Source organism: Caballeronia sp. LZ016 (genome assembly GCF_031450805.1).
GTDB lineage: Bacteria > Pseudomonadota > Gammaproteobacteria > Burkholderiales > Burkholderiaceae > Caballeronia.
On record NZ_JARTVY010000001.1, the window covers coordinates 2,568,987 to 2,684,329 of the forward strand.

At 64.2% G+C, this 115,343-nt stretch carries 107 protein-coding genes and 2 tRNA genes (2 of these 109 cut by a window edge); 48 read left to right on the forward strand and 61 right to left on the reverse strand.

Annotated elements, in window-relative coordinates:
* Together P9220_RS12225 and P9220_RS12230 are read right to left on the reverse strand one after the other, a co-directional pair.
* Positions 1-340: the 5' portion of an acyl-CoA thioesterase gene (locus P9220_RS12225; protein WP_309765087.1), read on the reverse strand. The gene continues 107 nt to the left of window position 1, outside the view; the window shows 340 of its 447 coding nt (coding positions 1-340); the start codon lies at positions 338-340; its stop codon lies beyond the left edge, outside the window.
* 74 nt (positions 341-414) lie between these two features.
* Positions 415-1,188, reverse strand: coding sequence for an SDR family oxidoreductase (locus P9220_RS12230; RefSeq protein ID WP_309765088.1), 774 nt, complete (start codon positions 1,186-1,188; stop codon positions 415-417).
* A gap of 213 nt (positions 1,189-1,401) precedes the next feature.
* Between P9220_RS12230 and P9220_RS12235 the strand changes: the two genes are divergently transcribed.
* A complete protein-coding gene (locus P9220_RS12235; RefSeq protein WP_309765089.1) occupies positions 1,402-3,075 on the forward strand; it encodes an electron transfer flavoprotein-ubiquinone oxidoreductase in 1,674 nt (557 codons plus the stop codon).
* 49 nt (positions 3,076-3,124) lie between these two features.
* Here the strand turns inward: P9220_RS12235 and aroC are convergent, their stop codons facing one another.
* The 3 genes from aroC to P9220_RS12250 all read right to left on the reverse strand — a co-directional run bounded on the left by aroC (position 3,125) and on the right by P9220_RS12250 (position 6,898).
* On the reverse strand, positions 3,125-4,231 hold the full coding sequence (gene aroC / locus P9220_RS12240; protein ID WP_309765090.1) for a chorismate synthase: 1,107 nt from the start codon (positions 4,229-4,231) through the stop codon (positions 3,125-3,127).
* A 57-nt stretch (positions 4,232-4,288) separates the two neighbouring features.
* Positions 4,289-6,241: an MFS transporter gene (locus tag P9220_RS12245; RefSeq protein WP_309765091.1), complete on the reverse strand. Its 1,953-nt coding sequence runs from the start codon at positions 6,239-6,241 to the stop codon at positions 4,289-4,291.
* A 204-nt stretch (positions 6,242-6,445) separates the two neighbouring features.
* Complete coding sequence (locus tag P9220_RS12250; RefSeq protein WP_040049333.1) at positions 6,446-6,898, reverse strand: CBS domain-containing protein; 453 nt, start codon at positions 6,896-6,898, stop codon at positions 6,446-6,448.
* A gap of 228 nt (positions 6,899-7,126) precedes the next feature.
* Here P9220_RS12250 and P9220_RS12255 point away from each other — a divergent pair, with 228 nt between their 5' ends.
* The 3 genes from P9220_RS12255 to P9220_RS12265 all read left to right on the forward strand — a co-directional run bounded on the left by P9220_RS12255 (position 7,127) and on the right by P9220_RS12265 (position 9,697).
* On the forward strand, positions 7,127-8,458 hold the full coding sequence (locus P9220_RS12255; RefSeq protein ID WP_309765482.1) for an O-acetylhomoserine aminocarboxypropyltransferase: 1,332 nt from the start codon (positions 7,127-7,129) through the stop codon (positions 8,456-8,458).
* Positions 8,455-9,285, forward strand: a complete 831-nt coding sequence (locus P9220_RS12260; protein WP_309765092.1) for an alpha/beta hydrolase — start codon at positions 8,455-8,457, stop codon at positions 9,283-9,285. The genes P9220_RS12255 and P9220_RS12260 overlap by 4 nt, the downstream gene beginning before the upstream one ends.
* 91 nt (positions 9,286-9,376) lie before the next feature.
* Positions 9,377-9,697 carry an Mpo1-like protein gene (locus P9220_RS12265; protein WP_309765093.1) on the forward strand — a complete coding sequence of 107 codons (321 nt, stop codon included), beginning with the start codon at positions 9,377-9,379 and terminating at the stop codon, positions 9,695-9,697.
* Between the two features lie 19 nt (positions 9,698-9,716).
* Here the strand turns inward: P9220_RS12265 and P9220_RS12270 are convergent, their stop codons facing one another.
* Entirely contained in the window at positions 9,717-11,024 is a 1,308-nt protein-coding gene (locus P9220_RS12270) for a YihY family inner membrane protein (protein ID WP_309765094.1), read from the reverse strand.
* 420 nt (positions 11,025-11,444) lie between these two features.
* On the opposite strand from P9220_RS12270, the gene wrbA reads away from it, so the two are divergent.
* The 5 genes from wrbA (at position 11,445) to P9220_RS12295 (ending at position 15,560) form a co-directional block, all read left to right on the forward strand.
* Positions 11,445-12,062: an NAD(P)H:quinone oxidoreductase gene (wrbA, locus tag P9220_RS12275; protein WP_309765095.1), complete on the forward strand. Its 618-nt coding sequence runs from the start codon at positions 11,445-11,447 to the stop codon at positions 12,060-12,062.
* A gap of 7 nt (positions 12,063-12,069) precedes the next feature.
* Positions 12,070-12,468, forward strand: a complete 399-nt coding sequence (locus P9220_RS12280) for a DUF2069 domain-containing protein (protein ID WP_309765096.1) — start codon at positions 12,070-12,072, stop codon at positions 12,466-12,468.
* Between the two features lie 108 nt (positions 12,469-12,576).
* A complete protein-coding gene (locus P9220_RS12285) occupies positions 12,577-14,034 on the forward strand; it encodes an FAD-binding oxidoreductase (protein WP_309765097.1) in 1,458 nt (485 codons plus the stop codon).
* On the forward strand, positions 14,031-14,834 hold the full coding sequence (locus P9220_RS12290) for a metallophosphoesterase (RefSeq protein ID WP_309765098.1): 804 nt from the start codon (positions 14,031-14,033) through the stop codon (positions 14,832-14,834). Before P9220_RS12285 ends, P9220_RS12290 begins: the two co-directional genes overlap by 4 nt.
* A gap of 21 nt (positions 14,835-14,855) precedes the next feature.
* A complete protein-coding gene (locus P9220_RS12295) occupies positions 14,856-15,560 on the forward strand; it encodes an SOS response-associated peptidase (RefSeq protein WP_309765099.1) in 705 nt (234 codons plus the stop codon).
* 6 nt (positions 15,561-15,566) lie between these two features.
* Here the strand turns inward: P9220_RS12295 and P9220_RS12300 are convergent, their stop codons facing one another.
* A complete protein-coding gene (locus P9220_RS12300; RefSeq protein WP_309765100.1) occupies positions 15,567-15,734 on the reverse strand; it encodes a hypothetical protein in 168 nt (55 codons plus the stop codon).
* 121 nt (positions 15,735-15,855) lie between these two features.
* On the reverse strand, positions 15,856-16,794 hold the full coding sequence (locus P9220_RS12305; protein WP_309765101.1) for a LysR family transcriptional regulator: 939 nt from the start codon (positions 16,792-16,794) through the stop codon (positions 15,856-15,858).
* A gap of 165 nt (positions 16,795-16,959) precedes the next feature.
* Between P9220_RS12305 and P9220_RS12310 the strand changes: the two genes are divergently transcribed.
* Genes P9220_RS12310 through P9220_RS12330 form a run of 5 tightly spaced genes read left to right on the forward strand, consistent with a single transcriptional unit; the run spans position 16,960 to position 21,945 of the window.
* Positions 16,960-18,477 carry an efflux transporter outer membrane subunit gene (locus tag P9220_RS12310; RefSeq protein ID WP_309765102.1) on the forward strand — a complete coding sequence of 506 codons (1,518 nt, stop codon included), beginning with the start codon at positions 16,960-16,962 and terminating at the stop codon, positions 18,475-18,477.
* A complete protein-coding gene (locus tag P9220_RS12315; protein WP_309765103.1) occupies positions 18,474-20,651 on the forward strand; it encodes an FUSC family protein in 2,178 nt (725 codons plus the stop codon). The genes P9220_RS12310 and P9220_RS12315 overlap by 4 nt, the downstream gene beginning before the upstream one ends.
* Positions 20,641-20,841, forward strand: a complete 201-nt coding sequence (locus P9220_RS12320) for a DUF1656 domain-containing protein (RefSeq protein WP_309765104.1) — start codon at positions 20,641-20,643, stop codon at positions 20,839-20,841. Before P9220_RS12315 ends, P9220_RS12320 begins: the two co-directional genes overlap by 11 nt.
* A gap of 28 nt (positions 20,842-20,869) precedes the next feature.
* Positions 20,870-21,733, forward strand: a complete 864-nt coding sequence (locus P9220_RS12325) for an HlyD family secretion protein (protein ID WP_309765105.1) — start codon at positions 20,870-20,872, stop codon at positions 21,731-21,733.
* 23 nt (positions 21,734-21,756) lie between these two features.
* Positions 21,757-21,945 carry a hypothetical protein gene (locus P9220_RS12330; RefSeq protein ID WP_309765106.1) on the forward strand — a complete coding sequence of 63 codons (189 nt, stop codon included), beginning with the start codon at positions 21,757-21,759 and terminating at the stop codon, positions 21,943-21,945.
* Between the two features lie 64 nt (positions 21,946-22,009).
* Here the strand turns inward: P9220_RS12330 and P9220_RS12335 are convergent, their stop codons facing one another.
* The 13 genes from P9220_RS12335 to P9220_RS12395 all read right to left on the reverse strand — a co-directional run bounded on the left by P9220_RS12335 (position 22,010) and on the right by P9220_RS12395 (position 35,932).
* The gene (locus P9220_RS12335) at positions 22,010-22,810 is read right to left on the reverse strand and encodes a lysine/arginine/ornithine ABC transporter substrate-binding protein (RefSeq protein WP_309765107.1); all 801 of its coding nucleotides are present in this window, start codon (positions 22,808-22,810) and stop codon (positions 22,010-22,012) included.
* A 261-nt stretch (positions 22,811-23,071) separates the two neighbouring features.
* Positions 23,072-24,094: a succinylglutamate desuccinylase gene (gene astE, locus P9220_RS12340; RefSeq protein ID WP_309765108.1), complete on the reverse strand. Its 1,023-nt coding sequence runs from the start codon at positions 24,092-24,094 to the stop codon at positions 23,072-23,074.
* Positions 24,078-25,418 carry an N-succinylarginine dihydrolase gene (gene astB / locus P9220_RS12345; protein WP_309765109.1) on the reverse strand — a complete coding sequence of 447 codons (1,341 nt, stop codon included), beginning with the start codon at positions 25,416-25,418 and terminating at the stop codon, positions 24,078-24,080. Before astB ends, astE begins: the two co-directional genes overlap by 17 nt.
* A gap of 15 nt (positions 25,419-25,433) precedes the next feature.
* Positions 25,434-26,906 (reverse strand): succinylglutamate-semialdehyde dehydrogenase, encoded by a 1,473-nt coding sequence (gene astD / locus P9220_RS12350; RefSeq protein WP_309765110.1) that lies wholly within the window; start codon positions 26,904-26,906, stop codon positions 25,434-25,436.
* Positions 26,907-26,926: 20 nt separating this feature from the next.
* Positions 26,927-27,952: an arginine N-succinyltransferase gene (gene astA, locus P9220_RS12355; RefSeq protein ID WP_309765111.1), complete on the reverse strand. Its 1,026-nt coding sequence runs from the start codon at positions 27,950-27,952 to the stop codon at positions 26,927-26,929.
* A complete protein-coding gene (gene aruF, locus P9220_RS12360; RefSeq protein WP_309765112.1) occupies positions 27,949-28,995 on the reverse strand; it encodes an arginine/ornithine succinyltransferase subunit alpha in 1,047 nt (348 codons plus the stop codon). Before aruF ends, astA begins: the two co-directional genes overlap by 4 nt.
* Positions 28,996-29,019: 24 nt before the next feature.
* Entirely contained in the window at positions 29,020-30,249 is a 1,230-nt protein-coding gene (locus tag P9220_RS12365; protein WP_309765113.1) for an aspartate aminotransferase family protein, read from the reverse strand.
* 138 nt (positions 30,250-30,387) lie between these two features.
* Complete coding sequence (locus tag P9220_RS12370; RefSeq protein ID WP_309765114.1) at positions 30,388-31,428, reverse strand: GlxA family transcriptional regulator; 1,041 nt, start codon at positions 31,426-31,428, stop codon at positions 30,388-30,390.
* Between the two features lies 1 nt (position 31,429).
* Positions 31,430-32,221 carry an ABC transporter ATP-binding protein gene (locus P9220_RS12375; protein WP_309765115.1) on the reverse strand — a complete coding sequence of 264 codons (792 nt, stop codon included), beginning with the start codon at positions 32,219-32,221 and terminating at the stop codon, positions 31,430-31,432.
* Between the two features lie 53 nt (positions 32,222-32,274).
* On the reverse strand, positions 32,275-32,988 hold the full coding sequence (locus P9220_RS12380) for an ABC transporter permease (RefSeq protein ID WP_309765116.1): 714 nt from the start codon (positions 32,986-32,988) through the stop codon (positions 32,275-32,277).
* A gap of 13 nt (positions 32,989-33,001) precedes the next feature.
* Positions 33,002-33,691, reverse strand: a complete 690-nt coding sequence (locus P9220_RS12385; RefSeq protein WP_309765117.1) for a histidine ABC transporter permease HisQ — start codon at positions 33,689-33,691, stop codon at positions 33,002-33,004.
* A 237-nt stretch (positions 33,692-33,928) separates the two neighbouring features.
* Positions 33,929-34,327, reverse strand: a complete 399-nt coding sequence (locus P9220_RS12390) for a hypothetical protein (protein WP_309765118.1) — start codon at positions 34,325-34,327, stop codon at positions 33,929-33,931.
* Positions 34,328-34,345: 18 nt separating this feature from the next.
* Positions 34,346-35,932, reverse strand: coding sequence for an EAL domain-containing protein (locus P9220_RS12395; protein ID WP_309765119.1), 1,587 nt, complete (start codon positions 35,930-35,932; stop codon positions 34,346-34,348).
* Positions 35,933-36,250: 318 nt separating this feature from the next.
* On the opposite strand from P9220_RS12395, the gene P9220_RS12400 reads away from it, so the two are divergent.
* From P9220_RS12400 to rpsU, 4 genes are all read left to right on the forward strand, one after another.
* Positions 36,251-36,781, forward strand: coding sequence for an N-acetyltransferase family protein (locus P9220_RS12400; protein ID WP_309765120.1), 531 nt, complete (start codon positions 36,251-36,253; stop codon positions 36,779-36,781).
* Positions 36,782-36,799: 18 nt separating this feature from the next.
* Positions 36,800-37,393: a YigZ family protein gene (locus P9220_RS12405; protein ID WP_309765121.1), complete on the forward strand. Its 594-nt coding sequence runs from the start codon at positions 36,800-36,802 to the stop codon at positions 37,391-37,393.
* Positions 37,390-37,722 (forward strand): 2Fe-2S iron-sulfur cluster-binding protein, encoded by a 333-nt coding sequence (locus P9220_RS12410; RefSeq protein WP_404980414.1) that lies wholly within the window; start codon positions 37,390-37,392, stop codon positions 37,720-37,722. Before P9220_RS12405 ends, P9220_RS12410 begins: the two co-directional genes overlap by 4 nt.
* A 168-nt stretch (positions 37,723-37,890) precedes the next feature.
* The gene (gene rpsU / locus P9220_RS12415) at positions 37,891-38,103 is read left to right on the forward strand and encodes a 30S ribosomal protein S21 (protein ID WP_006999077.1); all 213 of its coding nucleotides are present in this window, start codon (positions 37,891-37,893) and stop codon (positions 38,101-38,103) included.
* A 318-nt stretch (positions 38,104-38,421) separates the two neighbouring features.
* On the opposite strand, the gene P9220_RS12420 is transcribed toward rpsU, so the two are convergent.
* The 4 genes from P9220_RS12420 to P9220_RS12435 form a co-directional block, all read right to left on the reverse strand.
* Positions 38,422-38,498: transfer RNA gene (locus P9220_RS12420), tRNA-Met, on the reverse strand.
* A 54-nt stretch (positions 38,499-38,552) separates the two neighbouring features.
* Positions 38,553-40,079, reverse strand: a complete 1,527-nt coding sequence (locus tag P9220_RS12425; RefSeq protein ID WP_309765122.1) for an oligopeptide:H+ symporter — start codon at positions 40,077-40,079, stop codon at positions 38,553-38,555.
* Between the two features lie 197 nt (positions 40,080-40,276).
* On the reverse strand, positions 40,277-40,903 hold the full coding sequence (locus P9220_RS12430; RefSeq protein ID WP_309765123.1) for a LysE family translocator: 627 nt from the start codon (positions 40,901-40,903) through the stop codon (positions 40,277-40,279).
* Positions 40,904-40,920: 17 nt separating this feature from the next.
* Positions 40,921-42,000, reverse strand: a complete 1,080-nt coding sequence (locus P9220_RS12435) for a porin (protein WP_309765484.1) — start codon at positions 41,998-42,000, stop codon at positions 40,921-40,923.
* A gap of 296 nt (positions 42,001-42,296) precedes the next feature.
* On the opposite strand from P9220_RS12435, the gene P9220_RS12440 reads away from it, so the two are divergent.
* Positions 42,297-43,040 carry an SDR family oxidoreductase gene (locus P9220_RS12440; protein WP_309765124.1) on the forward strand — a complete coding sequence of 248 codons (744 nt, stop codon included), beginning with the start codon at positions 42,297-42,299 and terminating at the stop codon, positions 43,038-43,040.
* 3 nt (positions 43,041-43,043) lie between these two features.
* On the opposite strand, the gene P9220_RS12445 is transcribed toward P9220_RS12440, so the two are convergent.
* Entirely contained in the window at positions 43,044-43,724 is a 681-nt protein-coding gene (locus tag P9220_RS12445; RefSeq protein WP_309765125.1) for a ribonuclease HI family protein, read from the reverse strand.
* Between the two features lie 196 nt (positions 43,725-43,920).
* On the opposite strand from P9220_RS12445, the gene P9220_RS12450 reads away from it, so the two are divergent.
* Complete coding sequence (locus tag P9220_RS12450; RefSeq protein WP_309765126.1) at positions 43,921-44,430, forward strand: PRC-barrel domain-containing protein; 510 nt, start codon at positions 43,921-43,923, stop codon at positions 44,428-44,430.
* A gap of 43 nt (positions 44,431-44,473) precedes the next feature.
* Here P9220_RS12450 and P9220_RS12455 read toward each other — a convergent pair whose 3' ends face one another.
* Entirely contained in the window at positions 44,474-44,719 is a 246-nt protein-coding gene (locus tag P9220_RS12455; RefSeq protein WP_309765127.1) for a hypothetical protein, read from the reverse strand.
* Positions 44,720-44,856: 137 nt separating this feature from the next.
* Between P9220_RS12455 and P9220_RS12460 the strand changes: the two genes are divergently transcribed.
* Entirely contained in the window at positions 44,857-45,084 is a 228-nt protein-coding gene (locus P9220_RS12460; RefSeq protein WP_309765128.1) for a hypothetical protein, read from the forward strand.
* Positions 45,085-45,116: 32 nt separating this feature from the next.
* Here P9220_RS12460 and P9220_RS12465 read toward each other — a convergent pair whose 3' ends face one another.
* Together P9220_RS12465 and P9220_RS12470 are read right to left on the reverse strand one after the other, a co-directional pair.
* Positions 45,117-45,857 (reverse strand): DUF2968 domain-containing protein, encoded by a 741-nt coding sequence (locus P9220_RS12465; protein ID WP_309765129.1) that lies wholly within the window; start codon positions 45,855-45,857, stop codon positions 45,117-45,119.
* Between the two features lie 274 nt (positions 45,858-46,131).
* Entirely contained in the window at positions 46,132-46,713 is a 582-nt protein-coding gene (locus tag P9220_RS12470; protein ID WP_309765130.1) for a hypothetical protein, read from the reverse strand.
* 222 nt (positions 46,714-46,935) lie between these two features.
* Here P9220_RS12470 and P9220_RS12475 point away from each other — a divergent pair, with 222 nt between their 5' ends.
* Positions 46,936-47,220 (forward strand): hypothetical protein, encoded by a 285-nt coding sequence (locus tag P9220_RS12475; RefSeq protein WP_309765131.1) that lies wholly within the window; start codon positions 46,936-46,938, stop codon positions 47,218-47,220.
* A gap of 532 nt (positions 47,221-47,752) precedes the next feature.
* Positions 47,753-48,037 (forward strand): hypothetical protein, encoded by a 285-nt coding sequence (locus P9220_RS12480; RefSeq protein WP_309765132.1) that lies wholly within the window; start codon positions 47,753-47,755, stop codon positions 48,035-48,037.
* 95 nt (positions 48,038-48,132) lie between these two features.
* On the opposite strand, the gene P9220_RS12485 is transcribed toward P9220_RS12480, so the two are convergent.
* From P9220_RS12485 to acs, 5 genes are all read right to left on the reverse strand, one after another.
* Entirely contained in the window at positions 48,133-48,519 is a 387-nt protein-coding gene (locus P9220_RS12485; RefSeq protein WP_309765133.1) for a DUF3597 domain-containing protein, read from the reverse strand.
* Positions 48,520-50,212: 1,693 nt separating this feature from the next.
* Positions 50,213-50,302, reverse strand: a tRNA-Ser gene (locus tag P9220_RS12490).
* A 43-nt stretch (positions 50,303-50,345) separates the two neighbouring features.
* Entirely contained in the window at positions 50,346-52,370 is a 2,025-nt protein-coding gene (locus P9220_RS12495) for a sodium:solute symporter family protein (protein ID WP_309765134.1), read from the reverse strand.
* Positions 52,367-52,726 carry a DUF4212 domain-containing protein gene (locus P9220_RS12500; RefSeq protein WP_309765135.1) on the reverse strand — a complete coding sequence of 120 codons (360 nt, stop codon included), beginning with the start codon at positions 52,724-52,726 and terminating at the stop codon, positions 52,367-52,369. Before P9220_RS12500 ends, P9220_RS12495 begins: the two co-directional genes overlap by 4 nt.
* Before the next feature lie 79 nt (positions 52,727-52,805).
* Positions 52,806-54,788: an acetate--CoA ligase gene (gene acs / locus P9220_RS12505; protein ID WP_309765136.1), complete on the reverse strand. Its 1,983-nt coding sequence runs from the start codon at positions 54,786-54,788 to the stop codon at positions 52,806-52,808.
* 607 nt (positions 54,789-55,395) lie between these two features.
* Here acs and P9220_RS12510 point away from each other — a divergent pair.
* The 9 genes from P9220_RS12510 (at position 55,396) to P9220_RS12550 (ending at position 62,871) form a co-directional block, all read left to right on the forward strand.
* Positions 55,396-56,325, forward strand: coding sequence for a DMT family transporter (locus P9220_RS12510; RefSeq protein WP_309765137.1), 930 nt, complete (start codon positions 55,396-55,398; stop codon positions 56,323-56,325).
* 167 nt (positions 56,326-56,492) lie between these two features.
* Entirely contained in the window at positions 56,493-57,077 is a 585-nt protein-coding gene (locus tag P9220_RS12515) for a TIGR00645 family protein (RefSeq protein ID WP_404980413.1), read from the forward strand.
* A 54-nt stretch (positions 57,078-57,131) separates the two neighbouring features.
* Positions 57,132-58,667 (forward strand): fumarate hydratase, encoded by a 1,536-nt coding sequence (locus P9220_RS12520; RefSeq protein WP_309765138.1) that lies wholly within the window; start codon positions 57,132-57,134, stop codon positions 58,665-58,667.
* Between the two features lie 195 nt (positions 58,668-58,862).
* Positions 58,863-59,339 (forward strand): bacterioferritin, encoded by a 477-nt coding sequence (gene bfr, locus P9220_RS12525; protein WP_309765139.1) that lies wholly within the window; start codon positions 58,863-58,865, stop codon positions 59,337-59,339.
* A gap of 12 nt (positions 59,340-59,351) precedes the next feature.
* Complete coding sequence (murI, locus tag P9220_RS12530; protein ID WP_309765140.1) at positions 59,352-60,233, forward strand: glutamate racemase; 882 nt, start codon at positions 59,352-59,354, stop codon at positions 60,231-60,233.
* A gap of 175 nt (positions 60,234-60,408) precedes the next feature.
* The gene (locus P9220_RS12535; protein WP_309765141.1) at positions 60,409-60,651 is read left to right on the forward strand and encodes a (2Fe-2S)-binding protein; all 243 of its coding nucleotides are present in this window, start codon (positions 60,409-60,411) and stop codon (positions 60,649-60,651) included.
* Positions 60,652-60,934: 283 nt separating this feature from the next.
* A complete protein-coding gene (locus P9220_RS12540) occupies positions 60,935-61,663 on the forward strand; it encodes an energy transducer TonB (RefSeq protein WP_309765142.1) in 729 nt (242 codons plus the stop codon).
* Positions 61,664-61,689: 26 nt separating this feature from the next.
* A complete protein-coding gene (locus P9220_RS12545; protein ID WP_309765143.1) occupies positions 61,690-62,436 on the forward strand; it encodes a MotA/TolQ/ExbB proton channel family protein in 747 nt (248 codons plus the stop codon).
* Positions 62,437-62,448: 12 nt separating this feature from the next.
* Complete coding sequence (locus P9220_RS12550) at positions 62,449-62,871, forward strand: biopolymer transporter ExbD (RefSeq protein WP_309765144.1); 423 nt, start codon at positions 62,449-62,451, stop codon at positions 62,869-62,871.
* A 336-nt stretch (positions 62,872-63,207) separates the two neighbouring features.
* Here P9220_RS12550 and P9220_RS12555 read toward each other — a convergent pair whose 3' ends face one another.
* Complete coding sequence (locus P9220_RS12555) at positions 63,208-64,170, reverse strand: LysR family transcriptional regulator (protein ID WP_244792861.1); 963 nt, start codon at positions 64,168-64,170, stop codon at positions 63,208-63,210.
* A 162-nt stretch (positions 64,171-64,332) separates the two neighbouring features.
* Between P9220_RS12555 and P9220_RS12560 the strand changes: the two genes are divergently transcribed.
* The 4 genes from P9220_RS12560 (at position 64,333) to hemP (ending at position 66,591) form a co-directional block, all read left to right on the forward strand.
* Positions 64,333-65,199, forward strand: a complete 867-nt coding sequence (locus tag P9220_RS12560) for a pirin family protein (RefSeq protein WP_309765145.1) — start codon at positions 64,333-64,335, stop codon at positions 65,197-65,199.
* Between the two features lie 112 nt (positions 65,200-65,311).
* Positions 65,312-65,710 carry an OsmC family protein gene (locus P9220_RS12565; RefSeq protein ID WP_309765146.1) on the forward strand — a complete coding sequence of 133 codons (399 nt, stop codon included), beginning with the start codon at positions 65,312-65,314 and terminating at the stop codon, positions 65,708-65,710.
* A 42-nt stretch (positions 65,711-65,752) separates the two neighbouring features.
* Complete coding sequence (locus P9220_RS12570) at positions 65,753-66,241, forward strand: SRPBCC family protein (protein ID WP_035970074.1); 489 nt, start codon at positions 65,753-65,755, stop codon at positions 66,239-66,241.
* Positions 66,242-66,357: 116 nt separating this feature from the next.
* Positions 66,358-66,591: a hemin uptake protein HemP gene (gene hemP / locus P9220_RS12575; protein ID WP_309765147.1), complete on the forward strand. Its 234-nt coding sequence runs from the start codon at positions 66,358-66,360 to the stop codon at positions 66,589-66,591.
* Between the two features lie 271 nt (positions 66,592-66,862).
* Here hemP and P9220_RS12580 read toward each other — a convergent pair whose 3' ends face one another.
* The 6 genes from P9220_RS12580 to uvrB all read right to left on the reverse strand — a co-directional run bounded on the left by P9220_RS12580 (position 66,863) and on the right by uvrB (position 72,927).
* A complete protein-coding gene (locus P9220_RS12580; protein WP_309765148.1) occupies positions 66,863-67,276 on the reverse strand; it encodes a heme-binding protein in 414 nt (137 codons plus the stop codon).
* Positions 67,277-67,294: 18 nt separating this feature from the next.
* Positions 67,295-68,647: a 4Fe-4S binding protein gene (locus P9220_RS12585; RefSeq protein ID WP_309765149.1), complete on the reverse strand. Its 1,353-nt coding sequence runs from the start codon at positions 68,645-68,647 to the stop codon at positions 67,295-67,297.
* A 59-nt stretch (positions 68,648-68,706) separates the two neighbouring features.
* Entirely contained in the window at positions 68,707-69,558 is an 852-nt protein-coding gene (locus P9220_RS12590) for an FTR1 family protein (RefSeq protein WP_309765150.1), read from the reverse strand.
* A 63-nt stretch (positions 69,559-69,621) separates the two neighbouring features.
* Positions 69,622-69,966, reverse strand: coding sequence for a cupredoxin domain-containing protein (locus P9220_RS12595; RefSeq protein ID WP_309765151.1), 345 nt, complete (start codon positions 69,964-69,966; stop codon positions 69,622-69,624).
* 53 nt (positions 69,967-70,019) lie between these two features.
* Complete coding sequence (locus tag P9220_RS12600; RefSeq protein WP_404980411.1) at positions 70,020-70,565, reverse strand: iron transporter; 546 nt, start codon at positions 70,563-70,565, stop codon at positions 70,020-70,022.
* Between the two features lie 265 nt (positions 70,566-70,830).
* Complete coding sequence (gene uvrB, locus P9220_RS12605) at positions 70,831-72,927, reverse strand: excinuclease ABC subunit UvrB (protein ID WP_309765152.1); 2,097 nt, start codon at positions 72,925-72,927, stop codon at positions 70,831-70,833.
* A 417-nt stretch (positions 72,928-73,344) separates the two neighbouring features.
* On the opposite strand from uvrB, the gene P9220_RS12610 reads away from it, so the two are divergent.
* Positions 73,345-74,544, forward strand: a complete 1,200-nt coding sequence (locus tag P9220_RS12610; protein WP_309765153.1) for an amino acid aminotransferase — start codon at positions 73,345-73,347, stop codon at positions 74,542-74,544.
* Positions 74,545-74,620: 76 nt separating this feature from the next.
* Here P9220_RS12610 and P9220_RS12615 read toward each other — a convergent pair whose 3' ends face one another.
* Positions 74,621-74,842 (reverse strand): hypothetical protein, encoded by a 222-nt coding sequence (locus P9220_RS12615; RefSeq protein WP_309765154.1) that lies wholly within the window; start codon positions 74,840-74,842, stop codon positions 74,621-74,623.
* A 263-nt stretch (positions 74,843-75,105) separates the two neighbouring features.
* On the opposite strand from P9220_RS12615, the gene P9220_RS12620 reads away from it, so the two are divergent.
* A complete protein-coding gene (locus tag P9220_RS12620) occupies positions 75,106-75,618 on the forward strand; it encodes a hypothetical protein (RefSeq protein ID WP_309765155.1) in 513 nt (170 codons plus the stop codon).
* Between the two features lie 79 nt (positions 75,619-75,697).
* Here P9220_RS12620 and P9220_RS12625 read toward each other — a convergent pair whose 3' ends face one another.
* Both P9220_RS12625 and P9220_RS12630 read right to left on the reverse strand, forming a co-directional pair.
* Positions 75,698-77,110, reverse strand: coding sequence for a lactate utilization protein B (locus tag P9220_RS12625; protein WP_309765156.1), 1,413 nt, complete (start codon positions 77,108-77,110; stop codon positions 75,698-75,700).
* A gap of 21 nt (positions 77,111-77,131) precedes the next feature.
* Positions 77,132-77,866 carry a (Fe-S)-binding protein gene (locus tag P9220_RS12630; protein WP_309765157.1) on the reverse strand — a complete coding sequence of 245 codons (735 nt, stop codon included), beginning with the start codon at positions 77,864-77,866 and terminating at the stop codon, positions 77,132-77,134.
* 151 nt (positions 77,867-78,017) lie between these two features.
* On the opposite strand from P9220_RS12630, the gene P9220_RS12635 reads away from it, so the two are divergent.
* A complete protein-coding gene (locus P9220_RS12635) occupies positions 78,018-78,824 on the forward strand; it encodes an IclR family transcriptional regulator (RefSeq protein ID WP_309765158.1) in 807 nt (268 codons plus the stop codon).
* A gap of 89 nt (positions 78,825-78,913) precedes the next feature.
* Here P9220_RS12635 and pbpG read toward each other — a convergent pair whose 3' ends face one another.
* A complete protein-coding gene (gene pbpG, locus P9220_RS12640; protein WP_309765159.1) occupies positions 78,914-80,098 on the reverse strand; it encodes a D-alanyl-D-alanine endopeptidase in 1,185 nt (394 codons plus the stop codon).
* 711 nt (positions 80,099-80,809) lie between these two features.
* Between pbpG and P9220_RS12645 the strand changes: the two genes are divergently transcribed.
* Positions 80,810-81,397, forward strand: a complete 588-nt coding sequence (locus tag P9220_RS12645; RefSeq protein WP_035970856.1) for a phasin family protein — start codon at positions 80,810-80,812, stop codon at positions 81,395-81,397.
* 148 nt (positions 81,398-81,545) lie between these two features.
* Here P9220_RS12645 and lpdA read toward each other — a convergent pair whose 3' ends face one another.
* The 3 genes from lpdA to aceE form a co-directional block, all read right to left on the reverse strand.
* Positions 81,546-83,621, reverse strand: a complete 2,076-nt coding sequence (gene lpdA / locus P9220_RS12650) for a dihydrolipoyl dehydrogenase (protein WP_404989540.1) — start codon at positions 83,619-83,621, stop codon at positions 81,546-81,548.
* Positions 83,622-83,694: 73 nt separating this feature from the next.
* Positions 83,695-85,365 (reverse strand): dihydrolipoyllysine-residue acetyltransferase, encoded by a 1,671-nt coding sequence (aceF, locus tag P9220_RS12660; protein ID WP_309765160.1) that lies wholly within the window; start codon positions 85,363-85,365, stop codon positions 83,695-83,697.
* 79 nt (positions 85,366-85,444) lie between these two features.
* The gene (aceE, locus tag P9220_RS12665; RefSeq protein WP_309765161.1) at positions 85,445-88,138 is read right to left on the reverse strand and encodes a pyruvate dehydrogenase (acetyl-transferring), homodimeric type; all 2,694 of its coding nucleotides are present in this window, start codon (positions 88,136-88,138) and stop codon (positions 85,445-85,447) included.
* Positions 88,139-88,426: 288 nt separating this feature from the next.
* On the opposite strand from aceE, the gene fixL reads away from it, so the two are divergent.
* The 6 genes from fixL (at position 88,427) to P9220_RS12695 (ending at position 97,550) form a co-directional block, all read left to right on the forward strand.
* Positions 88,427-90,970, forward strand: coding sequence for an oxygen sensor histidine kinase FixL (gene fixL / locus P9220_RS12670; RefSeq protein WP_309765162.1), 2,544 nt, complete (start codon positions 88,427-88,429; stop codon positions 90,968-90,970).
* Positions 90,967-91,605, forward strand: a complete 639-nt coding sequence (gene fixJ / locus P9220_RS12675) for an oxygen response regulator transcription factor FixJ (RefSeq protein WP_309765163.1) — start codon at positions 90,967-90,969, stop codon at positions 91,603-91,605. The genes fixL and fixJ overlap by 4 nt, the downstream gene beginning before the upstream one ends.
* A 348-nt stretch (positions 91,606-91,953) precedes the next feature.
* Entirely contained in the window at positions 91,954-93,285 is a 1,332-nt protein-coding gene (locus P9220_RS12680; RefSeq protein WP_404980410.1) for a DUF3300 domain-containing protein, read from the forward strand.
* A gap of 53 nt (positions 93,286-93,338) precedes the next feature.
* Entirely contained in the window at positions 93,339-94,250 is a 912-nt protein-coding gene (locus P9220_RS12685; RefSeq protein WP_309765164.1) for a DUF2950 domain-containing protein, read from the forward strand.
* A 180-nt stretch (positions 94,251-94,430) separates the two neighbouring features.
* Positions 94,431-95,285, forward strand: coding sequence for a bifunctional methylenetetrahydrofolate dehydrogenase/methenyltetrahydrofolate cyclohydrolase FolD (folD, locus tag P9220_RS12690; RefSeq protein ID WP_309765165.1), 855 nt, complete (start codon positions 94,431-94,433; stop codon positions 95,283-95,285).
* Positions 95,286-95,432: 147 nt separating this feature from the next.
* Complete coding sequence (locus P9220_RS12695; protein ID WP_309765166.1) at positions 95,433-97,550, forward strand: M3 family metallopeptidase; 2,118 nt, start codon at positions 95,433-95,435, stop codon at positions 97,548-97,550.
* A gap of 45 nt (positions 97,551-97,595) precedes the next feature.
* Here the strand turns inward: P9220_RS12695 and P9220_RS12700 are convergent, their stop codons facing one another.
* The 4 genes from P9220_RS12700 to P9220_RS12715 form a co-directional block, all read right to left on the reverse strand.
* The gene (locus tag P9220_RS12700; RefSeq protein ID WP_309765167.1) at positions 97,596-98,870 is read right to left on the reverse strand and encodes an amidohydrolase family protein; all 1,275 of its coding nucleotides are present in this window, start codon (positions 98,868-98,870) and stop codon (positions 97,596-97,598) included.
* A gap of 134 nt (positions 98,871-99,004) precedes the next feature.
* Positions 99,005-99,619 carry a hypothetical protein gene (locus P9220_RS12705; protein ID WP_309765168.1) on the reverse strand — a complete coding sequence of 205 codons (615 nt, stop codon included), beginning with the start codon at positions 99,617-99,619 and terminating at the stop codon, positions 99,005-99,007.
* A gap of 56 nt (positions 99,620-99,675) precedes the next feature.
* Positions 99,676-100,830: a polysaccharide deacetylase family protein gene (locus P9220_RS12710; protein WP_309765169.1), complete on the reverse strand. Its 1,155-nt coding sequence runs from the start codon at positions 100,828-100,830 to the stop codon at positions 99,676-99,678.
* A gap of 49 nt (positions 100,831-100,879) precedes the next feature.
* On the reverse strand, positions 100,880-102,058 hold the full coding sequence (locus tag P9220_RS12715; protein WP_309765170.1) for a tetratricopeptide repeat protein: 1,179 nt from the start codon (positions 102,056-102,058) through the stop codon (positions 100,880-100,882).
* Positions 102,059-102,392: 334 nt separating this feature from the next.
* On the opposite strand from P9220_RS12715, the gene xth reads away from it, so the two are divergent.
* Positions 102,393-103,172 (forward strand): exodeoxyribonuclease III, encoded by a 780-nt coding sequence (gene xth / locus P9220_RS12720; RefSeq protein ID WP_309765171.1) that lies wholly within the window; start codon positions 102,393-102,395, stop codon positions 103,170-103,172.
* Between the two features lie 11 nt (positions 103,173-103,183).
* Here the strand turns inward: xth and ntrC are convergent, their stop codons facing one another.
* The 3 genes from ntrC to glnA form a co-directional block, all read right to left on the reverse strand.
* Entirely contained in the window at positions 103,184-104,662 is a 1,479-nt protein-coding gene (gene ntrC / locus P9220_RS12725) for a nitrogen regulation protein NR(I) (RefSeq protein WP_309765172.1), read from the reverse strand.
* A gap of 114 nt (positions 104,663-104,776) precedes the next feature.
* Positions 104,777-105,919: a nitrogen regulation protein NR(II) gene (gene glnL, locus P9220_RS12730; protein WP_309765173.1), complete on the reverse strand. Its 1,143-nt coding sequence runs from the start codon at positions 105,917-105,919 to the stop codon at positions 104,777-104,779.
* Positions 105,920-106,067: 148 nt separating this feature from the next.
* The gene (gene glnA / locus P9220_RS12735) at positions 106,068-107,483 is read right to left on the reverse strand and encodes a type I glutamate--ammonia ligase (protein ID WP_309765174.1); all 1,416 of its coding nucleotides are present in this window, start codon (positions 107,481-107,483) and stop codon (positions 106,068-106,070) included.
* A gap of 335 nt (positions 107,484-107,818) precedes the next feature.
* Between glnA and P9220_RS12740 the strand changes: the two genes are divergently transcribed.
* Positions 107,819-108,283 carry a rhodanese-like domain-containing protein gene (locus P9220_RS12740; RefSeq protein WP_309765175.1) on the forward strand — a complete coding sequence of 155 codons (465 nt, stop codon included), beginning with the start codon at positions 107,819-107,821 and terminating at the stop codon, positions 108,281-108,283.
* Between the two features lie 9 nt (positions 108,284-108,292).
* Here the strand turns inward: P9220_RS12740 and P9220_RS12745 are convergent, their stop codons facing one another.
* From P9220_RS12745 to hrpA, 6 genes are all read right to left on the reverse strand, one after another.
* Positions 108,293-108,991 (reverse strand): copper homeostasis protein CutC, encoded by a 699-nt coding sequence (locus P9220_RS12745; protein ID WP_309765176.1) that lies wholly within the window; start codon positions 108,989-108,991, stop codon positions 108,293-108,295.
* Positions 108,988-109,806 carry a molybdopterin-binding protein gene (locus tag P9220_RS12750; protein ID WP_309765177.1) on the reverse strand — a complete coding sequence of 273 codons (819 nt, stop codon included), beginning with the start codon at positions 109,804-109,806 and terminating at the stop codon, positions 108,988-108,990. Before P9220_RS12750 ends, P9220_RS12745 begins: the two co-directional genes overlap by 4 nt.
* Positions 109,807-109,815: 9 nt before the next feature.
* Positions 109,816-110,670, reverse strand: a complete 855-nt coding sequence (locus tag P9220_RS12755; protein ID WP_309765178.1) for an EI24 domain-containing protein — start codon at positions 110,668-110,670, stop codon at positions 109,816-109,818.
* Positions 110,671-110,760: 90 nt separating this feature from the next.
* Positions 110,761-111,777 carry a sterol desaturase family protein gene (locus P9220_RS12760; RefSeq protein WP_309765179.1) on the reverse strand — a complete coding sequence of 339 codons (1,017 nt, stop codon included), beginning with the start codon at positions 111,775-111,777 and terminating at the stop codon, positions 110,761-110,763.
* Positions 111,778-111,885: 108 nt separating this feature from the next.
* Positions 111,886-112,908, reverse strand: a complete 1,023-nt coding sequence (locus tag P9220_RS12765) for a beta-propeller fold lactonase family protein (protein WP_309765180.1) — start codon at positions 112,906-112,908, stop codon at positions 111,886-111,888.
* 156 nt (positions 112,909-113,064) lie between these two features.
* Positions 113,065-115,343, reverse strand: the final stretch of a protein-coding gene (gene hrpA / locus P9220_RS12770; RefSeq protein WP_309765181.1) for an ATP-dependent RNA helicase HrpA. Its footprint extends 2,470 nt past the window's final position; 2,279 of the gene's 4,749 nt are visible here — the last part of the coding sequence; its start codon lies off the right edge, out of view — the gene reads right to left on this strand; it ends in the stop codon at positions 113,065-113,067.

The window sequence follows — 115,343 nt, forward strand, 5'->3', positions numbered from 1 at the left end:
GCGCGTAAAGCACGCCGGGCGCGTCCGCGCGATACAGCTCGAAGTGCGTCTCGAAGCTGCTGCGGCCTGGCTTGCCGGCCGACATACGCGCGATGACGTCGCCGGGATAATGCAGTTGCTTCAGAAATTCCATCGACGCATTGACGACGACCGGTCCCTGCCCCTCCCCGTTGCCACCCGCGATGCCGATTTGCTCGAACCACGAAATCCGCACCTGCTCCATGTAGCGGAAATAGACGGTGTTGTTGACGTGGCCGAAGGCGTCCATGTCGCCCCAGCGGATCGGCATGGACAATTCGAAAACGGTGTGAAAGTCGCTGTCGTTGTTCGTGTTGCTCATCAGTTGATGTTTCCAGTGTCAGGAGGGGCGTCGCGCCGCGGCACCGGAGAATAAGAAGCCGTGCACCCGGCGCGTCAGAGCGAGAATCCGTCGTCCGCCGATATCACGGAGCCGTTCATGAACTGCGATTCGTCCGCCGCGAGCAGCAGCAGCAGCCCGTCGAGGTCCTCGGGCGAGCCGACGCGGCGGCGCGGCAGCATCGAAACGAGGCGCTGCCCCTGTTCGGTTTTCCAGTGATGATGGTTGATCTCGGTATCGATATAACCCGGGCAGATCGCGTTCACGTTGATGCCGTGGCGGCCCCATTCGAGCGCCATCGCCTTGGTCATCTGCACGACGGCGGCCTTGCTCATGGAATAGAGGCCGATCTGCGGAAACGCGCGCAGGCCCGCCACCGACGCGACATTGATGATCCGGTAAGCCGGCTTGGCGGCGCCGTTGCCGCGCATGATCATGCGCTTGGCCACTTCCTGCGCGACGAAAAACGCGCCGCGCACGTTGGTGCCGAATACGAATTCGAAGTCGGCGGGCGTGGCCTCCGTCAGCTTTTGCGTGGTCGAGACGCCCGAGTTATTGACGAGAATGTCGATGGTACCGGCTTCCGTCTCGGCGTGCGCAACCGCCGACTTCACGCTCTGGTAATCGGTGACATCGAGCGCGACGACATGCGCCGCGCCGCCCGACGCCTCGATTTCCGCGCGCAGTTCCTTGAGGCGCTCCGTGCGGCGGCTGGCGAGCACGACTTTCGCTCCCGCCTGCGACAACACCTGTGCGAAACGCTTTCCGAGTCCACTGGACGCGCCGGTGATCAGCGCGACCTTGCCTTCCAGGTTGATCGAACGGCCCATTGTCCTTCCTTGTTGTACGGTTGGTTCAGCCTCGGCGATTGCGCCGTCAGCCCGATTTGCGACGCCGCGGCACTTCGCGCAGATACCAATACCACGGCATCACGCAAAATAGTACGATCGTGCCAAATGAGTGACCTTCGGTTGCAGCCCGCCTGACGTTCGCTGACAATACGCGATCTTGAGAGGCCATTCTAACGGTAGAGAGGAGCATTGATGACCCCGGCGAGCCTTATCGAGCAGTACGGTCCCCGCGAATCGATGGAATACGACGTCGTGATCGTCGGCGGCGGGCCAGCCGGTTTGTCGGCTGCCATTCGCCTGAAGCAACTGGCCGAGGAGCGCGGCGTCGAGATCGGCGTCTGCGTGCTGGAAAAAGGCTCGGAGATCGGCGCGCACATTCTGTCGGGCGCCGTCGTGGACCCGCGCGGCCTGTCGGAACTGATTCCCGACTGGAAGGAAAAAGGCGCGCCGCTCGACGTCGAAGTGACCGAAGACCGCTTCCTGTTCCTGTCGCCGACCGGCGCGAAGCAGGTGCCCAACTGGCTGCTTCCCGACAACTTCAAGAATCACGGCAATTACGTCGTCAGCCTCGGCAACGTCACGCGCTGGCTGGGACAACAGGCGGAAGCGCTCGGCGTCGAGATTTTCCCCGGCTTCCCGGCAGCCGAAGTGCTGTATGGCGACGACGGCGCGGTGAAAGGCGTCATCACCGGAAACATGGGCGTCGGCAAGGACGGCGAGCCGACCGAAAACTTCCAGCTCGGCATGGAGCTGCACGCGAAATACACGATCTTCTGCGAGGGCGCGCGCGGGCATCTCGGCCGTCAGCTGATGGAGAAGTTCAGGCTGAATCAGAACGCCGATCCGCAGGTGTACGGCATCGGCATCAAGGAGCTCTGGGAGATCGACCCGGTCAAGCACAAGCCGGGGCTCGTGATCCACACGGCCGGCTGGCCGCTCGATCCCGACACGTACGGCGGCTCGTTTCTCTACCACATGGACAACAACCAGGTGGTGGTCGGCTTCGTCGTGGGGCTGGGCTATTCGAATCCGTATCTTTCGCCGTTCGAAGAGTTCCAGCGATACAAGACGCATCCGTCGATCCGCGCGTTCCTCGAAGGCGGCAAGCGCATCTCCTACGGCGCGCGCGCGATCACCGCGGGCGGGCTGATGTCGCTGCCGAAGCTCGTGTTTCCGGGTGGCGCGCTTGCGGGCGACGACGCCGGTTTCCTGAATGCATCGCGCATCAAGGGCAGTCATGGCGCGATCAAGTCCGGCAAGATGGCCGCCGAAGCTGCGTTCGATGCCGTCCAGGCCGGCCGTCAGGGCGACGAGCTCACCGCTTACCCGGAAGCCTTCGACAGTTCGTGGCTCAAGACCGAACTCTATCGCGCGCGCAACTTCAAGCAGTGGATGAGCAAGGGCCTGTATCTCGGCACCTTCATGGTCGGCCTGGAGCAGAAAGTGATGGGCGGCAACGTGCCGTGGACGCTGCATCACCAGCATCGAGATCACGAGATGCTCAGGCCCGCGTCACAATGCAAGCCGATCCTCTATCCGAAGCCGGACGGCAAGCTCACGTTCGATCGTCTCTCGTCCGTGTTCATCTCGAACACGAATCACGAAGAGAATCAGCCCGCGCATCTCACGCTGAAAGATCCGAGCGTGCCCGTCAACGTCAATCTGCGCACGTATGCCGGCCCGGAAGCACGATACTGTCCGGCAGCCGTCTACGAGTTCGTGAAGGCGGACGACGGCGGCGAGCGTCTGCAGATCAACGCGCAGAACTGCGTGCACTGCAAGACCTGCGATATCAAGGACCCGACTCAGAACATCGTCTGGGTGACGCCTGAAGGCGGCGGCGGGCCGAACTATCCGAACATGTAAACGATAAAGGGCGCCGGTCGATCAGACCCGCGCCCTTTCTTTTTCTGGCTTACTTGCCCGGGGCGTGCGCCGCAATCTTGGGCGTGCCGACGACCACATCGCCGCATTGCGCGCGATGCCGCAGTGCGTGATCCATCAGCACCAGCGCGAGCAGCGCTTCGGCGATAGGCGTCGCGCGAATGCCGACGCACGGATCGTGGCGACCGAAGGTTTCGACGGTCGCGCTCGCGCCCGCCTTGTCGATGGAATGGCGCGGCGTGCGGATGCTCGATGTCGGCTTGATGGCCAGCGACACCGTGATGTCCTGCCCGCTCGAAATACCGCCGAGGATGCCGCCCGCGTTGTTGGTGGCGAAGCCTTCGGGCGTCATCTCGTCGCCGTGCTGCGAGCCCCGTTGCGCGACGCTCGCGAAGCCCGCGCCGATCTCGACACCCTTCACCGCATTGATGCCCATCATCGCGTGGGCGATGTCGGCGTCGAGACGATCGTAAAGCGGCTCGCCCAGACCGACCGGCACGCCGCTCGCGGCCACCTCGATGCGTGCGCCGACCGAATCGCCATCGCGGCGCAGGGCGTCCATGTACGCTTCGAGTTCCGGCACGACATCGGCATTGGGCGCGAAGAAAGGATTCTCGGGCACGTGCCGCCAGTCGACGAACGGAATGGGAACTTCGCCGAGCGCACTCATGTAACCGCGCGTCTCGATGCCGAACTTCTCGCGCAGCCACTTCTTCGCAACTGCGCCCGCCGCGACCGTGGGCGCAGTCAGCCGCGCCGATGACCGTCCGCCGCCGCGATAATCGCGCACGCCGTACTTCTGCCAGTAGGTGTAATCCGCGTGACCGGGACGGAACGTCTCGACGATATTCCCGTAGTCCTTGCTGCGTTGATCGGTGTTTCTGATCAGGAGCGCGATGGGCGTACCCGTCGTCACGCCTTCGAACACGCCCGACAGAATCTCGACCTGATCCGGTTCCTGCCGCTGCGTCACGTGCCGCGACGTGCCCGGACGACGGCGATCGAGTTCGATCTGAATGTCGGCCTCGGTGAGCGCCATGCCCGGCGGGCAGCCGTCGATCACGCAGCCGATCGCCGGACCATGTGACTCGCCGAAATTCGTGACGGTAAAGAGCGTGCCAAGGGTATTGCCGGACATGAGCGTCGACCTGAGAGGAGTGTCGGGGAGACCGCTATTATGCCAGCGGCCCCGGTTTCATCGCCTCGCTCCGCGCAGTTCGGACACCCGTTCCTGCAGATGCTGCGGCGTGGCTTCCGCGGGCGAAATCGGCTCGCCGACGGCCAGCGTCAGCCGGGTCATCACGCCGCGCTTGACCGGGCGCGGCCAACGGGCGTCCTCGTGACGCGAGAACACGCTGCCCCATAGTCCGCGAAGGGCCATCGGCACGACGGGCGCGGGATGGCGTCGAAGAATCTCCGAGACGCCGTGCCGGAACGGATTGATATCGCCGGTGCGCGTGAGCTTGCCTTCGGGAAAGATGCAAACGAGTTCCCCCTCCTCCAGCGCACGCTGACACGCCTGATACGCGCGTTCCAGCATGTTGGCGTCCTCGTGCGCGGGCGCGATCGGAATTGCCTTGACATGCCGGAACAGCCAGCCGATGAACGGCGTGCGGAAAATGCGATGGTCCATCACGAAGCGGATCGGGCGCGGGCTTTCGGCCATGATGACGACGGCATCGACAAAACTTACGTGGTTGCAGACCAGCACCGCCGCGCCTGCCGATGGGATGCGCGCCGCATCGACGAGCCGGATGCGATAGAACGTGTGCACCAGAATCCACGCCATGAAGCGCAGCAGGAACTCCGGCACCAGCGAATAGATATACACGGCGACCACGACATTGAGCAGCGCCGTGACGAGAAAGAGCCCGGGAATGCCGACGCCCATCGAGGTGAGCGCGAGCGCCAGCAGCGCCGAGGCGATCATGAACGCCGAATTGAGGATGTTGTTCGCCGCGATGATGCGCGCCCGGTGCGTCGGCTGACTGCGCGCCTGGATCAGCGCATAGAGCGGCACGCTGTAGAAGCCGCCGAACATCGCGAGGAGGAAGAGGTCCGCGAGGATGCGCCAGTGGGGCATCGCGAGCAGGAATTCCCTGACGCCGAGCAGGTGCGACGCCGGCGCGATGCGATGGCTCGCGAAGAACAGGTCGATCGCAAACACGCTGATGCCGATGGACCCGAGCGGCACCAGCCCGATCTCGACGCGGCGCTTGGACAGCCGCTCGCACAACAGCGACCCCGTGCCGATGCCGAGCGAGAACGTCGCGAGCAGGATGGTCACGACATCGGGGTTCGCCGACAGCACGTCCTTCGCGAAGTTGAAGAACGAGGTAAGAAACGTCGCGCCGACGAACCACAGCCACGAAATGCCGAGCAGGCTCAGGAACACCGTGCGATCCGACCTGGCGAGCCTGAGATTACGCCAGGTCTCCGAGACCGGATTCCAGTTGATGCGCAAGTCCGGCTGCGCCGCCGCCGACTTCGGCACGAACGCCGACGCGACGCGCCCGACGACCGCCAGCGACAGACACGCCACCGAGAGCAGCAGCGCGCCGTGATCGGACGCGCCCGCCGCCGCGCCGCCGATGATCGTGCCGATCAGAATGGCGACGAACGTCCCCATCTCGACGAGCCCGTTACCGCCGACGAGTTCCGACGCATGCAGATGCTGCGGCAGATACGCGTACTTGACCGGCCCGAACACGGTCGAATGCACGCCCATCAGGAATGTGCAGAGATAAAGCAGCGGCGCGCTATGAAGCAGAAAGCCCGCGCCGCCGATCAGCATCACGACGATCTCGAAGCTCTTCACGAAGCGCGCGAGCACGGCCTTGTCGTATTTGTCGGCGATCTGCCCGGACGTCGCCGAAAAAAGCACGAAGGGCACGATGAAGATCGCGGAGATGAGGAACGCGGCAGTCTTCGGGTCGACGCCCGAGAAGCGCGCGGCCTGAAACGTCACGAGCGACGTGAAGCCGACCTTCAAGACGTTGTCGTTCATCGCGCCGAGAAACTGCGTCCAGAAGAACGGCGCGAAGCGGCGCTCGCGCAGAAGGCCGAACTGGCCCTCACCTTCTTCGTGCGACCGGCGGGAAGCGCGCGCCGCCTGGTCTTGCGGGGCGTGCAGTGGATTGTCACTCATGAATGTCGATGCGGTTGATCCGGCGTTGATCGCCAGCGCGATCGAATCCGGATGGTCATGAAATGAGATTGCGAAGAAAAGACCGCAAGGTCGAATGTGTCTTTATGTGTCCTGGCTGCGGACGAAAAAAAGCGCGCCGCTCGGGCGCGCTGCACGTTGCCGGTTCGGGCATCGCTCAAATCGCTTGAAGGACGCCCTGGCGTTTCAGCGAGCGTCCTGCTGCTCTTCCGGCCAGTCGCGGATATACGCCTTCAGCATGCGATTTTCGAACCCCTGCTCCTCGACGACAGCCCGCGCCACGTCATAAAAGGAAATCACGCCCATGAGCGCGCGGTTTTCCATGACCGGCAAGTAGCGAACGTGATGCTCGAGCATCATGCGGCGGACTTCGTTCACGTCCGTTTCCGGCGTGCAGGTAAGCGGATGATCGTCCATGACCTTGCGGATGGTCGTGGTGCCGACGCCGCCGCCGTTGTCGCGCAGCGTCAGGATGATCTCGCGGAATGTCAGCATGCCGACGAGATCGCCATATTCCATGACGACGAGCGAGCCGATGTCGTGCGCGGCCATGACGTTGATCGCGTCGGAGAGCGGCGTATCGGGCGTAACGGTGAATAGCGCGTTGCCCTTCACCTTCAGAATGTCGCTGACTCGCATCACTTTCTCCTTGCGAAATGCCTGTCCGAATGCCAAAGCGTTTGTGAAACCATGGGTCGATGCTATCGGAAAGGCCCGCAAAAGGAAAGCAAGGCAAGCCGGCATTGGCCTTTCGGATAAGGCTCTGCAGCCGGGCGCGCGCGTTCGCCCTAGTTCGCGCGCGCAAAGCCCGATGCTACGATGACCGACCCCCATTCCGCCGGACGCCAGGCGCTCCGGCCGACGACGATGCCAGCCAACCGTTTTGATACGCTCGCGCTGCATGCGGGCGCAGCGCCCGACCCCGCCACCGGCGCCCGGGCGACGCCGATCTATCAGACCACCTCGTTCACTTTCCGCGACACCGACCACGCCGCCGCGCTCTTCAACATGGAGCGCTCGGGCCACGTCTACTCGCGCATTTCGAACCCGACGGTGGCCGTGTTCGAGGAGCGCGTCGCGGCGCTGGAAGGCGGCGTCGGCGCGATCGGGACCGCGAGCGGTCAGGCGGCGCTGCATCTGGCGATCGCGACGCTGATGGGCGCGGGATCGCATGTCGTCGCGTCGAGCGCGCTCTACGGCGGCTCGCACAACCTGCTGCACTACACGCTGCGGCGCTTCGGCATCGAAACGACCTTCGTGCCGCCGCACGACCTCGACGCGTGGCGCGCGGCGGCGCGGCCGAACACCCGGCTCTTCTTCGGCGAGACGCTCGGCAATCCCGGCCTCGACGTGCTCGACATCGCGGGCGTCGCCGAGATCGCGCACGCGCACGCCGCGCCTTTACTCGTCGATTCGACCTTCGCGACGCCCTATCTGCTGCGCCCGTTCGAGCATGGCGCGGACCTCGTCTATCACTCCGCGACGAAGTTTCTCGGCGGTCACGGCACGACCATCGGCGGCGTGCTCGCGGATGGCGGCACATTCGATTTCGCGGCGAGCGGCCGCTTTCCCGAATTCACCGAGCCTTACGACGGCTTCCACGGCATGGTGTTCGCCGAAGAAAGCACGGTCGCGCCGTTCCTCTTGCGCGCCCGCCGCGAGGGCCTGCGCGACTTCGGCGCGTGCCTGCATCCGCAGGCTGCGTGGCAACTGCTTCAGGGCATCGAAACCTTGCCGTTGCGCATGGACCGGCATGTCGCGAATACGCGCAAGGTGATCGACTTCCTGCTCGGCTCGCCGGCGGTCGAGGGCGTGGCTTATCCCGAACTGCCGACGCATCGCGATCACGCGCTTGCCCGGCGTCTGTTGCCGCGCGGCGCAGGCGCGGTGTTCAGCTTCGATCTGCGCGGCGGGGTGCCGGCGGCGCGCCGGTTCATCGAATCGCTGACGCTGTTTTCGCATCTGGCGAACGTCGGCGATGCGCGCTCGCTCGTGATTCATCCCGCTTCCACGACACATTTCCGCATGGACGCCGCCGCGCTGGCTGCGGCGGGCATCGGGCCGGGACGGATCCGGTTGTCGATCGGGCTCGAGGATCCGGACGATCTCATCGACGATCTGAAACGCGGCCTCAAAGCGGCGCAAAAAGCCGTCGAGACCGGCGATTCCAACCCCGCACCGCTCGGGAGCCGCGCATGATGCTCGATATCGGCGGCCATCGCGCCTATGCCTACACCGGCGGCAAGCCGTTCGACCCGGCGCGCCCCGCCATCGTCTTCATTCACGGCGCGCAGCATGACCATAGCGTATGGGCGCTGCAGACACGGTATTTCGCGCATCATGGCTTCGGCGTGCTGGCGGTGGACCTGCCGGGCCACGGCCGCAGCGACGGCCCCGCGCGGCGCGACATCGGCTCGATGGCCGACTGGCTGATCGGCCTGCTTGATGCGGCCGGCGCGCCCAAAGCGATTTTCGTCGGCCACAGCATGGGCTCGCTCGTCGCGCTGGACGCCGCCGCGCGTTATCCCGAGCGGGCCGCGGGCCTCGCACTCGTCGCCACCGCCGCGCCGATGACCGTCTCCGACGCCCTGCTCGATGCCGCCCGCGAGCGAGAGCCCCAAGCCATCGCCATGGTGAACCAGTGGTCGCATTCGACGATCGCCGCGAAGCCTTCGAGCCCCGCGCCCGGCTTCTGGCTGCAAGGAATGAATCAGCGGTTGATGGAGCGCATCGGCGTGCTCGGTGAAGCGCAGCTTTTTCACACGGATTTCAGCGCGTGCAACGCCTTCACCGATTCGCTCGATCGCGCCGCTTCCGTGCGCTGCCCGGTCTGTGTGATAAGCGGCAAGCGCGATGTCATGACGCCGCCGCGCGCCGCGCGCCCGCTCGTTGATGCGTTGCGCAAAGCCGGCGCATCGGTGCGAACGGTTGAACTGGAAGGCGGGCATGCGCTGATGTCGGAAGAGCCCGATACGGTCCTCGACGCGCTGTTTTCGTTCGCCCTCGGCTGCGCGAAACCTGGCTGACCGCGCCGCTTGCACGCCTGCCCGCGCCGCCGCAGAATGAAAGTTGCTGACGTCATCGCGTCATGCAGGACATGTCGCACGGGAGGCCGTCATGGCGCACACCGCACACGGCGAGCATTTCGCCAGTTTCGCCGAGTTCTACCCGTACTATCTCGACGAGCATCGCAATCTGGCTTCGCGCAGGCTGCATTTCATCGGCTCGCTCGGGGTCGTCGGCTGCCTGGCGATGGCGGTCGCGACCGGCGACTGGTTATGGCTGCCGGCCGCGGTCGTCTGCGGATACGGCTTCGCGTGGATCGGCCATTTCTTCTTCGAAAAGAATCGTCCCGCGACGTTTCGCCATCCGCTCTACAGCCTGATGGGCGACTGGGTGATGTTCAAGGACATCTGCGTCGGCAAGATTTCGTTGTGACCTGCCGCGCACTTTCGGCTCACGCCGGTTGCTGGGGCATCGGCGAAGGCGGCGCTTCGCGCAGTCGCGCATCGGCCTGCGCCTTCGTGCGCGCGGCGATGAGCGTGGCGAGCGAGATGCCGAGCTTCTCGTTCTCCAGCGCGTTCATGAGCGCGTCGCGTTCGATCCGGGTCGCGTCGAGACATAACTGGTAGTCGAGTTCCTCGCGATCCACGACGAATTCCTGAAACAGCATCGTCAGCGTGATCTGCCCCGGATTGGCGATCAGCACGTAACGCGGCATGCGCGCGTCCTCCAGCCGTCCGATCCAGCCGAGCGCATCGAGTCGTGCGATGAGGCGCGTGGAAGTATCGACTTCGCATCGGACCATTCTCGACAACTGCAGCGCGGTGTAGCCGGGCTTGCCTTCGTCGCGCGCTTCGACGAGCCGCGCGAGAATTTCGAGCGCGTCGAGCAGATCGCTGCCGGGAAACTCGCGCCGATGATATTGCCCGATGCGGATTGCGGGCAGCGCGGATGTCACCATCGCGCCGACGAGCGCGATCATCCAGCACAGATAGACCCAGAGCAGAAACACCGGCAGCGACGCGAACGCGCCGTACACGGCGGTGTAGGTCGGGATGCTGCGCACGTAGAAACCGAAACCGCGCTTGCTGATTTCGAACGCGACGGCGGCGATCAGCCCGCCGATGACGGCATCGCGCCATTCGACTTTGCAGTTCGGCATGTAGACGTACATGATCGTGAAGCCGAACACGGTGAGCGGCAGCGAAACGCCCGTGAGCAGCCATTCGACGACGGGCGGCATCAGGTTGTGCGAGCCTGCGAACGCGACCGAGTGCGCGAAGACATAGGAGGAGATCGACAGGCTGCAGCCGAAGAGAATCGGTCCGAGCGTGATGATCGACCAGTACACGAGCACGCGCTGGGCGAACGGACGCGCCTTCTTTACGCGCCAGATGACGTTGAACGCGGATTCGACGGTCATCATCGTCATGACGGACGTCACGAGCAGGATGATCATGCCGACGGTCGTGAGCCCTTTCGCTTTGGATGCGAATTCGTTGAGGTACTTGAAGATCTGGCTGTTGATGGTCGCGGGCATTAGATGGTCCGCGAGGAAGTCCTGCAGCGACGCCTGGAACGAGGCGAAGATGGGAAACGCGGTGAAAAGCGCGAAGGCGACGGTGGCGAGCGGCACGAGCGACAGCACGCTCGTGAACGTGAGGCTTCCGGCCACTTGTGCGACGCGATCTTCGCCGATACGCCGCGCGACGAAACCGGCGAGGCGCTTGACCGCTGCGAAATCGATTGATAGGTGCTGCAAAACTTGTTCTCCTGTCGGTAGGAGTTGGCGCTTTAGCGCCTTACTCCTACCCCATGCAAAGCTGTCGGTGGGAGTTGGCGCTTCAGCGCCTTACTCCTACCCCATGCAAAGCTGTCGGTAGGAGTTGGCGCTTCAGCACCTTACTCCCACCCCATGCAGAGCTGTCGGTGGAAGTTGGCGCTTTAGCGCCTTACTCCCACCCCATGCAAAGCTGTCGATGGTAATTGGCGCTTTAACGCCTTACCGCACTCCCATGAAAGGCTCCCGGCGAAATCGGCGCTCCGGTCCTCACCCGCCCTACAGCACTGCGCCAAAGAGTCGCCGCACTGACGAGCAAGATCCCGACCCCGAACCGCGCTTGCTGCCTCTCCACCGAAACTCACCTCAATACCTATAATAGCCCTTCACTAAAAAGGCTTTATGAACGACATCCTCGTGCTCTACTACAGCCGCCACGGCGCGACGCGCGAACTGGCGCTCGCCATCGCCCAGGGCGTCGACAGCGTGTCCGGCATGCAGGCGCGCGTGCGCACGGTGCCGCCCGTCTCCACCGTCTGCGAGGCAACCCAGCCCGACATCCCCGCAGACGGCCCGCCGTACGCGGAACTACGCGATCTCGAAGAATGCGCAGGCCTCGCGCTCGGTTCGCCGACGCGCTTCGGCAACATGGCGGCATCGCTCAAATACTTTCTCGACGGCACCACGCCGCAATGGCTCTCGGGCGCGCTCGCCGGGAAGCCCGCGAGCGTCTTCACCTCGACCGGCAGCCTGCACGGCGGCCAGGAAAGCACCCTTCTTTCAATGATGCTGCCGCTGCTTCATCACGGCATGATGATCGTCGGCATTCCGTACACCGAATCGCGCTTGACGACGACGCAAAGCGGCGGCACGCCCTACGGCGCGTCGCACCATGCGCGCACCGGTGACGATGCGAACCGCCAGGGCATTACCGCGGACGAAAAAGCGCTCGCCATCGCGCTCGGCGCACGGCTTGCCCGCACGGCGCGCGATCTCGTGCGCGGCGCGCAGGCAGGCTGACCGCGCGATGAACGCTCGTCCCGACGCCGACACGCCAGCGCGCGGTGCATGCGCCGCAGGCGCGATCGCGAGCCTCGGCGCGCTCGTCGCATTGTCGCTCGCCTGGGAACTGTGGCTCGCCCCGCTGCGTCCGGGAGCCTGGGCGCTGGCGCTGAAAGCGCTGCCGCTCGCCTGCGCGCTGCCGGGCATCGCGCGGCGCGACGTCTACACACTGCAGTGGGCCGCCATGCTCGTGCTGCTCTACTTCGCCGAAGGCATCGTGCGCGGCATGACCGATGCAGGTCTTTCCGCACGGCTCGCCTGGCTCGAAACGCTGCTTTCACTTGTCTTCTTCGTCTGCGCGCTCGCTTATGTCGCACCGTTCAAGCGCGCATCGAAAAGCAAGCGGCGGCGTGATGCTTTGTAGCACGGATCGGTGCGTGCCGCGCGTGCCTATGCCATTCGGCCGAGGCACGCGCGGCGACGCGCTGCGCGATACTGTCGGCTACGCTCCTAAAGACCCTGCCTCTTGCCCGTGACCGCCTCTGCCGCCGCTTTCGTCGATGCCTGCACCCGCCTGCTCGGCGCATCCCACGTTCTGACCGATGCCAACGACACCGGCCCGTATCTCGTCGACTGGCGCAAGCGCTATCGTGGCGAGGCGTGCGCCGTGCTGCTGCCGGCCGACACGCAAGAGGTCGCGGGCATCGTGCAGCTCGCGCGCGAGCACCGCATCGCGATCGTCCCGCAAGGGGGAAACACCAGTCTCGCCGGCGGCGCGACGCCCGATGCGAGCGGCGCGCAGGCGGTCGTGAGCCTGAAGCGGCTGAACCGCATCCGCGGCATCGATCCGCACAACAACACCATTACCGTCGAAGCGGGCGTCGTGCTCGCCGAAATCCAGGCACACGCCGAAAGCGCGCGGCGCCTGTTCCCATTGAGCCTCGCTGCCGAAGGCAGTTGCACGATCGGCGGCAACCTGTCGACGAACGCGGGCGGCACCGGCGTGCTGCGTTATGGCAACACGCGCGAACTGTGCCTCGGGCTCGAAGTCGTGACGCCGCAGGGCGACATCTGGGACGGCCTGCGCGGACTGCGCAAGGACAACACCGGATACGACCTGCGCGATCTGTTCATCGGCGCGGAAGGCACGCTCGGCATCATCACGGCTGCGGTGATGAAGCTGCATCCCGCGCCCGTCGCAAAAGTCACGGCGCTCGCGGGCCTCGCGTCGCCGCACGCCGCGCTCGATTTTCTGTCGATGGCGCAGCGTCACGCCGGTCCGCTCCTGACCGGCTTCGAGCTGATGTCCGATTTCTCGATGCGCCTCGTCGGGCGGCATTTCCCGCAACTGCGCTATCCGTTCGGCGAGCCGCACGCGCAGACCGTATTGCTCGAACTGTCCGACAGCGAAAGCGACGACCACGCCCGCGCGCTCTTCGAACGCCTCATGGAGGAAGCGCTCTCGGAAGGCATCGTCGAGAACGCGGTGGTGGCCGAGAGTCTCGCGCAATCGCAGGCGTTCTGGAATTTGCGCGAGCACATTCCGCTCGCGCAGGCGCAGGAAGGGCTCAACATCAAGCATGACATCGCGGTGCCGATCTCGAGCATCGGCCGCTTCATCGACGAGACCGATGCGATCATCGCCCAGGCGGTGCCCGGCGCGCGCATGGTCACGTTCGGCCATCTCGGCGACGGCAATCTGCATTACAACGTTCAGGCGCCCGAAGGCGTGGATCAGAAGGCGTTCTTGATCGAATTTCAGACGCCGGTCAACGCGCTCGTCTACGAGCAGGTGCACCGGCATCGCGGCAGCATCAGCGCGGAGCACGGGCTCGGCCAATTGAAGGTCGATGAAGCGATGCACTTCAAATCGCCTGTCGAAGTCCGCCTGATGCAGACGATCAAGGCCGCGCTCGATCCCGACAACCTGATGAATCCGGGCAAGGTCGTGCGATGGAACGCCAACGCCGGCAAGGAGAACATCGCATGAAAATCCGAGTGCTGTCCGACCTGCATCTCGAATGCGACGAGCCGCTCGCCTTTCCGTTTGCGGACGCCGATCTCGTCGTGCTCGCGGGCGATATCCACAATCACGCGGAAGGCCTGCGCTGGGCTGCGGAGAACTTCGACAACGGCGTGCCGGTCGTCTACGTCCCCGGCAATCACGAGTATTACGACGGCGAGTTCGGCGCGATGGAAGCCGCGATGCACGACGCCGCCCGAAGCGTCGACAACGTGCACTTTCTGAACAACGCGTCGCTGGTCGATCGCCGGGGCGCGTGGCGCGTGCTCGGCACCACGCTCTGGACCGACTTCGCGCTGTTCGGCGCGGGCGAGCAGGAAATCGAAAAAGCGAAGGACGCCTGCACGAAAGTGATGCTCGACTATCGCGGTCTGATCCAGCTTGCATGGCCCGAGCCCGATGGCGAACCCCGCGCATTCACGCCCGACGACTCGCTCGCGCTGCACATTCAGTCGCGCGCATGGCTGGAAAGCGAACTGGCGAAGCCGTTCGCGGGACAGACGATCGTGGTCACGCATCACGCGCCGATGCGCGAAAGTCTCGCGCCGCGCTATGCCGAAGACATCGTATCGGCGGGGTTCATCAATCACCTGCCGGCGCTCGCGCGTTCGCCGGTCGCGCTCTGGATTCACGGCCACACGCACACCGCGTTCGATTACACGGTGAACGGCACGCGCGTCGTGTGCAATCCGCGCGGTTATATCGAGAGGCGCAGCGGGCGGCTCGAAAATCCGCAGTTCGCGTGGGATAAAGTCGTCGAAATCTGAAGCTTCGAAGCGAGGATATTCATGTGCGGCCGAATCAGCCAATACCGACTGCCGGTGTATTACGCAGCGCGCCTGCATCTGAAGAATCCGTTCGTGCTCGTCGATGCCGCCGACCGCCGCCCCGGCTATAACCTGTCGCCCGGCACGCATCCACTCGCCGTTTATCCGGACGAAACCATCCGCGCCGTGCATTGGGGCTATTGCCCGCCCTGGGCCATGCGCAAGAAGCTGCCGCAGACGATCAACGCACGCGTTGAAACGGCGTCGACCAGTGCGTATTTCAAGGACTTGTGGAGGAAGGCGCGCATTCTCGTGCCCGCCGACGGCTGGTTCGAATGGCGCGTGGAGCCGGCCGCAGGCAGTCCGGCAGGCAAGACTTTCAAGCAGCCCTATTTCATCCAGCGGGCGGACGGCGAGCCGATGTTTCTCGCTGCGCTGACCAGCATCGTGAGCGAGCAGGATGCGGCCGCGCCGGGCGCGGGCTTCGTCATCGTGACATCGAAGGCGGACGAAGGTCTCGTCGACGTGCACGATCGCCGCCCGCTCGTCTTTTCACCGGCGGCTGCCCGGCGATGGCTCGACGCCGGCGCATCGCCCGACGATCTTCACGCGCTCGTCGAAAGCGATGGCGTGCCGGCGTCGCACTTCGTATGGCATCGCGTGACGAGCGACGTCAATCGCACCGTCAACGACGAGCCGCGGCTCATCGAACCGCTCGCCACATGAGCGATATCAGCGCGGATAACGATCGCGCCGGTCGTCATCGATGCGAATCGGCACGAGGCGCTGCTTTGCCTGACGCTCCGACTGCGCGCGCATGGCGTTGAAGAGATCGCGCGACGCGGGCACGGCGATCAGAACGAGAAGCGCGGCAAGGGCGATAAGAAGAGGCGTGCTCATGTGACGTTTTCCCGAGAGAGCGGTAAGGACGAGTGCAAACGGTATCAAGCTGCGGCCGAAACGGGAGTAAGCAAGTGTTGCGCCGCGGGAAATTTCGTAACCGAAGCTGCGCGGTCGTGAATCACGTCGCCACGAACTCTTTGAGAGATTCCTCGTCGGCCTGAAGCGTCGCGGGCAGCGCCTCGCGCAGGAACTCCACCCACGTGCGGATCTTCGCGTCGAGATACTGGCGCGATGGATACAGCGCGTAGACATTCAGCTCCTGCATCGTGTATTGCGGCAGCACGCGCACCAGGGTGCCCGCGCGCAGGCCGGGCAGCGCCGACGATGTCGGCAGCACGCCGATACCCATGCCCTCGCGGATGGCGACGACCATCGCTTCTGCCACATTCACCGTAAACGCCGACGGTCCGAGGCTCACCGTCTCCTGACCGTTCGGGCCGTCGAACAGCCAGCGGTCGGGCGGGAACACCGGCGTCATCAGATGCAGGCACGTGTGGCGCACGAGATCCGACAGCACATGCGGCGCGCCGTGCTTCTCGATATATGCGGGCGAAGCGCACGCGATGCTGAACACCGTCCCGAGCCGCGCGGATACCAGCCCCGAATCGGCCAGATCGGACGCCAGCACGAGCGATACGTCGTAGCCTTCGTCGAGCAGATCGGGCACGCGCTGCGCGAGCGTCAGATCGACCTGCACCGACGGATGCCGCTCCTGATAGCGCGAGATCATCGGCACGACGTAATGCTGGCCGAAGCTCGTCATCGAATGGACCTTGAGCTTGCCTGCGGGCCGCGCGTGAGCGTCGCTGGCTTCGGCTTCGGCCTGATCGACGTAGGCCAGAATCTGCTCGCAGCGTTGCAGATAGCGCTCGCCGGCCTCGGTCAACGCGATGCGACGCGTCGTGCGGTTGAGCAGGCGCGTGCGCAGATGCGCTTCGAGATCGGACACCGCCCGCGACGCGTAAGCCGTGGTTGCATTGAGATGGTGTGCCGCGGCGGTGAAGCTGCCGGCCTCGACCACGCGCACGAAGACGCGCATGTTTTGAAGCGTATCCATAGCGTCTTTCGACTCGTTTTTTCCTGGAATCCGGATGCATTGTTGCACGGCCCGTAAATGCGATTATCACGCCGTTCGTAAGAATGCTTTGCCGAGCGATCGGTTATTCGACTATCGTTGCAAAAATATAATCAGCGCTTGATCGTTTTCCGTTCGGAGTAGAACGTGCAAGGCCGGAGGTCCAGATACGCTGCTTTCGCTGCGGCTCTTACAGCAATATTAACAATCGCCGGGTGCGCGAGCACCGGGAACATCCGGCCGAAGGATTCGCCGATGGATGCCGCCGCGCTCGATGCGGGCAGCGCGATCCGCGCCGCCAACGCAGACGCCGCGTGGCCCGACTCTCAATGGTGGCGCGCCTACCGCGATCCGCAACTCGACGGATGGATCGACCGTGCGACCTCCGGCAGCCCGACGCTCGCGATGGCCGCGGCCCGCGTGCGCGAAGCGCAGCAGCAAGCGGGCGTGGCACGCTCGGCGCTGTTGCCGCACGTCGACGGCAGCATGAGCGTGCAGCGCAAGAACTGGCCGAACAACGCGTTCTACGGCCCTGGCCCGTTCGCCGATGCGACGACCTGGGACAACACCGCCGGCCTCACCCTTTCCTATGACCTCGACCTGTGGGGCCGCGACGACAACGCCGCCGCACGCGCGCTCGATGTCGCCCACGTACGCGCCGCCGACGCCCGCGCTGCACAGCTCGAGCTCGAGACCAACATCGTCCGGGCGTATATCGGCTTCTCGCAGGCGTTCGCGCAACTCGACATCGCGCAGGAAACGCTCGAGCAGCAGGAACGGCTCGCGCAACTGGCGCGCCGGCGTCTCGCGGGCGGCCTCGGCACGCAGCTCGAAGTGAGTCAGGCCGAAGCGCCGCTGCCGGAGTACGAGCGCCAAGTCGACGTGTTCAGGGAAGAGATCGAGCTCGCCCGCCATCAGCTTGCCGCACTGGCGGGCGAAGGACCCGGCGCGGGCGAAGCGCTCGCGCGGCCGCAACTGTCGCTGGCGACGCCGCTGCCGTTGCCGTCGTCGCTGCCGGCGGAACTCGTCGGGCATCGGCCGGATATCGTCGCGGCGAGATGGATGGTGGCGGCAGAGGCGCGCGGCATCGATGTCGCCCGGGCGCAGTTCTATCCGAATATCAATCTGGCGGCGTCGCTCACGCAGGCGTTCGCGGGCGGTGCGCTGCTGAGCTTTCTGACGAGCAAGGCGACCGGCTATACGTTCGGCCCGGCCATTACGCTGCCGGTCTTCGAGGGCGGGCGCCTTCGCGCGCAACTCGGCGCGGCATCGGCGCAATACGACCAGGCCGTCGATCACTACAACGCGACGCTCGTCGCCGCGCTGAAGGACATCGCCGACCAGGTGGTGCGCGTGAAGTCGCTCGATACGCAGATGGATGCGTCCGCCCGCTCGGTCGCCGCCGCGCGCAAAAACTACGATCTCGCGAACGAGGGATACCGGCGCGGCCTCACCGATTACGTCAATGTGCTGCTCGCGCAGTCCCAACTGCTGCGCGCGCAGGATGCGCAGGCGCGCGTGCGGGCGCAGCGGCTCGGCGCTTACGCGACGCTCACGGCGGCGCTCGGCGGCGGTATCGACGATCCCGCGAACGGGCCGAAGGACGCGACGCTCGCGCCCGCGCGGCACATCGGGCCGTTCAGCCACGTGGCCGAAGTCGAATGAGGCCGGCCGTGTCAGCATCGCTGCGTGCATCCTTCGCGGACTGGGCGCGTACCGACGGCCTCGCGTGGGTCTATATCTTCAAGGCCGTGCTCGCCGCGCTGCTCGCGCTGTGGATCGCCATGCGCCTCGACATGCAGCAGCCGCGCACCGCGATGACGACCGTTTTCGTCGTGATGCAGCCGCAAAGCGGGATGGTCCTCGCCAAGAGCTTTTATCGCTTCTGCGGCACGATGATCGGTCTCGTCGTGATGCTCGCGCTCATCGGCCTGTTCGCCCAGCAGCCGGTGCTGTTCCTGTCGGCGACGGCGCTTTGGGTCGGCATCTGCACGGCGGGCGCGGCGCGCAATCGCAATTTCCGCTCGTACGGTTTCGTGCTCGCGGGCTACACGGCGGCGCTGATCGGCATTCCGGCGGCGCAGCATCCGGATGGCGCGTTTCTGTCGGCGCTTACGCGTGTCGGCGAAGTGACGCTCGGCATCGTCTGCGCGGGCGCGGTCAGCGCGCTCGTCTTCCCGCAGCACGCAGGCGAGCAGATTCGCACGACGGTCCGCCAGCGCTTCACGCATTTCGTCGATTACGTGTGCCGTGCGATGTCCGGCGCGATGGACCGCGCGCAGATCGAGCGGGCGAACCTCGGCTTCGTCGCGGATGTCGTCGGCTTCGAGGCGGCGCGCAGTGTCGCGGTGTTCGAGCATCCGGAGTCGCGCCGGCGCGGCGGACGGCTCGCGCGGCTCAACAGCGAATTCATGAGCGCGTCGACGCGCTTTCATGCGCTGCATCAGTTGATGAACCGTCTGCGCGAAAGCGCTTCCGCGGCGACGGTCGCGGCGCTCACGCCGTTCATCCACGAAGTGCCGCCGCTGTTGCTGCATTCGGGCCAGCCCGTGCGCAACGCCGCCGATGCCGCCCATGCCGCCGCGCAACTCCGCGATTACAAGGCCGCGCTGCCGAAGCGCGTGCGCGCGGCGCGCGCCGCGATCGAATCCGATGCGACGTTCTCGCCGCTCGAATTCGATACGGCCACCGAACTGCTTCACCGCTTCGTCGACGACATGCTCGCCTATGCCGAAACGTACGCGTCGCTCGGCGCGCCGTCGCATGAACGAGAACGCTGGGTCGCGCGCTATGTGCCGAAGACCAACATGCTCGCCGCGGCGATCTCCGGCTTGCGCGGGGCGATGGTGATGTTCGTGCTGAGCGCGTTCTGGATCGCGAGCGCGTGGCCGAGCGGCGGCACGATGGTGCTCAACGCGGCGGCCGTGTGCGCGCTCGCGTCGTCGTCGCCGCGCCCGACGCTGATGTCGGCGCAGATGGCCATCGGCACCGCGCTCGCGAGCGTCGTCGGGATGATCGTCGTGTTCGGCGTCTTTCCGCACATGGACGGCTTCGTGCTGATGTGCGTCGCGCTCGTGCCGGCGCTGCTGCTCGGGGCCTTCATCAGCACGCGGCGCGCGGTGGCGGGCGTGGGTATCGGCTATTGCATCTTCTTCTGCTTTCTCGCGGGGCCGGACAATCTGGTTCATTACGATCCGGCGAGTTTCATGAACGATGCCGTCGCGCTCGTGCTGTCGATGATCGTCTCGGCGGTTGCGTTCGCCGTCATCCTGCCGACCGACGCGCCGTGGCTGCGACGCCTGCTGCTCGCGGACCTGCGCCGCGAAGTCGTGCATGCGCGACGCGAACGCCTGACGCGCGTGGCGACGCACTTCGAAAGCCGCACGCGCGATCTGCTGTCGCAGATCAACGCGCTCGCCGCCGGCAAGCCCGAACTCCAACGCGAGGCGCTGCAGTGGCTGTTCGCGGTGCTGGAGGCCGGCCGCGCGGTGATCGAAGTGCGGCGCGAAATCGCCGCCTTGCCGGATGCGCCGCATTACGCGGCGTCGACGCCCTGGCGGCGTACGTCGAAAGCGACGCTCGATGCCGTCGCGCGCCTTTTCGATCGCCCGGGCGCCGCGCGCTTCGAGGCCGCGCTGGAAAGCACGGCGCACGCTATCGCCGATGCGCAGGCCGTGCTGGCTGCGATGAATCCGCCGCGCGAGGAACGGCATCGCCTGCAGCGGATCGTCAGTCATCTGCATTTCATCCGCACGGCGCTGCTCGATCCGGCCTCGCCGCTTGCCGGGTTCGTCCCGCCGGATTCGACTTCCGTCAATGGAGCGCCGCATGCCGCGTGATACCGCGATTCTCGAAGCCTACGTGCCCACTCTGCTCGTGCTGTTCGTCGCGGGCGCGCTGATCGCGTGGGTGATCGACCGCGCGCTCGCGATGACCGGGCTTTATCGCGTGGTCTGGCATCCGGCGCTCTTTCGCGCGAGCCTGCTCGTCTGCGTGTGCGGCGCGCTCGGGCTTGCGGTGTATCGCTGATCGTTTCTACAGGTTTAGAAGACTCATCATGGTTCTCAGAAAAATCATCGGCTTCGTCATGACGATCGTCGTTTTCGCGGCCGCCCTTCTCATCGGGCGCGTGTTGTGGGTGCACTATATGGACGAGCCCTGGACGCGCGATGGCCGCGTGCGCGCCGAGGTCGTCAACATCGCGCCGGATGTGTCGGGCGCGGTCGTGCAATTGCCGGTGCGCGACAACCAGTACGTAAAGAAAGGCGACTTGCTGATGGAGATCGATCCGTCGCACTATCAGATCGCGGTCGAGCAGGCACAGGCGAATGTCGCGGCGCGCGCGGCCGAGTTGCGCATGCGGCGAGCGGACGCGGCGCGCCGTGCAGACATGGACAGTCTCGTCGTGTCGCGGGAGGCGCGCGAGAACGCGTCGCAGACGGCATCGACGGCGGCGGCGCAATTGCAGCAGGCAGAGGCCGCGCTGGATGCGGCGAAGCTGAACCTGGCGCGCACGAAGGTCTATTCGCCCGTGGATGGCTATGTCACGAACCTGAACGTTTATCGCGGCGACTACGCGACGGTGGGCGCGGCGAAGCTCGCGATCGTCGACAGTCATTCGTTCTGGATCTACGGCTACTTCGAGGAAACGAAGCTGCCGCACGTGCGCGTGGGCGACCGGGCGCAGATTCGTTTGATGAGCGGCGGAGAGTTGAAAGCGCACGTCGAGAGCATCTCGCGCGGCATCTATGATCGCGACAATCCGCAAAGCCGCGAACTGCTCGCCGATGTGAACCCCACGTTCAACTGGGTGCGGCTTGCGCAACGCGTGCCGGTGCGGCTGAAGATCGATGAGGTGCCGGACGGGATGCTGCTCGCGGCGGGGACGACGTGCACGGTGGTGATCAGGCCGTCGATGTGACGCGTTGAACGGTCATGGAGCGAATGCAAATGGCGCCGAGAAGAATCGGCCGGCTTCTGGCCGACGGAATTCCACTGCGCGTCAAGGTTGCACCGCGCGAGGACAGGGCCATCGACACGTCTACGCCGGAGTCGCGCGAGCGAGTAATGGAAGCCGTGCGCAAGGTCATCCGCACTCGCAACGTCGCCATCAAGGCGCTCGCCAAACGCTGATGCTCCTCGACGCGGTGCGTTCAGCGAACAGCCCGTTCCAGCGCCGTCGGAACGGGCCATCCCCTTACTTCAGCACCACCTTCACATCGAAGTACTTCGCGGCCAGCCGGTCGATCGACCCGTCGTCCTTCAGTTCCTTCAATGCGCGGTTCATCGATTCCCTGAGCGCCTTGTCGCTCTTGCGAACGCCGAAGCCCACGCCCGAGCCGAGCAGCTTGTCGTCCGCGACAGCCGGCCCCGCGAACGCGAACGCCGCGCCCTGCGGCTGCTTCAGGAAACCCTTCGACGCCGCCTCGGCATCCTGGAACGCCGCATCGAGACGGCCGGAGGACAGATCGGCATAGATCTGGTCCTGCGCCTGATACGACTCGACATCGATGCCCGCCGGCGCCCACTTCGCCTTCGCGTACGTTTCCTGGATCGAGCCCTGCAGCACGCCCACGCGCTTGCCCTTCAGACCGTCGACGGTCGGCAGCACGCCGCTGCCCTTCTTCGCGATGAGCTGGTTCGGAATCGAATAGATGGGATCGGTGAAGTCGATCGCGAGCTTGCGCTTGTCGGTGATCGTCATATCCGAATTGATGCCGTCGAACTTGCGCGCCTGCAACGCGGGAATCAGGCCGTCGAACGAATTCTCGACCCACACGCATTTCATCTTCAGCTTCGCGCAAACCGCGTTGCCGATGTCGATATCGAAGCCCGTCAGTTCCCCGCTCGCCGTCTTCGATTCGAACGGCGCATACGAAGCCTCCACGCCGAAGCGCAGCGTCTTCATGTCATCGGCGGCGTGCGCGCCCATCGATGCAGCCAGCGTTCCCAGCACCGCGACGGCGGCGAGCTTGCGATTGATCCATTGCGATTTCATCTATTGCCATCTCCTTCCAGTGTGTTTCGTGATCCATGTCGGATGCGGCATGAAGCCGGCGAACCAAGCATCGCGGCGTCAAAAAAAACGCTCAAACGGCGCAAATGGTTTTGGTGCGGTGCATCAGACACAGGGCCGCGATTGTAGCGCGCGGCTACACGCGCCCGCCCGCGCGCGGGCAGGCGCGCCGCGCCGTCAGGGCCCAGGGAACACAAAGCGGAATTGGCAAGCGGATGTCGCGCTGGCGCAAACCCAGCGCGATCAGTCGAGCGAGGCGAGCGTGGCGTCGGTTGTATCGACGACCATCAGGCCCGCGCGCAGCCCCGGCTTCACCTTGGGATTCGGAAAGACGATGCGCTCTTCCTCGTGCGTGACGCGATAGGTGTAATCGCCATCGCGCGCGAGTTCGGCGCCTGCGGGAAACGGCGTGAAATTGGGCACATCGCTCGCGACGTTCATGACGAACTGCTCGCTCTGCTTGTCGATCTGCGCGACGACCGTGAACACGCGCAATGGCCTTGGCCAACTCGCGGGCTCCCCCGCGATCAACCTGCGCAACGCCGCATCCGATGCCGCGAAGCGCGCGAGATCGTTCTCGCCGAACGGCCGCACCTTGCCGAGTTCGAGCGTGCAGGCAAGCGCGCCGCACTGCGCGGCGGTGTAATGCGTGAACGTCGATCCCTTCTCGCGATGCAGAAGCACCGCTTCGAGACGCGCATCGCGCAGCCAGTCGAACATCGCGCGGGCGAGCGGCGCGCCGGTGTGCGGCAACAGCGCGAACTGCTCGAAAACCGACGCGCGAATGGCCGTGTGCATGTCGATATGCCACTTCGGATGCGTCACGTTCCCGAAGAACGCCGCCGCCACGCGTTCGAGTTCGGCCGCGCGAGGCGCTTCGACGCTTTGCGGCAAGCTCGCGTGACGGCCGCTGAAGAGGCGATTGAGATCGTCGTCGATATAGCGCACGCCCGCACGCATCGCACCGGCGTTGCCGAGCACGACGAGCGTGCGCGACGCGAGCCGCGCGCCGCCGTTCGCGATATCCGCGACGAGCCGCGACAGCATTTCGATGGGCGCGGTTTCATCGCCATGAATGCCCGCCGACGCCAGCACGCTTTGCGCCGATGCCGTTCCGGACGCCGGTTCGAGAAGCAACACGCCCTCGCCCTGCCACGTCCATCGCACGCCCGAAGCCAATGCGCCCGATATGACCGATGGCCGCGAGCCCGCGAGCGTGAACGCGAGAAAGTCGCTCAGCAACGATGCATCAACGCTGGAAGTCATAGACGGCGCCTAGTCCGAGGATGGTCGTCAACTCATCGAGCGCCGTCCGCGATTCCGTCAGGAGCCGCGGATCGGCCAGATCGGCGGGTGCGAGCGAATCGCGGTAATGCGTGTCGATCCACGCGTCGAGGCGCGCAAACAGCGCGTCGTTCATCCACACGTCGGGATTGACGGCCGCACGCTCGGCGTCGTTCAGCACGACGCGCAGACGCAAGCACGCGGGACCGCCACCGTTCTTCATGCTCTCACGCAGATCGAAAACGAGCACTTCGTCGATCGGCGTCGCGCGCGTGGCGAGTGAGTCGAGGTACGCCGCGACGCGAGCGTTCTCGCGGCATTCCTGCGGCACGACGAGCACTTGCGTGCCGTCCGCGCGCGACAGCAACTGGCTGTTGAAGAGATACGACGAGACCGCGTCCGCGACGCTGACTTCGCTTTCCGGCACTTCCAGCGCCGCGAACGACGCGCCCTGAGCCTGCAACTTCGCGCTGAGCTGGTCATAGACCTGGCGCTGATCGACGAACGCGCGCTCGTGACAGAACAGCGTCGTGCGATTGCCGACCGCGATCACATCGTTGTGAAACACGCCGGCATCGATCACATCGGGCGACTGCTGCGCGAACACGGTCGACGCTTCATCGAGGCCATGCAGCCGCGCCACCGCACGGCTCGCTTCGAGCGTCTGCCGCGCCGGAAAACGCTGCGGCTGCGGACCTCGCCCGTATTCGCTGCGTCCATACACGAAGAACTCGACGCCCTTCTCGCCGTACTCGCGTGCGAAGCGCGTGTGATTGGCCGCGCCTTCATCGCCGAGCGCGGGCGTGCCGGGCAGCGCGTGGTGAATGTGAAAGCGCGACTCGTCGGCGAAGATCGCGGCGAGCGAACGGCGCGTTTCGCCATGCTCGATCGCGCGATGCAGCTTCGCCGCGAGGTTCGCGGGCGTGAAATGAACGCGGCCATCGGCGGTATCGGCGGAAGGGCTGACGGTCGCCGCGTTGGCGGTCCACATCGCGGAAGCGGAACTCGCGGCGGCGAGCAGTTCGGGCGCTTCGACGGCCGCGCGTGCGATCACGCCGGCGTCGTCGCCCGTGAAGCCGACACTGCGCAACAGCTTCACCGATGGCCGTTCGAGCGGCGGCAACACGCCCTGATGGAAGCCGAGGTCGGCCAGGCGCTTCATCTTGCGCAAGCCCTGCTTCGCGGCGGCCTTCGGGTTCGCCACCGATTTCTCGTTGCTGCGCGACGCCACGTTGCCGAACGACAACCCCGCGTAGTTGTGCGTCGGGCCGACCAGCCCGTCGAAGTTCGCTTCGTATGCCTGCATATCGGATCCCGATGCTTAGAACGTGAGACCCGGCGATACGCTCGCCGGCATCTGCAATTGCGCGCTTTCCACCGACGCCATCGGATACGAGCAGTAGTCCGCCGCGTAGTAGGCGCTCGGCCGCTGATTGCCCGAGCGGCCGATGCCCCCGAACGGCGCCGCCGACGATGCGCCGTTGGTCGGCCGGTTCCAGTTGACGATGCCCGCGCGAATCGTGCGCTGAAAGTGCGTCCAGGCGGTTTCGTCGTCGGCGAGCAAGCCGGCGGACAGGCCGTAGGCGGTGTCGTTGGCGCGCTGGATCGCTTCGTCGAACGTGCGGTAGCGCGCGACCTGCACCATCGGGCCGAAATGTTCTTCGTCGGGGACGTTGCGCGCGCCGGTCACGTCGAGGATCGCGGGCGTGACGAAACCGAGGTTCGCCGCGCGCTGCTTCATCGCGAGAACGGGCTTTGCGCCGCCATCGACCAGTTGCGTCTGAGCCAGCATGAGCCGTGCCGCCGCCCGCGCCGAAATCACGGCGCCCATGAACGGCTGCGGGTCTTCATCGTAAGCGCCGATGCGGATGTTCGCGCTCACCTCCGCGAAACGCTGCAGGAAGCGCTCGCCGAAGGCATCGTCCGGAACGAAGAGACGCCGGGCGCACGTGCAGCGCTGGCCCGCCGAGAGAAACGCGGATTGAATCGTGTGATGCACCGCGGCGTCGATGTCGTCCACCTGCGCGACGACGAGCGGATTGTTGCCGCCCATTTCCAGCGCGAGCACGATTTCAGGCCGCCCGCCGAACTGCCGGTGCAGCAGCGTGCCGGTATCCGAGCTGCCGGTGAAGAAGAGGCCGTCGATCTGCCGGTGATTCGCCAGCGCGACGCCCGTGTCCTTTTCGCCCTGAACGAGATTGAGCACGCCCGCAGGCAATCCCGCTTCGATCCACAGCGCGACGGTCGCCGCCGCGACGCCCGGCGCAAGCTCCGACGGCTTGAACACGACCGCGTTGCCCGCGATCAGCGCCGGCACGATATGGCCGTTCGGCAGATGCCCCGGAAAGTTGTACGGCCCGAACACCGCGACGACGCCGTGCGGCCGATGCCGCAGCACCGCGACGCCATCGGCCATCGGCGCGCGCTTCTCGCCGGTGCGCTCGTGATAGGCCTGCACGGAGATGTCGACCTTCGCGGCCATCGACGCGACCTCGGTGCGCGCTTCCCACAGCGGCTTGCCGGTTTCGCGGCCGATCGCGTGGGCGAGCGTTTCCTTGTTCTCGTTGAGCAGCGCGGCGAAGCGCTTCGCGATGCCCACGCGCTCGTCGAACGTCATCGCGGACCACGACGCGAACGCACGGCGCGCCGACGACACCGCACGATCGACGTCATCGGCGGATGCGCTCTTGCCCTGCCACACGGTTTCATCGCTTGCCGGACTGCGCGAAGCGAACGCCGCGCCGTTGCCGTCCTGCCATTCACCGCCGATATACAGCTCGTTCCGGATATCCATGAGGTCTCTCAACTTGTTCGTTAGCGCGGCTGCGAGGTCAGCACGCGCACGGTATCGCCGGCCTTCACGCGCAATGCGGCGGCTTCGGCGGCGGTGAGGAGGAACGCGCCGTCCTCGACCGCGCCCGTCGTCGCGCCGCACCGGAAATCTCCGAGCGATGTATTCGACACGAGACTCTTCGCCGCGCCCTCCGCGGCGACGCGCTCGCCGATGCGCACCGTCGCCAGCACGCTCTCGCGCACCGTGCGCAGGTCGGACGTGTGGCATTCGAGCACCGGGCCGGCATCGAAGATATCGACGTGATTCTCGTAACGCAGCCCTTCCGCTTCGAGCATCTTGCGCGCGGGCGCGGTATCGCGATGCGTGACGCCGACCGTGCGCTGCGCGTCCTCGGGCAGCAGATCGAGATACACCGGATAGCGCGGCATCAGTTCCGCGAGGAACGACTTCTTGCCGTGCGAACTGAGGTAATCGGCTTCGTTGAAATCGATCTGATAGAAGTGCGAGCCGACCGCGTTCCAGAACGGCGATTCACCGTTCTCGTCGAAATGGCCGCGCAACTCCGCGCACAGGCGCTGCGGGAAGCGATCCTTGAACTGCGCGATGAACATGAAGCGCGAGCGCGACAGCAATCCGCCCACGCCCGCCGTGCGATAGCGCGGGCTGAGAAACAGCGAGCAGACTTCGGCATACCCCGTCAGATCGTGCGAGATGTTGAGCAGCGACATGCGCGTCCACACACCCAGATCCTTGCTCGCATGCACGACCGTCGCCACGCGATAGTTGTAGAACGGCTGCTCGAGCCCGACTTCGGTTTCGATGCCGCAGACGCCCGCGATGTCGCCCGTCGTGGTGTCTTCCATCACGAAGAAGTAACCGGCTTCGAAGGGCGCCGCAGCGTCGGCGAGCGTGCGGCGCGCGCGTTCGACGCGCGCGGCGAGCGCCTGCCGGTCCGGCTTGAACGTGGTGAGCCCCGGGCCCGTTTCCTTCGCCAGCGCGACGAGCGCGTCGACATCTTCCGGCTGCACGCAGCGCACGACGATCATTGCAATTCTCCCGAGGCTTGATGCAGCGGCACGCAGCGCACCGTGTCCTTCTCGTGCACGCCGAGCGCATCGCGCGCCGCGGCGGTCAGGGCGGCGCCATCGGCGCGCGTGCCGTTCAGATCGGCCAGGATGCAGCGGAAGCCGTGCGCCCCGCCCGCCGCGATCAGATACGGCGCACCGCTCGCGACGACGCCATCGCGCACCGGGCGCACTTCGCCCGAACCCGCCGATGCGCTCTTGTCGACGGCAAGCGTCAGCACCGGACCGGCATCGAAGATATCGACGAAACGGTCCGGCTCGAAACCTTCCTCGAGATGAATGTCGTAGGCGAGCAGCGTGCTGTCGTTCGGCTCGCCCAGCACGCGCTGCGCTTCGCCCGGCAAAAGCGGCACGTAGATGGGATACGTCGGCATGACTTCGGCGATGAAGGTGCGGCTGCGCCCGCCCGATTCCAGCTCGACCTGCTCGAAGTCGCGCCCGAAGAACTTGCGGCCCACGGCTTCCCAGAATGGCGAGAGGCCCGCTTCGTCGGTGACGCCCAGCATCAGCGAGAAGACTTCGCTCGAGAAGCGCTTGCGATTCGCGACGACGTACATCATCCGCGCGCGCGACAGCAGATGCGCCGCCGCCTCGCCTTCGGGCGTGCGCAACGATGGATCGATATAGAAGCCCGTGAGCCGGCTCTTGCCGGTCAGCTCGTGCGACATCGTGAGCGCGTGGATCTTGCGGTTCACCTTCAGCTCGCGCGATGCATGGATGAGCGCATCGTTGCGAAACGCGTAGAACGGCTCGGAGTATCCCGCCGACGCGACGATGCTCGACGTGCCGAGCAGCCTGCCCGTGTCCGTGTCTTCGAGCACGAAGAGATAGAACTCCTCGCCGGGAAAATCGACTTCGGCGCGGAACGAATCCTCGGAGAGCGCGACGCGTCTCGCGAGCTGTTCGCGGTCGCGCGGCAGCGAGTGCAGCACGGGCTGAGCGGTGCGCGCCATCCGTTCGAGCTCGTCGAGATCGGAGAGTCTTGCGGGACGAACAGATAGCATCGTCGTTTCCTGTTTGGCTGTGAATCAGCGCGCGATGGCAGGCGCGCCCGCGACCTGCTCGATCGCCTTCTCGATGCGCGCGAAGCCTTCGTCGAGATCGGCCATCGGCATGATGAGCGACGGTGCGAAGCGGATCACGTTCGGCCCCGCGATCAGCATGATGACGCCGTTCGCCGCCGCAGCAGTCAGCACGTCCTTCGCGCGGTCCTTGTAGGCATCGGCGAGTTCCGCGCCGATCAGAAGACCGCGGCCGCGAATCTCCCTGAACATGCCGAAGCGCTCGTTGATGCGTTCCAGATGCGCCCGGATCGCCGCGCTGCGCACGCCGACGCCTTCGAGAAGCTTCGGATCGCTGATCAATTCGACGACCTTCTCCGCGATCGATGCGCCGAGCGGATTGCCGCCATACGTGGTGCCGTGCACGCCGACCTTGAAGTGCTGCGCGATGGCGTCGGTGGTCAGCATCGCGCCGATGGGAAAGCCGTTGCCGAGCGCCTTCGCGGTCGTGAGAATGTCGGGCGTCACGCCGTATTGCATGTACGCGTACAAGGTGCCGGTGCGGCCGACGCCCGTCTGCACTTCGTCGAAAATCAGCAGGGCACCGTGCCTGTCGCACGCTTCGCGCAAACCCTCGAGGAACGCGGGATCGGCAGGCAGCACGCCGCCCTCGCCCTGCACCGGCTCGACGATGACCGCGCAGGTCTTGTCGCCGATGGCTTCGAGCGCCCGCGCCAGATCGTTGTACGGCAGATGGCGGATGCCCTGCGGCTGCGGGCCGAAGCCTTCCGCGTACTTCGGCTGGCCGCCGACGCTCACGGTGAAGAACGTGCGCCCGTGAAACGACTGCGTGAAGGAGATGATTTCGATCTTCTCGGGCCCGAACTTGTCGATGGCGTATCGGCGCGCAAGCTTCAGCGCCGCTTCGTTGGCCTCGGCGCCCGAATTCGCGAAGAACGCGCGGTCCGCGAACGTGAGATCCGTCAGGCGTTTCGCGAGCCGCAACACCGGCTCGTTGGTATAGCCGTTACCGATATGCCAGAGCTTGTCGCCCTGTTCGTGCAGCACCTTGAGCAGTTCCGGATGCCCATGTCCGAGCGCCGTCACGGCGATGCCGCCGGCGAAATCGACATAGTCGCGGCCTTCGGTGTCCCACACGCGCGAGCCGCGGCCCCGGTCGGGCACGAAACTGGCCGGCGCGAAAACCGGGACCATTACTTCGTCGAACGTACCGCGATTCACATTGATGTCGGTCATGCGCCACTCCTCTTCTGGTTCGTGCTGATCTTGCACCGCAATGCTTTGGATATTAAGCAATCGCACGCTTTCCGTCTTGCGCGTTCGCGACATGCTTTCATGCGCTTTTCCACGCGGCTCGTTGCGCCTCCAGCGCCGTCAGCGCGAATCGGGCCGCTCGATCAGCGCGCCGCCGCGCGGCTCGTCCACCGCGCCGCCGCGCTGCTTTTCGATCCAGTTGCGGCGCTCCTCGCGCGGCGTCACGCCGAAGCGGTCGCGGTACGCATTGGAGAAATGCGCCGCCGATGAAAACCCGCACGCGAGGCTGATCTGCACGACGGACTTGCTCGTGCGCTGCAGTTGGGTGCGCGCTTTGGTCAGGCGCAAGCTGAGGTAGTACTTCGACGGCATCGCGCCGAGATACTGCCGGAAGAGCCGCTCCAACTGGCGGCGCGAAATGCCGACGAGCGTCGCGATTTCATCGGTGGCGAGCGGGTCTTCGATATTCGCTTCCATCAGTTGCAGGGCGTCGTTCAGGCGCGGATGCCGCTCGCCCGGCGCGGTCACGAACGGAATGCGCTGCCGCTCGGTGCCCGCGCGCAGCACGCCCACGCCGAGGGAATCCGCGATGCGTTCCGCGAGGTCCTGGCCATGGTCGCGCGCAATCATCGCGAGCATGAAGTCGATGCTCGCCTGACCGCCCGCGCATGTCGCGCGATCGCGATCGATCTCGAATATCTGCTGCGTGACGATGGTGCGCTCGAACTGCTCCGTGAACTGCTGATACGTCTCCCAGTTCACCGCGACGCGATATTGCGCGAGCTGTCCGGCCATCGCGAGCCACCACACGCCGTGGTGAATGCCGGAGACGAGCGGCGTGCGCGGCGCGACGCGCGCGAGGCTCGCAAGAAACAGCCGGTAATCCGCGAACTGCTGATAGCGCTCCGATACGACGATCAGCCAGTCGCATTGCAGGGCGTCGTTGAACGCGCAATCGGCGGGGAGCTGCGCGCCGCCGGAAAGGGGCACGGCGCGCCCGTCCCATGAGCACACGCGCCACTCGTAGAGACGATGCCCGTCGATTTCATTGGCGAGCGCCAGACTGTCGATGACCGGCCCGATGCCGCTCATCGAGACCGGCGGAAGCGCGACGATCGCCACTTGCAGCGGCGCGCGCGCCGGGCCCGATGGACTTGCCACGTTACTTGAGGCTACCCGACAGGAACTGTCGCAGGCGATCGCTTTTCGGCTGCGTGAGCACCTCGGACGGCACGCCCTCTTCTTCCGTGCGCCCCTGATGCAGGAACATCACGTGATTCGACACGTTGCGCGCGAAGCCCATCTCGTGCGTGACGACGATCATCGTGCGGCCTTCTTCCGCGAGCTTCTGCATGACCTTCAGCACTTCGCCGACGAGTTCGGGATCGAGCGCGGACGTCGGTTCGTCGAAGAGCATGACGTCGGGATGCATGGCGAGCGCCCGCGCGATCGCGACGCGCTGCTGCTGCCCGCCCGACAAGTGCGACGGATACTGCTTTTCGACGCGCGGCGGCAGGCCGACCTTCTCCAGATACTCGCGCGCGCGTTCCTCGGCTTCCTTCTTCGAGACGCCGAGCACGTGGATGGGCGCTTCCATCACGTTCTCGATGGCCGTCATGTGCGACCAGAGATTGAAGTGCTGGAAGACCATCGCGAGCTTCGTGCGCACGCGCTGCAGTTGCTTGTGATCGGCGACATCGAGATTGCCCTGGCGATCGGTCTTCGTGCGCACGGCTTCGCCATCGACGACGATCTGCCCGGCGTTCGGCTTCTCGAGGAAATTGATGCAGCGCAGGAACGTGCTCTTGCCCGAGCCGCTCGCGCCGATGATGCTGATGACATCGCCCGCGCGCGCCGACAGCGAGACGCCCTTGAGCACTTCGTTGTCGCCGTAGCGCTTGTGAATGTCCTGTGCGGCGAGTTTCGTCGCGACGTCTGTGGGCTTGGGCTCCAACGCTTTCTCCTCGGATGATGATGGGTTCGCCACGATGCGGATTCTAACGCCCGTCAATGCGCGGCCGGCCGCAGATACGCGAGCCAGCGGCGTTCCGCGCGCCTGAATGCCGCAACGAGCGCGAACGAGATCGCCAGATACAGCAGCGCGGCGACGCCGAACGAACCGAACGATTCATAGGTCGCCGAATTGGCATCGCGCGCCACCTTCAGGATATCCGGCACGGTGGCCGTGAAGGCGACGGTCGTGGCGTGCAGCATCAGGATCACTTCGTTGCTGTACAAAGGCAAGGCGCGGCGCAGCGCGGACGGCAGGACGATGCGCCGATACATCGTGAACGTGCCCATGCCGTACGCGCGGGCGGCTTCGACTTCGCCGTGCGGAATCGAGCGGATCGCGCCGGCGAAGATTTCCGTCGTATAGGCGCACGTGTTCAGCGCGAACGCGAGCACCGCGCAATTGAAGCCGCTGCGGAAGAACGCTTCGAGCAGGGACTGGCTGCGGATGAATTCGAGGCTGTACATGCCCGTGTACAGCAGCAGCAACTGCACGTAAAGCGGCGTGCCGCGGAACACGTAGGTGTAGAGGCGCACGGGCGCCGACAGCCAGCGGCGCTTCGATACGCGCGCGCATGCGAGCGGCACCGAAGCGCAGAAGCCGATCGCGATCGACGCCGCCAGCAGCCATAGCGTGACCACGAGACCCGATGCGTGCATGCCATCGGAGTACAGGAACGGACGCCAGTATTCGGCGAGGATCGGGATCATGGCGGCTCCGTCTTCAGAGTTCGGCGTGGCGCACGCCGGTCGAATAGCGGCGTTCGAGCGTCATCAGCACGAGGTTGGATGCGGTCGTGATCGCCAGATAGATCAGCGCGGCCACGAGCACGAAGAAGAACATGTTGAACGTGCTCTTGCCGGCGTCCTGCGCGGCCTTGACGACATCGGCGAGGCCGATGATCGACACGAGCGCCGTCGCCTTCACCAGCACCTGCCAGTTGTTGCCGATGCCCGGCAGCGCGAAGCGCATCATCTGCGGAAAAAGGATGCGGCCGAACACGCGCATGCCGCTCATGCCGTAGGCGGTGCCGGCTTCCAACTGGCCGCGCGGCACCGCGAGAAACGCGCCGCGAAAGGTCTCGGTGAAATACGCGCCGTAGATGAAGCCGAGCGTGAGCACGCCCGCGGTGAACGGGTCGATATCGAACTGTTCCCAGGCGAACGCGTCGGTGATGTGGTTGATCGCGATCTGGATGCTGTAGAAAAGCAGCAGCATCAGCACGAGATCGGGCACCGAGCGAATGAGCGTCGTATAGGCGGTTGCGATACCGCGCAGCAGGCCGTGCCGCGACAGTTTCGCCGACGCGCCGACAAGCCCGAGCAGCACCGATACCGCGAGAGAGAGCATCGCGAGCGCGAGGGTCTCTTTTGCGCCCGCCCAGAGCAGCGGGCCGTAGCCGTGCAGCGACACAAGCGCCTCCTTGGTTTTCCGTCGATCGATGGGAGGTGATCGTCGCAAGCCGAAATAAGGCGCTCAAACGAGGCGGTATTGTTTTATTGCGATGCAGCAAGCGCCTCTTTGCGGACGCGCGAGCCGTTCAGCCCCGCCGCACAAGGGCCGCGCCCCGGGGATAGCCGTGCAAACCCGAATGCGTGCGGCGGGCGAAACCTGTGCTTTTCGCGTCGCTTTTTCGATAGAAGATGCGCGCTAGCCGCCCGCCGCGCTCCGCACCACCTGCACCACATGCCCGTTGGCCACGGCGATGTCCGGGCTTTCCTGCAACAGCGGCAGGAACCGCTCGGCGAATTCCGCGTCGCGCGTCTCGGCGCGAAACATCGCGGCGACCGCTCTGGCGTGGGCGACGCGCGCGTCGGGCGTGGCTTCGGGGTCGTCGAGCACGTCGTCGATGGCGGCGATTGCCGTCGACAACGGCGAGAGCCAGCGATACGCGGTGCCGTTGATGACGATCTGCAGAAACTCACCGGGCGATACCGGCCCGAACTCGCTCTCGTGTTTCGTGCGCAAATGCGTGAGCACGGCGCGATGCAGCGCGAGCAGCGGATGCCGCACGTCGCGAAGGAAGGAAACCGCAGTGTGATCGTCCATGAACTTTGCCTTGTTGATTTAACTGGTACGCGTCTCGCCCGCATAGCGGATGAAATCGGCGGCGGTCAGCGGCGGCGAGAAAAGCCAGCCCTGCCCGAACTGTGCGCCGCGTGCGCGCAGATACGCGGCCTGCTCCTCGCGCTCGATGCCCTCGGCGATCACCTGCACGTCGAGCGTCGCCGCCATCTCGATGATATGCGACGCCACGCTGCTCGACGCCGCGTCCTGGCCGACGGTATCGACGAACGACTTGTCGATCTTCAGCCCGTCCACGCTGAACGACTGCAGATGCGACAGGCTCGAATAGCCGGTGCCGAAATCGTCGAGATAGACGGCGTGGCCCGCGCGCCGGAATGCGCTGATGACGTCCTTCGCGGCGTCCGCGTCGAGGAACGCGCGCTCGGTCGCCTCGATGCGGATCTGCTGCGGCCGCACGCCCTGCTGCTCGATGGCGGGACCGAGCACGTCGAGGAAACGATGCGTCGTCAGATCGGACGCCGACAGGTTCACGGAGACGTAGTAATCGTCGTAGTGCCGCAGGAAATCGCCGAGTTCGAGGAGGACGGTGTCGAGCACCTGATCGGTGATCGCCTGAATGAGGCCGCCGTGCTCCGCGAGCGGAATGAAATGATCCGGGCGCACGATGCGGTCGTGATGCTTCCAGCGCACCAGCGCTTCCGCGCCCACGCAGCGGCGTGTCGCAAGGTCGACGATCGGCTGATACGCGACGATGAACTGATGCCGCCGCACCGCATCGCTCAATTGTCCGCGCGGGGAAATCCTGCGCACGACGAAATACGCCGCCCAGCACGCGCATGCGAGACCGACCGCGACGCCGCCGAAGAGCCAACCCCACGGCAGCGTGCGCAAGCGCTGCCGCCAGCTTTCGCGCGGCGTGCTGACGACGACCGCGAGCGGCATCGACGCCGACTGGCGCACGGCGACGGCCGCGCAATCCGGGGGCGGCAAGTTCTGACTGTAGACGGCGAGGACCGCGGCGGCATCGGTCGAAGGCGTGCCGGCGATCACCCGCCGCGCTTCGGTATTGATGACGGCGACGCGGCCCTCGGGCGCGATGTCCGTATCGATGCCGTCGACGTACAAGGAAGGATCGGCGGCGATATAAAAGCCGTCGCGGCCCATCACGAGCGAGTCCTTTCCGCCCGGCAGACGCGCGAGGCCATACCACGCGCTGAGGCCATCGGACGAGCGCCAGTCGGGCGGCGGCAGCGTGAGGCCGTCGAACGTACCCGCCGATACCGCGCCGAGCAGCGACGAGCATTGCCAGCGGCCGTCGCGATCGTACGCGCCCGCGTCGCGGACCTGTTCGTGCGTGAGGGCGATCTGGCGCAACGCGTGGAGATACGGCGTCGAGCACGGCGTTTCGTTCACCTTGCCGATTTCGCCGAGCGCGCCCGACAGACGCCGCGTGATGTCCTCGGCGCGATAAAGCGCGGCGTCCGCGACGATGCTCAGCCGTTCGACGCGCTGTTGCCGCTCGCTGCGCGCCGCGACGACAAAGCCGATCCCCGCAGGCGCGAGCGCCGCAATCCCCACGATGACGATCAGAAGCGCCGCAAGCGCCCCACGTTGAAAGTTGTTCATTGCGTGTCATGGTCGCGCCGCGAAGCGAGCGGCTCCTCGCCGTTGCGCGGGTCGCCGGGCGAACGCCGCGTGGATCGCCGGGAGGGTTTCGTCGTGCCGGCGCGGGGCGGGAAGCCGCGAATGCGAATCGCTACACAAGCGAGTAAGTGTAGAGTCCGGCTGTCGCGCGCTTCAACGTTTTAATTCGGCAATAAGTCGTGGTTTCCGTGGTCTGGCGCACGGCCCGCCGCGCATTTATTTGCCCTGGACGGCGTGAGAGAATTCCGGCTTGCAGCGCGTCTCGCGTGGTGCAAGACCGTCCTTCCATCCGGAACAGCCATGACTTCATCCAGCGCCCGCCAGCCCGTGATCCGCGATGCCGAGCCCGGCGACAGCGACGCGCTCGCGCGCATCTACGCGCATTACGTGCTTCACGCGCTCGCCACGTTCGAAGAGGCCCCGCCTTGCGCCGATGAAATGCGCGCGCGCCATGCCGCCATCGTCGGGGCGGGCCTGCCCTATCTCGTCGCGGAAATCGACGGCGAGGTCACGGGCTATGCGTATGCATCGGCGTATCGGGCGCGCTCGGCGTATCGGCATACGATCGAAGACTCCGTCTATGTCGCCGATGGTTTCGGCGGGCGCGGCATCGGCTTCGCGCTCTTGTCGGCGCTGATCGCGCGTTGCGAGGAGGGACCGTGGCGGCAGATGGTCGCGGTCATCGGCAGCAGCGGCAACGCCGGCTCGATCGCGCTGCATGCGCGGCTCGGCTTCGAGCACGTCGGCGTGCTGCGCAATGTCGGCTTCAAGCTCGGCGGATGGGTCGATAGCGTGCTGATGCAGCGCGCGCTCGGCGTGACGGTTTCCTGATCTGCGACGTTACGAGCCTTGCCGACCTACACCCTCGCCTCCCCCGTCAGCGCCGAAATCGACATACGCAAGAGCCGCTTCATCGCGCTGGCGATTCCGGTCTCCGATCGCGATGCCGCGATGCGCGAACTGGACCGGCTGCGCGCCGAGCATCCGGGCGCGACGCACGTGTGCTGGGCGCTGCTCGCGGGCGGCCAGTCGGGCATGTCCGACGACGGCGAGCCTTCCGGGACGGCGGGCCGGCCCATTCTCGAAGTGCTGCGGCATCACGAAGTGGACGGCGTGCTGGCGGCCGTGGTGCGCTACTACGGCGGGATCAAGCTGGGCGCGGGCGGGCTCGTGCGCGCCTACACCGACGCCATCGCCACCGCGATGCAATCGGCCGTGCGCGTGGAGCGCATCGAGCGCGGGCTGATGAATGTGGACATCGACTATGCCGATGAAGCGCACGTTCGCCGATGGATCGAGCAGCACGACGCGGAACTCGTCGACAGCGGCTATGCAATGACGGTGCGGCTCGTCGTCCGCATGCCTTCCGCCGCTCGCGACTCCGCTGTTGCCGAACTTCGCGATCTGACGAACGGTCGCGCGATCATCGAGGTGCCCGCGTGAGCGGGGCGCGTGCCTTTACGCTGACCATCGCGCCGGGCGGGCATGTCGCCGAAGCGGAGGTTGGCGCTTCGCTGCTGGAAGCGGCGATGCGCGCCGGCTTGTCGCTGCCAAGTTCGTGCCGCAACGGGACCTGTCGCGCGTGCATGTGCCGGTTGATCGCGGGCGAGGTTGGCTATCGCATCGACTGGCCGGGCTTGACCGCCGAAGAGAAGGCCGAGGGCTGGACTCTTCCCTGTGTCGCGCTCGCGCAATCGGATGTGACGATCGATCAGCCGGATGCGAAACCGACGGCCGCCGCGCCGCGTGCGGTTCGATCGCGCGGATTCTGACGCACGCGGGTATTCCGGGATTTGTCGTCCCGATTCAACGACCTACGATGTGAATCCCGAGCCTCTGGAAGCACGTCTTCGCTCAAAGGGGATGCGGACCAGCTCTCAAAAAGTGTACAATTGCGCTTTGCCCCAATTTCTGGCAGGGCCAGATCAACCGAGATTTCAATGACTAAAGTACTGTTGAAAGAGAACGAGCCTTTCGACGTCGCCATGCGTCGTTTTCGCCGTACCGTCGAACGCACGGGCCTGATTCAAGAGCTCAAGTCGCGTATGGCGTATGAGAAGCCGACCACCGAGCGCAAGCGCAAGAAAGCTGCTGCTGTCGCTCGCCTGCGCAAGCAGATCCGTCGCGCGCAACTGCCGAAGAAATTCTATTGATCGACTGATCGGCGCGGGCATTGCCCTCGCCTGTCGGTTGCGGTCAGCCCGGCCGGAACTCTGCGGGTCGCGGTTTCGTCAAGACCGTGGCGTGACCTGAGGTCGCGTTATGGGCGAAAGCTCGCGAGTTGCATGCTGAGTGCATGCACCCGTTGGAACCGGTTGCCGGACAGCAAAAAGCCTGCATGAGTGAATGCTCATGCAGGCTTTTTGTGTTTGTTGGGTCAGTTGGGCGGAACCGAATAGCGTTGCAACGGCCAGCATCCGGACGCACAAAAGCAAAGAGCCCGGCTGAACCGGGCTCTTTGCTTGATGTCTTGGTTGCGGGGGTAGGATTTGAACCTACGACCTTCGGGTTATGAGCCCGACGAGCTGCCAGACTGCTCCACCCCGCGTCTGAGAAAGAAATTATAGACCGGGCTCGCTCGCGAAGTCAAACAATATTTTCATCACGATGCCGACGCCGCGCTCAGACGATCGCGTTCGCCATCGTTCGCGGCGAGCACCGCGTCATGGTGCGCCCGCGACAGCTTGCCGAGGAGCGGCAACAGCAGAATCGCGACCACTGCCCCACCCGTCGCAAGCCAGCCGAGCCAGACGAACAACTGCGTATAAAGCGGCAGCGAATGCAGGGGATCGAGATCGCCTGAAGGCATGCGCGCCATGTTCGCGACGAGGCTCCCCAAATACTGCGACACGCCCGTCGCCACGAAATACGCGCCCATCATGAAGCCGCCCATGCGCGCCGGCACGTAGCGCGCGATCATCGCCAGGCCGAGACCGGACACGAGTAACTCGCCGAGCGAATACAGTCCGTAGCCCGCGACCATGAACCACGACGACACGCGGCCGTCCACGGCGTATCGCCCGCTCAGCCCGAACACGAAGAAACCGATGGCGACGACCACGAAACCGAGCGCATACTTGCCCGCGACCGGGATATCGCGGCCCCGTCGTGCGCGCCGCGCATACAGCACGGCGAGGACCGGACTCAGAAACATGATCCAGATCGGATTGAGCGCCTGAAACTGCGCCGCGCTCCAGGTGAAGAGCTGGACGCCGGCGATCGAAAACGCAGGATCGACATTGCGCAACGCGAAGAGCGTCAGCGACGTCGACATCTGCTGATAGAACACGAAGAAGAGAATGACCTGCATCGTCAGAATCAGCGCGGCGACAAGGCCGGCCCGTTCGCTGCGGTCGCATCGCGCGAGCATGTAGCCGAAGATGGCCAGAATGCTGACGCCGGCGATCCACACGCACGCCCGCGCAACCGCCTGATGCTGAAGAATGAAAACCGTCGCCGCCGCGAGCGCCGCGCCGCCCGCGATGACTGCGCCCAGATGGCTCCAGCGGATCGGCCGATCGTCCGGCGCCGAGCCGATGTGCGCGAGCGTGCGGCGCATCAGCGCGAAGTTGGCAAGACCGAGCAGCATCCCGCCGCAGCAGACCGCGAACGCGGCGTGCCAGCCCCAATGGTCCTTGATCCAAGGCGTCGCGAGCATCGACGCCGTCGAACCGATATTCACCGCCATGTAATAAATGGTGAAGGCGCTGTCGATCTGCGCGTCATCGCCTTCGTAGATGCGGCGCACGAGATTGGCGGCGTTGGACTTGAACAGTCCGTTGCCGACGACGACCACGCCCAGCGACGCATACAGAAAGCCGAGCGCATCGAAAGGCAGCGCGAGCATGAAGTAGCCGGCGGCCAGGACGATCGCGCCGAGCGTCATCGTGCGGCGGGCGCCGAGCACCTTGTCGCCGATCCAGCCGCCTATCGACGGCGCGGCGAATACGAGCGCCGTGAATGCGCCCCAGGTCAGGTTCGCGTGTTCATCCGCGAAACCGAGTTTATCGATCATGAACAGCACGAGCAGCGCCGCCATGCCGTAATAGCCAAAGCGCTCCCACATTTCGATCAGGAAAATGGTCGTGAACGAGCGCGTCCGCGATACCGCGGGCGTTTGATTCTTCATTGGGACATCCTTCAACAACGATAAGCAGTGCGGCGCGTTCTTGCGTAACGCGTTTAGTAGTGACGATGGAAATCGTCCTATACCGGACGATGGCTGCGAGAAAAAGGCAATTATCGCCTATCGGACTTGCGCAGCGCGCGCGTATCCTGAAATGCGGCTACGCGGATCGGAAACAACGAAGAGATCGATTCGTGCGTTCAGCCTGCCGGCCGGCGCACGAAGGCGAGCATCAGGCCGAAGCCGATCATGAGCGCCCCGCTCGCACGATTGAACCATCCGAGTCGGCGTGCGCCGCGCGACAGCGAAGTCAGACGCGCACCGAGCGCCGCATAGATGACGATCGCGACCAGTTCGAGCAGCAGAAAGATCGTGCCGAGGATGGCGAAGCTCGCCGCATAGGCAGTGCGATCGACGAACTGCGGAAAGAACGCGGTGAACACGAGAATCGCCTTCGGATTGCCCGCCGCGACGAAAAACTCCTGCCGCATCAGCCGCGCGACGCCCGCAGGCGCGCTGGCGTCGCGGTTGACCGCGAGCGATGGCCCGGAGCGCATCAGCTTCACGCCGATCCACACGAGATACGCTGCGCCCGCCAGCTTCACAGCCGTGAACAGTGTTTCCGACGCCAGCAGCAACGCGCCGAGCCCCAGTCCCGCGACGGCGATCATGATCGCGAACGCCGCCAGCCGCCCGAACGACGCCAGCACCGAAGCGCGCACGCCCTCCCGCGCGCCGTTCGACAGCGACAGCATGTTGTTCGGACCGAAGGCCATGTTGATGGCGAAGCACGCCGGCACGAACAACGAGAAGGTCTGGAGCGACATGATTCACCTCGCCGAAGTCAGAAGCGGTGACGGATTCCGGTCGTGAACATCAGCTGATTGCGCCCGCTCGCCGGGTCGTTGCTGTTGATGATCGCCGGCGCCTGCGACGAAGCGCGCTGATAGATCGTTTCAATGTAGACATCCGTGCGCTTGCCCAGCAGATAGTCGACCTGCAGCGCCCCTTCGTGCCAGTGCGCCCCGCCACCGTTGGTGTACACATACATGCCCGCGAGCAGGATGGCCGGCGTCAGCTTGTAGATGCCGTTGACCTCGTAGTTGTTGAGCGCGAGCGAGCCGAGCGCGTCGCCGGTGTCGGCATCGACGGGCGCGGTGTTGATCGAGCGCGAGAACGTGCCGGCGAGCTGAAAGTCGCCGATGCCGTAGCTCATCCCGACGCCGAACGTGTTCTGGCGCTGGACGTTCGCCGTGAGCACGGCGCCGGGCGCCGAACCGGGCAGCGAGAGGGAGTCGTAAGCGCCAGTCGCCGTGTTGCCGCGTCCGTTGTTGTGCAGATAAGCCGCGCCGGCGCTGAAGGAACCGGCCGAATAGTTGGCGCCGATGCTGTACGCGCGATTGTTCGCAAACTGGCCTGCCTGATTCGAGAACGCGTACAGCCCGCCGAAGCTCAAGCCGCCGTAGGTCGCGCTCGTGTACTTCAGCGAATTGGCCGCGAGGAAGGAGTTGTTCGCGTTGTCGTTGTCGAGCAGATGAGCGAACGCGGTGCCGCCCGTCCCGCCCGTCAGCGTGAACGGCGCGAAGTAATCATGCATCGAGTCGTATTGGCGTCCGAAGGTCAGCGTGCCGAGATCGTCGGTGCCGAGACCGACGTAGATCGGATGATCGTTGATGCCCTGTCCGGTCGACACCGCGAAGCCGCGCTCGAGCCGGAAAATCGCGCGTGCGCCGCCGCCCAGATCCTCCGATCCTTGCAGGCCCCAGTAACTGCCGTCGATGGTCCCGGTGGTCAGCCGATACTGTGCATGGCCGCCGACGTTGTTGACATAGGCCAGGCCGGTGTCGAGTTCGCCGTAGAGCTGAACGGAACTCTGGGCCCAGGCACACGCCGGAACGCCGACGAACGCGATGCAGGCGGCCATCACGGCCCGCGCTTTCGCTCGACGGATACCGCGCGCTGGGTTGTCGGCGGGAAGGCAGTCTGCTGGACTGATCGGCATGGGATGCTCCGGATGCGTTTCGTGACTGACGAGAATTGTCGATTTTGCGATCAATCTTGTCAGGTAAAAAACCCGCGTAGCGTTTCGCTGTGACCTCGAACCAACGAACGACCGTCGCGCCCCTTCCCTTTCCGCCGATTCGGCGCTATTGAGGCCCGGCGCGATTCGCAGCGCGTCGCTAGAATCGACTGCACTCCCTCACGCAACCGGACCATTCGATGCCCCAAAAGACTCTCGCGATCGTCACCGGCCACACGCGCGGCCTCGGCGCGGCGCTGGCCGACGCGCTGCTGTCGCTCGACGCCGATATCCTCGCGATCTCGCGCAACCGCAACGCCGACCTCGCCGCGCGCTATCCCGGCCGGGTTCAGGAAGTGGAGCTCGACCTCTCCGATCTCGCCGCCCTCACCGCCTGGCTCGCGGACGGCGCACTCCGGCAGGCCGTGACCGGAGCGGATCGCGTGGTGCTCGTGAACAATGCGGGACTGCTTGCGCCTGTCGGGCCGCTCGCGAGTCAGGACGCCGCAGCCATCGCACGCGCGGTGAGCGTGAACGTCGCCGCGCCGCTGATGATCGCCGCCGCGTTCGCCGCCGCGAGCGCGGACGCGGCGGACCGGCGCATCGTCCATATTTCGAGCGGCGCGGGACGCAACGCTTATCCCGGCTGGAGCATCTACTGCGCGACGAAAGCCGCGCTCGATCAGCACGCCCGCGCCGTCGCGCTCGATGACAATCAGGGGTTGCGGATTTGCAGCGTCGCGCCCGGCGTCGTCGATACCGACATGCAGGCGGAGATTCGCGGGACCGGACTGGACCGTTTCCCGTTGCGCGAGCGCTTCGATGCGCTGAAGCGCGACGGCCAGCTCGCGACGCCGGAAGAGTCGGCGCGCAAGCTGATCGATTATGTATTGGGCGATGCGTTCGGCAGCACGCCGACGGCGGACATCCGCGAACTGGGTTGACCCTCAGGCGGCGCGCAATGCGGGGAGTCCCAGCGCCTGCCGCGACAGCCGATCCGCGTCGGCGTTGCGGGCGCGTGGTATCCACTGCAGGCGCACATCGCCGATCTGCGCGATCAACGCGCGCACTCGCGCAGCGTGATCCGCGAGCGAGCGGCTGCCGGCGCCTTCGGGCGCGGCGACGTCGTCGATGACCACGCGGCTGTCGCCGTAGATCACCAGTCGCGTCGCGCCCTCCCGCAACGCTGCTTCGAGCAGTGCGATCAGCGCGAAATATTCCGCGGCGCTGCTGTCGCCGACGCCGGCCGTCGCGCTTATTTCGACGCTCCGACCGTGCGGCGCCTTCAACAGTCCGCCGATGCCGAGGCGGCCCGGATTCGGCAGCGCGGAGCCGTCGAACCAGCCGATCCACGCGTCACAGTGACGCGCCGATGAATCGCCGGACGCCGGGCGCCGCTTCGTTCGATTCGCACGTTCGAGCTGGCGGGTTCGCCGAGCCTCGGCCGCTTTCGCCTGCGCGGCGCGGCGTGTGACGATCAGTTCGCGCAACGGCTGCCCGGCCGCCGCCTGTTCGAGTGTTCTGACAAGCGCCGCATGCTCCGACAGCCCCGCGTGCTTTTCGAGCCTGCGGCTTCGCAAGCGCTCTTTCCTGTAGGCGACAGCAAGCAGTTCGTGCAATTCGACCATGGGCGGCAAGCTCGATGAAGGAGTGCGCAGCTTAGCAGACGCACCTGTCGAGCCACCCGTCGGCAGCCGCAAAAAGCACAAGAGGCGGCATGTGGCTTGCTACCTGACACGCGGAATCCGGACAAGCACGGCTGGTAAAACCGCGTCGATCTGACAACCCGCCAGGCATCGGCCTGGAACCTGCAAGGAGCGGATCATGAATCAACCGATGGAGCAATCTTCCGGCGGCGCGACGATCGTCGGCAAAGGTGCGGCGACGGCTGCCGGGCCCGGTCCGGACGTGATGGCCGCGAGCACGCTCGACGACAATCCGGTGCTGAGCAGCGACGGCCACGACGTGGGCTCGGTGAAGGAAATCATGCTGGACGTGCGAAGCGGCCGCATCGCGTACGCGGTGTTGTCGAGCGGCGGCTTTCTCGGCATCGGCGACAAGCTGCTGGCGGTGCCGTGGAGCGCGCTCACGCTCGATACCGACAATCGATGCTTCCGCATCGCCGCCACCGCCGACCAGGTGCGCAACTCGCCGGGCTTCGACAAGGACGCGTGGCCGTCGATGGCCGACCAGGTCTGGGCGAGCAGCGTTCACCAGCATTACGGCCGCGAGCCGTACTGGTCGAGCGACACGCGATCGAGCGACCTCACCCCGACCGGCGCCGTTCCGCCAGCAGGCGTGGACGCTCCCGAAGCGGGCGGCGTGAAGCTGTAATGCGCGCGCGCCGCGACGAATGCGCCGCGGTGCGCCGGCATCGCTAGTCGAGCGGACGTTCGCCGAGCGGAATGTCGACGGCTTCGGAGCCGTCGTCCATCAGAGCGCGAAGCACATCGCTCGCGAAATCTTCGACGGCGAAATGCCATTCGAGCGAACCGACCGGAAAGTCGTTCGGATTGCACTTACCTTGCGCGCGACGAATCGCGCCAACGGACAGACTCAGCGCGCGTGCATGCTGAAAGTGAGGATCGTCCGAATCGAGAAACGGCAATTGGTCTTTTTCCATGACAGCCTGAGGCCCCCGTCGCTGACACATGACAACAATATCGGCCGGGTTTGCTTGTTCTTTAGCCCGGCTTTTCGAATCTGCCGTTCGCGCACTGCGCGCTGCGTCGACGCGAACGGATAAGGCAAAGGACGTTGATGAAGCCCTATCGGAACCTGGCCGGCAACTCCGGCGTATCCGCATTCGAGATTTTGAATGATGGCATCAGGGTCCGCTTCGCCAACGGCGTCACTTATTTGTACGACTACGGCACGCCGGGCCGGGCGCATGTCGAGCGGATGAAACGCTACGCCCGCGCCGGACGCGGACTCAGCAGTTACATCTCGCAGGAGCACCCGCCCTACGCCGCCAAAAGCGATGATTGAGCGCCACGGGCGCTCTCTTCGTTGTATCGCCCTTAACGACCCGACGGCACGAACGGAACGTTCTCGTTGCTGGCCGCGGTCAACTGATGCATCTGCCGCTGCAGCTTGTTCAACTGCGCCTGTGCGGCGGCGCGGCGCGCTTCCAGTTGCGCGAGTTCCTTGCGCGCCTCCTGCTGTCTGAGCGCGACTTCCTGGTCCTGGCTGCTGCCGCGCTGCAGGTCGACGCGCACGCGTTCCACCTGCGCTTCGGATTCGGCGATGAGCCGCGCGAACTGATCGTTCTGCGCCTGCAGATGCACCCGCCGCATGTCGGCCTCGGCGAGGCGGATGGCCTGCTCCACGAAGTGACGGAAGGCCGGCTCGGCCGCGCCGATATCGCCGGCCTTCAGCACACGCCAGACGGCGTCGTCGTGAAGAAGCACGGCGTAGTATGTGAGGTCGCGCGGATAGAACAGCAGGCTCACCGAATAGACGAAGCTCCGGAACGTGCGAAACGTCGCGAGCGCCGATTGCTGCATCAGCCATTCGACCTCCGCGATCTGCGCGGCTTGGAGCGCCTGCGGTCCCGGCTGCGACGCTGCGCCGAGCGGCCGCAGCGGAGTCACGCGCGTGGACGGCGTCGGGGGCGCGGACTTCGGCAGAAGGTCGTCGGGTCCGGCTTCGTCATCCGGTTTCGGGGGCGCGGTGAAACGAACCGGCGCATTGTTTTTTTGCCGCAGGAACGACGGCGCGTTTTCGAGCAGGGTGCCTCGTCTGCTTAGCAGGCTTTTCACAGTAACTCCAGGGTTGGCTTGCCGACACGGCATCGCGGGCGAGTTCGCGAAGCGAAATCATGAAACCCGCAATTTTAGTCAACGTTGCTTGCGCTTATTCCGATTGCAAATGATGTCGCGGCGACAGTATCGGCTGATGAAACCCAAGTATAGGCGAGTGATTAGGGGATGCAATCGAAGCCTCACGAAGCTATGTCAGTGTTTTAATCGACGGGCAAAACGTGAAAATTCATGCAGAATTACGTTTCGCGCGCAAGGCTAGAATTACAGATAATCACGAATGGCGATAAACGGCCTGTGTCCCGCTGATTCGCAGATTAGCCAACTGCGCGGACCGTGCTTTCGACATCAACGCGACCATGCGCATGATCCGAACACCCTGGATGCCGCAGCCGATACCGGGCGTCGGCGCAACGAGCGCTTCCAGCGAGTGCAGCCTTCCATAGAATTCGATGACGGGCGCTGCGGGCGGCATGTCATCGTCCGGTATCGCCGGGCTCGAATGTGCGAGCACCGGCTCGCACAGCCGGTCCGGCCCCGCCGGCTGGTCGCCGAGTGAATCGGCGAGGACCTCGGGCGGCTCGTAATGCAGCCGGCCTTCGCTCCGATCGCGAAAATATTCGTAGACCGCTTCGAGATGAGCCATCGACGTTTGTTCGACGCGCCGGGCCGTGGCCGCGCATCGCTGCAATCTCCAGTTCTCACGCTGGCTGACGGCAGCGATCAGGTCGGCGATGTGCGTCCTCAACTCTGCTTCACGCCGCGCAATCAGAGCCTGGAGCATTCTGGCTTCCTCAGTGTCCGCATCGGGCAAGCGTTCGCTCCATGCCAATAAATCGTCAAGTTTGATCGACATGAATCACTCCGTCGCAATAAGCCATTGAATCGTCTTCCGGGCGGCTGAAATTTGTTTGGATCGCGAATTGTAATGAATCGGGATTCAATTGCCAGTCAGTTTGCGCTGATACACCTTATCGTAGTCGTTTTAGTCAGGGACGGCACCGTGCCAACGGCCCGGCACGCTCGATGCTGAACGAGTGCAGCGGCGCGTCTTGCGCCCGATACCAAGGAGACAGTCATGAAAGCGACCGCAGCAATAGCAGGCGCGCTTCTCGCGCTTGCCAGCACAGCCACTTTCGCGCAAGACATGTCGCGCGATCAGATGAATCAACGCCCCAAGCCGATGCAGGGGCAAACGAGCGCATCGCCGACGCCGGGCTCCCACGATGCATCGCAAGGTGGCGCCCAGGCCGGGACGTCCGGTAGCGGAACGCTGATGCAGCAGCGGGAACAAGGCATGTCTCCAGATGCCTCGACAGCGCCGGCCGGTGGCGGGAAGGCGACCGGTACGATGAAGCAGTAGGCAGCGTGATGATGCCTGCGCCTAATGCGCGCAGGCATCATCGATTGATTGTGTCGCATCGATGCAATGTGTAAAGGTTCGTTGCGCGTGACGTGAATAGGAAAATTCCGGCTGCAATTTGCGGGGCCAACCGCTTAAATGCCTTCTTCATGGGTGAGATGAGGCAACCTGCAGTGAAGGCACTTCGCATTTCAGTCTCGGCAGATACGGTGCAACGCCCACGCGCGCGATTGCGTCATCGGTGAAGCTCCCGTTTGTATCCGATGGCATAGGAAACGCCTGGGGGCTGCAGGATTCGACTGCCCGTAAGCAGATGCCGCTGAAAAAGCGCACTGCTCTCATGTTCCGCGACATAGGCGCCCGCCCTGCCCGCGAATTTCTGCTGCCACAGACCCATCCCGACCCCGTGTTGGCCACGCGCTGAAGCACGCCCCGCTACCGGTGCGGACGCTCCGTTCGCCCGACCGAAGCCGCGACGTGCGCCGGCTCGCGCAGCAGCCCTTTTGCATTTCGACAACGACAAAAATACTTCATGCCCGTACGTAACGCCTTCCGACTTTTCATGATTTCTGTTGCGGCGACGGTGATCGCCGGCCCGGCCTTTGCCAAGTACACCGAAGAGTGGGTGAACGGTAAAGATGTTGCGAAGCCACAGGCCACGACTCGCGGTAATGCGCACGTATCCGTCTCGCAAACCACCGACGCGCCGCATGATCACAGCAAATCCAAAGCGTCCAGTTCTCCGTTCGCGTCCGATCCGATCGCTGCATTCGCAGACGACCCGATTGCTGCATTCGCGCGGTCGCGAACGAAGTAGGCTCGAGTTCGCGCTCACCTGCGTCTAGCAGAAATAGCAGAAGCCCGCGACTGGCTGATTCGCCCGTCGCGGGCTTTCGTTTGTCCGTCGAGCGCTTAGCCGATCAGATCGGCCGGCAGCTTGCCGCCGTTGGCTGCGAGCGCCCGCATCAACTGCTTGTGCAACCAGATGTTCATCGATGCGGAGTCGTTCATGTCGCCGCTGTAATGCAGTTCAGTCGCGAGCTGCTTGCGGTGATCGAGACTGCTGTCGACTTGCAACAGCTTCATCAGGTCGACGATCGACACGCGCCAGTTGAGCGTCTGGCTGCTCTCGCTCGCGAGCTGGTCCATCACGGCTGCGACGTCGATATCCGTCAGCGCCTGCGGCGAAGTGGCCTCGACGACGGGTGCGGGCGTCGGATCCGGCTCCACGACGGGTGCGGGCTGCTCGGGCTTTGCTCTGTGGAAGATCTTGCCCACGATGTCACCGAAGATACTCATCTTTGTGTCCTTGTTCGAATTGAAATGCTGCGGTATGCGGCTCGGCGCTGGTATGCGGCGAGCCTGCCGCGGCTCAACGCGCGCACCGCGGATCAGTTGACTCTTGTAGACAATTCGAGCGAGATTGTGACGAATTATTCCAGCGTTTCGGTTAGTACAACATCTTGTCCTGGGTGCGAGTGTGCGGTCGTCGGACGAAGCGTTAGGATCAACGAGACCGATCGCCACAAGCGACGGTCTGCAAAGCGTCAGGCGACACTGCACCCTGCTCTTGGCTGCGCGTATTCAGAAGCACGCGGTCGCCTACCGCACGCGATGTGGACGCGCACCCTTCACAGAACAGACAGCGCAGCATCAAAACGCGTCCGCCGCTGGTCTACGGCATCTGCCGCATCGCTTTCCTTGCCTGCCGGGCTCGCTTTCGTCGCAAATCGCTGAGCACTTTTCGAAGTGCATCGTACTGCTCCCAGTAGCCCAGCTCCTTGAGCCAATGGCGCACCTGTACAGGACTGACGCCGCGCTCGAGGGCGGCGTCCTGCATCGTGATGTCGCCCCGCAAGAGCCGTCTGGCGACCGCACGCTGCTGGGCCTTTGTGGTGGTCGGTGCAGGAGGTATGGCTCGCATAGAAAAATGGTCCGTTATAAGTCAGCGTGTGGCATCGCCGAACTGCTCGGCAAACGATTAATCGAAAGAGGAACGCACCAGCGATCTTGTAGCAACGTGATGGGTCGGCTGCGAGCGCGAAAGCTAGGGCTGGATCGAGTGCTCAATCGGGGCGCGAGGACGTACCGTTGGCGCCGAGCGCTTTCCAGTCGTCCAGTCGTCCAGTCGTCCAGTCGTCCAGTCGTCCAGTCGTCCAGTCGTCCAGTCGGCCGGTGCGCGCGCACGGGTTCCGTGAGGTATAGCGTCCTATTACGGAACGACGCTACCCTCGCCCACGATCCGTGTCGATGTGTATCGCCATGTCGCGGCGGGTGCGACGCACTTTCATGAGCGCAAAAAGGCGTTCATGCATAACCGCTGAAAACGCCGCATGTCTGGCTGAACATGCGGCGTGTATGCTCGGACGATTGAACGCTGTTTCGTCCCATAGGCGGACGATCTTTCTCGTCGCGCTTGTCTCCTTCATCCTTTTCGCTTCCTTATCAATTAGTGGATGGATGCATGACGGAAATTGGATCGCACCTGCTGGTCCTCTCGCTATCGGAGAAGCCCTAAAAGCGTATTGCCAGCAAAGGCTGAGTAGCAATCAGTAGCAGATGATTGCGTCGCGACGCCTCAGCGCGTGCCGACATCCAAGTCTCAATCGGAATTGCGACGGTGACAGGAATACACGGTTCTTTTCACAACATGTGACGGTAGCCGCGCCCTGCCCAGGTGCCCGGGAGCAGCATCGCCCTCACAGGCGGAAGTCGTGTGCGTCGGCTCGCTCTAGATCATTCGTCATCCTAACTTCCTAAGGTGGATTACGCCCGAACCGATGCAGTGCTATCAGGAGTCAGGGCAATGGCCGGAACGGCTAAGCGCTGCGAACACGAAGAAGCCATACATCGATAGTCGACGCGGCAACGGCAAGCAGCGTGACGCATGAAGCGGAAGCGACCGATAAGATCGAGCCCGGCATGGACGAATACGGACCGGCAAAACAAAAAATCCCGCAAGTCATCGACTGTGCGGGATTAAGAAAATTGCTGGCGGAGAGAGGGGGATTCGAACCCCCGATAGGTTTTACCCTATACACGCTTTCCAGGCGTGCGACTTAAACCGCTCATCCATCTCTCCGGAAGACAGCGATTATACCAACTTCGCGCCGCCCGCCTAGCCCCTAAGGGTGACGAATGTAATCGACCAGTGCGCGCGTGTATTCATCGGGCTTGCGATCGAACAGACTCACCGCGATCGCCACCGCGAATCCGGCCGGCACGCCGAACACGCCCGATCCGATCGGCTCGATCCCCAGCCAGCGCGGCCCGTCGAAGCCCGTCAGATGAGTAAAGAATGGATACGTCGACACGATGTAGTACACGCATACCACCAGCCCCGCGATCATCCCCGCGACGACCCCTCGCTGCGTCGTTCGCTTCCAGAACACGCCCAGCACGAGCGCCGGAAACAGTCCCGACGCGGCCAGCGAGAACGCCGCGCCCACGAGAAACAGGATATTGCCCGCATTGAGCGACGCCACATACGACGCCAGCAGCGCGACGCCGAGCAACAGAATCTTCGAAATGGTGACGCGCCGCTGACTCGTCGCGCGGCGATCGACCATGCAGTAATACACGTCGTGCGAGAGCGCATTGGCGATCGTGAGCAGCAGGCCATCCGCCGTCGAAAGCGCCGCCGCCAGCGCGCCCGCCGCAATCAATCCCGAGATCACATACGGCAGCCCCGCAATTTCCGGCGCCGCCAGCACCACCATGTCCGGCTGCATCTGAATGGCGGCCCATCGCACGATGCCGTCGCCGTTCACGTCGCTGATACGGATCAGATACGGTTCGACGCGCCGCCACTGCGTCACCCACTGCGGCAAGTCCGCGAATCGATGGCCGACGAGTCCCGTCAGAATCTCGTGCTTGATGAGCACCGCGAGCACCGGCACCGTCAGATAGAACAACGCCACGAAAAACAGCGTCCAGCCGACCGACCGCCGCGCCGACGCCACCGAGGTCGTCGTGTTATAGCGCGTGAGAATGTGCGGCAGGCTCGCCGTGCCGATCGACAGACAAAGGATCAGCGCCAGAAAGTTCAGTCGATGCGCCTGCGGGCTTTGATCGTCGGTGGACGTGCGGGCGAACGCGTCGGTCATCGGCACCGGGGCGGCGACGCGCGCGCTCAGCGCATCGCGTTCGCGGGACCATCGCGCCTGCGCGTCGGCGGGATCGCGGGGAAACGACGCCAGTTCCCGCTCGCGCTCGTTGATCTCGCGCAGCGGGCCGTTGCGCCGGCGCAGTTCGGCGATCTCATCGACGAGACGCGCGTGCTCGTCGAAATACGAACGCGGCAACGCATCGATGCGCTGCTGCACGCGCGCCGCCTGGCGCCCATATTCGGCGCGCACGCGAGCTTCGTCGGGCGACGCCGCCAGTTCGCGTTCGAGCGTTTCGACACGCTCCAGCACGCGACCATAGCTGAGTTGCGGGAACCAGCCGAGCCCGTCGCGATGGCCGATCATCGATACGGGAATCAGAATCGCACTGATCAGGATGATGTACTGCGCGACCTGCGTCCACGTCACCGCGCGCATGCCGCCAAGAAACGAACACACGAGAATGCCTGCCAGCCCGCAGAAGATGCCGATGGAAAACTCGATGCCGATGAAGCGCGACGCGATCAGCCCGATGCCCTGAATCTGCGCGACCAGATACACGAAGGAGCAGAGAATCGCCGCGAGGGCGGCCAGTCCGCGCACGAGGTTGCTCGAAAAGCGCGTGCCGAGAAAATCGGGAATCGTGTAGCGCGCGAGCTTGCGCACATAAGGCGCGAGCAGGAACGCGACGAGGCAATAGCCGCCGGTCCAGCCCATCACGTAGGCAAGTCCGTCGTAGCCGCTGGCGTAGATGGATCCGGCGAGGCCGATGAACGACGCCGCCGACAGCCAGTCCGCCGCCGTCGCCATGCCGTTGAACGCGGACGGCACGCGTCTTCCCGCGACGTAGTACTCGACGAGATCGGAGGTGCGCGACAGCAGGCCGATCACGGCATAGACGGCGATCGGCACGAAGAGAAAGACATAGCCGACCCACATGCCCGCCCCCGCCACGCGCTCGATGCGCTCCATCACGAAGATGAACAGCAGGAAGCCGAGCGTGTACAGCGCGTACGTTAGAATGAGGCGATTCGTGAGCTTCATCGCGCCGGATCGTCCGGCGGTGAATCGGCGACGACTGCTTCGGCGACGGCGCGCGAGAGACGCGCATCGGCGATCTGCATCAGCACGATATACACGACGATCAGCGTCACGTAGACGAGGATCGCGCCTTGTGCGCCGAAATAGAACGGCAGCGGAAAGCCCGCGATGCGGACGTGCTGAAGCCGCTGCGCAAAAAGCGGCACGCCGAACGAGACCACGAAGCCGACCGTCATCAGCACCGCGATCAGCGCGACGTTGAAACGCCAGTAAGCGCGATGGGCGCGCGCCGTCGCCGCCGGCACCGGAGGCGGCGTAGCGAATGTCGGATTGAGGGTTTCGGCATGAGGCGTGGTCATGCGGTTATTTACCAAAACCGCGTCACGCCGGCAATCGGGATCGACCGCCGCCAGTCAGGCGGCGGCCGAATAAGGCGGCTTAGCGCGCCTCGCCGAGCTGGTCGAGGATCGCCGGATTCTCCAGCGTGGATACATCCTGCGTGATTTCCTCGCCCTTCGCGAGAGAGCGCAACAGACGCCGCATGATCTTGCCCGAGCGCGTCTTCGGCAGGTTCTCGCCGAAGCGAATGTCCTTCGGCTTCGCAATCGGCCCGATTTCCTTGCCGACCCAGTTGCGCAGTTCGGTGGCGATCTGCTTCGCTTCATCGCCCTCGGGACGCGCACGCTTCAGCACGACGAACGCGACGACCGCCTCGCCCGTCGTATCGTCGGGACGGCCGACGACCGCCGCTTCCGCCACGATAGGATTCGCGACCAGCGCCGACTCGATCTCCATCGTGCCGAGGCGGTGCCCGGAGACGTTCAGCACGTCGTCGATGCGGCCCATGATCGTGAAGTAGCCGGTCTCCTTGTCGCGCACCGCGCCGTCGCCGGCAAGATACAGCTTGCCGCCGAGTTCCTCGGGGAAGTAGCTCGTCTGATACCGCTTCGGGTCGCCCCAGACGTTGCGCAGCATGGACGGCCACGGGCGCTTCACGACGAGAATGCCGCCCTGCCCGTTCGGCACGTCCTGGCCGGTTTCATCGACGATCGCGGCCATGATGCCCGGCAGCGGCAAGGTGCACGAACCCGGCACGAGCGGCGTCGCGCCCGGCAGCGGCGTGATCATGTGGCCGCCCGTTTCGGTTTGCCACCACGTATCGACGATCGGGCATTGTCCCCCGCCGACGTTCTCGTGATACCACATCCACGCTTCCGGATTGATCGGCTCGCCGACCGTGCCGAGGATACGCAGCGTCGACAGGTCGTAGCTTTTCGGGTGCACCTTCGCGTCGGCTTCCGATACCTTGATGAGCGAGCGGATCGCGGTCGGCGCGGTATAGAAGATCGTGACCTTGTGACGCTGGATCATCTCCCAGAAGCGGCCGGCGTTCGGATACGTCGGCACGCCTTCGAACATGACCTGCGTCGCGCCGATTGCCAGCGGCCCGTACGCGATATAGCTGTGTCCCGTGATCCAGCCGATATCCGCGGTACACCAGAAGATGTCGCCGGGCTTCATGTCGAAGGTCCACTTCATGGTCTGCGCGGCCCACAGCAGGATGCCCGCCGTGCTGTGCTGCACGCCCTTCGGCTTGCCCGTCGAACCCGAGGTGTACAGAATGAAAAGCGGATGCTCCGCGCCGACCCACTCGGGCTCGCACTGGGCCGCTTCGTTCTCGACGATTTCATGCAGCCACACGTCGCGCCCTTCGTTCCACGCGACATTACCGCCCGTGCGCCGATACACGATGACATCCTTCACCGCGTCGCAGCCGCCGGCGGCGAGCGCTTCGTCGGCGATGCTCTTGAGCGGCAACGCCTTGCCGCCGCGCATCTGTTCGTCGGCGGTGATGAGCGCGACTGCGCCGACATCGACGAGACGCTCGTTCAGCGACTTCGACGAGAAGCCGCCGAACACGACCGAATGCGTCGCGCCGATACGCACGCACGCCTGCATCGCGACGACGCCTTCCACGGACATCGGCAGATAGATCACGACCCGGTCGCCCTTCTTCACGCCGCGCTTCCTGAGCGCGTTGGCGAGGCGGCACACGCGCTCGAGGAGGTCCTGATAGGTGACGTTGGTGACGGCGCCGTCGTCGGCTTCGAAGATGATCGCGTTTTCGTTGCCGCGCCCCGCTTCGACGTGACGGTCGAGGCAGTTGTACGACGCGTTGAGCTCGCCGTCGGCGAACCACGTGTAGAACGGCGCGTTGGATTCGTCGAGCACGTTCGTGAAGGGCTTGTGCCACGAGAGCGTTTCGCGCGCGAGCCGCGCCCAGAAGCCTTCGTAATCGCGTTCGGCTTCGGCGACGAGCGCCTTGTAGGCGTCCATGCCCGATATCGCCGCCCCGGACGATGCCTTGGCTGACGGCGGGAACACGCGTTTTTCCTGAAGAACCGATTCGATCGCAGACATCGACAACCCCTCTGATGATGATTCCAAGAACCGCCGGCGCGCCTTGTGTGAAGCGTCGCGCGCCGCATGTTATGAGGTTCGGCGGGAAGCAGCCGCTCGCGCATACAGCCGAACCTTGTCTCCTGTCGACACGAGTTAGCGCTTGAGCGCCTGCTCGTGTCCCATGCAAAGCTGTCGACACGAGTTAGCGCTTGAGCGCCTGCTCGTGTCCGATGCAAAGCTGTCGACACGAGTTAGCGCTTGAGCGCTTACTCGTGTCCCATGCAAAGCTGTCGACACGAGTTAGCGCTTTAGCGCCTACTCGTGTCCCATGCAAAGCTGTCGACACGAGTTAGCGCTTAAGCGCCTGCTCGTGTCCCATCCAGAGCCGTAGACGAAAGCAGGCGCGTCGACGCCTCCCTTTCGCCTCACTCGAACGTTCGAGCTTGCCCTCCGATATCATCCCGCACTGGTTCGAAGATATGCCGCGCAACTTACCCGCTTCTTACGCGAGCGCCCTTGTCGGCACGGGGTATACACGGAGTCGGCGCGGCTTCTACAATGCCTCCCCACAATCGTAACTGAACTCGTCGCGGGCTTGTTCGCCACGCATCGCGGAAATCAAAGCGTGAATCGCTACGCCCTCTATCTCATCGCGTCGATGCTGCTCGTCGGGAGCAACGTCGGCATCGGCAAGTCGATCGTCGCAAGCGTGCCCGTGCCGCTTTTCGCGCTGCTTCGCTTCGTGATCGCGCTCGCGGTGCTGTGGCCGCTCTTTCGTCTCTCGAAGATGAAGCAGGTAGGCCGCGCCGAGTGGATCAACCTCTTTCTGCAAGCCCTGTTCGGCACGTTCGGCTTCACGCTGCTGATGCTCAACGGCGTCGCGCTTACGAGCGCCGTCGCAGCCGGCGTCATCACGAGCACGATGCCTGCGGTCGTCGCGCTCTTCGCATGGATCTTTCTGAAGGAGCGGCCGGGCGGACGCGCGTTCGTTTCCATCGCGCTGGCGGTCGTCGGCGTGGTCATCGTCAACGTGGCGCAAAGCGGCGGCGCTCATGCAGGCGCCGATACGAGCGCGGCCGCCGCCGGTTCGCTCGCGGGCAACCTGATGGTCGTCGGCGCGGTCTGCTGCGAATCGCTTTATGTGATTCTCTCGCGGCGGCTCACGCAGACGTTGCCCGCCATCGACATCTGCGCGTACACGCACGGCTTCGGCTTTCTGCTGATGCTCCCGCTCGGTCTGCCGTCCGCACTCGCGTTCGACTGGAGCGGCGTCGACTGGATCACCTGGGCGCTCGTCGGCTGGTACGCGCTGTCGGCCAGCGTCTTCTCCTTCTGGCTGTGGATGAAGGGCATCCGCCATGTGCCCGGCAGTCTCGCCGGCGTATTCTCGGCCGTGCTGCCCGTCGCGGCGGCGCTCTATGGCATCGCGTTTCTCGGCGAACGGCCGACGCTCGCCCACGGCGCGGCCCTCGCCTGCGTGATGGCAGGCATCGTGCTGGCGAGCCTCCGCCGCCGGCCGCGCAGTTCGCGCGAAAGCCACGAAGGCGGCGTCTGAAGCGGCGGCATCGATAGCGATGACGGCGGCATTACCCGCCGACGCGCTACAATGTCGGGCTTTGTGACGCGGCCCTTGCGTCCGACGCGCGTTCCGGTTGCACGCGCATCGTTTCAATCGATTTCAGCCATCCCTCTTCGCCGACCGCCCGACCCGACAAGCCGCCCATGTCCGCTCCCAAGCACATTCCAGATTCGCCCGTTCAATCCGGCACGATGAAGGCGCTGCCGAGAATCATCTTCATGAGCCGCTGGCTTCAGGTGCCGCTGTATCTCGGGCTGATCGTCGCGCAAGCCGTTTATGTCGTGCTGTTCCTGAAGGAAGTCTGGCATCTCGTCACGCACGCGATGACGCTGGATGAGACCAACATCATGCTCGTCGTGCTCGGCCTCATCGACGTGGTGATGATCTCGAACCTGCTGATCATGGTGATCGTCGGCGGGTACGAGACCTTCGTGTCGCGGCTTGGCGTCGAAGGGCATCCGGACGAGCCCGAGTGGCTCGATCACGTCAACGCCGGCGTGCTGAAAGTGAAGCTGTCGATGGCGCTCATCAGCATCTCGTCGATCCATCTGCTGAAAACGTTCATCAACCCGGATCAGCACAGCTTTCATACGGTGTTGTGGCAAGTGATCATCCACGTCGCCTTCCTCGTGTCCGCGCTGATCATGGCGTACGTCGACCGGCTCACCACGCACACGCATCCGAAGCATTTCCACAGCGAGACCGCCGCGCGCGGTGCGCTGGATTGACCAGAGCGTCATTCGAACGCTCACAGCAAGATTCACGTCCCCAGAGCACAAGCCATGACCGTCATCAAGCAAGAAGACCTGATCCAGAGCATCGCGGATTCCCTGCAGTACATCAGCTATTACCATCCGCTCGACTACATTCAGGCGCTCGGCCGCGCCTATGAGCGCGAGGAAAGCGCCGCGGCGAAGGACGCCATCGCGCAGATCCTGACCAACAGCCGCATGTGCGCGGAAGGCAAGCGGCCGATCTGCCAGGACACCGGCATCGTGACGGTGTTCGTGAAGGTCGGCATGGACGTGCGCTGGGGAAGCGAAAACGGCAGTGCGACGATGTCCGTCACCGACATGATCAACGAAGGCGTGCGCCGCGGTTACCTGAACCCGGACAACGTGCTGCGCGCATCGATCGTGAGCCCGCCCGAAGGCGCGCGCAAGAACACGAAGGACAACACGCCGGCTGTCATCCACTACGAGATCGTGCCGGGCGACAAGGTCGACGTGCAGGTCGCGGCCAAGGGCGGCGGCTCCGAAAACAAGTCGAAGTTCGCGATGCTGAACCCGTCCGATTCGATCGTCGACTGGGTGCTCAAGACGGTCCCGACGATGGGCGCAGGCTGGTGCCCGCCTGGAATGCTCGGCATCGGCATCGGCGGGACGGCGGAGAAAGCGATGGTCATGGCGAAGGAATCGCTGATGGACCCGATCGATATTCAGGACATCATCGCGCGCGGCCCGCAGGACTGGATCGAGGAATTGCGCGTCGAGTTGCACGAGAAAGTGAACGCGCTCGGCATCGGCGCGCAAGGGCTCGGCGGCCTGTCGACGGTGCTGGATGTCAAGATCATGGCCGCGCCGACGCACGCGGCGAGCAAGCCCATCGCGATCATCCCGAACTGCGCAGCGACGCGCCACGCGCACTTCACGCTCGACGGTTCAGGCGTCGCGAAGCTCGAAGCGCCCTCGCTCGACGCCTGGCCGAAGGTCACGTGGGCGCCGAACACGGAGACGAGCAAGCGCGTCGATCTGAACACGCTGACGCCGGAAGAAGTCGCTTCGTGGAAGCCCGGCCAGACGCTGCTGCTGTCGGGCAAGATGCTGACGGGCCGCGACGCCGCGCACAAGCGCATCGCGGACATGCTGGCGAAGGGCGAAAAGCTGCCGGTCGATTTCACGAACCGCGTGATCTACTACGTCGGCCCGGTCGATCCGGTGCGCGACGAAGCCGTTGGCCCCGCCGGTCCGACCACGGCCACGCGCATGGACAAGTTCACCGAGACGATGCTCGCGCAAACCGGCCTTATCTCGATGATCGGCAAGGCCGAGCGCGGTCCGGTCGCGATCGAGGCGATCAAGAAGCACAAGGCCGCGTATCTGATGGCGGTCGGCGGCGCGGCGTATCTCGTGTCGAAGGCGATCCGCGAAGCGAAGGTGCTCGCGTTCGAAGACCTCGGCATGGAAGCGATCTATGAGTTCGACGTGAAGGACATGCCGGTAACGGTAGCCGTCGATTCGAGCGGCACGTCGGTCCACAAGACCGGCCCCGCCGAATGGCAGGCGAAGATCGGCAAGATTCCGGTTGCCACGGTCTGAGCGCGAGTCTTCGCGCACCCGTGAAAGAAATAGCCGGGCATCGCGCCCGGCTTTTTCTTTGAACGCAGCCGCGACCGCTAAAGAGATTCATTCTCAGTTTTATCTGGAAGAAAAAATTTCTTCCCATCCTTGGCAGAAACACGCTCAAGGATTATCTTTCTTCAAATGCCCCGAGCTTTCGAACAAGGAACAATCATGCAAGGCGACGCAAAAGTCATCGAATACCTGAACGCGCAGCTCAAAAACGAGCTGACGGCGATTAACCAGTACTTCCTGCACGCGCGGATGTATAAGCACTGGGGCCTGGAGAAGCTGAACAAGCATGAGTACGACGAATCCATCGGCGAGATGAAGCACGCCGACTGGCTCATTCAGCGCGTCTTCATGCTCGACGGCCTGCCTAATCTGCAAGACCTGCACAAACTGCTGATCGGCGAGGAAACGAAGGAAATCCTCGAATGCGACCTGAAGCTCGAGCAGATTTCGCAGTCCACATGCAAGGAAGCCATGGCGTATTGCGAATCCGTGCGCGATTACGTCTCGCGCGACATCTTCGACAAGATCCTGAACGACACCGAAGAGCACATCGACTGGCTGGAAACGCAACTGGATCTGATCGACAAGGTCGGCATCCAGAATTACCACCAAACCATGATGGGCGACCACGAGTAATCCGCAATCGCAATGTCCGTTGTCGCTGTGCCGTCCGCTTCAACCATCGCTGCGCCGAACGTGCGCGCCGTGCCTGACACGAGCGCGCCGGTCGGCATTTTCGACTCCGGCTTAGGCGGGCTTTCCGTCCTGCGCGCAGTGCGTGCCGTCTTGCCGCACGAGCGGCTGATTTACGTCGCCGATTCGCTGCATGCGCCCTACGGCGAGCGCGACGACACGTTCATCACCGCCCGCACGATGGCCATCGGCGAATGGCTCGTCATGCAAGGGGCGAAGGCGCTCGTCGTCGCGTGCAATACGGCGACGGCGCAATCCATCGCCTTCGTGCGGGAGCGGCTCGCGATTCCGCTCGTCGGCGTGGAGCCTGGGGTGAAGCCGGCGGCGGCGGCGTCGAAGACGCGCGTCGTCGGCGTGCTGGCGACGCAGGTGACGCTAAGGAGCGCGCGCTTCCAGTTGCTCCTCGATCGCTATGCCGGCGATTGCCGCTTCATCTGCCAGCCGGGGCACGGGCTGGTGCAGGCGGTGGAACGCTGCGACACGTCGTCGCCGGAACTCATGGCGCTGCTCGAAAGTTATCTGAAGCCGATGCTCGATGCCGACGCCGATACGCTCGTGCTCGGTTGCACGCACTATCCCTTTCTCGACCGGGCCATTCGCGAGATCGCGGGCGAGCGGCTGCAGATCATCGATACGAGCGTGGCCGTCGCGCGCCAGCTCGAACGCCTGCTGAATGCGAACGCGCTGACAAACCGCGACGCATCGCTCGAACGCCTGCCGCGCTTCTGCTCGACGGCGGACGGCGAATCCCAGCGGCAACTCGCCGCATCGCTCCTCCAACTCGATGCCAGCGTCGAGCACGTGGTCATCCCATCGGTCCCGGCGCAGCTCGTCTGAGCAGTTCCTTGCGGCGAGCGCTTCCGCGCGAGCCGCTTCCGCCCGCAGGACAACGCCGCCGGCAACAACCCCGCTCACTTCTGCGACGTGTTACAAAAAACACCGACCCTCGCTTGCAAAGCCTCGCATACTGAATGATAATAATTCGCATTAACGAAAGCTATCGCGAACGATCATGATCGTGTGTGTCTGCAAATCAGTGTCTGACCGGAAGATCCGCGCCGCCATCGCCGAGGGGATCGACTCCTTCGACGAACTGCAGTTCGAGCTCGGCGTCGCCATGTGCTGCGGCAAATGCGAAGAAAGCGTTCGCGATGTCATGGCCCAAAGCGGCGTCTGCGCGTCGCACTGCGGGGTCGTCGAGCGCGAGCGTCCGCAGGCCGTGCCGTTGACGTTCTACGAACGCAAGGCTGCGTAAGGTATTCCGCCGTACTGCCGGGCGACGGAGCGCTGAGCGCGCTGTTCCGTCGCATGATCGTTTTCCCGCAAGCCAGGTACCTTGGTTCCACAGGTCATCAGCCAGCCATGCAACGCTTGTCCCGAGGAGGGAAAGATGGAATTGCTGATTGGTTTCGTGGCCACCCTGTTTATTTCCCTGGTTATTTTTCGCACATGATGTCGTTCGGCTCTCTTCGCGCCTCGCGCGCCTTCTTCGTCCCGAATGACAGCGCAATCCGCAGTCAGGCCAGCAGCGCATAAGAATGCAGTCCCCGATCACTTCCCCCGCCGCTTTCCAGCGGTCGCCTGCTTCGAACGTCAATCCGCGCGTGATGGCGGCGTGCGCCTTCGTGCTGGCGATTCATGCCGCGCTCCTCGGCGTCGCGCTGACGATGCGCCACGAGCCGCCGCCGCGTATCATCGAATCGAAAGCGATCACCGCGCAGTTGATCAGCGAGACGCCGCAGCCCGCGCCGCAGCCGGTCGCGGTCGAATCCCCGCCGACGCCGCAGCCGCCGAAGCCCGTGCCTAAGCCGCAGCCCAAGCCGAAGGTGAAGCCCAAGGTCGAGCCGAAGCCCACGCCGATGCCGGTGACGGAAGCGCCGTCGCAGATCGCCGCGCCCGCGCCTGAACCCACGCCGCCCGCCCCGCCGCAACCCGCGCCGCCGCCGGCCGCCCCTGCAATCGGCAAGCCGACGATGGATCTCGCCGCGCCGAAGAACGTGGCGCATCTTTCGTGCAATATCGCGCAGCCCGACTATCCGGCGATGTCCCGCCGCCGCGGCGAAACGGGCACGGCAATGGTCAGGCTGACGGTCGGACTTTCGGGCAAGATCGAAGACGTGAAACTGCAGAAGAGCAGCGGCTCCTCGCGCCTCGACGACGCCGCGCTCGACGCCGTCCGCTCGAGCGCGTGCACGCCCTATAAGGAAAACGGCGAGGCGATCCGCGCGACCGCGACGGTGCCCTTCGTTTTCAGCTTGAACGACTGACGTTTTTTTAGATACAGGAACTGGAAATGCAAAACTACGGAATTGCGCACGTGTGGGCGCAAGGCGATTTCGTGACGCGCGGCATTGCGCTCGCGCTCGTCATCATGTCGGTGCTTTCGTGGACGGTGATCGTCGTGAAGGCGTGGAATGTCGTGCGCCTGAAGCGACTGACGAAAAACGCCGAGACGGCCTTCTGGCACTCCGACGACTTCAACGACGGCATCAAGAAGCTCGGCGGCCAGTCGTCGAGCCCGGCCGACAACCCGTTTCTCGCGCTTGCGCTCGCCGGTCAGGAAGCGGCCGAGCATCACCATCAGACGCAGCCGCACCTGCATGACCGCATGGACGTGTCCGACTGGATCACGCGCTGCCTCAAGGACGTGATGGACGAAGGCGTCGGCCGCATGCAATCGGGCCTGGCGATTCTCGCGTCCATCGGCAGTACGTCGCCGTTCGTCGGCCTCTTCGGCACGGTGTGGGGGATTTATCACGCGCTGCTGACCATCGGCGCGACGGGCCAGACGTCCATCGATCAGGTGGCGGGGCCGGTTGGCGAGTCGCTCATCATGACCGCGTTCGGCCTCTTCGTCGCGATTCCGGCGGTGCTCGGCTACAACGCGCTGACCCGCGCGAACAAGAGCATCGTGAACAAGCTGAATCGCTTCGCGCACGGCCTGCACGCGTTCTTCGTCACCGGTGCGAAGCTCTCGTCGCGCAAGCCCGCCGGGAACGGCCAGGCCGACAGCCTGCGTCTCGCGACGCGCGCCAGCTAAGCGGAGGTTCTCATGGCCATGAGCCCATTCGCCGGCGATGAAGACGACGGCATGATGAGCGAAATCAACATGACGCCGCTCGTCGACGTCATGCTCGTTCTGCTGATCATCTTCCTGGTGACGATTCCCGCGATGCATCACGCGGTGAAGATCGACCTGCCGCACGCAAGCAGCCAGCCGCAGGACGAGAAGCCTTCGCACGTGAACGTCGCGATTCAGGCAGACGGCGCCATCCTCTGGGACGACCAGAAGATCGATGACGCGACGCTCAACGCGCGCATCGCACAGGCGTCGCAGCAGACGCCGCAGCCGGAAATTCACTTGCGTGCGGATCGCAAGGTGCCGTACGAGCGTGTTGCCGACCTGATGTCGGCCGCCCAGGCAGGCGGTCTGACGAAGATCGGTTTCGTGACGGAGCCGAAAGGCGGCAAGTAAGCGGCGTCGCGAGCAGAAAGAAAAAGGCCTTCATCGTCGGACGAAGGCCTTTTTTATTGCGCGCTCGGCGCATTCGGGCGAGGCGATTACTTGGGGCTCGAATAACCTGAACCCGCGGAATCGCCGCATGCGGCAGCCGTGTTGGACACGGACAGCGCGATCAGCCCTATCAGACTAACTATCAGAGTAGCCGTCAGTTTTCGCATAAGAAGCTCCTTAGCGAAAGGAACCCCAATATAACGCCGGCATTTTCGCCGGACAAGATTTCGGCCGATTGAATATGTCCATCGCAAGCGCGCGCTTCAATGTCACAGACGATGCAGCGCGCCCCGGCGATCAAACCGTTTCCTGTTCAGGCCGCTCGATGACAGGACATTCTCCGGGAAAGCGTCTGCCGTCATCGATCGACTCGACGAGAAAATCGACGAACGCGCGAATGGCCGGCACCATGCCCTGCCGCGACAAAAAGACCGCGTAGAGCTGCGGCGACGGAAACGTCCAGCCCGGCATCACCGGCGACAACTGGCCGCTTCGCAGCGGCGCGCCGTACATCATCTCCGGCAAGGCCGCGATGCCGACGCCGCGCATCACGGCTTCGCGGATCATCGACAGGTCGGCAGTGACGAGACGCGGCTCGTGCTCGTACTCGTGACGCGTGCCATCGGGCGCGATCAGGCGATACACATGCCGGCCGTCCGACGACGGCATGTCGAGCGTGTCGTATTGCGCGAGGTCCGCGACGGTCATCGGCGGCGCGTTCGGCTTCAGGAGCGACGGCGCGGCGACCAGCATCTGCTGCGTGCGCCACAGCGGACGCGCCACGACATTCGAACTCGCGGGCGCCTCGGACCGCACGCGCAACGCGACATCGATCGCGTCCTCGAAGAGATCGACGACGCGGTTCGTCACGCGCAGCACCACGCGAACCTCGGGATAGCGATGCATGAAATCGGGCATGACCGAGGCAAGAAACGTCTGCGCGATGGTCACGGGCACGCTCACGCGCACCGTGCCGCGCGGCGAATCGCGCAGGCTCTGCACGACGTTGACGGCCGCCTGCGCCTCGGCGAGCATCGCCTGACAATGCTGGTAGAAGAGCTGGCCCGCCTCGGTGAGCGCGAGCTTGCGCGTGGACCGCTGCAAGAGCCGCACCCCGAGCGACGCCTCCAGTTCCGACACGCGCCGTGACAGCCGCGACTTCGATATGCCCAGCACGCGTTCGGCTGCGGAAAATCCGCCGTGCTCGACCACGTGAGAGAAGTACATCAGATCGTTGAGGTCGTGCGAATCGGCTTTCATTTTCGGTAGTCGGTTTCTGTCGTCGGCCAAGGCCGTTGTTTATCGCAGCAGGACAATGCATTGCGCCGCAGCGTCTTTTACCGCCAAATACGGGCCATATAATAGCTCCATCGTTCCAAATTTAGCGCCATTCCCCTATTGGCGACGCGAGGCCAGAACACCATGAGCCGCACCATTTCCAGCATCATTCCCGCGACCCGCACCGTTGAAGGCGGCGGGTTCGTCGTGCATCGCCCGTTTCCGACCCGCCTTTTGATGGACTTCGACCCGTTCCTGCTGCTCGACGAAATGGGTCCGGTCGACTACGCGCCCGGCGAAGCGAAGGGCGCGCCCGATCATCCGCATCGCGGCTTCGAAACCGTGACGTACATGCTCGAGGGCGAATTCGGCCACAAGGACTCCGCCGGGCATTCCGGCACGCTGCGCCCCGGCGATGTTCAATGGATGACGGCGGGCGCGGGCGTCGTGCACAGCGAGATGCCGGGCGAAGCGTTCACCCAGCGCGGCGGGCGCGTTCACGGCGTGCAACTGTGGGTGAACCTGCCGCAGCGTGACAAGATGATCCCGCCGCAGTATCAGGAGATTCCGTCGGAACGCATTCCGGTGGCCACGAGCGAAGACGGCAAGGTGCAGGTGAAGGTCATCGCCGGCGAAGCGCTCGGCGTCCGAGCTGCCATCGAAACGCGCACGCCCATCCTGTACCAGCACTTTTCGCTGCAGCCGGGCGCGAAGATCGAGCATCGCGTGCCGCGCGACTTCCGCGTGTTCGCGTATGCGCTGTCGGGCACCGCGCTGCACGGCCCGCAAGCGCAACCGGTCCGCGCGCAACAGATGGTCATTTTCCGCGACGACGCCGACACGATCACCCTCGCCGCCGGCGACGAGCCCGTCGAACTGCTCTTGCTCGGCGGCGTCCCGCTGAAGGAGCCGGTCGTGCGTTACGGTCCGTTCGTGATGAACACGGAAGAGGAGATTCGTCAGGCGGTGATCGACTATCAGTCCGGCCGGATGGGCGCCATCACGCACTGATCGAAAGCGCAAAACGGCGCGGCACGAACGGGCACATTGCGTCACAATGACCGTTCGTCCCGCGCCGTTTCTTTTTGTCCGGCGCGTCCGTTCCCTTCTCGAGGAAAAGCGCATGTCCGCTCCTGTCGTGACCGCCGTCATCGGCGAGGCTGAATATCGAACGCGTCTCGAAGACGGCACGCACACCTGGCACGCCGATGAACCGGCCAGCCTCGGCGGCGCGGACTCGGCACCGCAGCCGGCTGCGCTGCTGCTGTCGAGCCTGGGCGCGTGCACCTCGATCACGCTGAAGATGTACGCGAAGCGCAAAGGCTGGGCGCTCGATTCCGTAGAGGTGGCGCTGTCGATGAAAAGCACGGACGGCGGCACGGTCATCGACCGTCGAATCACCGTTGCGGGCGCGCTCGACACCGAGCAGCGGGAACGGCTATTGCAAATCGCCAACGCGTGCCCGATGCACAAGGTCCTCTCTGGCGCGATCCACATCGAGTCTGAACTAGCCGAAGTCTGACGGCCTGCCATCGGCATCACGAACGTCCAAGGAAACGTCGTCTTGAATTTTGAACACCTGATCCAGATCAACGATCCGCACAACCCGCTCGTCGCATCCCTGACGCGCGAGCAGTTGTGGGAAGGCCTCGTGCTGCGCGCCGAGCAGCCGCAGTTGTTCGTGCTGGGCCTCGATAGCTGCGCCATCCTTTCGCGCGACGGCGACGTCATGGAGCGCGAACTGCATTACGGGCAGGCCGTCGTGCGAGACCGCGTGACGCTCTATCCGAACGACAGCGTGCGCTACGACATCCTGCCGACTGCGGAGCACGTCGGCGGCTCGCTGACTATGGCCATCGAACAGCCGGATGCGCTTCAGCTCTTCTTGCGCTTCACCTACAGCACGACGCTGCCGGAGAACGACCATCCGACGCCTGATGAACGACAGACGCAGGAGATCGTCAAGTCGGCGTATCGCGAGTCGGATATCGATACCGTTCGGCTGATTCGCCAGTACGCACACGGCCGCACCGGCGAAAGCCCGCTGCACTGAGCACATGAAGCGCGGCTATCGAAAGTCGCGCTTCCATCGGAAAGTCTGCTTGCAAATAGGAATCGTTATCATTTACTATAGATCCATCGAATCAACGAACGCACTCTCTCACCGACATGACCGACACGCTGCGATCCTCCACGCTCAGGCTGCGCCGTCCGGCTGTTCGCGACGCGGCCATTACCCGCCTGAAGGCGGCGACCCCCGCTCCTGCAGCTGATGCGAACGCCGAGCGGTCGCTGCGCAGCGATACGCTGCTGCAGGGGCGCAGTCACATCGCCATCATGCATAACGGGGAGACTTATCAGTTGCGCGCGACGCGTCTGGGGAAACTCATCCTGACGAAGTAGCGCAAGGAACGCTGTACGTACCGTGTATTGTGGGGACCACCTCGCCAGGAGGTGTTTGGCCTTAGCCAGCAAGGACGACTTGCACGCGAGAATTTAGACCCCTTCGTGCAAACACCAGCCAGTCGTCGATAGCCAGCGAAGCCGTTTTTTTGGTTCCTGCCGGATGTGCCCGCATTCTTCATGCGGAAAAAAAAACGGCACGCTTTCCTGATGAAAGCGTGCCGTTTCCTTTGGCGATGAACGCCTGACACGTTCTGCTCAGGCGCTCTCCTCAGGCGCTCTCGATCCCCAGCGCGGCGATACCCGCGCGCGCGATCTGCGCATCCTGATCCGACTTCACGCCCGATACCCCCACCGCCCCGACGATATCCGCGCCGACGAAAATCGGCACGCCGCCTTCGAGCATCGCGGTCATCGGTGCGGACAGGAACGCGGTGCGGCCTTGCTTGATCGTGTCCTCGTAGGCTTTCGTCTCGCGGCGGCCGAGGACGGCGGTCCGCGCCTTGCCCGTCGCCATCTCGACCGTGCTCGCGCCCGCCCCGTCCAGCCGGTGCAGATGCAGCAGATGCCCGCCTTCATCGACGATGGCGATCGTCACGTTCCACTGATGCTGTTTCGCGAAAGCCTCGGCGGCGGCGGCCATGGCGGTGACATCATCGTCGGTCAGTACGGGTTTCGTTCTCATGGCGCACTCGCGGTCCGGTTAGCGTGAAAAGCCCCAGAACATCAAATACCACGCGCTGTCCGCAACGGCCAGCGCTGCCACGAACCATAACATTGCAGCGAAGCGGGGAACAGTCGCCGCGGCATAGCGGCCGGTCACGCGCCAGGCGAGCCACGCGCTCCATACATTCGCGATGCCGAGCAGCCCGAGGCGCAAGCCCGTGACCCACCACAGCGGCACGTGCTCCGCGCGCAGCAGCGAGACGGTCGTCGCGGAAAGGCCGAGAAACACGCCGACGCCCGCAATCGGAATCAGCGCGAGCGCCAGATGATGCAGCCGCTTCGCGCTGCCCCCGCCGAGCATGCGCGCGCCACCGGCGAGAAGCGCGAGCAGCGCCGTGCCGTAGACGAGCCCCGTCGCGACGATATAACCGATGACCAGCGTGCCGTCGAGCCACGAAAAGACGTCGTTCTGCTCCGGATAGTTCGTGAACAGGAACCACGGCGCGTTCGCTTCGAGCGGCCAGAGAATGTTGTGGTCGATCAGCCAGCCCGCGCAGAACTGCTTCAGATCGACGAACCACGTGCTCACGGTCCAGTGAAAAGCCCCGATGGCGATGCCCAGCAGCCCATAGAGAATGAGCGCGGTATCCCAGGGATTCGCCGCCCTGTCGCCGAGATTCACGACTTCCTCGGCGGGCGAGCGCCACGACAGCGCAATAGCGTCGCGGTGACCGCTGCATCGTCCGCACATGTGGCAGTCGGCGGCGCCCTTCATGTTGCGCAGCGGCACGAGCGGCGCGCAGTTGATCGGAATCACGCGATGCCCGTGCTCGCCCTTCGTGTACGAGCGCCGCCAGGCGTCTTCGTCGACCTTGTAGTGAAACGGCGCCAGGCGCGAAAGCAGCGAGAACACGCCGTTCACCGGGCACAAATACTTGCACCACACGCGCTTCTCGCGGCCGTACAGCGCGCCGATGACCATGGCCGCAACCGTCGATCCGCCGAGCACGAGCAGCACGGCCTTCGGATACTGGTAGACGCTGACCATCTGGCCGTAGATTGTCGTGAGGCCGAACGCGACGAAAGGCCAGCCGCCCCAGCGCATCCAGCGCGGAATGGCGCGGCCGCGCCCGAAACGGCTCGCGAACTCCGTCAGCGCGCCTTCGGGACACAGCACGCCGCACCACACGCGGCCGAGCATCACCATCGACAGCAGCACGAACGGCCACCAGATGCCCCAGAACACGAACTGCGCCGCGAGCGTGAGGTTGTTCCAGAGATGCGCCGAGCCGTCGGGCAGCGGCATCACGGCGGGAACGAGAATCAGAAAAGCGTACACGGCCACCACGAACCACTGAATTGCGCGGATCGTGCTGCCGTGACGTTGCATCCATTGGCCGGCTTGCTGAAGCCGGCTAGGGACTCGCACACCTAATTGCATCTGGGAGCTCATGCTGGGCGGCCAGCCGCCTTCTGCTTTTGCGCCATCTGATTGTTGGAGCGGCGCATCAGCAGATAGATGACGATCCAGTACACCGCATAAGCGACGAGATTCATGCCGGCGGGATGCGCACGATAACCGGTAAGCGTCGCGACGAGCGAGCCGAAGGTGGTGGAATCGTCGAGCAGCGCGGACGTATTCCACACCTGATTGACGATCACCGGCAGCACTTCCATGTCGATCAGCTTGTCGACGCCCGTTTCGAAGAGACCGGCGGCGAGAAACAGCAGCATGATCTCGGTGACGCGGAAGAACGAGCGCCACGAGAAGACCTTGCCGCCGAGCTGGAGCACGTAGAACGTGAGCAGCGCGAGCCCGAAGCCGATGACGATCGCCACGTACTGCGACGCCGGCACGTGACCCGACTGCCCGAAGCCGACGCCATACAGGAACACGGCCGTTTCGCTGCCTTCACGCGCGATCGCAAGCGCGACCAGCAGCGCGATGCCCCACCAGTGCCCGTCCTGCGTGGTCCTTTTCAGCGACGTTTCCATGTCGCGCTTGAGCGTGCGGCCGTGCCGCTTCATCCACAGCACCATCTGGACGATCAGCACGCACGCGATCAGCACCATGCCGGTCTGGAAGTAATCCTGCGCATTGCCCGACAGCACTTCGGTGAAACCGATAAGCGCCGCGCCGAGCGCGATCGCCGCCAGCAGCCCGGCCGCGACGCCGAACCACAGGTAAGGCAGGCCGCGGCGCGCCTGATGATCGCCGTTCTTGAGCCACGCATGCAGGATGCCGACGACCAGCAGCGCCTCGACGCTTTCCCGCCAAACGATGAAAAGGACCTGCCCCATAACGCACACCTCCTGCGGTTCTGCTTCACTACCGCCGCGCGATCGCACCGCGCGGCAGGAACATCACTTCGCGACGATGACGCCTTGCGCCGTCTGGTGGAAATCGTCGAAGAACTTGTACTCGCCCGGATCGAGCGGCGCGATCACGACGAACGAATCCGCGCCGGGCGCAAGGACCTTTTCCTTGCGCAACTGCACGCTCTCGAATTCGGCGGCGCCCTTGCCGACGTTGTGCACCTCGATCTTGATGCGCTGCCCCGCCGGCACTTCGATGCGCGCCGGGTTCAGCTTGCCGTCGTTCATTTCGAGCTTGAACGTCGGGAGATCGGCGGCCTGCGCGACACCGGCGCTCGCGCCGGCAATCAACGTGGACAACGCCAGTGCAACAACCTGCCTGTTGAATTTCATGCGTACTTCCTGGAGAAGAACGCGCCCGGCTCACGCGCGCGGGCGCTCGATACTCAATACCCGCCCTTCTTGCCGATGCCCGCGAACGGGAAGTCGTATTCGATCGTGTACGGCTTGAACCACGGGCCGACGCCGGTTTCCTTGTCGGTGTGGCGACCGAACGCCATATGGCCGGTTTCCGTCGGCGGCGAGATGTGCAGCTTCAGGTGATACTTGCCCGGACCGAAGAGCTTGACGTTGTCGCCGTAATGCGGGCCGTCGCTTGCGACCATCGCCATCAGGTCGCCCTTGACCGTCTGCGTCGTCCCGACCTTCGAGAGTTCGTACGTGATGTTGAGGTACGGCATCCAGTCGCCTTCCGCGAAACCGGTCGGATTGTTCTTGACCGCGTGGATGTCCGCTTCGAGGTGGATGTCCGAATCCGACGCCTTGCGCATCATGCCTTCCGGCGACATCGTGATCGGCTGCAGATAGACGGCGCCCACTTCCATGCCGCCTTCGATGTGCTGCTTTCCGATCGGATACTCGGCAGCGGAGGCCGCCATCATCGCCGTGAGACCAGCGGCGGCGACAAGGCCGCGCATCAACGTAGAACCCATCAGATACTCCTTCTTTTTATGGACCGGCCCGCGCTTCGAAGCCGCCGCGCGGCCACGCTACAAAACGGCCGATTACCCCGCTACCGTGAACGGTAATACGAACCATTCTCAATGTTCGTCAGTTTAGCATCGTTCGGTGGGCGCAACAATTTGAACCGGCTTACAAACCCAGTCGCGGTAAGGCTTTTCGGGCGGAGGAAAGCAGCAAGAAAAACGGCGAACCGAAGGTTCGCCGCCTGTCGATGCCGCAACGCCGCGCCGGGCGTCACTTTCCGCCCGGCCCGCTCACGTGATCGCCGACGTTCGCGCCGAACACGCGCTGCCGCAGCAGCGCCAATTGGTCGCGGGTCTGCGCGGCTTTCTCGAATTCCAGGTTCTTCGCGTGATCCATCATCTGCTTCTCGAGGCGCTTGATTTCCTTCGCGATCTGCTTCTCGCTCATGTCCTCGAACTTGGCGCGCGTCTGCGCTTCCTTCAGTTCGGCGCGTGCATCGTCGGCGCTGTAGACGCCATCGATGATGTCCTTGATGCGCTTCTCGACACCGCGCGGCGTGATGCCCATCGCCTGATTGTGCGCGATCTGCTTCGCGCGCCGGCGCTCGGTCTCGCCGATCGCGCGTGTCATCGAGTCGGTCATGTTGTCGGCGTAGAGGATCGCCTTGCCGTTCACGTTACGCGCCGCCCGGCCGATGGTCTGGATCAGCGAACGCTCGGCGCGCAGGAAGCCTTCCTTGTCGGCGTCGAGGATCGCAACGAGCGATACCTCCGGAATATCCAGCCCCTCGCGCAGCAGGTTGATGCCGACGAGCACGTCGAAGGTGCCGAGCCGCAAGTCGCGGATGATCTCCACGCGCTCGACCGTATCGATATCGCTGTGCAGATAGCGCACCTTCACGCCGTGGTCCGCGAGGAATTCGGTCAACTGCTCGGCCATGCGCTTGGTCAGCACGGTAACGAGCACGCGCTCCTGCGCCGCGACGCGCGCATTGATCTCGGAGAGCACGTCGTCGACCTGTGAGCGCGCGGGCCGCACTTCGATCTCCGGATCGACGAGGCCGGTCGGACGCACGAGCTGCTCGGCCACCTGCCCCGCTTTCGCTTTTTCATAGTCGGCCGGCGTCGCCGATACGAAGATCGCCTGGCGCATCTTGCGCTCGAACTCGTTGAACTTGAGCGGCCGGTTGTCGAGCGCGGACGGCATGCGGAAGCCGTAATCGACAAGATTCTCCTTGCGCGCGCGGTCGCCGTTGTACATGCCGTTCAACTGGCCGATCAGCACGTGCGACTCGTCGAGCAACATCAGCGCGTCGGGCGGCAGATAGTCGACGAGCGTCGGCGGCGGCTCGCCGGGCGCCGAGCCGGAGAAATGCCGCGAGTAGTTCTCGATGCCCTTGCAGAAGCCGAGCTCTTGCAGCATCTCGAGATCGAAGCGCGTGCGCTGCTCCAGCCGCTGCGCCTCGACGAGCTTGCCCTGGCTATGGAAGAACTCGAGCCGGTCGCGCAGTTCTTCCTTGATCGTCTCGATCGCGCGCATGACGGTGTCGCGCGGCGTCACGTAATGCGACGACGGATAGACGGTGAAGCGCGGAATCTTGTGGCGCACGCGGCCGGTGAGCGGATCGAAAAGCTGCATCGACTCAATCTCGTCGTCGAACAGCTCGACGCGCACCGCCATTTCGGCGTGCTCAGCCGGAAAGATGTCGATGGTGTCGCCCCGCACCCGGAACGTCCCGCGCTGAAAATCGGCTTCGTTGCGCGTGTACTGCATCGCGATCAGGCGCGCGATGATGTCGCGCTGCCCGAACTTGTCGCCCGTGCGCAGCGTGAGAATCATCTTGTGATATTCGGACGGATTGCCGATACCGTAGATCGCCGAGACCGTCGCGACGATGACCACGTCGCGGCGCTCCAGCAGGCTCTTGGTCGCCGACAGCCGCATCTGCTCGATGTGCTCGTTGATCGACGAATCCTTCTCGATGAAGAGATCGCGCTGCGGCACGTACGCTTCCGGCTGGTAATAGTCGTAGTACGAGACGAAATACTCGACCGCGTTGCGCGGGAAGAACTCGCGGAACTCGGCGTAGAGCTGCGCGGCGAGCGTCTTGTTCGGCGCGAAGACGATGGCCGGCCGGCCCATCCGCGCGATGACGTTCGCCATCGTGAAGGTCTTGCCGGAGCCGGTGACGCCGAGCAGCGTCTGGAACGAGAGGCCGTCCTCGATGCCTTCGACGAGCGTCGCGATGGCGCCGGGCTGATCGCCGGCGGGCGGATAGGGCTGGTAAAGCTGAAACGGCGAGCCGTCGAAGGTGACGAACTTCGACTCGTCCAGTGCGTCGGGCGCTTCGATGAGGGTATCGGACATGGGTACGAGAGTCTTCGCCGGGGCAAACACTTATTCTAGCGGCTGCCGCAAAACTGGCGCAGCGCCCGGGCGTGGGCGAAATCGGGCGCGGCATCCCTGCTGTGCGGCGTGACCGCGCGTCGTGTTCAGCACATTGGGCTCGCTCGCGCGATCTCAAGCGCCGCAAGGCGGCTCGCGGCAATTTTCGGCGAGCCGGCCGGTAAAAAGCGCGCAATCGCGCTGCCCGCCGACGAAACCGGAGCGGGATTCGCTACAATGTGCGACTGGGCCAGGCGGCGCGAAACGAGGTTCCACGGCCTTTCGCCCCGCCGACGCCCGCGCCTGAGCCAGCTTTCCGGCCATCGAGGCGCGACGCGGTCGAGAAACTTCGCCGTCCGCACTCCCTGCCGCACGTCCTTTCCTCACTGCCGATAGATCATGTCTCTTTTCTCTGCCGTCGAACTCGCCCCCCGCGACCCGATTCTGGGCCTCAACGAAGCCTTCAACGCCGACCCGCGCCCGACCAAGGTCAATCTGGGCGTCGGCGTCTACACCAACGAAGAAGGCAAGATTCCGCTCCTGCGCGCCGTGCGCGAAGCCGAAAAAGCCCGCGTCGACGCCGCGCTGCCGCGCGGTTATCTGCCGATCGACGGCATCGCTGCTTACGACTCCGCCGTGCAGACGCTCCTGCTCGGCCGCGACTCGCCGCTGATCGCCGCGGGCCGCGTCGTCACGGCGCAGGCGCTGGGCGGCACGGGCGCGCTCAAGATCGGCGCGGATTTTTTGAAGCGCCTGAATCCGAACGCGACCGTCGCGATCAGCGATCCGAGTTGGGAGAACCATCGCGCGCTGTTCGAAGGCGCGGGCTTCGAAGTCGTCAACTATCCGTACTATGACGCCGCCACCCACGGCGTGAACTTCGAAGGCATGCTCGCCGCGCTGAACGGCTATGCGGCGGGCACGATCGTCGTGCTGCACGCGTGCTGCCACAACCCGACGGGCGTCGACCTGAGCCCCGCGCAATGGGCGCAAATCGTCGAAGTCGTGAAGGCGCGCAACCTCGTGCCGTTCCTCGACATCGCCTATCAGGGTTTCGGCGAGAGCATCGAGGCCGACGCCGCCGCCGTGCGTCTCTTCGCTGCGGCCGAGCTGAACGTATTCGTGTCGTCGTCGTTCTCGAAGTCCTTCTCGCTGTATGGCGAGCGCGTCGGCGCACTGTCGATCATCACGACGGCGAAGGAAGAATCGGCGCGCGTGCTGTCGCAACTGAAGCGCGTGATCCGCACCAACTACTCGAACCCGCCGACGCATGGCGGCTCGATCGTGGCGGCGGTGCTGGCATCGGCCGAACTGCGCGCGACGTGGGAACAGGAGCTGGGTGAAATGCGCGACCGCATCCGTGCGATGCGCAACGGTCTCGTGGAGCGCCTGAAGGCGGCGGGCGTCGATCGCGATTTTTCGTTCGTCGATGCCCAGCGCGGCATGTTCTCGTACTCCGGCCTGACCGCCGCGCAAGTGGACCGTCTGCGCGAAGAGTTCGGCATCTACGCCGTGAGCACCGGCCGCATCTGCGTCGCCGCGCTGAACACGCGCAATCTGGATGTCGTCGCAAACGCGGTCGCCAGCGTCATCAGATAAGCGTCGTCTGCCGCAGAAACGAGAATGGCGTCCTTCGTTCGAAGGACGCCATTTTTTACGGCCGATGCAGTTGCCGTTACAGCGCGCGCGGCGTGGGATGCACGACGGGCGCTGCTGTGTCGTCGGCTTCGACGAGACCGTACGAAATCGCGCGCGCCAGTTCCGCGCTCACGCTGCCCACGTCCACCTGCTGACGGCGCGCAGCCGCCGATTCGCGCTCTTCCGCGTGCATGCAGAAGGTCAGCGCAGCCACGAGCAGAATGGCGAGAGGCCAGTAAGTCGATATTGTCTTTCTCATGAGACTGCCTTCGGTTCGATGTCGCTGCGGGCGATGTACCCACTGATCGACGTTTCGGATGGTACGCAATCGCCCGTTGCTGAAAAAGCCATCGAACAGAGAAGGTTCGTTGCGTCCATGGCAACAAGCAAGTTGTCGGCCAGTTTCGCTGTGCGATGTAACAGGCGAGGCCAGGCCGTCATAAAGGCTTACAAAGTTGTTGGGGACATCGGGCCGCCCCCGGTGTCTTAATGCTTAAACGTGCAACCAAAATTTCAACGGTCATGAAAGTCGCTGGGTTAGTGATGTTCTCCTCCGCGTTGCTCCTGGGCGGATGCGCGGCTTATCCGGATGGCCCCATGTATGGCGGCGGCTATCCCGTGTACGACGATCCCGGGTACGCGGCTTACCCCGCCTATCCCGCTTATTACGGCGGGCCGGTCGTGCAGCCCGGCGTGGTCATCGGCGGCGGTTACTATTCGGGGCCCCGGCGATACTGGGACGATAGCCCCGGCTATCGCCGTCCGCCGCCTGGCGGCTGGAATAACCGGCCGCGCGGCGACGGGTATCCGAATCGCGGCGGTCAGGCCGGCGGCCCGCCGCAGCGCGGCGGCGGCGGTGGTCCTCCGCCACAGGCCAGCGCCGCGCCGTTACCGCAGGCAGTCGGCGGCGTGAGGCCGCATCCCCCGCAGCAGCAGGCGCCACAGCAGCAACAGGCGCCGTCGCGTGGCGGCGGCGGTGGCGGTGGTGGCCACGGCGGGAACGACCGCGGCTTTCTCGGCCGGACTGGCGGCTGACCGTCCGCCCGAAAGCGAAAAAGGCCGCGCCGGATCACACGATCCGGCGCGGCCTTTCCTTTGCGCGACGCCTGCGCTGTCAGCCGATATGCGATTGCTGCGCTTTGTACAGTTCGCGGAACGTGCGGCCGACGGGCGCGGGCATATCGCGCGTGCCGGTCCATCCCGCGCCGAAAGGCAGGCGCGACAGTTTCCTCTCCCGCCCGCCGATGCGCTCCAGCACGCGCACGGCCAACCTGGTCACGAGCGCGTAAGCAGCCGGACGCATCGCCAGATAACCCCACGCCGCAAGCGCCGCGCGCTCGGTCCACGGACGCAGCCGCCGCTCCATCTGCTTCTCGCGCAGCTTGCGCAGCAGATCGGAGATCGGAATGCCGACCGGACAAACGCTGTTGCACTCACCGCATAGCGTCGCGGCTTGCGGCAGGTCCAGCGCCTTGTCGATGCCGACATAAGCCGGCGTGAGCACCGAACCCATCGGGCCGGGATACACCCAGCCGTATGCATGCCCGCCGATCTTCTGATACACCGGGCAATGATTCATGCACGCGCCGCAGCGGATGCAGCGCAGCATCTCCTGAAACTCGCCGCCTATCAGCCCGCTGCGCCCGCCATCGACGAGCACGAAGTACATGTGTTCCGGGCCGTCGGTTTCGTCCGACGCGCGCGGGCCGGTGAGCAGCGAGAAGTAATTGGACGTGGTCTGCCCGGTGGCCGAGCGCGGCAGCAGGCGCATCGCGGTAGCGAGATCTTCGAGCGTCGGCAGCACTTTTTCGATGCCCGTGACCGCGACGTGCACGCGCGGCATCACCGTGCACATGCCTTCGTTGCCCTCGTTCGTCACGACGGCCACCGATCCCGTCTCCGCGATCAGGAAATTGCCGCCCGTCACGCCCATGTCCGCCGACATGAAATGCGGGCGCAACACGTCGCGCGCCTCGCGCGTCATCGCGGGGATATCAGTGAGACGCGGCTTGCCGTGCGTCCTCGCGAACAGGTCCGCGATCTGTTCCTTGTCCTTGTGAACCACGGGCGCGATGATGTGGCTCGGCGGCTCGTTGTCGTTGATCTGCAGAATGTATTCGCCGAGATCCGTCTCGATGGACTGCACGCCCATCTCGCCGAGCACGCGGTTCAACTGCATCTCCTCGGACACCATCGACTTCGTCTTGATGACCTTCTTCACGCCGTGCTCGCGCGCAATGTCCGCCACGAGGCGCGCCGCGTCCTGCGTCGATTCCGCGTAGAGCACGGTCGCGCCCCGCCTCGTCGCCTCCCGCTCGAACGTTTCGAGCCAGACGTCGAGGTTCTCGAGCGCGCGATTGCGACGCTCCCTGAGCGCAGCGCGTGTCGCTTCGAAGTCGATGTCGCGCACGGCCGTCGCCCGCGCGCTGACGAATTTCGTCGACAGTTTCGTGAGGTTCTGCTGGAGCCTCTGGTCGGCGAGCTTGCTGCCGGCGCGCGCCTTGAAGTGCATCGTCTGGACTTGCATGTTCTTGTCTCCTCGCGATGCTCAGGCGCGGCTCTGCGCGTCGCCGGTAAGCACTTGCGCGATATGCAGCACGCGCGTCGCGGTGTCGCCCGTGCGGCGCAGCCGGCCTTCGATATTCAGCATGCAGCCCAGATCGCCGAGCACGACCGCATCCGCCCCGCTCGCCTTGATGTTCGCGCATTTCTCGTCGACGATCGCCGTCGAGATGTCGCCGTACTTCACCGCGAAGGTGCCGCCGAAACCGCAGCAATGCTCGCATCCGGCCATCTCGGTGACAGGCACGCCGGCTTGCGCAAGCAATTCGCGCGGCTGCGTCTTCACGCCGAGCTCGCGCAGGCCCGAACAGGAATCGTGATAGGTGACGGTGCCATCGAAAACGCCTGGTTCCAGGCGCGCCTTCGCCACGGTGACGAGAAAGTCCGTCAGTTCGAAGACGCGCGGCTGCAGCCGCGCGTAGCGGTTCATTAGTTCGGGATCGTCACGAAAGAGGTCGCCGTAATGCACGCGAACCATCCCGCCGCAGGAGCCGGACGGGATGACCACGTAATCGAACTGCTCGAATTCGCGCAGCGTTTTCTCGGCGAGATCGCGTGCAAGCCGCCGATCGCCGGAGTTGTACGCGGGCTGCCCGCAGCAGGTCTGCGCGGGCGGAACGCTCACTTCGAAGCCGGCGCGTTCGATCAGCTTGATGACCGAAAAGCCGATCTCGGGACGCATCATGTCGATGAGACAGGTGACGAATAAACCGACTCGCATGGGCAATTCCTTCTAGTTCGGATAGGCGAAGCACGCCGATTATCCGCGATAAGCGAGCATGTCCGAACACCTTGGCCATCGCAGCATCTCTTTTCACATTATGAGATACAATGGAATTTCCGCTGTTTGACGCATCAACCGATTTTTCACGATGAGCGATACGAACCCGGACTCCAAGACATCCATTCAGGTGATCGAACGCATGATGCGTCTGCTGGACGCGCTTGCCAATCACACCGATCCGGTCAGCCTGAAGGAACTCTCGCACAGCACTGGCCTGCATCCGTCCACTGCGCACCGCATCCTGAACGACATGGTGCTCTGCCGGCTGGTGGATCGCTCCGATCCGGGCACGTACCGGCTCGGCATGCGGCTGCTGGAACTCGGCAATCTGGTGAAAGCGCGTCTGTCGGTGCGTGAAGCCGCGATGCCGCCGATGCGCGAGCTGCATCGGCAGACGGGTCAGACGGTGAATCTGTCCGTGCGACAGGGCGACGAGATCGTGTATATCGAGCGCGCGTATTCGGAGCGCTCCGGCATGCAGGTCGTTCGCGCGATCGGCGGGCGGGCGCCGCTGCATCTCACATCGGTCGGCAAGCTCTTCCTCGCCGCCGACGAAGCCGCTCGCGTGCGCGCCTACGCGATGCGCACCGGACTCTCGGGCCACACGCAGAACAGCATCACGGATCTCGCCAAGCTCGAACGGGAGTTGTCGTTCGTGCGCCAGCAATCGTGCGCGCGGGACAACGAGGAACTGGAACTTGGCGTGCGCTGCATCGCGGCAGGCATCTACGACGACACCGGCCGGCTCGTCGCGGGGCTATCGCTTTCGGCGCCTGCGGATCGTCTGCAGGACGCGTGGCTCAGGCAACTGAGCCACACCGCCCTGGAAATCTCGCGGTCGCTCGGCTATCACCCGGAAGCGTCGGCGGAAGGACAACGCGAAGCGCAACGCTGATCGCGACGACCAAAGAAAAAGCCGGATTCGTCTCTCGACGATTCCGGCTTTTTTGCGGCCCGGCCCGACGGCCGATCCCGGGGACGCGCTCAGGGATTAGCGCCGCCGCCCATGTCCGCGCTCATGATGCGCGGCTCGCCGAGCGTGTCGAGATACGACCGCAGGCGGCCAGCATCGGCGAAGCGCGAATACTTGCCATACGAATCCAGCAGCACCATGATGACCGGCCGGCCGTGCACGTTCGCCTGCATCACGAGACATTCGCCCGCCTCGTTGATGAATCCGGTCTTCTGCAAGCCGATATCCCACGACGCATTGCGAACCAGCGCATTCGTGCTGTTGTACGCGAGCGTGCGCTTGCCGGTGAAGACTTCGTAGCTGCGGTCCGTCGAGAATTTGCGAATCAGCGGATACTGGTACGCCGCGTTGACCATCTTCACGAGATCGCGCGCACTCGACACGTTCTGGCTCGTAAGACCGGTGGAATTTTCGAAGTGGGTATCAGTCATGCCGAGCGCCTTCGCTTTTGCATTCATCGCCGCGATGAACGCCGGACGCCCGCCGGGGTAATAACGCGACAACGCCGCCGCCGCGCGATTTTCCGACGCCATCAGCGCGATATGCAGCATGTCTTCACGATTCAGCACCGAACCCACGGCGAGCCGCGAGCCCGTGTATTTCTCGTAGTCGCGGTCTTCGTCGGTCACCGTCATTTCTTCGGTGAGCGGCATGTGCGAATCGAGCGCGACCATCGCCGTCATCAGCTTCGTGATGGATGCGATCGGCACGACGGCGCGCGAGTTCTTGTCGAAGAGCGTCTCGGAGGTGTCCTGATCGACGACATATGCAACGCTCGACCGCAGCGCGAGGCTGTCGGGCGTATCGTGCAGACCGAACGCCTGCCCGACCGACGTCGCGCGCGGCTGGTACGCCACGGAGTGCACAGCAGCACGGCGCGCATGCGAGTCCATCCGGTAGTTCACGCGACGCTTGCGCGAGGCCTTGGGTGCGTCGTCGTCATCGGCCGCGGCGACCTTGGCCGCGCGCGCGCCCTTGCCGGCTTTCGCGACGCGAGCCGGCTTGGCGGACTTGCCTGCGGCTGCGGGCTTGGCGGATTGCTTGGCGGCCTTGCTGTGCGTGGTGGTTTTGGCGAGGGCTTCAGCCGGAGCCACTGCGAAGGATGTCGCGACGGCGAGCGATACGGCGAGAGACAATGCGGAGCGCAATGCCACGCCATGCACCACCTTTAGCGACGAAAACATTTCGGTTTTCATTAGTGTTCTGTTGGGCGGCTGGAGAGTACCGCCAAGTGTAGTGAAGCTGCGAAATTTAAGCAATATTAAGCACTTATCGACGCACGTTAATCCGTTTTGTAAGCGCCGATTGCTGATTTCTGAAACATTGGGCGCATCGATCGGCAAAAACGATCGAGCCCTGAGCAGCCGACACTGCGAAACCCGCGCTTTGACCCGCTGTTTCACGTGCTGTCGGCAATTCTTTCCCAAACTTGAGGCTCGACTTTAAGAACGGCGCTGGCGGGCTTGCTGCTAGCGGAGAGGAGCGCATGTCCTTCCCTCTCCCCGCGCCGGTGTGCACTGCATCGTCAGTCGAAATGTTAACGGTTCTTCAACAGTTTGGTGTACGGCAACGTCTTAAAAACAAGAACAGACGAGAAATATCTTAGCGATCGACGGAGCCCGTAATCGGGCAGAAGCGGCGAAGTTGCTGCTTTTCGGCAATTCAGCATGGTGCATGAGCTGCACCTCTTGCCTCTGGAACGTTCGAACCTTTGTACTTAAACTCTTGTTTAACAAGGGTTTTCCACTATTTGTGCATCGCACAAAAAGCCCTTGACATCGATAGGAATATCTCTAAAATGGGCTTCATGTTGCGACGCACCAATCGAAGGTGCACCATCTGGCAGCAAGTTGCTGCAACTATCAAACCACGACCCGCCGTGATGGGTCGGCAATAAGGAGCCTGAGATGACGCTGTTGACCCCCGAGCAAATCGCCGCTGCGCAGAAAGCCAACTTCGACACGCTGTTCGGTCTGACGAACAAGGCGTTCGAGGGCGTCGAGAAGCTCGTCGAACTGAATCTCCAAGTCGTGAAGTCCACGCTCGCCGAAAGCCAGGAAAACGCGCAACGCGCCCTCTCGGTGAAGGACGCGCAGGAACTGCTGGCGCTGCAGGCCAGCCTGACCCAGCCGGTCGCCGAGAAGGTGCTGTCGTACGGCCGTCACCTGTATGAAATCGCATCGGCCACGCAAGCTGAGTTCGCCCGCGTCGCGGAAGCGCAGTACGAAGAGCAGAACCGCAAGGTCCAGACGCTGGTCGACAATGTTGCGAAGAACGCGCCCGCTGGTTCGGAAACGGCTGTCGCCGTGATGAAGTCGGCCATCACCGCCGCGAACACGACGTACGAAACCGTCCACAAGGCAACGAAGCAAGCTGTCGAAATCGCGGAAAGCAACTTCAACGCCGCCGCCACGGCTGCCACGAAGGCTGCGACGCAAGCGACCGAGCAAGCTGCTCGCACCGCTGCAGTTTCGGCAAAGCGCACTGTCGCGTAAGACATCGGCCAGGCATGCTTCGGCATGCGACGGTTGAAACAAGAAACCCGGCTCCGGCCGGGTTTTTTTTTTGCACGGCGAGTTCGGCATAAAAAAAGGCGCGTCCCTTTGCAGGAACGCGCCTTCGTGCGTCAAACGACCCGCGAGATTACTTCTTCCGCTGCGGCGGCAGATCCGTGCAGACGCCTTCGTACAACTCAGCCGCCATGCCGACCGATTCACCGAGCGTCGGATGCGGGTGAATGGTCTTGCCGATATCCGTCGCATCCGCGCCCATCTCGATGGCGAGACACACTTCGCTGATCAGATCACCCGCATTCAGCCCGACGATCCCGCCGCCGATCACGCGATGCGTCTCTTCGTCGAAGATGAGCTTCGTGAAGCCTTCGTCGCGGCCGTTCGCGATCGCGCGACCGGACGCCGCCCACGGGAACACCGCCTTGCCGTACTTGAGGCCTTCGGCCTTGCACTGTTCCTCGGTCTTGCCGGCCCACGCCACTTCCGGATCGGTGTAGGCGACCGACGGAATCTGCATCGCGTCGAAGTACGCCTTCTCGCCGTGCGCGGCTTCCGCCGCAACGTGGCCTTCGTGCACCGCCTTGTGCGCGAGCATCGGCTGGCCGACGAGATCGCCGATCGCAAAGATGTGCTCGACGTTCGTGCGCATCTGCTTGTCGACGTTGATGAAGCCGCGATCCGTCACGGCCACGCCCGCCTTGTCCGCGCCGATCTTGCCGCCGTTCGGGCTGCGGCCGACGGCCAGCAGCACGAGGTCGTAGCGCTGCGGCTCGGCCGGCGCCTTCTCGCCTTCGAACGTGACGTAGATGCCATCGTCCTTCGCTTCGGCCTTCGTGGTCTTCGTCTTGAGCATCACGTTGGCGAAACGCTTCGCGTTGAACTTCTCCCACACCTTCACGAGATCGCGGTCCGCGCCGACCATCAGGCCGTCAAGCATTTCAACCACGTCGATCTCGGCGCCGAGCGTCGAATAGACCGTGGCCATTTCGAGCCCGATGATGCCGCCGCCCACCACCAGCATGCGCTTGGGCAACTGGCGCAGCTCGAGCGCACCGGTCGAATCGACAACGCGCGGGTCATCCGGGAAGAACGGGAGCTTCACCGCTTGCGAGCCGGCCGCGATGATCGCCTTCTTGAAGCGCACGACTTTCTTGCCGCCGTCGCCCTGCACTTCCATGTGATGCGGATCGACGAACGTGCCGACGCCCGTGACCACCTGCACCTTGCGCGCCTTCGCCATGCCCGCGAGACCGCCGGTCAGCTTCTTGACGACGCCTTCCTTGAAGCCGCGCAGCTTGTCGAGGTCGATCTTCGGCTCGCCGAAGCTGATGCCGTGCGATGCCAGCGCGGCCGCCTCGTCGATGACGAGCGCGGTATGCAGCAGCGCCTTCGACGGAATGCAGCCGACGTTGAGGCACACGCCGCCGAGCGTCGAATAGCGTTCGACGAGCACGGTGTTCATGCCGAGATCGGCGGAACGGAATGCCGCCGAATAACCGCCGGGGCCCGCGCCGAGCACGAGCATGTCGCATTCGACGTCGGCCGAACCCGAATAGCTGCCCGCTTGCGGCGCGGGCTCGGCGCTCGCCTTCTCGGCCGGTTGCGGCTGGGCGGCGGCGGGCGCGGTCGGCACATACGTCGTGCCGCCGCCCTGCGCGTCGAGCGTCAGGATCGGCGTGCCTTCCGACACGTTGTCGCCGACCTTGACCTTCAGCTCCCTGACCGTGCCCGCTGCGGGCGACGGCACGTCCATCGTCGCCTTGTCGGATTCGAGCGTGACGAGCGACTGCTCCTTCTCGACCGTATCGCCCGGCTTCACGTGAATTTCGATGACCGGAATATCCTTGAAGTCGCCGATATCCGGGACCTTCACATCCTGCGCCGCGCCACTCGATGCGGCCGGCGCCGCCGGCTTCGCGGTCGACGCCTCTTTCGGCGCTTGCGCCTGCGATGCGCCCGCGCTCGCGCCTTCGGTTTCGATCATCGCGATGACCGAGCCCTGGCTCACCTTGTCGCCCTGCCTGACCTTCACTTCCTTGATGATGCCTGCGACATCGGCGGGCACTTCCATCGTCGCCTTGTCGGTTTCGAGCGTGATGACGCCCTGTTCCTTTTCGATGACGTCGCCGGGCTTGATATTGACTTCGATGACATCGACATCGGAGAAGTCGCCGATATCGGGTACTTTTAGTTCGACGAGACTCATGTTGTCCCCTAAGAGATGTGCGGATGGAACCTCGAGGCAAGCCCGAGGTTCCGCCGTCGGCCGGATCCGAAGATCAGAGAATGACGCGACGGAAATCGCCCAGAATCGCCGACAGATACGCGTTGAAGCGCGCAGCGGCCGCACCGTCGATGACGCGATGGTCGTACGACAGCGACATCGGCAGCGTGAGGCGCGGCACGAACTGCTTGCCGTCCCACACCGGCTTCATCTGACCGCGCGAAAGGCCGAGAATGGCCACTTCCGGCGCGTTGATGATCGGCGTGAAGTGCGTCCCGCCGATGCCGCCCAGCGACGAAATCGAGAAGCAGCCGCCCTGCATCTGATCGGGCTTCAGCTTGCCGTCGCGTGCGAGCTTCGACAGTTCCGCCATCTCCTTCGCGATGTCGACGAGGCCCTTCTTGTCCGCGTCGCGGATCACCGGAACGACGAGGCCGTTCGGCGTATCGGCCGCGAAACCGATGTGGTAATACTGCTTGAAGACGAGGTTGTCGCCATCGAGGCTCGCATTGAAGTCCGGGAACTTCTTCAGCGCCGAGACCACGGCCTTGATGACGAACGCGAGCATCGTGAACTTGACGCCTGCCTTCTCGTGCTCCTTGTTGAGCTTGACGCGCAGTTCTTCCAGTTCGGTGATGTCCGCTTCGTCGTTGTTCGTGACGTGCGGGATCATCACCCAGTTGCGATGCAGGTTCGCGCCGGAGATCTTCTTGATGCGCGAGAGCGGCTTCGGATCGACCGGACCGAACTTCGTGAAATCGACCTTCGGCCACGGCAGCAGGCCGAGTTCGCCGCCGCCACCGCCAGCCGGTGCGGCCGCCGCGGCGGGCGCTGCGCCCTGGCCGCTCATGACGCCCTTCACGAACGCGGTGATGTCCTGCTGCGTGATGCGGCCTTTCGGACCCGAGCCCTTCACACGCGTGACATCGACGCCCAGTTCGCGTGCGAACTTGCGCACCGACGGCGACGCGTGACTCGACGTGCGCGTGCCGTCGCCGGCAGGCATCAACGGCGCTTGCGCCAGCGCGGACGGCGCTTCCTTCGCGGCTGCGGCGGGCGCGGGCTTCGCGGGCGCGTCGGGCGGCGGCTCGACCGCTTTCGCGGCTTCCTGCTTCGGAGCCGGCGCCGCGGCGCTCGCACCGTCGCCGCCTTCGAGCACGAGGATCAGCGATCCTTCGGAGACCGTATCGCCGACCTTGACCTTCAGTTCCTTGACCGTGCCCGATGCGGGGCTCGGCACGTCCATCGTCGCCTTGTCGGATTCGAGCGTGACGAGCGACTGCTCCTTCTCGACCTTGTCACCGACCTTCACGCCGATCTCGATGATCGGGATGTCCGTGAAGTCGCCGATATCCGGCACCTTCACTTCCACCGATCCGCCGCCCGGCGCTTGCGCGGCCTGCGCCGGCTGCGATTGCGTCTGCGTATGGGCGGGCGCTTCCTGCTTCGCGGGCGCAGCCGACGACGCCGACGACCCCGCGTTCACGCCGCTTTCCAGCACGACGATCAGCGTGCCTTCCGACACGTTGTCGCCCACCTTCACCTTCACTTCCTTCACCGTGCCCGCTGCGGAACTGGGCACGTCCATCGTCGCCTTGTCGGATTCGAGCGTGACGAGGGATTGTTCCTGTTCAACGACATCGCCCGCCTTGACCAGAACCTCGATCACGGGAATGTCCTTGAAATCGCCGATGTCCGGCACTTTGACTTCGATCGCTTGACTCATTATTAGTGTCTCCTGGGTTGCACACGGCCTCTTTCCGCTTCGGAAAGAGGCCGCATCACAACGCTCGGGGGCGATGCCTTTAGACGGTCATCGGGTTGGGTTTGGCCGGGTCGAGGTTGTACTTGCTGATCGCCTCGGCGACGACCTTGCGCTCGATCGCGCCTTCGTCGGCCAGCGCGTTGAGCGCCGCCAGCGTGACCCAGTAGCGGTCGACTTCGAAGAAGTGGCGCAGCGCCTCGCGCGTGTCCGAGCGGCCGTAACCGTCGGTGCCGAGCACCACGAACTTGTTCGGGACATAGCCGCGAATCTGGTCGACGAGCGCGCGGATGTAATCCGTCGACGCGATCACCGGGCCTTGTGCGCCCTGGAGCAGCTTCGTCACGTGCGGCACGCGTCGCTCTTCGGTCGGATGCAGCAGGTTGTAACGCTCGCAGTCCTGGCCTTCGCGCGCGAGCTCGGTGAAGCTCGGCACGCTCCAGAGGTCGGCGGAGACGCCCCAGTCGTTCCTGAGCAGTTCGGCAGCGGCGATGACTTCGTTGAAGATCGTGCCCGCGCCCATCAGTTGAACGTGCGCCTTGGCCGGCGCGTCCGCCTTCCGGAACGAGTACATGCCCTTGATGATGTCCGACGCAACCGACTCACCCTGCGGAATCGCCGGATGCTCGTAGTTCTCGTTCATCACGGTGATGTAGTAGTACACGTCTTCCTGGTCCTGCACCATGCGGCGCAGACCGTCCTGCATGATGACCGCGAGTTCGTAGCCGAACGTCGGGTCGTAGCTCACGCAGTTCGGCACCGATGCGGCCCACAGGAGCGAGTGACCGTCTTCGTGCTGCAGGCCTTCGCCGTTCAGCGTCGTGCGCCCCGCGGTGCCGCCCAGCAGGAAGCCGCGCGAACGCATGTCGCCCGCCGCCCACGCCAGATCGCCGATGCGCTGGAAGCCGAACATCGAATAGAAGATGTAGAACGGGATCATGATCTCGCCGTGCGTCGAATACGACGTCGCGGCCGCGATCCAGTCGCACATGCCACCCGCTTCGTTGATGCCCTCCTGCAGAATCTGGCCGGTCTCCGATTCCTTGTAGAACATCAGCTGGTCGGAGTCTTCCGGAATGTACTTCTGGCCGTCCTGATTCCAGATGCCGATCTGGCGGAAGAGACCTTCCATGCCGAAGGTGCGCGATTCGTCCGGCACGATCGGCACGACACGCTTGCCGATGGCCTTGTCCTTCAGCAGGATGTTCAGCACGCGCACGAAGGCCATCGTCGTGGAGATTTCGCGGCCTTCGCCCGTGCCTTTCAGGAGCGGCTCGAATGCGGACAGCGCCGGCACCGGCAGCGATTCCGCCTTTTCGCGGCGCGCCGGCAGATAGCCGCCCAGGTCCATGCGCTTCTGGCGCATGTATTCGAGTTCCTTCGAGCCTTCCTCGAACGTGAGATACGGCACGTCGACGATCTGCTCGTCGGTGATCGGCAGGCGGAACTGGTCGCGGAATTTCTTCAGCGTCTCGATCGGCAGCTTCTTCTGCTGGTGCGTGATGTTCATCGCCTGGCCGTGCTCGCCCATGCCATAACCCTTGATGGTCTTGGCGAGGATGACGGTCGGCGCGCCCTTCGTCCTGGTCGCGGCGTCGAATGCCGCGTAGATCTTGTGCGGATCGTGGCCGCCGCGATTCAGGTTCCAGATGTCGTCATCGGACCAGTCGGCGACGAGGGCCTTCAGTTCCGGCGTGTTGAAGAAGTGCTCGCGCACGAATGCGCCGGACTCCGACTTGTACGTCTGATATTCGCCGTCGACGACTTCCATCATGCGGCGCATCAGCGCGCCGGTCTTGTCGCGTGCGAAGAGCGCGTCCCAGCGGCTGCCCCAGATGACCTTGATGACGTTCCAGCCCGCGCCGCGGAATTCGCTTTCCAGTTCCTGGATGATCTTGCCGTTGCCGCGCACCGGGCCGTCCAGACGCTGCAGGTTGCAGTTGATGACGAACACGAGGTTGTCGAGCCGCTCGCGCCCGGCCATGCCGATCGCGCCGAGCGATTCCGGCTCGTCCGTTTCACCGTCGCCGAGGAACGCCCACACCTTGCGGCCTTCGGTCTTTGCGATGCCGCGCGCTTGCATGTACTTCATGAAACGCGCCTGATAGATGGCCATGATCGGGCCGAGGCCCATCGACACGGTCGGGAACTGCCAGAAATCCGGCATCAGCCACGGATGCGGATATGACGAGATGCCCTCGCCGCCCACTTCCTGGCGGAAGTTGTTCAGCTGCTTCTCGGTCAGGCGGCCGAGCAGGAAGGCGCGCGAGTACACACCCGGCGACGAGTGCCCCTGCACGAACACGAGGTCGCCGCCATGCTCTTTCGACGGCGCATGCCAGAAGTGATTGAAGCCGACGTCATACAGCGTCGCCGCCGATGCGAACGAAGCGATATGGCCGCCGACGTTGGTGTCCTTGCCCGCGCGCAGCACCATTGCGATGGCGTTCCAGCGCGTGTACGAGCGGATGCGGTGTTCGACGTCCTGATCGCCCGGGATCTTCGCCTGGGTGGCGACGGGGATCGTGTTGATGTACGGCGTGTTCGCCGAGAACGGCAGATGCTCGCCATGCACGCGAGCGAATTCGATTTGCTTTTCGATCAGGTAGTGCGCGCGGTCAGGGCCGACCGCCGAAATCACGCCATCGAGCGCTTCCAGCCATTCGGCGGTTTCCTGCGGATCGTCGTCTTTTGCGTTGGCGACATATTTGAGAACTTCGTCGGGTACAGCGGACATGCTCGTCTCCTGATGTGAGGAACGCTCCTAAACCGCCAACACACGCCCGCGCGAAAGCACAAAAGCGGGCACTGGCCGCGTGCCGGCAATTCTAAAGAGGGTCCAGAGCTTGAAGCAAGGAATTTTTCGAATCATGAGAGGCTATCTCATAATACGGAAAATTGCTGCAATGCACCGTCCGATATGGCTTTTCAACTCGGATAGTTCGTCTCCTTTTCTTGTAAAGGCCTCATTCTTAGCGCCTTTTTACGCCAATTAACAATCGGGTGCTGCGTTACAATCGCTCCCATGTTGACTGACCGGCTGATCAAACGCTCGGCGCGCGTCGCAAAGAAGCCTGCCGACTCGTCGCCCTCCCGCTGGCACCACGGACCGTGGTGGTCGAACTCCTATTTACTCACGCCGCTCATTTCGATCCTCGTTTTTCTGGTCGTGATGAGTCTGATCCTATGGAGCCTGAACCGGCGCGAGCAGCAGCAACAGGAAGACACGCTGTATCGCAATGTCGCGTGGGCGCAGCAGCAGATCCGTCTTTCGATGACCGCTGCGCAAGAACAAATCCAGGCCCTCGCACGCGACATCACGGGCGGACACGGCGACCCGCAGAACTTCCAGAACGCATCCACCGACATCATGCAGGGGCATCCCGAGATCCTCTACATGAACTGGTACACGAGCGAGCACAAGCCGCGCTGGCCCAATTCGCCGCTGCCGGTGCTCGGCTCGCGGCTCGCCAAGCCGAACGACACGCAAATGGACGAAGCCGTGCAGGCTGCGTTCGACGAAGCCCGCACCACGCGCCGCCAGGTCTACTCGCCCCTTCTTTACGACGACCTCGGCAACGGCTACATCACGCTGCAGACGCCCGTTTTCCGCGACCGCGAATTCCTCGGATCGATCGCCGCCGTGTTTTCGATCGAAGGCATTCTCAAGCATGACATTCCAGGCGAACTGTCGGCGAAGTACAAGATCTCCATCACCGATCTGAACAATCGCGAGCTCGCCACCACGTCGAGCCGCCCGCGCCTGCCGCGCGACATGTTCTACGACCTGCCGCTCGATCCGCCGGGTCAAGGGCTGTCGGTTCGCGTCTATTCGTATCCGCAGCTCACGAACTTCACCAATAACACGCTCGTGTGGCTCGTGGCGGGATTGTCGTGCTTCGTGCTGTGGAGTCTGTGGAGCCTCTGGAAGCACACGCGCCAGCGCTTCGAGGCGCAGCAGGCGCTCTATGCCGAAGCCTTCTTCCGCCGTGCGATGGAAAACTCCGTGCTGATCGGCATGCGCGTGCTCGACATGCACGGCCGCATCACGCACGTGAATCCGGCGTTCTGCCGCATGACGGGCTGGGACGAGAGCGATCTCGTCGGCAAGAACGCGCCGTTCCCGTACTGGCCGCGCGATGCCTATCCGGAAATGCAGCGCCAGCTCGACATGACGCTGCGCGGCAAGGCGCCGTCTTCCGGCTTCGAACTGCGCGTGCGCCGCAAGGACGGCTCGTTCTTCCACGCGCGCCTCTATGTGTCGCCGCTGATCGACAGTTCGGGGCGTCAGACCGGCTGGATGTCGTCGATGACGGACATCACCGAGCCGAAGCGCGCCCGCGAGGAACTGGCCGCCGCGCACGAGCGCTTTACGACGGTGCTCGAAAGCCTCGACGCCGCTGTGTCCGTGCTGGCCGCCGACGAAGCCGAGCTGCTTTTCGCGAACCGCTATTACCGGCATCTGTTCGGCATCCGTCCGGACGGCCATCTGCAACTGGCGGGCGCGGCGTTCGACGGCAGCAGCCACAGTTCGTCCGACACCATCGACATGATCGACACCTATGCGGGCCTGCCTACCGCCGCGCTTACCGAAAGCTCGGCGGACGCGCAGGAAGTTTATGTCGAAGGCATTCAGAAGTGGTTCGAAGTCCGCCGCCAGTACATTCAGTGGGTGGACGGCCATCTCGCGCAGATGCAGATCGCGACCGACATCACGCAGCGCAAGCAGGCACAGGAACTCGCGCATCAGCAGGAAGAGAAGCTCCAGTTCACGAGCCGCCTGATGACGATGGGCGAGATGGCGTCGTCGCTCGCGCACGAACTGAATCAGCCGCTCGCCGCCATCAACAACTACTGCTCCGGCTGCGTCGCGCTCGTGAAGTCGGGCCGCATGACGCAGGAAACGCTGTTGCCCGTGCTCGAGAAGACCGCGCAACAGGCGGTGCGCGCGGGGATGATCATCAAGCGCATCCGCGAGTTCGTGAAGCGTTCGGAGCCGAAGCGCCAGGCCACGCGCGTCGCCGATATCGTCGCCGATGCGGTCGGGCTCGCCGAGATCGAGGCGCGCAAGCGGAAGATCCGCATCGTCACGGAGATTCGCTCGCGCATGCCGGTGATTTACGTCGATCCGGTTCTGATCGAACAAGTGTTGGTCAACCTGTTGAAAAACGCAGCGGAAGCAATGCATGATGCGAAACCGAACGCCGTCGATCCGGTGATCCGCGTCGTCGTGTTGCGCACGGACGGCGGCTCCGTTTGCATCAGCGTCGTCGATCAGGGGCCGGGCGTGGACGAAGCCACCGCCGAGCGCCTGTTCGAGCCGTTCTACAGCACCAAGTCGGACGGCATGGGCATGGGTCTGAACATCTGCCGCTCGATCATCGAATCACATCGTGGCCGCCTGTGGGTGGTCAACAATGTCGATCCGGACGGCCACGTCACCGGCGCGACCTTCCATTGCAGCCTGCCGATCGGCGAGGTGGACGGCTCGCACGGATCGGGCTCGGGTGGCGATGCGAACGACGAACACACGAATACGAGACAACAAACAGTTACGGGAGAACTATGAGCAGTCCAGTCACCACTCAGGAAACCGTCTTTGTCGTCGACGATGACGAGGCCGTGCGTGATTCTTTGCGCTGGCTGCTCGAGGCGAACGGCTATCGCGTGCAGTGCTTTTCGAGCGCGGAGTCCTTCCTCGATGTCTACCTGCCGATCGCTCATTCCGGCGCCATCGCCTGCCTGATTCTCGACGTCCGCATGGCCGGCATGACCGGCCTCGAATTGCAGGAAAAGCTGATCACCGAGAATTCGCTGCTGCCGATCATCTTCGTCACCGGCCACGGCGATGTCCCGATGGCCGTCTCCACGATGAAGAAGGGCGCGATGGACTTCATCGAGAAGCCCTTCGACGAAGCCGAGCTGCGCAAGCTCGTCGAGCGCATGCTGGAGAAGGCGCGCAGCGAAAGCACCAGCGTGCAGCAGCAGCGCGCGGCCGCCGAGCGCCTCGGCAAGCTGACGGCGCGCGAGCATCAGGTGCTCGAGCGCATCATCGCGGGACGCCTGAACAAGCAAATCGCCGACGACCTCGGCATCAGCATCAAGACCGTCGAAGCGCACCGCGCGAACATCATGGAGAAGCTGTCGGTGAATACCGTGGCTGATCTCCTGCGTCTCGCGTTGTCCAACAAGCCGCAGCAATAAATAGCGCTTCAACGCGGCCGGCTTCGGATGCCGGCCGCGCCTCCCTTCGCCACTCTTCAACACGCTTGCGCATATCGCGCGAGTGTGAAACGCGACGTTTCGCGATTCGCGTTGACACCTGGCAACGCAGCCCCGTAAGTTGATCGAGCGTTCTCAAGAGGACCCGGTCATGCACGGCAACGCGCTCGCTGCTCTCACGCTCCTTCAGCAAACGTTTCCCGCTTCTTCCCTCGCCAACGCAAGTCGCGTTCGGTTCGCAGTTCGGCTTCTCATCGTTTCCATCGGCTCTCGACTTCATGGCTGCCTTTTGGCAGCGATGAGTCGACGCGCGCTCAGGAGGACATCGCCTTGAATAAGAAAACCAACCGATCGCTCGTGAGTCGCGGCTGCGCGGCGCGCGTGCTGGCGATAGCGGCGACGCTTGCCGCTGCGCCGCTCGCCGTGCTTCACGCGCCGCCCGTTCACGCTCAGGCGCAGGGCAACGCCCCGGCGCAGAAGCTCACGAACCAGCAGCTCGACGCCCTCGTCGCGCCCATCGCGCTCTATCCGGACGCGCTGCTTGCTCAGGTGCTGATGGCGGCGACGTATCCGCAGGACATCGAAGCGGCTGCGCAATGGTCGAAGGCCAATCCGAACATTAAGGGCGATGACGCCGTGAAGGCCGTGCAGTCGGAGCCGTGGGACCCGAGCGTCCAATCGTTGGTGGCGTTCCCGCAGGCGCTCGCGACGATGGCCTCCAGGCTCGACTGGGTCACGCAGCTCGGCAACGCGTTCATCGCGCAGTCGAGCGATGTGATGGATTCGGTGCAGCGCCTTCGCCGGTCCGCCCAGAGCGCGGGCAATCTCAAGACGACCGAGCAGCAGAAAGTGGTCGTCGAGCAGAGCACGATCCAGATCGTCCCGGCGAATCCCGAAGTCGTGTATGTGCCGACGTACAACCCGACGGTCGTCTATGGCGCGTGGCCTTATCCGGCGTATCCGCCCGTCTATGTCCCGCCGCCGCCCGGCTACGCGATCGCGACCGGTTTCGCCACGGGGCTCGCGTTCGGCGCGGGCATCGCGGTCGCGAACTCGCTGTGGGGCAATTGCGACTGGAATCGCGGGGACGTGAACGTGAACGTCAACCGCTACAACAACATCAACGTGAACAACCGCATCAATGCGAACAGTAACAACGTGCGCTGGAACCGCAACGATCCGCAGTTCAACCGGAACACGAACGTGAACCGGCAGAACCGCGTGAACAATCAGAACCTGGCGTCGGTGAATCGCGACCAGTTCCGCGGACGCGATCAGGCGCGCGCGCAGGCCGCGCAGACGCTGCAGCAGCGCACCGGGCAGAACATGAACCAGACGGCCAACCAGCGCGTGCAGAACATGCGCCAGGGCGGAGCGGGCAATGGCGACCTGCATCAACGGGCGCAGAACGTCAATCGCGACAACGCGCTGCGCGGCGCGGGCGATGGCAATGTCGCGCGGCAGGACATGCAGCGCGGACAGGCAAGCCGGCAATCGCTTGCGAGCGCACATCCGAACGCGGGCGGCGGGTTCGAGCGTCAGGGCAACGCAGGCGGCGGGATACAGCGCAGCGGCGGTGGCTTTCAGGGAGGCGGCGCAGGCGGCTTCCACGGCGGCGGCGGCGGCGGTTTTCACGGCGGCGGAGGAGGATTCCGCCGGTGATGATGAGACGAGCCCAGATACGCCAACCTGCAAGTCCGACCCCGGAGCCTCAGATGACTCGAACCACAACGCTGGCTGCATCGAAGAAAACGCTGCTATGCGCGACGCTCGCCGTCTCGCTGACGATGGCGGCAACCATCGCCCGTGCGCAGGCGCTCTACCCCACGCCCGATGCCGCCGCGCAAGCCTTCACCGACGCCGTCGCATCCAACGACGAAACCGCGCTTAAGAAAGTGCTCGGCAAGGATCACGCGCGCTACGTGCCGGCCGGCAGCGTCGGCGAGGACGATATCTATCAGTACCTCGCGTCGTGGGCGAAGGAGCATCGCATCGTCGAGGATAAGGAGCCGCTCGGCGGACGCAGAAGCGCGCACATCGAAACGGGCGACAGCGGCTGGACGCTGCCGATACCGCTCGTCGATACGGGCCGTGGCTGGCGCTTCGACATGCCCGCCGCGCGCGACGAGCCGCTGACGCGGCGCATCGGCCGCAACGAGCGATCGGTAATGCACGTCGCCCTCGCCTACGTCGATGCGCAGAACGACTATCGCAAGCTGATGAACCGCTACGCCGGCCGTTTCGTGAGCACGCCGGGCAAGCACGACGGCCTCTACTGGGACACCGCGCCCGGCGAGCCGGACAGTCCGCTCGGCCCGCTCGCCGCGACGATGCGCAACAAGACGCATCCGGGCGACGCGTACTACGGCTACCACTATCGCATCCTGACGGCGCAAGGCCCGCACGCGAAAGGCGGCGCGAAGAACTTCATGGAGGGCGGCGCGCTCGCGCAGGGCTTCGCCATGATCGCGTGGCCGGCCAGGTACGGCGAGACGGGCGTCATGAGCTTCATCGTCAATCAGGACGGGCAGGTCTTCGAGAAGAACCTCGGACCCGCGACCGCGCGCGTCGCGGCGTCGATCAAAGCGTTCGATCCGGATTCGTCCTGGCAGCCCGTTTCGCCCTGAGCGCGCCAGCGCCCCGCCCCCTGTCGCGTCGTCCGCCGCCGGACGCTGAAAAGCGCCCGGCGGTATAATCTCGCCCTTCCCCAAGGGCGCAACGCAAAGCGCCCGCGATGCCTGCAGCAGCCAGCCCTGCGCACGCGGCTCGCCAGTTCACGCCATCCGGCTCATCCTCACTGATTCGCCATGACTGCCCAACTCATCGACGGCAACTCCCTTTCCAAGACTCTTCGCGCCGATGTCGCCGCACGAGCCGCCGCCCTCACCGCTCGCGGCCACAAGCCGGGCCTCGCCGTCGTGCTCGTCGGCGACAACCCCGCGAGCGAAGTCTATGTGCGCAACAAGGTGAAGGCGTGCCAGGACAACGGCCTGCATTCGGTGATGGACCGCTTCCCCGCGACGCTTTCCGAGCGCGAACTGCTCGCGCACATCGACAAGCTCAATGCCGATCCCGCGATTCACGGCATCCTCGTGCAACTGCCGTTGCCCGCGCATATCGACAGCCACAAGGTCATCGAAGCCATCGCGCCGGAGAAGGACGTCGACGGTTTCCACGTCGCCAATGCGGGCGCGCTCATGACCGGCAAGCCGCTCTTCCGGCCCTGCACGCCCTATGGCGTGATGAAGATGTTCGAGGCGCACGGCATCGCTCTGCAAGGCGCGAACGCGGTGGTCATCGGCCGCTCGAACATCGTCGGCAAGCCGATGGCGCTCCTGCTGCTCGAAGCAGGCGCGACGGTCACGATCTGTCACAGCAAGACCCGCGACCTCGCGAAGCACACGCGCGATGCGGATGTGGTCGTGGCCGCAGTCGGCCGCCGCAACATCCTGACCGCCGACATGGTGAAGCCGGGCGCGACGGTCATCGACGTCGGCATGAACCGGGACGACGCCGGCAAGCTGTGCGGCGACGTGGATTTCGCGGGCGTGCGCGAAGTGGCCGGCCATATCACGCCCGTACCGGGCGGCGTCGGCCCGATGACCATCACGATGCTGCTCGTCAATACGATCGAAGCCGCCGAGCGCGCGGCGGCGGCGTAAGCGCACGCTCGGCGGGAGACCGCCAATCGTCCCCTTCCAAACAATCGATTGGTTTTTGGCCCTGCCGCCCCAATAATGTTCCGACAGGCATCTGAATGAAGCGGCGCGGCCCGTTCCGCGCCTGATCGAACTCGAATTGGGAGAGCCATGAGCGATACCACCGCAGCCACGCCGACCGCAGCCAGCAACCCGCTGCTCGATTTCTCCGACTTGCCGCGCTTCGGCGACATCAGGCCCGAGCATGTCACCCCGGCGCTCGACGTGCTGCTCGCGGCGGCCAAAGACGCCGTCGACCGCGCGAGCGCCCCGCAAACGCCCGCCACGTGGACGGACGTCGTCGAGGCGGTCGAGCGCGAATCGGAAAAGCTCTCGCGTGCGTGGGGCATCGTCGGCCATCTGAACGCCGTCGCCGATACGCCCGAATTGCGCGCCGCCCACGCTGAAAACCTGCCGCGCGTGACCGAATTCTCCGCGAGCGTCGGCCAGAATCTCGCCCTTTACGAGAAGTACAAGGCGATTGCCGCAAGCGAAGCATTCGCCGGTCTGTCGCCCGAACGCAAGAAGATCCTCGAGAACTCGCTGCGCGACTTCCGCCTGTCGGGCGCGGAACTGCCCGAAGATCGCAAGCCGCGTTTCGCGCAATTGCAGGAGGAGCAGGCGGCACTGTCGAAGGCGTTTTCGGATCACGTGCTCGATTCGACCAATGCGTACGCGTACATCGTCACGCAGCAGAGCGACCTCGCCGGCCTGCCCGACGACGTGATCGAAGCGGCACACGAAGCCGCGCAGAAGGAAGGCCGCCAGGGCTGGAAATTCACGCTGCACTTCCCGTCGTATTTCCCGGTGCTGCAATATGCGGAGCATCGCCCGTTGCGGGAGGCGATGTATCGCGCGTATGTGACGCGTGCTTCCGAACTCGGCGAAACCTATGGGCACGGCAAGGCCGAGTGGGACAACACGCAGAACATCGCCGAGCATCTGAAGCTGCGTCTCGAAGAGGCGCGCACGCTCGGCTATCAGAACTTCGCGGAAGTATCGCTTGCGCCGAAGATGGCCGAATCGCCCGCACAGGTCATCGCGTTCCTGGAAGACCTCGCCGTGCGCGCGCGTCCCTTCGCGGAAAATGACTGGATGGAGCTGCGCGCCTTCGCGGCGACCGAACTCGGCATGCCCGAGCTTCAGCCGTGGGATATCGCGTTCGCGGCGGAGCGTCTGCGTCAGAAACGCTACTCGTTCTCCGAGAACGAAGTGAAGCAGTACTTTCCGCAGGAAGCCGTGCTGAAGGGCCTGTTCAAGGTCACGGAAACGCTCTTCAACGTATCGATTCGCCGCGATGAAGCCGCCGTCTGGAACCCGGATGTGCGCTTCTTCCGCGTCGAGAACAAGGACGGTTCGCTGGTCGCGCAGTTCTATCTGGACCTGTACGCCCGCGAAGGCAAGCGCGGCGGCGCCTGGATGGACGATGCCCGCGCGCGCCACAAGCGCAGCGAAGGCGGCGTGCAGACGCCGGTCGCCTATCTGACGTGCAATTTCTCGGCGCCTGTCGGCGGCAAGCCGGCCTGCTTCACGCACGACGAAGTCATCACGCTGTTTCACGAGTTCGGGCACGGGCTGCATCACATGCTCACGCGCGTCGATGAACTGGGCGTGTCGGGCATCAACGGCGTCGAGTGGGACGCGGTCGAACTGCCGTCGCAGTTCATGGAAAATTTCTGCTGGGAGTGGGACGTGCTGACGGATATGTCGGCGCATGTAGACACCGGCGCGCCGCTGCCGCGCGAACTCTTCGACAAGATGCTCGCGGCGAAGAATTTCCAGAGCGGTCTCGGCACGCTGCGCCAGATCGTCTTCTCGATGTTCGACATGGTGCTGCACACGTCCTACGATCCGGCCAACGCGACGCAGAACGTCAACGACCTTGCCCGCGAAATCAACGAGAAGTTTCACGTGATTCCGCAGACGCCGTTCTCCCGCTGGCCGAACACGTTCAGCCATATCTTCGCGGGCGGTTATGCGGCGGGCTACTACAGCTACAAATGGGCAGAAGTGCTTTCCGCCGATGCCTACGCCGCGTTCGAAGAAGCCGCGAAGGCGGCGAACGGGTCGGTGCTGAATGCGGAAACCGGCACGCGTTATCGCCGCGAGATTCTCGAAGTGGGCGGCAGCCGTCCCGCGATGGATTCGTTCAAGGCGTTCCGCGGACGCGAGCCGAACATCGACGCGCTGTTGCGTCATAACGGCATGGCCGGGCAGACGCTGCACTGAGCTCCGATACTCGAAACCCCGGCCAGGCGCCGGGGTTTCTTGTCTCTAGCGCCTGATTCTGAAATCCACTTCCGCAGGCCGCCCTTCGAGGGCGAGCGTCGCGCGCACGGCCGGGCTGCGGCTCACCACCTTCCCTCTTCTGATCACCGCCGTGCGCGCCGCGCGCAGACGGATCGCTTCGATCGGATCACGCGCGTCGAGCACGACGCAATCCGCGTGGCAGCCCACCTCGATGCCGTAGCCTTCGAGCCCGAGGATGCGTGCGGGCGTCGTCGTGACGGCGTCGAAGCAGGCGCGCATCGCATCGACGCCCGTCATTTGGGCGACGTGCAGGCCCATGTGCGCGACCTCGAGCATGTCGCCGGAACCGAGGCTGTACCACGGGTCCATCACGCAGTCGTGGCCGAACGCGACGTCGATGCCCGCCGCCATCAGTTCTGGCACACGCGTCATGCCGCGTCGCTTCGGGTAGCTATCCGAGCGCCCTTGCAGCGTGATGTTGATGAGCGGATTGGCGATCGCCGCGACGCCGGACTCGCGTATCAGCGGGATCAGCTTGCTGACGTAGTAGTTGTCCATCGAGTGCATCGACGTGAGATGCGAGCCGGTCACGCGTCCATGCAGTCCAAGCCGATGCGTTTGTGCCGCGAGCGTTTCGATATGGCGGGACATCGGATCGTCCGATTCATCGCAGTGCATGTCGACGCGCAAGCCGCGCTCGGCTGCGAATTCGCATAGCAGTCTGACCGATGCCGCGCCGTCGGCCATCGTGCGCTCGAAGTGCGGAATGCCGCCGACCACATCGACGCCCAGATCGATTGCGCGCTTGAGATTGTCGAATGCGCCCGCGCTGCGCAACACGCCGTCCTGCGGAAACGCGACAAGCTGAAGGTCCAGATACGGCTTCACGCGCCGCTTCACTTCGACGAGCGCTTCGGCGGCGAGCAGGCGCGGATCGCACACATCGACGTGCGAGCGGATGGCAAGCAGCCCGCGCGCGACGGCCCAGTCGCAATACTGCAGCGCGCGCTCGACGATCGCTTCCTGCGTCAGTTCAGGCTTCAGTTCGCCCCATAGCGCGATGCCTTCCAGCAGCGTTCCCGACGCATTCACGCGTGGCAAGCCGTACGAGAGCGTCGCGTCCATGTGAAAGTGGGCGTCGACGAAAGGCGCGGTGACGAGCGAGCCGTTCGCGTCGATCTCCTCCGGTGCGTTGACGGCGAGATGCGGCTCGATGGCGGTGATGCGCCCCGCTTCGATGCCGATGTCGACGAGCCCGTTCGAGCGAACAAGCGATGCGCGGCGAATGACGAGATCCATCTGCGAAACCTCCGGCGGTGGCGGTACTGTCGATTGTAGCGAGCCATAAAGGCGCTGCGACGTACGCAGCGCCGTGGCGCGTGCGAGCGCAATCGGGCAATGCGGCGCAGCAGTCGTCAGGACGACGCGAGTTCTCAGCGCCGACCGTATTGTCGGTACACCACGATGAACCACGCGAGAACAAGCGGAGCACCGAGCAACCACAAGGCGCCGTCCGCAGCCACGGTGATCGGCGTGAGCGCGTAGAGCGCCTTGCTCGCATTGAACGGATTGGGCTCGTTGACGCGCACCTCGTATGTTCGTCGGAGCAGCTTCTTGTCCACCTTCGATGCGTCGAAGCCTTCGGCGCTGTAACGCTTGCCCTTCAGCGCGATAGACACAGATGCGGACGATGCATTCCGTGGTGTGAATCCAAAATGCACAGCCTGTGCGATCTCTTCGGCGCTTGCTTTCTCCAGTTCCATGCGAAGGTATCCCTCGACATTGCCGTTTTCATCGGCAAAGAAGGTGTCTGTGCGTACCTCCACCTTCGCATCGAGAGGCGAGTTGAGCAATTCCGCGAAGTGCTCGGGCGCGTCGAAAACATAGTGAAACTTGACGCCGAGAAACACGAGCTTCGTGCCGTCTGCCGAAGTCAGGACGCTATCGATCGATTCGGTATAAGTCCGGCGATCGTTTCTGTGGATCGAGCCGTACAGCGATTCCGTCACGCAAGCGGACAACAGTAAAGGCGTCGCCGCTGCGGCCATGATGAAGCTTCTTCGTTTCATTGATGCTCTGGTAGCTAAAAGAAAACGTGGAATGCTCAACGCCCATCGCCAGCATTCGCCGCGACAAAACGCTTGCAATCCATCCACTGCACGCCCGCGTCGCCGAACTGCCGATGCAGCCACGGCACCGCCACTTGCGCCTTCGGGTGAATGTCGTGAAAGAGGATGATTCCGCGCCGCCACAGCAGCATCAGCGTCATCACGCGCTGCTTGACCTCGTCCGCGCTGACCTTGTCGTTCCAGTCCTGGGAATCGATGTTCCACAGCGCGACGGAAAGGCCCTGCGACGCGAAAAACTCACCGCTGTCCGCTCTGCGCTGACCATACGGCGGCCGGAAAAGCGACACGGCGCTGTCCGGCAGGTTCGCCCGCACCAGCCCGATGCTGCGCGTCACCGAGTCCTGCCACGACGCCCACGCGCTGTGCGATCGGTGCTCCCATCCGTGCGATCCGACGCACATGCCGCGATAAGCGTCTTTCGTCGCCGATGCGCCCGCCTGCTGCAAGCGCGCCTGCAATTGCGCCCCGAGCGTGAAAAAGACGCCGTTGAGATGCACCGCGTGCAGCACTTGCAACAGTTGGTCGGTGGAGCCGTCGCGAGCGGTCGGGCCATCGTCGAATGTGAGGAGGAAGGTGCGGTCCGGCAAGCCGCTGCCGTCGATCTCGCGCGACGAGTACGTATCGATCTCGCTGCTGATGCGCGGAAACAGCGCGGCCAGTCGCAGCAGTTCGTTCACATAGGTCGCGTGAAACGTGGCTGCCTGTATCGACCAGCTTCGATAATCGCCGCTGGCAGGCGTCGCGAAGGACTTCGCGGCGCGCACGAAATCTGCCTCGTCCCGGACCTTCTCGCAAAACGGCGCTGCGCTCGCGCAACCGGCAGATGCCGCGAGGTAGTTCGCCGTGAGACGCGTCCAGAACCGGGCGCGAATGCGATCCACCGACGCGCGATCGAACGACTTCACTTTCAGGCGTGCCTGAAGCTGGGTATCGGCGAGTGATTCGGTATCCGCGAGCGCCCGGCCGAACGCGAGCAGTTCGGCGCGTGAGGCGAGATTGAAGTCATCGGCGGAATTCAGCGGCCGCGGCCACGTCGCACGGTCTCCGATGGCGACGGCGGATGGACCCGCCGCATACGAACATGCCGCTGCGGTGACGAGCAGCAGGGTCAGGATGGCTTTCTTGAACATACGAGAAAAGAGTGCCCCCGGCACGCGGCCGGGGAGCGGTTGAGCAATGTCATTGACGGCCAGCGACGCGTGCGATGGCGGCGTCGTAGACGGCGTTGGCCTTCGCGGCTTTGGCCGCGCGATAGTGCGTGAGCGCGTCGCCGTATTGACCGGCGTCTTCATAGAGACGGCCGATGTTGTACAGAGAACTCGCGGTGACAGTCGGAGCCGTCGGGCCGCTTGCTAGCGCGATCGCCTTGCGGTTCGCCCAAATCGCTTCAGCCGGACGCCCCGCCTTCTGGAAAGCGAGTCCGAGGTTGCTGTACGCTTGCCCATACTCGGGATTGAAGCCGATGGCCTCGCGATACAGCGCGATTGCGCCGTCCAGATTGCCCGCGTGATACGCGGCCTCCCCCGCCTTGTTCGACGTGACCGCCCGCGCGGGATCGATATCGCCCTGATTGGCGGGCACGATCTGCATCTGCTCGTTGTTGTAACTGTCGATGGTCCCGAGCACCTGACCGGCATTGACTGTCACACCGCGCATGGTGTTGATGTCCTGGATTTCGCCTTCCCCGCTGAGACGGAACACCGTCCACAGATTGCCCGCCTGACGCGGCACCGTGAAGGTTCGCACCAGTGACTGCCCGACATAGACGAAGACCCTGGCTTGACTGTTGGAAAGCGCAGTCGAAGTCGGAACGCTGCTGTTGGTGTAGTCATGCACCGCGAAGACGTACGTCTGCCCCTGTTGCTTGCGTTCAAGCGCGACGGTTTCGGGTCCGTAACTGTTCGTATGATCGATGTCGAGGTTCGCGTCGGCGCCGCGTTTGTGCTCGAAATACACGTGATTGCCCGGGAAGGACGCGTGAAGATCCAGGTCGCCAGGACGTGCGCCCCAGGTCAACACGACCCGCATGCCATCCAGATTCTTCATGACCGGGCTCAGCGCATACGACAAGCCCGAACACGGGCACTTGGCCACGAGATCCGAGTAACCGCTCTTCTTGATGATGAGCGTCGCGTTGCCGTCATTGGCGACGTCGTCGGGAAGCTGCGCAGCGCCCTGAGCATCGCTTTGCGTCTGGGTCGACTGCGCGCCGTTCTTCTGCAGGATGACGGTCGCGCCAGCTATCTTCTGGTCCCTGACCGTGGCGCTTAGAATCTGGATCGGTGCGTTGGCCGCCTGAGCCGCGCCGGCGGCGAGCAGCAAAGCGAGTAACAAAGGCTTGAATGTCGAACGAAACATGTGCGGTAAGGTTGAGTTGTCCTCCGCCGCACTTTCCAGCGTTGCAATATTAGTGATCCGAATCATTCGATCGATTCGGGGAACCCGATTCACTTTGCTCTGGACAACGCAGCGGGTGCTCACGAGGAGAGACCATTCGCAATGAGACGACCGGAAAACCGGGAACTCCGTCTCGCGAAAGGCCGAGCAGCGCGAGACTTTACATCGTCCCTCATGCTGCCTAATCCGCACAGCCAAAATGTTTCACATCCTTCGATGGATGAGCCGCAACGCAGCATGGCGTTATCATTCGTGCTTCTCTCGACAAGTCACGAAATCACCGCACGCGCCGTCAATGAAAATCGCCACCTGGAACGTCAACTCTCTCAAGGTCCGCCTGCAGCACGTCATCGACTGGCTGCAACTATCCCAAGTGGATGTGCTCTGCCTTCAGGAACTGAAGCTGCCCGACGAGAAATTTCCGCGCGCCGAACTCGAAGCGGCCGGCTACAAGAGCTGGTTCGCGGGACAGAAGACGTATAACGGCGTGGGCATTCTGGTGCGCGACGGCATCGAGGTCCACGATGCGACCGTCGTGCGCAACATTCCCGGGTTCGAAGACCTGCAGCAGCGCGTGATCGCCGCGACCGTCGGCGACGTGCGTATCGTCTGCGCTTATTTTCCGAACGGACAGGCGCCCGGAAGCGACAAGTTCGCCTACAAGATGCGCTGGCTGGATGCGCTGCGCGAATGGCTGCGCGAAGAGATGACGCAGTTCCCGAAGCTGGCGCTGCTCGGCGACTACAACATCGCCCCGGATGACCGCGACGTGCACGATCCCAAGGCATGGGAAGGACAGAACCTCGTGTCGCCCGAGGAGCGCGCGCATTTCCTGCAGCTCGTCGGACTCGGCCTCACGGATGCCTTCCGCAAGTTCGAGCAGCCGGAGAAGCTCTTCACGTGGTGGGATTATCGGATGATGGCGTTCCGCCGCAATGCGGGGCTGCGCATCGACCACATCCTGCTGTCGGCCGATCTTGCGGAACTGTGTTCGTCGTGCGAAGTCGACCGTGTGCCGCGCAAATGGGATCAGCCGTCCGATCACGCGCCGGTGATCGCGAACATCGGCTGCTGATCCCGCGACGCTCACGCGTCGAGATGCAGCTCCTGAATCTTGCGCGTGATCGTATTGCGGCCGATGCCCAGCCGCTCCGCCGCTTCGACCTTGCGCCCCCGCGTGAAGTCGAGCGCCTCGCGAATGACGGCGGCTTCGAAGCGGCGCGCGAGTTCATCCATCACATCGGCGGAGTTCTCGCGCAACAGGCGCGCGACTTCCGTGCGCAAGCCGCTTTCCCACACGCTCACGGGCACGACGGCGGACGCTGCAGGCGACGTCGCGGCCGCTGACGCACCGTTGAGCGGGACAGCTCCATCGGGCGATACCGCGATCACTTCCGCCGAAGTCTCCTGACGCGCCGTCAGGTCGGGCGGCAGGTCCTTCTGCTCGATCACCTGCGCGGGCGCCATCACCGTGAGCCAGTTGCACAGATTCTCCAGTTGCCGCACGTTGCCGGGAAACGGCAGCGAAGCAAGATACGCGAGCGCATCGTCGGAAACGCGCTTGGGCTCGACGCCCAGATCGCGCGCGCTCTTCTGCAGGAAATGGCGCGCGAGCAGCGGAATATCTTCGCTGCGCTCGCGCAATGCGGGCAGACGCAGGCGGATCACGTTCAGGCGGTGATACAAGTCCTCGCGAAACAAACCCTGCCTCACGCGCGACTCCAGGTTCTGATGCGTCGCCGCGATCACGCGCACATTCGCGCGCAGCGGATTGTGCCCGCCGACACGATAAAACTGCCCGTCCGACAGCACGCGCAACAGCCGTGTCTGCAGATCGAACGGCATGTCGCCGATCTCATCGAGAAACAGCGTGCCGTTCTCGGCCTGCTCGAAGCGGCCCTGCCGCATCGCCTGCGCGCCGGTGAACGCACCGCGCTCGTGGCCGAACAGTTCGGATTCCAGCAGATCCTTTGGTATCGCCGCCGTGTTGAGCGCGATGAACGGCCCGTTCGCGCGCGGGCTATGCCGGTGCAACGCGCGCGCGACAAGCTCCTTTCCGGTGCCTGATTCGCCCGTGATGAGCACGGTCGCCGCCGAATGCGACAGGCGGCCGATCGCGCGGAACATGTCCTGCATCGCGGGCGCCTGGCCGAGCATCTCGGGCGTCTCGGTCACGCGCTCGTCATAGGCGGCCTCGCCGCGCATGCTTTCGTCGACGGCGCGGCGGATCAGCTCGACCGCCTTGTCGATATCGAACGGCTTCGCGAGATATTCGAACGCGCCGCCCTGGAACGCCGCGACGGCGCTATCGAGATCGGAGAACGCCGTCATGATGATGACCGGCAGCCCCGGCAGCCGGTCGCGCACGGTTTGCAGCAGTTCGAGGCCCGAGCCGCCGGGCATGCGGATGTCGGAGACGAGCACCTGCGGGCTGTCGGTTTCGAGCGCGGCGAGCGCATCGCGCACGCCGGAGAAACTGCGCGTCGTGAAGTTCTCTCGTGCGAGGGCTTTTTCCAGCACCCAGCGGATGGATTGGTCGTCGTCTACTATCCAGATCGGCTTCATATCGTTCGGCGAGAAGTCTTCGTGTGGTTCGGTGTATGCCCGTCGAAACGGTCAGGCTTCCGGTTGCGCGGCGGCGCCCGTGAAATATTTGGTTGTCCTTGTCGGTCGATGCCCTCAGTTCCCAAAGGGCAACAGGATGGTGAACTCGGTGCAGCCGGGCCGGCTCTCCACTTCGATCAGGCCATCGTGCTGCTGCACGAAAGATTGCGCGAGCGTGAGACCGAGACCGCTGCCGTCCTCCCGCCCCGACACGAGCGGAAAAAAGATGCGATCTCGAATCTCGCTGGGAATGCCAGGACCGTTGTCAGTGATATGCAAGTCCAGTGCCAGTTTATGCAGGCGCTTGCCGATCGTGACCTTGCGCGCGATGCGCGTGCGCAGTTCGATCTTCGCGTCGCCTTGCGAGATGCGCTCCCTGAGCGCCTCGGCGGCGTTGCGCACGATATTCAGCACCGCCTGTATCAACTGCTCCTTGTCGCCGCGAAGGTCGGGCACGCTCACGTCGTAGTCGCGCTCGATGGTGAGGCCGCGTGGAAACTCCGCGAGAATCACCGCGCGCACGCGTTCGCAGACTTCGTGAATGTTCACGTCGCCGACGATATGCGGATGCCGGTGCGGTTCCAGCAGCCTGTCGACGAGCGTCTGCAAGCGGTCGGATTCCTTGATGATGACTTGCGTGTACTCGCGCAATTCGTCGCGTTGCAGCGCGCCGAGTTCGAATTCGAGCAACTGGGCCGCACCGCGAATGCCGCCGAGCGGGTTCTTGATTTCGTGCGCGAGATTGCGGATGAGCTGTTTGTTGACCGCCGTGAGGTCGTGAATGCGCTCCTCGCGATCCGTGCGCAGATGGCGCTCGTTCTCGAAGACTTCGAGCAGCACGTAATCGCTCGCGGCTTCGAGATAGGCGACGATTGCGTGGACATGAACCGGCTCGCGTCCGCCGCGCTCGAGCACGGCGTCGAGCCGTGTCGCGTTGAAGCGATTCTCCGCGATCGATGCGATCGTGGTCGCGAGTTCATCCGCGTTGGCGAAGAGATCGGGCCAGGGGGTCAGCGTCAGTTGCTTGCGCGACATCTCGAGCATCGATTCCGCCGACGGATTCGCATACGCGATCCGGCTCGTGCGCTTGTCGAGCACGAGCACGACGGTCGGCAGCGCTTCGAGGCCGGGCAGCAGGCCGGTCGCGGCGAGCTGGGCGTCGTCGGAGAGCGCATCGGCGTGACCCTTGCGGGCCTTGATCAGATTCTTTAGCACCATCGAGCGGATAAGGTGTGGGCCGGCGAAGTCGCTTCTTCGACGCGACGGCGATTAAAAAAGGGACGGCGCGCCGTCCCTTTCGTTGTCGCATCACATCGCGTTGCGCGCTTCATCGAACAGCCATGAATGAAGCTCCGCGGTCATGCCTTTACAGCGAGTAGTACATCTCGAACTCGATCGGATGCACCGACTGACGATAACGCTGCAGCTCTTGCGTCTTCAGTTCGATGTAGGCGTCGAGCATCGAATCCGTGAACACGCCGCCGCGCGTCAGGAACTCGCGATCCGCGTCGAGTGCGTCGAGCGCCTGATCGAGGCCGGCGCACACGGTCGGGATCTTCTTGTCCTCTTCCGGCGGCAGGTCGTACAGGTTCTTGTCGGCAGCTTCGCCGGGATGGATCTTGTTCTGCACGCCGTCGAGACCCGCCATCATCAGCGCGGAGAAGCACAGGTACGGGTTCGCGAGCGGATCCGGGAAGCGCGTTTCGATACGGCGGCCCTTCGGGTTGGACACGTGCGGAATGCGGATCGACGCCGAACGGTTGCGGGCCGAGTAAGCCAGCTTCACCGGCGCTTCGAAGTGCGGCACGAGACGCTTGTACGAGTTCGTACCCGGGTTCGTGATCGCGTTCAGCGCGCGCGCATGCTTGATGATGCCGCCGATGTAGAACAGCGCGAATTCCGACAGGCCGGCGTAGCCGTTGCCCGCGAACAGGTTCTGGCCGTCCTTCCAGATCGACTGGTGAACGTGCATGCCCGAGCCGTTATCGCCGACGATCGGCTTCGGCATGAACGTCGCCGTCTTGCCGTACGTGTGCGCGACGTTGTGGATGATGTACTTCATCTGCTGCAGCCAGTCCGCGCGCTGAACGAGCGTCGAGAACTTGGTGCCGATCTCGTTCTGGCCCTGGCCCGCCACTTCGTGGTGGTGCACTTCGACCGGGATGCCGATCTGCTCGAGCAGCAGGCACATTTCCGAGCGGATGTCCTGGAACGTGTCGACCGGCGCGACCGGGAAATAGCCGCCCTTCGTGCCCGGACGATGGCCGGTGTTGCCGCCTTCGAATTCCTTCGACGACGACCACGGCGCCTCTTCCGAGCCAATCTTCAGGAACGTGCCCGACTGGTCCGTGTTCCATTGCACCGAGTCGAAAATGAAGAATTCCGGCTCCGGACCGAAGAAGGCGGTGTCGCCGAGGCCCGAACTCTTGAGATAGGCTTCCGCGCGCTTGGCGAGCGAACGCGGGTCGCGCTCGTAGCCCTTGCCGTCGGCGGGCTCGACCACGTCGCAGGTCAGGACGAGCGTCGATTCTTCGTAGAACGGGTCGATGAAGGCGGTGTCCGCGTCCGGGACGAGCAGCATGTCCGACGCTTCGATGCCCTTCCAGCCGGCGATGGACGAACCGTCGAAAGCGTGGCCGCTTTCAAACTTGTCCTCGTCGAAATGCGAAACCGGCACGGAAACGTGTTGTTCTTTGCCGCGCGTGTCGGTGAAGCGGAAATCGACAAACTTGACGTCCTCGTCGTTGACGAGTTGCATGACGTCGGCCACGGATTTACTCATTACCTATCTCCTGATTAACAAAAGTCGGCAGATCCCTCCGCCGCCTCGACCAATTCTGCACTTTCCGTTTCAATCGAGGATGGAAAAGCAGCTTCTGTGCCAAGTGCATATGGTTCGCGCTAAGTGACTGATGTAGCGGGCGCTTTTTGCGGCACGCCAGCGCCGCGCACGCCGTGCTGCAATCACCGTGCACCAATCGAGTGCCGCACTACACGGGCCGTCTAGCGTATGCACTATGTTTGCGCATCCGGGCGATTTTGCACCAAGACGAGGCAGATCCGTGCGCTGCGTCGCCAAGCTAGAATTGAATCATTCCAGCCTGCGGAGACACGAACATGACCACGCGAGAGCAACTGTACGACACGGCCACGCGCCGGGCGGCCGAGAACAACCTTTCATACGCCGGCGCGATACTGCCCGCCGAAGCCTTCGAACTGCTACAGCTCGAACCGGCCGCGCGCCTCGTCGACGTGCGCACGCGCGCGGAACTGGACTGGGTCGGACGGCCCGCGATCAACGGCGAGCAATACGTGCACATCGAATGGATTCGCTATCCCGGCTCGGTGCCGAATGCCGAGTTTATCCAACAATTGCGACAAGTCGCCACCCCGGACACCCCGATTCTCTTCCTGTGCCGAAGCGCCGCGCGCTCGAAACTGGCCGCCGTCGCGGCACAGAAAGAAGGCTTCAGGAACGCATTCGACTTGCTGGAAGGCTTCGAAGGCGACAAGGATGCGCAAGGGCACAGAAAAACGGTGTCCGGATGGTGCTTTCGCGGGCTGCCCTGGATGGGCGCGTAATCGGTGCGATCAGCCGGTAGCCGCGTCGAGCAACGCACGCACGCGCGCAACCGCTGACGCCTCGACGGGCGCGAGTCCCTTGCCGCCGGCACGCACGCCCGAGCCGAAATGCACCGCGCGCACGCCGGTCGATGCCACGAACGGCGCGACGGCGTCGACGGTGAGGCCCGCGCCCGCGAGCACCGTGCAGTGCGTGCCTTCGGACTGCGCAACGAGCTTCGAGATCGCGCCCTGCGCGTCGAGCACCGATGCCTTGCCGCCCGACGTCAGAACATTGGTCACGGTTTCGAAGCGCAGCAGCGCGTCGAACGCCGCATGAAGGTCCCGCGCTTCGTCGACTGCGCGATGAAACGTGATCTTCAGGCCATCGGCGGCTTCGGCGACGCGTGAGAGTCCGTCGACATCGACATCGCCGTGCGGCGTCAGCATCCCCACGACGATCGCGTTCGCGCCCGTCTTCGCGATCGCGCGCACGTCGCGCAGCATGACGGCGTAGTCGTCGGCATCGTAGACGAAGGAGCGGCTGTGCGGCCGCACGATCACGTTCACCGGAATGCGAACCGCATCGATCACCGATTCGATCAACCCGATGCTCGGCGTCAGTCCGCCCTCGCCCATCGCCGTGACGAGTTCGATCCGGTTCGCGCCGCCGCGCTCCGCGACGCGCGCATCGCCGGTCGTGGTCGCGATCACTTCGAGCAAAATCACTGCGCGTCCTCCGGCGGCACTTCGACCACTTCCCCGCCGAGCGCGAGCACGCCGTCGCGCAAGACTTCGAACGCAGCGTTCGCGCGCTCGGGATCGCCCTTCACGCCCAGATCGATATGCGGCCGCGCGTAGAGCGCACCGCGCGCTGCATCGCCGACGCTCGGCAGGCTGAACGCGCGCACGCCGTCGAAATCTCGCTCGATCGTGACCATCAGCGGCGTGATGCGCGATTCCGGCAGCCCGAAGACCAGCAGCGATCGCTCGACGTACGGCACCGCGTGATGCAAATGCGCGTACTTCGTGTCGAGCACCCATTCGATCATCGGCCAGGCCATCACCGGAAAGCCCGGCACGAAGTGATGATCGCCGACGGAAAAGCCCGGAATCTTGTTGTAGCTGTTCGGGATGATTTCGGCGCCCTGAGGAAACACGCCCATGTTCAGCCGATGCAGATTCTCGGGCGTATCCAGTTCGGCGGGCTTGCCGGCCTGCGCGGCGGTATCGCGAATCCGTGCGCGGATCAGTTCGGCTGCCTCCGGATGCAACTCCAGCGGCACGCCGAGCGCCTTCGCCGCACACTGTCGCGTGTGGTCGTCGGGCGTGGCGCCGATGCCCCCCGTCGAAAAGACGATATCGCCGGATGCGAACGAGCGCGCGAGCGTCGCGGTGATGCGCGCCGGATCGTCGCCGACGTATTCCGCCCAGTCGAGCGACAGGCCGCGCGCACTCAACAATTCGATGACCTTCGGCAGATGCTTGTCCGTGCGGCGTCCGGACAAGATTTCATCGCCGATGATGATGACGCCGATTCCCATGTGTTCTCCTTATTCAACTATCCGGTCGTGTGCTTGGGCGGTGATCGCCGGATACTGCGGCTCGTTCGCGCGCAGGCGCTCGAGCGCGTGCAGACAGTAATGCGCGAACCACAGCGCGGAAAAAACCAGAATGAAGGCATACGCCCAGATCGTCACGGCGGCGACGACCGGGAAAAGCGGCAGCAGCCACACGGACCATGCCCAGAGCATCGTCGGAACGGAACCGAGGAGGCCGCTCACGATGCCGATGGCGAGCAGCGGCCAGCGCAAATCGCGGACGATGGCGCGCCGTTCTTCGACGCTCGCGTGTACCGCGAGCGCGTCGTACGTCATCACGCGATACGTGAGCCAGCCCCAGAGCAGCGGCGGAATCAGCGCGAAAAACGGCGGGATGAGCCACAGCGGCAAGGTCACGACGAGCGCGATCAGGCAGACGACCGTCGTCACCACCGAGTGTCCGAGGCTGCCGTACCACGAGCCGCCGCGCCGCTCTTCGAGCATCGCGTAGTGGCCTTTCGGACGGCGCGTCAGGAGCTTGATGACGCCGGGCATCGACAAGGTGGCGATCAGCAGCAGCACGGTCACGACGATCAGCGGAATCGTCACGATGACGACGAGAAACGGCGCGATGACCGCGTGCAACGATGAAAAACCGACCGCGTCGAACAGGCGGTACATGGCGGACGTGAGCGCCCAGCCGTCGAGCCAGCCGTTGGCCGCGCCCGTGAGCGCCTGCCAGAAGTACCAGAGCAGCGCGCCCCACACGACGGTGGCGACGCCGAACGGCATCAGCGTGAGCCACAGCATGCGCGGATGGAACACGTTCGCAAGCGCGCGCACGAACGAACGCAGCAGATCATTCATGCGTGATTCGTCGAAGAAAGAGGAAACGACAGGATAAACCAGCGCCCGGAATGCGCGCTGGCGGAGGCGGAAGGCGGAGGAAGCGGACCGTCAGAGCGCGGCCGGACGCTTGCCGGAAGCGGCGGCCCGGCGCGCCGCCAGACGCGCGCCGATGCGCTTGAATGCAAGCCAGTGCTGCTCGATGAAGCCGTCGCCGTAGCGAACCGGCGCGACGCCGGGGCCGCCCAGCTGGTCGCGGATGCCGGTCGGCTCCACGGTGCGGTCGAACGATGCCGAACGGAACAGGATGTCCCAGAACGAGAAAAGCACGCCGAAGTTGCAGCCGTAGGTCGTGCCCTCGTGACCGTAGCCGATCGCGTGGTGGCGCCGATGAAACGCCGGACTCACGATAAGCCGCTCGCCGAGCCATCCGAAATGCATGCGAATGTTGGCGTGCTGCACGCTTTGCATCAGATTGGTGATGGCCACGAGCACCACGAACTGCGAGGGCTCGACGCCGATCACGAGCGCGACCGTCGCGAAGAAGCCGGCTTGGAAGATATCGTCGAGCAAGTGATTGCGGTCGTCCGACCAGAGCGACATCTTCTGCTGGCTGTGGTGAACCGCATGCAGTTCCCACCAGATCCCGAAACGATGCTCCAGCCGGTGATACCAGTATCCCGCCAGATCGAGCAGAACGAGGTAGATCACGAACGTGACGAGCGGCTGGGTCGTCACGCCGGGCCAGAGGTTGTCGATTTCGAGCGTCGGCACGTTATGCAGCCGCAGCCAGCTTTGCAGCGAATCGAAGAGCGGCTGGAACGTGAAGAAGAAAAAGAGATTGAGTATGCCGAGCTTCACGATCCACGTGTACAGCACGTCCACGCGCACGCCCTTGCGGTCCTTCCATGTTTCGGCGGGCCGCAAGGCTTCGAGCGGACGCAGGATGGCGTACATCGCGATCACTTCCAGGACGCCGACGATCACCCAGTAGAGCGCGTCGTAAGTGTCCTCGTCGTAGTCCATCATGCCGAGCTTGAACAACAGCGGCTGCACGGCGTCCACGTATAACGTGGTCTGCAGTGAGGAAACGAAGTTGTCGAGGAACGAGAGAATGGAATGAAACATGGTGCTCCGTGAAACTCGATTTTCGGGCCGGGTGAAACGGTCGATCACGCGGCCCGCGATTCAATCGTAGTACAGGACGCGCGCGAGCGCCGTCTTCACTGCGACGCGTCAGGCGCCGTTCGGCGCGGTCACCGGCGCGCGGTTGTAGAAGTAGATGCCGTGCGGCGAGCGCCCGACCTTGATGGTCTGGATCAGCTTGCGGCTCGCGAGGTCGATCACGCCGACATGCTTCGCAAAACGGAACGTCACCCAGAGATACTTCTTGTCGGCGGAAAGTTCCATGTCGTCCGGTCCCGGCAGGAGGCCGGTGATGTCGCCGACATTCGTGAGCGTCTCTTCATCGATGATGCTGATGGTGTTCGCCACGCGAGTCGAAATCAGCACATGCTTGCCATCCACGAGCGAACGGAAGTTGTGCGCGCCCTTGCCCGTCGGGATGGTCTTGACGACTTTCTGCGTGGCGAGGTCGACCACCGCCACGTAGTCCGCGCCCGTCATGCCGACGAGCAGGAACTTGTCGCCCGGCGTCAGCCAGACGCCGGCCGGCACCGGACCGACCTTCATCTTCCATTTGACCGTCTGCGTCGCGAGGTCGATTGCCGCGATCTCACCGGAGACCTGCAGCGAAATGAACGCCGTCTTGCTGTCGTTGGTGAACGCGATGTGACTCGGCATCGTCGCGAGCGGCAGGCGCTTCGCGATGCTCAGGTTCTTGCCGTCGAAATGGTAGATGTCGAGACGATCCAGCCGCAGGCCGGTCGAAACGAACCACTTGCGGTCGGGCGAAAAGCCGATCTGATACGGGTCTTCGATGTCCTGCACCCAGCGCTGCACCGCGCCCGTTTTCGGATCGACGAACATCAGATTGTTCGACACCGAATTCGCGACGATCAGCGACGAACTGTCGGGCGTGGGCATCAGATGGTGCGGCTCCTTGCCCGTGGGCACGGTGCCGATGACCTGGCGCGTGTTTTCGTCGATGAGGCTCAGCGTGGCTTCCGCCGAATTGAGCACGATGACGTTATTGGCGAATGCTGCGGTAGCGGCGAGCGCCGCGGTGGCCGGAACCACGAAACGCGCGGCGCGTGCGGCGGCCGCGCGCAGGCGGCCGGAGAAGGTATTAGAGCGCATGAATTGTTCACGTCGGAAAGCAGGCGTCATTGTAGAACGTTTGCTTGCCGCAACACGTTGACGGCGCACGTCTTTTTGCGCAATAAGGTGCGCCCGCGCAAGAAATGCCGTCTGGCCAGGCGTCGTGTCGTCGCAAGCCGGCGGCCTGCTGCGGCGCTAACGCTGCATCGATTCCCACACCTTGTGAAGCCGCTTCACCGATACGGGCATCGGCGTGCGCAATTCCTGCGCGAAAAGCGACACGCGCAATTCCTCGAGCAGCCATCGATATTCGGTGAGCCGCGCATCCGCGACCCCGCCGCGCTGCGACAGCGCCCGCTGATGGTTCTGCGCGAGCGGCTGAAAGTCGGCGACAAGCCGCGCATCGCGGGCGGGATCGGCCTTCAGCTTGTCGATGCGCAACGCCATGCCCTTCAGATAACGCGGGAAGTGCGCGAGCTGCGGATATGGCGTGTCGATGACGAACCGCTTGCCGACGAGCGCGTTCAATTGCGACTGCATGTCGGCGTAGGCGGCGGCGAACGGCTTCGCCTGCGCGAGCTTCTTCACGAGCGCCGCATATTCCGACAGCACCGTCCCCGCGAGCCGCGCGATCTCCTGCGCGAGCAGCGTGAGGCGGCCCTTCGCGGCGTCGCGCCGGGCATGGAAGGTGGCGTCGTCGTCGGGCAGCGGGTCTTGCAGGCACGCGCGATCCAGCGCCGTCTCGACGATCTGATCGCGCAGTTCGTCGGCGGTGCCGAGCGCCATGTATTGCATCGACATTTCGCGCAGGCCCGGCAGGTTGCGCTCCAGATAGCGGATCGGCTCGCGCAGTTGCAGCGCAAAGAGCCGCCGCAAGCCCGCGCGGTGAATCCGCGCCGCCTCTTCGGGCGAATCGAACACTTCGACGTCGCAATGCGTGACGCGATCCACGAGCGCCGGGTAGCCGAACAGCGTCTGCCCGCGCCGGCGAATCTCCAAGAGCTCCGGCAGCTTGCCGAAGTTCCACGTCGTCAGGTTTTCATAGAGCGCGGTGCTTTCGCCGCTTTGCGCGGTCTGCGATTGGGGCTGCTGCGGATTAGCGTTGAACTCGCCGGAAAGCGCATCGAAGGCGGCCGTGGCCGTCAATTTCTGGAACTGCTGCTGCGCCTGGCCGCCGAGTTCCGCGCGCAACTGCGCGAGATTGCGGCCCATCGCCAGTTGGCGGCCGTGCTCGTCGATCACCTTGAGGTTCATGAAGAGATGCGCAGGCAGCGTCTCGAGCCTGAAATCGGCGCTTTTCACGGCGATCTGCGTTTCTTCCCGGATATCGGCGATAAGCGCGTCGATCAGGCCGCCCGCGCCGAACTTCGGCCCCGCGTGGCGCTCCGCGAACGCCGCCGCGTAATCCGGCAACGGCACCACGTGGCGTCGCAGCTTCTGCGGCAGCGACTTCAGCAGCAGTTGCGTCTTCTCCTTGATCATGCCCGGCACGAGCCATTCGACACGGCGTGCATCGATCTGATTCAGCCCGTACAGCGGCACCGTCAGCGTGACGCCATCGCGCGGCGCGCCCGGCTCGAAGTGATAGGAGAGCGTCATTTCGATGCCGGACATCGTCATGCGCTTCGGGAACAGATCGGTCGTGACGCCGGCGGCTTCGTGGCGCATCAGGTCGTCGCGCGACAGGAAGAGCAGTTGCTCGCCGCCCTCCTTCTTCTGCGCGTCGCGATACCAGCGCTCGAAGGCCGCGCCGGTCCAGATGCCTTCTGGAATCAGCGAATCGTAGAAACCGTAGATGAGTTCGTCGTCGACGAGCACGTCCTGACGGCGCGACTTGTGCTCGAGTTGCTCGATATCGGCGACGAGCTTGCGGTTATGCGCGAAGAACGGCAGGCGCGTGTCGAATTCGCCTTCGACCAGCGCCCCGCGAATGAACAGCTCGCGCGCATATTTCGGGTCCTGCTTGCCGAAGGTCACGCGACGCCGCGCGTAGATGGTGAGACCGTAGAGCGTCGCCCGTTCGAACGCGACGACCTGCGCCGCCTTCTTTTCCCAATGTGCATCCGACAGCGACTTGCGCAGCAAATGCGCGCCGACGCTTTCGATCCACTCCGGCTCGATCTTCGCGATAGTCCGCGCATAGAGACGGCTCGTCTCCACCAGTTCGCCCGCCATCACCCAGCGCCCTGCTTTCTTCAGCAGCGCCGAGCCCGGCCACAGATGGAACTTGATGCCGCGCGCGCCGAGGAAATGCGGCTCGTCGTCGGCCTTCATGCCGATGTTGCCGAGCAGGCCCGTCAGCAGCGACAGGTGAATCTGCTCGAAGGTGGCGTCCGTTTCGTTCAGGCGCCAGCCCTGTTCGCGCACCACCGTCAGCAATTGCGAATGCACGTCGCGCCACTCGCGCAGCCGCAGATGCGACAGGAAGTTCGCGCGGCACGCATCCGCGAGCTGCTTGTTCGACTTCTTGTGCG

Coding starts and splice junctions, on each gene's coding strand:
- P9220_RS12330 (WP_309765106.1), top strand. CDS start 21,757: ATGCAAATGGCGCCGAGAAGAATCGGCCGGCTTCTGGCCGACGGAATT.
- P9220_RS12565 (WP_309765146.1), top strand. CDS start 65,312: ATGTCCGCTCCTGTCGTGACCGCCGTCATCGGCGAGGCTGAATATCGA.
- P9220_RS12520 (WP_309765138.1), top strand. CDS start 57,132: ATGACCGTCATCAAGCAAGAAGACCTGATCCAGAGCATCGCGGATTCC.
- P9220_RS12300 (WP_309765100.1), bottom strand. CDS start 15,734: ATGAGCACGCCTCTTCTTATCGCCCTTGCCGCGCTTCTCGTTCTGATC.
- P9220_RS12540 (WP_309765142.1), top strand. CDS start 60,935: ATGCAGTCCCCGATCACTTCCCCCGCCGCTTTCCAGCGGTCGCCTGCT.
- P9220_RS12315 (WP_309765103.1), top strand. CDS start 18,474: ATGAGGCCGGCCGTGTCAGCATCGCTGCGTGCATCCTTCGCGGACTGG.
- P9220_RS12590 (WP_309765150.1), bottom strand. CDS start 69,558: ATGGGGCAGGTCCTTTTCATCGTTTGGCGGGAAAGCGTCGAGGCGCTG.
- P9220_RS12500 (WP_309765135.1), bottom strand. CDS start 52,726: ATGACCACGCCTCATGCCGAAACCCTCAATCCGACATTCGCTACGCCG.
- aruF (WP_309765112.1), bottom strand. CDS start 28,995: ATGCTATCTGTTCGTCCCGCAAGACTCTCCGATCTCGACGAGCTCGAA.
- P9220_RS12265 (WP_309765093.1), top strand. CDS start 9,377: ATGGCGCACACCGCACACGGCGAGCATTTCGCCAGTTTCGCCGAGTTC.
- P9220_RS12445 (WP_309765125.1), bottom strand. CDS start 43,724: ATGGTCGAATTGCACGAACTGCTTGCTGTCGCCTACAGGAAAGAGCGC.
- P9220_RS12625 (WP_309765156.1), bottom strand. CDS start 77,110: ATGCAAGTCCAGACGATGCACTTCAAGGCGCGCGCCGGCAGCAAGCTC.
- P9220_RS12645 (WP_035970856.1), top strand. CDS start 80,810: ATGACGCTGTTGACCCCCGAGCAAATCGCCGCTGCGCAGAAAGCCAAC.
- P9220_RS12325 (WP_309765105.1), top strand. CDS start 20,870: ATGGTTCTCAGAAAAATCATCGGCTTCGTCATGACGATCGTCGTTTTC.
- P9220_RS12555 (WP_244792861.1), bottom strand. CDS start 64,170: ATGAAAGCCGATTCGCACGACCTCAACGATCTGATGTACTTCTCTCAC.
- P9220_RS12280 (WP_309765096.1), top strand. CDS start 12,070: ATGAACGCTCGTCCCGACGCCGACACGCCAGCGCGCGGTGCATGCGCC.
- rpsU (WP_006999077.1), top strand. CDS start 37,891: ATGACTAAAGTACTGTTGAAAGAGAACGAGCCTTTCGACGTCGCCATG.
- P9220_RS12230 (WP_309765088.1), bottom strand. CDS start 1,188: ATGGGCCGTTCGATCAACCTGGAAGGCAAGGTCGCGCTGATCACCGGC.
- wrbA (WP_309765095.1), top strand. CDS start 11,445: ATGAACGACATCCTCGTGCTCTACTACAGCCGCCACGGCGCGACGCGC.
- P9220_RS12260 (WP_309765092.1), top strand. CDS start 8,455: ATGATGCTCGATATCGGCGGCCATCGCGCCTATGCCTACACCGGCGGC.
- P9220_RS12560 (WP_309765145.1), top strand. CDS start 64,333: ATGAGCCGCACCATTTCCAGCATCATTCCCGCGACCCGCACCGTTGAA.
- P9220_RS12710 (WP_309765169.1), bottom strand. CDS start 100,830: ATGTTCAAGAAAGCCATCCTGACCCTGCTGCTCGTCACCGCAGCGGCA.
- aceF (WP_309765160.1), bottom strand. CDS start 85,365: ATGAGTCAAGCGATCGAAGTCAAAGTGCCGGACATCGGCGATTTCAAG.
- P9220_RS12695 (WP_309765166.1), top strand. CDS start 95,433: ATGAGCGATACCACCGCAGCCACGCCGACCGCAGCCAGCAACCCGCTG.
- P9220_RS12255 (WP_309765482.1), top strand. CDS start 7,127: ATGCCAGCCAACCGTTTTGATACGCTCGCGCTGCATGCGGGCGCAGCG.
- P9220_RS12515 (WP_404980413.1), top strand. CDS start 56,493: ATGTCCGCTCCCAAGCACATTCCAGATTCGCCCGTTCAATCCGGCACG.
- P9220_RS12305 (WP_309765101.1), bottom strand. CDS start 16,794: ATGGATACGCTTCAAAACATGCGCGTCTTCGTGCGCGTGGTCGAGGCC.
- P9220_RS12390 (WP_309765118.1), bottom strand. CDS start 34,327: ATGGACGATCACACTGCGGTTTCCTTCCTTCGCGACGTGCGGCATCCG.
- P9220_RS12630 (WP_309765157.1), bottom strand. CDS start 77,866: ATGCGAGTCGGTTTATTCGTCACCTGTCTCATCGACATGATGCGTCCC.
- astE (WP_309765108.1), bottom strand. CDS start 24,094: ATGACTTCCAGCGTTGATGCATCGTTGCTGAGCGACTTTCTCGCGTTC.
- P9220_RS12430 (WP_309765123.1), bottom strand. CDS start 40,903: ATGTCGCTCCAGACCTTCTCGTTGTTCGTGCCGGCGTGCTTCGCCATC.
- P9220_RS12610 (WP_309765153.1), top strand. CDS start 73,345: ATGTCTCTTTTCTCTGCCGTCGAACTCGCCCCCCGCGACCCGATTCTG.
- P9220_RS12395 (WP_309765119.1), bottom strand. CDS start 35,932: ATGAACAACTTTCAACGTGGGGCGCTTGCGGCGCTTCTGATCGTCATC.
- P9220_RS12700 (WP_309765167.1), bottom strand. CDS start 98,870: ATGGATCTCGTCATTCGCCGCGCATCGCTTGTTCGCTCGAACGGGCTC.
- pbpG (WP_309765159.1), bottom strand. CDS start 80,098: ATGAAAACCGAAATGTTTTCGTCGCTAAAGGTGGTGCATGGCGTGGCA.
- astD (WP_309765110.1), bottom strand. CDS start 26,906: ATGGATATCCGGAACGAGCTGTATATCGGCGGTGAATGGCAGGACGGC.
- P9220_RS12250 (WP_040049333.1), bottom strand. CDS start 6,898: ATGCGAGTCAGCGACATTCTGAAGGTGAAGGGCAACGCGCTATTCACC.
- aceE (WP_309765161.1), bottom strand. CDS start 88,138: ATGTCCGCTGTACCCGACGAAGTTCTCAAATATGTCGCCAACGCAAAA.
- P9220_RS12495 (WP_309765134.1), bottom strand. CDS start 52,370: ATGAAGCTCACGAATCGCCTCATTCTAACGTACGCGCTGTACACGCTC.
- lpdA (WP_404989540.1), bottom strand. CDS start 83,621: ATGAGTCTCGTCGAACTAAAAGTACCCGATATCGGCGACTTCTCCGAT.
- P9220_RS12455 (WP_309765127.1), bottom strand. CDS start 44,719: ATGGAAAAAGACCAATTGCCGTTTCTCGATTCGGACGATCCTCACTTT.
- xth (WP_309765171.1), top strand. CDS start 102,393: ATGAAAATCGCCACCTGGAACGTCAACTCTCTCAAGGTCCGCCTGCAG.
- P9220_RS12470 (WP_309765130.1), bottom strand. CDS start 46,713: ATGTCGATCAAACTTGACGATTTATTGGCATGGAGCGAACGCTTGCCC.
- P9220_RS12320 (WP_309765104.1), top strand. CDS start 20,641: ATGCCGCGTGATACCGCGATTCTCGAAGCCTACGTGCCCACTCTGCTC.
- P9220_RS12585 (WP_309765149.1), bottom strand. CDS start 68,647: ATGCAACGTCACGGCAGCACGATCCGCGCAATTCAGTGGTTCGTGGTG.
- bfr (WP_309765139.1), top strand. CDS start 58,863: ATGCAAGGCGACGCAAAAGTCATCGAATACCTGAACGCGCAGCTCAAA.
- P9220_RS12550 (WP_309765144.1), top strand. CDS start 62,449: ATGGCCATGAGCCCATTCGCCGGCGATGAAGACGACGGCATGATGAGC.
- P9220_RS12290 (WP_309765098.1), top strand. CDS start 14,031: ATGAAAATCCGAGTGCTGTCCGACCTGCATCTCGAATGCGACGAGCCG.
- P9220_RS12485 (WP_309765133.1), bottom strand. CDS start 48,519: ATGAGTATCTTCGGTGACATCGTGGGCAAGATCTTCCACAGAGCAAAG.
- P9220_RS12425 (WP_309765122.1), bottom strand. CDS start 40,079: ATGAAGAATCAAACGCCCGCGGTATCGCGGACGCGCTCGTTCACGACC.
- P9220_RS12760 (WP_309765179.1), bottom strand. CDS start 111,777: ATGTTTCATTCCATTCTCTCGTTCCTCGACAACTTCGTTTCCTCACTG.
- P9220_RS12535 (WP_309765141.1), top strand. CDS start 60,409: ATGATCGTGTGTGTCTGCAAATCAGTGTCTGACCGGAAGATCCGCGCC.
- folD (WP_309765165.1), top strand. CDS start 94,431: ATGACTGCCCAACTCATCGACGGCAACTCCCTTTCCAAGACTCTTCGC.
- P9220_RS12295 (WP_309765099.1), top strand. CDS start 14,856: ATGTGCGGCCGAATCAGCCAATACCGACTGCCGGTGTATTACGCAGCG.
- hemP (WP_309765147.1), top strand. CDS start 66,358: ATGACCGACACGCTGCGATCCTCCACGCTCAGGCTGCGCCGTCCGGCT.
- P9220_RS12615 (WP_309765154.1), bottom strand. CDS start 74,842: ATGAGAAAGACAATATCGACTTACTGGCCTCTCGCCATTCTGCTCGTG.
- P9220_RS12245 (WP_309765091.1), bottom strand. CDS start 6,241: ATGAGTGACAATCCACTGCACGCCCCGCAAGACCAGGCGGCGCGCGCT.
- P9220_RS12765 (WP_309765180.1), bottom strand. CDS start 112,908: ATGCGCTCTAATACCTTCTCCGGCCGCCTGCGCGCGGCCGCCGCACGC.
- ntrC (WP_309765172.1), bottom strand. CDS start 104,662: ATGAAGCCGATCTGGATAGTAGACGACGACCAATCCATCCGCTGGGTG.
- P9220_RS12365 (WP_309765113.1), bottom strand. CDS start 30,249: ATGACCGACATCAATGTGAATCGCGGTACGTTCGACGAAGTAATGGTC.
- P9220_RS12235 (WP_309765089.1), top strand. CDS start 1,402: ATGACCCCGGCGAGCCTTATCGAGCAGTACGGTCCCCGCGAATCGATG.
- P9220_RS12635 (WP_309765158.1), top strand. CDS start 78,018: ATGAGCGATACGAACCCGGACTCCAAGACATCCATTCAGGTGATCGAA.
- P9220_RS12545 (WP_309765143.1), top strand. CDS start 61,690: ATGCAAAACTACGGAATTGCGCACGTGTGGGCGCAAGGCGATTTCGTG.
- P9220_RS12475 (WP_309765131.1), top strand. CDS start 46,936: ATGAAAGCGACCGCAGCAATAGCAGGCGCGCTTCTCGCGCTTGCCAGC.
- P9220_RS12740 (WP_309765175.1), top strand. CDS start 107,819: ATGACCACGCGAGAGCAACTGTACGACACGGCCACGCGCCGGGCGGCC.
- uvrB (WP_309765152.1), bottom strand. CDS start 72,927: ATGTCCGATACCCTCATCGAAGCGCCCGACGCACTGGACGAGTCGAAG.
- glnL (WP_309765173.1), bottom strand. CDS start 105,919: ATGGTGCTAAAGAATCTGATCAAGGCCCGCAAGGGTCACGCCGATGCG.
- P9220_RS12580 (WP_309765148.1), bottom strand. CDS start 67,276: ATGAGAACGAAACCCGTACTGACCGACGATGATGTCACCGCCATGGCC.
- P9220_RS12595 (WP_309765151.1), bottom strand. CDS start 69,966: ATGAAATTCAACAGGCAGGTTGTTGCACTGGCGTTGTCCACGTTGATT.
- P9220_RS12380 (WP_309765116.1), bottom strand. CDS start 32,988: ATGATCCCGATCCTCGCCGAATACTGGCGTCCGTTCCTGTACTCCGAT.
- P9220_RS12335 (WP_309765107.1), bottom strand. CDS start 22,810: ATGAAATCGCAATGGATCAATCGCAAGCTCGCCGCCGTCGCGGTGCTG.
- murI (WP_309765140.1), top strand. CDS start 59,352: ATGTCCGTTGTCGCTGTGCCGTCCGCTTCAACCATCGCTGCGCCGAAC.
- P9220_RS12750 (WP_309765177.1), bottom strand. CDS start 109,806: ATGGGAATCGGCGTCATCATCATCGGCGATGAAATCTTGTCCGGACGC.
- P9220_RS12755 (WP_309765178.1), bottom strand. CDS start 110,670: ATGAATGATCTGCTGCGTTCGTTCGTGCGCGCGCTTGCGAACGTGTTC.
- astB (WP_309765109.1), bottom strand. CDS start 25,418: ATGCAGGCATACGAAGCGAACTTCGACGGGCTGGTCGGCCCGACGCAC.
- P9220_RS12600 (WP_404980411.1), bottom strand. CDS start 70,565: ATGGGTTCTACGTTGATGCGCGGCCTTGTCGCCGCCGCTGGTCTCACG.
- aroC (WP_309765090.1), bottom strand. CDS start 4,231: ATGTCCGGCAATACCCTTGGCACGCTCTTTACCGTCACGAATTTCGGC.
- acs (WP_309765136.1), bottom strand. CDS start 54,788: ATGTCTGCGATCGAATCGGTTCTTCAGGAAAAACGCGTGTTCCCGCCG.
- P9220_RS12435 (WP_309765484.1), bottom strand. CDS start 42,000: ATGGCCGCCTGCATCGCGTTCGTCGGCGTTCCGGCGTGTGCCTGGGCC.
- P9220_RS12400 (WP_309765120.1), top strand. CDS start 36,251: ATGACTTCATCCAGCGCCCGCCAGCCCGTGATCCGCGATGCCGAGCCC.
- glnA (WP_309765174.1), bottom strand. CDS start 107,483: ATGAGTAAATCCGTGGCCGACGTCATGCAACTCGTCAACGACGAGGAC.
- P9220_RS12705 (WP_309765168.1), bottom strand. CDS start 99,619: ATGGCCGCAGCGGCGACGCCTTTACTGTTGTCCGCTTGCGTGACGGAA.
- P9220_RS12480 (WP_309765132.1), top strand. CDS start 47,753: ATGCCCGTACGTAACGCCTTCCGACTTTTCATGATTTCTGTTGCGGCG.
- fixJ (WP_309765163.1), top strand. CDS start 90,967: ATGAGCAGTCCAGTCACCACTCAGGAAACCGTCTTTGTCGTCGACGAT.
- P9220_RS12460 (WP_309765128.1), top strand. CDS start 44,857: ATGAAGCCCTATCGGAACCTGGCCGGCAACTCCGGCGTATCCGCATTC.
- P9220_RS12715 (WP_309765170.1), bottom strand. CDS start 102,058: ATGTTTCGTTCGACATTCAAGCCTTTGTTACTCGCTTTGCTGCTCGCC.
- fixL (WP_309765162.1), top strand. CDS start 88,427: ATGTTGACTGACCGGCTGATCAAACGCTCGGCGCGCGTCGCAAAGAAG.
- P9220_RS12440 (WP_309765124.1), top strand. CDS start 42,297: ATGCCCCAAAAGACTCTCGCGATCGTCACCGGCCACACGCGCGGCCTC.
- P9220_RS12685 (WP_309765164.1), top strand. CDS start 93,339: ATGACTCGAACCACAACGCTGGCTGCATCGAAGAAAACGCTGCTATGC.
- P9220_RS12450 (WP_309765126.1), top strand. CDS start 43,921: ATGAATCAACCGATGGAGCAATCTTCCGGCGGCGCGACGATCGTCGGC.
- astA (WP_309765111.1), bottom strand. CDS start 27,952: ATGATCGTCGTGCGCTGCGTGCAGCCGGAAGATGTCGACGCGCTCGTC.
- P9220_RS12620 (WP_309765155.1), top strand. CDS start 75,106: ATGAAAGTCGCTGGGTTAGTGATGTTCTCCTCCGCGTTGCTCCTGGGC.